The sequence below is a fragment of the Paenibacillus phocaeensis genome (genome assembly GCF_900021165.1).
GTDB classification, from domain to species: domain Bacteria; phylum Bacillota; class Bacilli; order Paenibacillales; family Paenibacillaceae; genus Fontibacillus; species Fontibacillus phocaensis.
This window is the reverse complement of the sequence record NZ_FCOQ01000026.1, coordinates 1-85,405: the sequence shown is the minus strand read 5'-3', so window position 1 is coordinate 85,405 and position 85,405 is coordinate 1. Positions and strand designations below refer to the sequence as shown.

78 protein-coding genes are annotated in these 85,405 nt (G+C 53.4%); 75 read left to right on the top strand and 3 right to left on the bottom strand.

Translation table 11 applies throughout. From position 1 onward, the window contains the following. The 63 genes from BN3795_RS17730 to pduL all read left to right on the top strand — a co-directional run. Window positions 1-606: CheB methylesterase domain-containing protein (locus BN3795_RS17730; RefSeq protein ID WP_198524755.1), on the top strand; the 606-nt coding region annotated here is incomplete at its 5' end. Between the two features lie 28 nt (window positions 607-634). Next, window positions 635-2,713, top strand: a complete 2,079-nt coding sequence (locus tag BN3795_RS17725; protein ID WP_068786031.1) for a chemotaxis protein CheA — start codon at window positions 635-637, stop codon at window positions 2,711-2,713. Window positions 2,714-2,745: 32 nt separating this feature from the next. Further along, a complete protein-coding gene (locus BN3795_RS17720; RefSeq protein WP_059045320.1) occupies window positions 2,746-3,207 on the top strand; it encodes a chemotaxis protein CheW in 462 nt (153 codons plus the stop codon). A 37-nt stretch (window positions 3,208-3,244) separates the two neighbouring features. Next, a complete protein-coding gene (locus BN3795_RS17715; RefSeq protein WP_408635045.1) occupies window positions 3,245-3,841 on the top strand; it encodes a chemotaxis protein CheC in 597 nt (198 codons plus the stop codon). Continuing rightward, window positions 3,831-4,328 (top strand): chemotaxis protein CheD, encoded by a 498-nt coding sequence (locus tag BN3795_RS17710; protein WP_068786029.1) that lies wholly within the window; start codon window positions 3,831-3,833, stop codon window positions 4,326-4,328. Before BN3795_RS17715 ends, BN3795_RS17710 begins: the two co-directional genes overlap by 11 nt. A gap of 2 nt (window positions 4,329-4,330) precedes the next feature. Next, window positions 4,331-4,753: a hypothetical protein gene (locus tag BN3795_RS17705; protein ID WP_068786028.1), complete on the top strand. Its 423-nt coding sequence runs from the start codon at window positions 4,331-4,333 to the stop codon at window positions 4,751-4,753. Window positions 4,754-4,768: 15 nt separating this feature from the next. Continuing rightward, entirely contained in the window at window positions 4,769-5,557 is a 789-nt protein-coding gene (locus tag BN3795_RS17700) for a FliA/WhiG family RNA polymerase sigma factor (protein ID WP_068786027.1), read from the top strand. A 44-nt stretch (window positions 5,558-5,601) separates the two neighbouring features. Next, window positions 5,602-7,011: a DUF342 domain-containing protein gene (locus tag BN3795_RS17695; RefSeq protein WP_068786026.1), complete on the top strand. Its 1,410-nt coding sequence runs from the start codon at window positions 5,602-5,604 to the stop codon at window positions 7,009-7,011. Between the two features lie 64 nt (window positions 7,012-7,075). Next, a complete protein-coding gene (locus BN3795_RS17690) occupies window positions 7,076-7,396 on the top strand; it encodes a hypothetical protein (protein ID WP_068786025.1) in 321 nt (106 codons plus the stop codon). A 36-nt stretch (window positions 7,397-7,432) separates the two neighbouring features. Beyond that, window positions 7,433-8,062, top strand: coding sequence for a hypothetical protein (locus BN3795_RS17685; protein ID WP_068786024.1), 630 nt, complete (start codon window positions 7,433-7,435; stop codon window positions 8,060-8,062). Next, window positions 8,059-8,631, top strand: a complete 573-nt coding sequence (locus BN3795_RS17680) for a hypothetical protein (protein ID WP_068786023.1) — start codon at window positions 8,059-8,061, stop codon at window positions 8,629-8,631. The genes BN3795_RS17685 and BN3795_RS17680 overlap by 4 nt, the downstream gene beginning before the upstream one ends. Window positions 8,632-8,860: 229 nt before the next feature. Continuing rightward, window positions 8,861-9,559 (top strand): 30S ribosomal protein S2, encoded by a 699-nt coding sequence (rpsB, locus tag BN3795_RS17675; protein ID WP_068786022.1) that lies wholly within the window; start codon window positions 8,861-8,863, stop codon window positions 9,557-9,559. Window positions 9,560-9,761: 202 nt separating this feature from the next. After that, a complete protein-coding gene (gene tsf, locus BN3795_RS17670) occupies window positions 9,762-10,412 on the top strand; it encodes a translation elongation factor Ts (protein ID WP_068786021.1) in 651 nt (216 codons plus the stop codon). Window positions 10,413-10,505: 93 nt separating this feature from the next. After that, the gene (gene pyrH / locus BN3795_RS17665; RefSeq protein WP_068786020.1) at window positions 10,506-11,234 is read left to right on the top strand and encodes a UMP kinase; all 729 of its coding nucleotides are present in this window, start codon (window positions 10,506-10,508) and stop codon (window positions 11,232-11,234) included. Further along, the gene (gene frr / locus BN3795_RS17660) at window positions 11,234-11,788 is read left to right on the top strand and encodes a ribosome recycling factor (RefSeq protein WP_068786019.1); all 555 of its coding nucleotides are present in this window, start codon (window positions 11,234-11,236) and stop codon (window positions 11,786-11,788) included. The genes pyrH and frr overlap by 1 nt, the downstream gene beginning before the upstream one ends. A 71-nt stretch (window positions 11,789-11,859) precedes the next feature. After that, window positions 11,860-12,627, top strand: coding sequence for an isoprenyl transferase (locus BN3795_RS17655; protein WP_068786018.1), 768 nt, complete (start codon window positions 11,860-11,862; stop codon window positions 12,625-12,627). Between the two features lie 19 nt (window positions 12,628-12,646). Continuing rightward, on the top strand, window positions 12,647-13,444 hold the full coding sequence (locus BN3795_RS17650) for a phosphatidate cytidylyltransferase (protein WP_068786017.1): 798 nt from the start codon (window positions 12,647-12,649) through the stop codon (window positions 13,442-13,444). A gap of 655 nt (window positions 13,445-14,099) precedes the next feature. After that, window positions 14,100-15,239, top strand: a complete 1,140-nt coding sequence (locus tag BN3795_RS17645; RefSeq protein ID WP_068786016.1) for a 1-deoxy-D-xylulose-5-phosphate reductoisomerase — start codon at window positions 14,100-14,102, stop codon at window positions 15,237-15,239. Window positions 15,240-15,735: 496 nt separating this feature from the next. Beyond that, window positions 15,736-17,010: an RIP metalloprotease RseP gene (gene rseP, locus BN3795_RS17640; RefSeq protein ID WP_068786015.1), complete on the top strand. Its 1,275-nt coding sequence runs from the start codon at window positions 15,736-15,738 to the stop codon at window positions 17,008-17,010. A gap of 79 nt (window positions 17,011-17,089) precedes the next feature. Next, window positions 17,090-18,541 carry a proline--tRNA ligase gene (proS, locus tag BN3795_RS17635; protein ID WP_068786014.1) on the top strand — a complete coding sequence of 484 codons (1,452 nt, stop codon included), beginning with the start codon at window positions 17,090-17,092 and terminating at the stop codon, window positions 18,539-18,541. A 184-nt stretch (window positions 18,542-18,725) separates the two neighbouring features. Then, complete coding sequence (locus BN3795_RS17630) at window positions 18,726-23,042, top strand: PolC-type DNA polymerase III (RefSeq protein WP_068786013.1); 4,317 nt, start codon at window positions 18,726-18,728, stop codon at window positions 23,040-23,042. Window positions 23,043-23,702: 660 nt separating this feature from the next. Next, complete coding sequence (rimP, locus tag BN3795_RS17625) at window positions 23,703-24,164, top strand: ribosome maturation factor RimP (RefSeq protein WP_068786012.1); 462 nt, start codon at window positions 23,703-23,705, stop codon at window positions 24,162-24,164. Between the two features lie 41 nt (window positions 24,165-24,205). Continuing rightward, window positions 24,206-25,303 (top strand): transcription termination factor NusA, encoded by a 1,098-nt coding sequence (gene nusA, locus BN3795_RS17620; RefSeq protein ID WP_068786011.1) that lies wholly within the window; start codon window positions 24,206-24,208, stop codon window positions 25,301-25,303. Window positions 25,304-25,318: 15 nt separating this feature from the next. Next, window positions 25,319-25,633 carry an RNase P modulator RnpM gene (gene rnpM / locus BN3795_RS17615; protein WP_068786010.1) on the top strand — a complete coding sequence of 105 codons (315 nt, stop codon included), beginning with the start codon at window positions 25,319-25,321 and terminating at the stop codon, window positions 25,631-25,633. Then, window positions 25,626-25,955 (top strand): L7Ae/L30e/S12e/Gadd45 family ribosomal protein, encoded by a 330-nt coding sequence (locus BN3795_RS17610; protein ID WP_068786009.1) that lies wholly within the window; start codon window positions 25,626-25,628, stop codon window positions 25,953-25,955. Before rnpM ends, BN3795_RS17610 begins: the two co-directional genes overlap by 8 nt. Beyond that, the gene (infB, locus tag BN3795_RS17605; protein ID WP_068786008.1) at window positions 25,948-28,566 is read left to right on the top strand and encodes a translation initiation factor IF-2; all 2,619 of its coding nucleotides are present in this window, start codon (window positions 25,948-25,950) and stop codon (window positions 28,564-28,566) included. Before BN3795_RS17610 ends, infB begins: the two co-directional genes overlap by 8 nt. A 14-nt stretch (window positions 28,567-28,580) precedes the next feature. Next, a complete protein-coding gene (rbfA, locus tag BN3795_RS17600; protein ID WP_068786007.1) occupies window positions 28,581-28,934 on the top strand; it encodes a 30S ribosome-binding factor RbfA in 354 nt (117 codons plus the stop codon). Between the two features lie 90 nt (window positions 28,935-29,024). Beyond that, entirely contained in the window at window positions 29,025-30,005 is a 981-nt protein-coding gene (locus BN3795_RS17595; protein ID WP_068786006.1) for a DHH family phosphoesterase, read from the top strand. Continuing rightward, window positions 30,002-30,919 (top strand): tRNA pseudouridine(55) synthase TruB, encoded by a 918-nt coding sequence (gene truB, locus BN3795_RS17590; RefSeq protein ID WP_068786005.1) that lies wholly within the window; start codon window positions 30,002-30,004, stop codon window positions 30,917-30,919. Before BN3795_RS17595 ends, truB begins: the two co-directional genes overlap by 4 nt. A 46-nt stretch (window positions 30,920-30,965) precedes the next feature. Beyond that, on the top strand, window positions 30,966-31,913 hold the full coding sequence (locus BN3795_RS17585) for a bifunctional riboflavin kinase/FAD synthetase (RefSeq protein WP_068786004.1): 948 nt from the start codon (window positions 30,966-30,968) through the stop codon (window positions 31,911-31,913). A gap of 169 nt (window positions 31,914-32,082) precedes the next feature. Continuing rightward, entirely contained in the window at window positions 32,083-32,352 is a 270-nt protein-coding gene (rpsO, locus tag BN3795_RS17580) for a 30S ribosomal protein S15 (RefSeq protein WP_068786003.1), read from the top strand. Between the two features lie 244 nt (window positions 32,353-32,596). Further along, the gene (gene pnp, locus BN3795_RS17575; RefSeq protein WP_068786002.1) at window positions 32,597-34,705 is read left to right on the top strand and encodes a polyribonucleotide nucleotidyltransferase; all 2,109 of its coding nucleotides are present in this window, start codon (window positions 32,597-32,599) and stop codon (window positions 34,703-34,705) included. 172 nt (window positions 34,706-34,877) lie between these two features. Then, window positions 34,878-35,924: a polysaccharide deacetylase family protein gene (locus tag BN3795_RS17570; protein ID WP_068786001.1), complete on the top strand. Its 1,047-nt coding sequence runs from the start codon at window positions 34,878-34,880 to the stop codon at window positions 35,922-35,924. Window positions 35,925-36,009: 85 nt separating this feature from the next. Further along, entirely contained in the window at window positions 36,010-37,263 is a 1,254-nt protein-coding gene (locus BN3795_RS17565) for a M16 family metallopeptidase (protein ID WP_068786000.1), read from the top strand. Beyond that, a complete protein-coding gene (gene dut, locus BN3795_RS17560; RefSeq protein ID WP_110945233.1) occupies window positions 37,253-37,702 on the top strand; it encodes a dUTP diphosphatase in 450 nt (149 codons plus the stop codon). The genes BN3795_RS17565 and dut overlap by 11 nt, the downstream gene beginning before the upstream one ends. A gap of 343 nt (window positions 37,703-38,045) precedes the next feature. After that, complete coding sequence (dpsA, locus tag BN3795_RS17555; RefSeq protein ID WP_068785998.1) at window positions 38,046-38,945, top strand: dipicolinate synthase subunit DpsA; 900 nt, start codon at window positions 38,046-38,048, stop codon at window positions 38,943-38,945. Next, entirely contained in the window at window positions 38,942-39,535 is a 594-nt protein-coding gene (locus BN3795_RS17550; protein WP_068785997.1) for a dipicolinate synthase subunit B, read from the top strand. The genes dpsA and BN3795_RS17550 overlap by 4 nt, the downstream gene beginning before the upstream one ends. A 255-nt stretch (window positions 39,536-39,790) precedes the next feature. Next, window positions 39,791-41,011: an aspartate kinase gene (gene dapG / locus BN3795_RS17545; protein WP_068785996.1), complete on the top strand. Its 1,221-nt coding sequence runs from the start codon at window positions 39,791-39,793 to the stop codon at window positions 41,009-41,011. A 95-nt stretch (window positions 41,012-41,106) separates the two neighbouring features. Further along, window positions 41,107-41,970 (top strand): 4-hydroxy-tetrahydrodipicolinate synthase, encoded by an 864-nt coding sequence (dapA, locus tag BN3795_RS17540; protein ID WP_198524754.1) that lies wholly within the window; start codon window positions 41,107-41,109, stop codon window positions 41,968-41,970. Window positions 41,971-42,437: 467 nt separating this feature from the next. After that, on the top strand, window positions 42,438-44,117 hold the full coding sequence (locus tag BN3795_RS17535) for a ribonuclease J (RefSeq protein WP_068785995.1): 1,680 nt from the start codon (window positions 42,438-42,440) through the stop codon (window positions 44,115-44,117). 412 nt (window positions 44,118-44,529) lie between these two features. Then, window positions 44,530-45,279, top strand: coding sequence for a ClpP family protease (locus tag BN3795_RS17530; protein ID WP_198524753.1), 750 nt, complete (start codon window positions 44,530-44,532; stop codon window positions 45,277-45,279). After that, window positions 45,276-45,500, top strand: a complete 225-nt coding sequence (locus BN3795_RS17525) for a YlzJ-like family protein (RefSeq protein ID WP_068785993.1) — start codon at window positions 45,276-45,278, stop codon at window positions 45,498-45,500. Before BN3795_RS17530 ends, BN3795_RS17525 begins: the two co-directional genes overlap by 4 nt. Window positions 45,501-45,620: 120 nt before the next feature. After that, window positions 45,621-48,257, top strand: coding sequence for a DNA translocase FtsK (locus tag BN3795_RS17520; protein WP_408635044.1), 2,637 nt, complete (start codon window positions 45,621-45,623; stop codon window positions 48,255-48,257). 147 nt (window positions 48,258-48,404) lie between these two features. Continuing rightward, a complete protein-coding gene (gene sleB, locus BN3795_RS17515) occupies window positions 48,405-49,253 on the top strand; it encodes a spore cortex-lytic enzyme (protein WP_068785991.1) in 849 nt (282 codons plus the stop codon). Between the two features lie 100 nt (window positions 49,254-49,353). After that, the gene (yfmF, locus tag BN3795_RS17510) at window positions 49,354-50,634 is read left to right on the top strand and encodes an EF-P 5-aminopentanol modification-associated protein YfmF (RefSeq protein ID WP_068785990.1); all 1,281 of its coding nucleotides are present in this window, start codon (window positions 49,354-49,356) and stop codon (window positions 50,632-50,634) included. Between the two features lie 4 nt (window positions 50,635-50,638). Next, complete coding sequence (yfmH, locus tag BN3795_RS17505; protein WP_068785989.1) at window positions 50,639-51,919, top strand: EF-P 5-aminopentanol modification-associated protein YfmH; 1,281 nt, start codon at window positions 50,639-50,641, stop codon at window positions 51,917-51,919. Continuing rightward, window positions 51,920-52,687 (top strand): elongation factor P 5-aminopentanone reductase, encoded by a 768-nt coding sequence (gene ymfI / locus BN3795_RS17500; RefSeq protein WP_068785988.1) that lies wholly within the window; start codon window positions 51,920-51,922, stop codon window positions 52,685-52,687. A 121-nt stretch (window positions 52,688-52,808) separates the two neighbouring features. Next, window positions 52,809-53,063 (top strand): DUF3243 domain-containing protein, encoded by a 255-nt coding sequence (locus BN3795_RS17495; protein WP_068785987.1) that lies wholly within the window; start codon window positions 52,809-52,811, stop codon window positions 53,061-53,063. Window positions 53,064-53,274: 211 nt separating this feature from the next. After that, entirely contained in the window at window positions 53,275-54,042 is a 768-nt protein-coding gene (locus tag BN3795_RS17490) for a DUF3388 domain-containing protein (RefSeq protein ID WP_068785986.1), read from the top strand. A gap of 35 nt (window positions 54,043-54,077) precedes the next feature. After that, a complete protein-coding gene (locus BN3795_RS17485; protein WP_408635042.1) occupies window positions 54,078-55,124 on the top strand; it encodes a RodZ domain-containing protein in 1,047 nt (348 codons plus the stop codon). A gap of 185 nt (window positions 55,125-55,309) precedes the next feature. After that, window positions 55,310-55,801, top strand: coding sequence for a YajQ family cyclic di-GMP-binding protein (locus BN3795_RS17480; RefSeq protein ID WP_068785984.1), 492 nt, complete (start codon window positions 55,310-55,312; stop codon window positions 55,799-55,801). 147 nt (window positions 55,802-55,948) lie between these two features. Further along, the gene (gene rimO, locus BN3795_RS17475; protein ID WP_068785983.1) at window positions 55,949-57,277 is read left to right on the top strand and encodes a 30S ribosomal protein S12 methylthiotransferase RimO; all 1,329 of its coding nucleotides are present in this window, start codon (window positions 55,949-55,951) and stop codon (window positions 57,275-57,277) included. Beyond that, window positions 57,274-57,861, top strand: coding sequence for a CDP-diacylglycerol--glycerol-3-phosphate 3-phosphatidyltransferase (gene pgsA, locus BN3795_RS17470; RefSeq protein ID WP_068785982.1), 588 nt, complete (start codon window positions 57,274-57,276; stop codon window positions 57,859-57,861). The genes rimO and pgsA overlap by 4 nt, the downstream gene beginning before the upstream one ends. A 47-nt stretch (window positions 57,862-57,908) precedes the next feature. After that, entirely contained in the window at window positions 57,909-59,159 is a 1,251-nt protein-coding gene (locus tag BN3795_RS17465; RefSeq protein WP_068785981.1) for a competence/damage-inducible protein A, read from the top strand. Between the two features lie 907 nt (window positions 59,160-60,066). After that, entirely contained in the window at window positions 60,067-61,128 is a 1,062-nt protein-coding gene (recA, locus tag BN3795_RS17460; protein ID WP_068785980.1) for a recombinase RecA, read from the top strand. Window positions 61,129-61,244: 116 nt separating this feature from the next. After that, the gene (locus tag BN3795_RS17455) at window positions 61,245-62,108 is read left to right on the top strand and encodes a regulatory protein RecX (RefSeq protein WP_110945232.1); all 864 of its coding nucleotides are present in this window, start codon (window positions 61,245-61,247) and stop codon (window positions 62,106-62,108) included. Window positions 62,109-62,428: 320 nt separating this feature from the next. Continuing rightward, window positions 62,429-63,970, top strand: coding sequence for a ribonuclease Y (gene rny, locus BN3795_RS17450; RefSeq protein ID WP_068785979.1), 1,542 nt, complete (start codon window positions 62,429-62,431; stop codon window positions 63,968-63,970). 102 nt (window positions 63,971-64,072) lie between these two features. Then, window positions 64,073-64,867, top strand: a complete 795-nt coding sequence (locus tag BN3795_RS17445) for a TIGR00282 family metallophosphoesterase (protein ID WP_068786033.1) — start codon at window positions 64,073-64,075, stop codon at window positions 64,865-64,867. Window positions 64,868-65,032: 165 nt separating this feature from the next. Continuing rightward, window positions 65,033-65,293, top strand: a complete 261-nt coding sequence (locus BN3795_RS17440; protein WP_006286829.1) for a stage V sporulation protein S — start codon at window positions 65,033-65,035, stop codon at window positions 65,291-65,293. A gap of 91 nt (window positions 65,294-65,384) precedes the next feature. Then, window positions 65,385-66,338, top strand: a complete 954-nt coding sequence (locus BN3795_RS17435) for a dipeptidase (RefSeq protein WP_068785978.1) — start codon at window positions 65,385-65,387, stop codon at window positions 66,336-66,338. A gap of 226 nt (window positions 66,339-66,564) precedes the next feature. Next, a complete protein-coding gene (locus BN3795_RS17430) occupies window positions 66,565-68,340 on the top strand; it encodes a 2-oxoacid:acceptor oxidoreductase subunit alpha (protein WP_068785977.1) in 1,776 nt (591 codons plus the stop codon). After that, entirely contained in the window at window positions 68,327-69,193 is an 867-nt protein-coding gene (locus tag BN3795_RS17425; protein ID WP_068785976.1) for a 2-oxoacid:ferredoxin oxidoreductase subunit beta, read from the top strand. Before BN3795_RS17430 ends, BN3795_RS17425 begins: the two co-directional genes overlap by 14 nt. Window positions 69,194-69,313: 120 nt before the next feature. Further along, window positions 69,314-69,886, top strand: coding sequence for a phosphate propanoyltransferase (pduL, locus tag BN3795_RS17420; RefSeq protein WP_068785975.1), 573 nt, complete (start codon window positions 69,314-69,316; stop codon window positions 69,884-69,886). A gap of 84 nt (window positions 69,887-69,970) precedes the next feature. Here the strand turns inward: pduL and spoVAD are convergent, their stop codons facing one another. Genes spoVAD through BN3795_RS17405 form a run of 3 tightly spaced genes read right to left on the bottom strand, consistent with a single transcriptional unit; the run spans window position 69,971 to window position 72,338 of the window. After that, on the bottom strand, window positions 69,971-70,975 hold the full coding sequence (spoVAD, locus tag BN3795_RS17415) for a stage V sporulation protein AD (protein ID WP_068785974.1): 1,005 nt from the start codon (window positions 70,973-70,975) through the stop codon (window positions 69,971-69,973). Between the two features lies 1 nt (window position 70,976). Then, entirely contained in the window at window positions 70,977-71,465 is a 489-nt protein-coding gene (gene spoVAC / locus BN3795_RS17410) for a stage V sporulation protein AC (RefSeq protein ID WP_068785973.1), read from the bottom strand. Window positions 71,466-71,477: 12 nt separating this feature from the next. Then, a complete protein-coding gene (locus BN3795_RS17405) occupies window positions 71,478-72,338 on the bottom strand; it encodes a DUF421 domain-containing protein (RefSeq protein ID WP_068785972.1) in 861 nt (286 codons plus the stop codon). Window positions 72,339-72,511: 173 nt separating this feature from the next. Here BN3795_RS17405 and BN3795_RS17400 point away from each other — a divergent pair, with 173 nt between their 5' ends. The 12 genes from BN3795_RS17400 to BN3795_RS17345 all read left to right on the top strand — a co-directional run bounded on the left by BN3795_RS17400 (window position 72,512) and on the right by BN3795_RS17345 (window position 85,345). Further along, the gene (locus BN3795_RS17400) at window positions 72,512-72,718 is read left to right on the top strand and encodes a DUF1657 domain-containing protein (RefSeq protein WP_059045209.1); all 207 of its coding nucleotides are present in this window, start codon (window positions 72,512-72,514) and stop codon (window positions 72,716-72,718) included. Between the two features lie 350 nt (window positions 72,719-73,068). After that, complete coding sequence (locus tag BN3795_RS17395; protein ID WP_110945231.1) at window positions 73,069-74,418, top strand: FAD-dependent oxidoreductase; 1,350 nt, start codon at window positions 73,069-73,071, stop codon at window positions 74,416-74,418. An 83-nt stretch (window positions 74,419-74,501) separates the two neighbouring features. Beyond that, entirely contained in the window at window positions 74,502-75,797 is a 1,296-nt protein-coding gene (locus BN3795_RS17390; RefSeq protein WP_068785971.1) for a citrate transporter, read from the top strand. Between the two features lie 49 nt (window positions 75,798-75,846). Continuing rightward, window positions 75,847-77,991 carry a hydantoinase/oxoprolinase family protein gene (locus BN3795_RS17385; protein ID WP_068785970.1) on the top strand — a complete coding sequence of 715 codons (2,145 nt, stop codon included), beginning with the start codon at window positions 75,847-75,849 and terminating at the stop codon, window positions 77,989-77,991. A 45-nt stretch (window positions 77,992-78,036) separates the two neighbouring features. After that, window positions 78,037-78,741: a hypothetical protein gene (locus BN3795_RS17380; RefSeq protein WP_068785969.1), complete on the top strand. Its 705-nt coding sequence runs from the start codon at window positions 78,037-78,039 to the stop codon at window positions 78,739-78,741. Window positions 78,742-78,809: 68 nt separating this feature from the next. Next, the gene (locus tag BN3795_RS17375) at window positions 78,810-79,667 is read left to right on the top strand and encodes a MurR/RpiR family transcriptional regulator (RefSeq protein ID WP_068785968.1); all 858 of its coding nucleotides are present in this window, start codon (window positions 78,810-78,812) and stop codon (window positions 79,665-79,667) included. A 198-nt stretch (window positions 79,668-79,865) separates the two neighbouring features. Further along, window positions 79,866-81,416: a tRNA (N6-isopentenyl adenosine(37)-C2)-methylthiotransferase MiaB gene (gene miaB, locus BN3795_RS17370; protein WP_068785967.1), complete on the top strand. Its 1,551-nt coding sequence runs from the start codon at window positions 79,866-79,868 to the stop codon at window positions 81,414-81,416. Between the two features lie 20 nt (window positions 81,417-81,436). Beyond that, a complete protein-coding gene (locus BN3795_RS17365; protein WP_232729964.1) occupies window positions 81,437-81,889 on the top strand; it encodes a RicAFT regulatory complex protein RicA family protein in 453 nt (150 codons plus the stop codon). 120 nt (window positions 81,890-82,009) lie between these two features. Further along, window positions 82,010-82,402: a PaaI family thioesterase gene (locus tag BN3795_RS17360; protein ID WP_068785965.1), complete on the top strand. Its 393-nt coding sequence runs from the start codon at window positions 82,010-82,012 to the stop codon at window positions 82,400-82,402. 95 nt (window positions 82,403-82,497) lie between these two features. Beyond that, on the top strand, window positions 82,498-83,271 hold the full coding sequence (locus BN3795_RS17355; protein WP_068785964.1) for an NUDIX domain-containing protein: 774 nt from the start codon (window positions 82,498-82,500) through the stop codon (window positions 83,269-83,271). Window positions 83,272-83,334: 63 nt separating this feature from the next. Continuing rightward, on the top strand, window positions 83,335-83,883 hold the full coding sequence (locus BN3795_RS17350; RefSeq protein WP_068785963.1) for a cysteine hydrolase family protein: 549 nt from the start codon (window positions 83,335-83,337) through the stop codon (window positions 83,881-83,883). Between the two features lie 7 nt (window positions 83,884-83,890). Further along, window positions 83,891-85,345 (top strand): nicotinate phosphoribosyltransferase, encoded by a 1,455-nt coding sequence (locus tag BN3795_RS17345; protein ID WP_068785962.1) that lies wholly within the window; start codon window positions 83,891-83,893, stop codon window positions 85,343-85,345. Window positions 85,346-85,405: the final 60 nt, after the last annotated feature.

The window sequence follows — 85,405 nt, the reverse complement described above, 5'->3', positions numbered from 1 at the left end:
CGTCCGCGTTCCGGACGCCCTCTGGCCGGGTTCACCGATCTCGTTGCGATCGGTACCTCAACAGGGGGCCCCAAGGCGCTGAAAGCGGTCTTGGAGAAGATCCCGGGCGACTTCCCGGCCCCCATCGTTATTGTCCAGCATATGCCGCCGAATTTTACCAAGTCGCTGGCTCAACGGCTGAACAGCTTATGCGAGCTCAACGTCGTTGAGGCGGAGGAAGGCCAGGAGCTGCAAAGGGGTACGGCATACATTGCTCCGGGAGGTTTCCATATGAACGTTGTGTCTGGTCCGGCAGGCGGTTATCGCGTTCAATTGACGAAAACAGAGCTATGCAACGGACATCGACCTTCGGTGGACGTCTTGTACGAATCGCTTCTCCCGCTGCAAACGCTGAAACGCCACATCGTACTGCTGACGGGGATGGGCAGCGACGGGGCAAGGGTCATGAAGCGGCTGTATGACGCTGGCGTGACTTCCACCATTGCCGAGAGCGAAGAGACGTGCGTTGTATATGGAATGCCGCGCTCGGCAATCGAACTGAAATGCGTCAGTCATGTATTGCCGCTGTACGAAATTGGCCCCAAGCTAGTACAAGTTGTGAAATAACGGAATCTCTTGGAGGAGGTGCCTCACCATGGACATGAATCAGTATTTATCCATGTTTATCGATGAGTCGAACGATCATTTGCAATCATTAAACGAAAAAATGCTGGAGCTGGAGAACAACCCTGACGATATCAGCATCGTTCAGGTGATCTTCCGGTCGGCCCATACCCTGAAGGGGATGGCGGCGACGATGGGGTTCGAGGATTTGTCTTCGCTTACGCACCAGATGGAAAACGTATTGGACCTGGTGCGGAACGAGAAGCTGAAAATGCAGGAGTTCATATTCGACACTCTGTTTAAGAGCCTGGATGCCCTGCAAATGATGGTGCAGGACATTACTCAAGGCGGCCAAGGCAAAGCGGATGTCAGCGAGATCGTCGCTTCGCTGCAGTCGATCGTACGCGGGGATTTCGCAGGAGGCGGAAGCTCGGCGGCAAGCAAGCCGGCAGCATCCGGAGCCGAGGCTACCGGCACTTCCGCCATCCAGCTGGATCAATATCAATTCTCCGTTCTGGAGCAATCCATTACGGAAGGCCACAAAGTGATGTACATCGAGGTAGCTATTCGGGAAGATTGCCAGCTGAAAGCCGCTCGCGCCTACCTCGTCTTTGACCTTCTGGAAAGATACGGGGAAATCGTGAAATCCTCGCCGTCCGTTCAAGAAATCGAACAGGAGAAATTTGACCGCAGATTCTCCCTTTATTACATAACCCAAAAAGAGACTGCCGAGATTCAAAGCATGATTTTGAATCTGTCGGAAATCGAATCGGCTCAGGTTGCACCGCTGGACCATGAGACGCTGGCACAGGTGACCTCTGGAGCGAAGGAGACAGCCGCCGCTGCCGAAGCCCCAGCGCCTGCAGCCGGATCTGCTCCAAGCGAATCGGCTCCGGCCAAACCGGCAGCGGCAGCCGATGCTAAATCTAACGCACGCTCAAGTGCGGGAGCTTCCGCCCCGTCCCGGACGATTCGGGTGGATATCGACCGCCTCGACGTATTGATGAACTTGCTCAGCGAGCTGTTGATCGATCGCGCCCGGTTGGAGCAACTCGCGGAGGAAGTGAAACGCAGCGATTTGACCGAAACGGTGGAACACATGAGCCGCGTGGGCAGCGATCTGCAGAACATCGTGCTGAAATTGCGGATGGTGCCGATCGATACGGTGTTCAACCGCTTCCCGCGGATGGTTCGCGACTTGGCGAAATCGCTCGACAAGAAAATCGATTTGAACATCGTGGGTGCGGAGACCGAACTGGACCGCACCGTCATCGACGAAATCGGCGATCCGCTCGTGCATCTGCTGCGCAATGCCGTTGACCACGGAGTGGAATCGACGGCCGAACGGATTGCCGCAGGCAAGCCGGAAACCGGGACCGTTCAGCTTCGAGCTTTTCATAGCGGTAACCATGTGTTTATCGAAATCGAGGACGACGGACATGGCATCGACCGCAATAAGGTGTTGCAGAAGGCGCTCAAAAACGGCGTCGTGAAGGAAAGTGAAGCGGCTTCCATGACGGACGAGCAGGTATTCATGCTGCTGTTCGCTCCGGGCTTTAGTACGGCAGAGGTGATCTCCGACATTTCCGGACGCGGCGTTGGACTTGATGTCGTTAAATCCAAAATCGAATCCCTCAGCGGCGTGGTGTCGGTGGAATCGAAACTGGGCTCCGGAACGAAATTCTCGGTTCAGCTTCCGTTGACCTTATCGATTATCTCGGCCATGCTCATTAAGGTCGGGACGGAGAAATATGCGATCCCGTTGTCCTCGATCGTCGAAACCGGCTTGATCCGGCGCGATCAGGTCCGCGAAGTGCACGGTTATACGATGGTGGCTTATCGGGATACTCATATTCCATTAATGTCGCTCGCCAAGCTGTTTGAGATTCCCGGCTTCTCGGAGAACGATGAAGAGGAGACGGAGATCGTCGTCATCCGCAAGGGAGACCGGTTGGCTGCCTTAACGGTGGAGGATTTCATCGGCCAAAGCGAAATCGTCATTAAGAATCTGGGCAAGTACCTGCCGTCGGTGCAAGGCGTCGCCGGAGCAACGATCCTGGGCGACGGTCAAGTGGCACTCATCATCGATCCGAATGCTTTCATTAAATAAGGCCAGTTTTACACTCTAAGGAGGGTTTCCACATGGGAGAGGAATTGAAAGTCATCGTTTTTAAATTGGGTCATGAGGAATACGGCATCGACGTGGACAAGGTCCAAACGATCGAGCGCATGATGCCGATCACCCGCGTTCCCAAAACGTATGCGTTTGTCAAAGGGGTGATTAACCTGCGCGGCGTCGTGATTCCGGTCATCGATCTGCGCGGCCGCTTCGGACTGCCGGAGGCCGAATACACCGATCAAACCCGGATCATCATCGTATCGGCGAACGAGATGGAAGTGGGATTCATTGTTGATTCCGCCAATGACGTCATCGATTTGAATTCCGATCTGATTGACTCGCCGCCGGATGTAGTTGGGGGCATCAAAGCCAAATACCTTCACGGCGTAGCCCGCATTTCCGAGGAACGTTTGCTCGTCATGCTGAACCTGTCTGAAGTGCTGAGCCGGAAGGAAATCATTCAATTGGAAAGCTTAGAGGGCTAAAACCGTGGATTTGTTTAAAGGGTTCGAAGACTTCAAAATGGACATTTTGAAGGAAGTTGGCAATATCGGCGCGGGAAATGCCGCCACTGCGCTGTCCAAGCTGCTGGACAAGCCGATCGATATGGCCGTTCCGAAGGTCCAGATGCTCCCGTTCGAAGCGATTGCGGATCGCGTCGGAGGTGCGGAGAACCTGGTGCTGGCGGTGTTCTTCCGCGTGGAAGGCGATGCGCCGGGCAACCTGTTCTTCATCCTGAGCCCGGAAGCCGCGAAGAAGCTGCTGCATCGGTTGGCCGGCATCACCGTGGATAATGAAGAAACCTTCTCGGAGATGGAATGGTCGGCGCTATCGGAAATTGGAAACATCTTGGCCGGCTCGTATTTGTCTTCGTTGGTCGATTTCACTTCTCTGTCCATGTCGCCAACCGTTCCAGCCTTGGCCCTTGATATGGCAGGGGCGATATTAAGTTACGGACTCCTGCAGTTTGGTGAAATGGGGGATTCCGCCCTGCTGATTGATACGACCTTCATTGAGGGTCATCACGAGGTGGAAGGACAATTCTTCCTCATTCCTGATCCGGATTCATTCGCCAAAATCTTTGCAGCGCTTGGAGTACCGATCGATCATGATCGATGAGCAGTATATCGTCAAGGTAGGCATGGCCGAGTTGAATGTCATTACTCAGCAGGGATTGATACGAACAACCGGCCTGGGCTCCTGTGTAGGACTGACCTTATATGACCCGCAGCTCCAAATTGCCGGTCTTGCACATGTGATGCTGCCTTCCTCAGAGATCGCCCGGGAAGGGGCGTTGAATATCGCCAAGTATGCGGACACCGCCATTCCAGCCCTCTACCGGAAATTGCTGGAGCTTGGCGCGGCGCCTGGTCGTCTGGTCGCTAAGATGGCTGGCGGTTCACAAATGTTTACCTTTGCCAGCGGCGGCGACTCGATGCGGATTGGTCCGCGAAATGCAGAATCTTGCAAGCAGCAGCTGTCCGAGCTCGGCATTCCTTTGCTCGCGGAGGATACGGGCGGCAACTATGGCCGTACGATCGAATTGGACAGCATGACGGGAATCTTATATGTGCGTAGTGTACAAATGGGGATAAAGGAATTGTAGCCATGCCAGGAAAATTGAGATATTACTTGTTGTCCGGCTTTATCGGTTTTCTTATTACGTTTGCTGTTTCGGCGGGGAACAATTTGTTCATGACCAGCTTCATTCGCGGTCTCATCTCTTTTGCCGTCTGGTTTCTGCTTGCGTTTGCAGCCAGCTGGATGCTGGGGTTCCTGAAGGAAATGCCGGGAGAGTTTGCTTCCTCTCCTGAGACGGGTGTCGCGCCCGAAGCAGGTAAAGGCGGCAATCTCGACTTGATGACACCGGATGAAAGTGAGCAGTTGAACGATCTGTTGAAGCCTGCTCCAGCCGCCTCGGATGCAGAGATGCAATTTGCACCGCTGAATCCGCCAAAATTAGTGAAGACACCTGACGACCAAGATCCTGAAGAGCTGGTTAAGATCGTTCGTCACCTGACAGAACAATAAGGAGGGTGAAGGCAATTGAACGAGCGGAAGACATCCACTCTGAATCATGCTGACCTTTGGGAACGCTGGAAAGAGTTCGGCGATTTAGAGGCCAAGAAACAACTTATCGAGAAGCATCTTCCTATTGTCGACTACGTTTCAGGACGTCTCGCCGTCGGGTTGCCCAAGAACGTGTCCAAAGACGATCTCGCCAGCAACGGGGTGATGGGATTAATTGATGCCGTCGAAAAGTTTGATTACAAACGGGGACTTCAATTTGAAACCTATGCCTCGTGGCGGGTTCGGGGCGCCATTTTGGACGGCCTGCGGCAAGGGGATTGGGTTCCCCGATCCGTGAGAGAGAAAGCCAAGAAAATCGAAGAGGGGTACCAGCATTTGGAGCAGCAATATCTTCGCTCCGTCACCGATTCTGAGATGAGCTCCTATTTAAATATCAGCGAGAAGGAATTTCAAAGCATGCTCCAAGAAGTCGCTGTCATGACGCTTTGTTCCCTGGAAGATCCGATCCGAGAAGAAGAATCGGAGACTCGTCTTACATTACTCGTTGACGAAAAAGCAAAAAACCCGGATTATAAAGTCAGGGAGTTTTATTTGCGCGATTCCCTCGCCAAAGGAATTGAGAAGTTGACCGAGAAAGAACGCACGGTCGTCTCCCTGTTGTATTACGAGGATTTATCCTTGAGCGAAATCGCCGAGGTCATGTCTTTATCGCCTTCGCGGATTTCACAGCTTCATTCCAAGGCGATCTTGCGCCTTCGCGGCAGCTTGGAGAAACAGCGTGATCTGTTGATGCGTGAAGACTAACGGGTTATTTTAAGCGAGTGTATGATGGAGGGAGGAACGGCAACGTGGAGCTTCTGGATGATCTAAAGCAAATCCTGAGTGTGACGCTGAACGATGATAAGACGGTGGCCTATCTGCAGTTTCTGAAGAAGGACGATGATTTTACCTGTACGGCGGATGCGCTGCTTCAATTCCTGAGAAGTGAGGGCCTGAAATATGGGGTTCAGGAGGATATCGTCAAGCGTTTCGCAGCGAATCCTAAAGAGTATTTTTTCAGCAAAACACCGATTGCCATGGGTCAAGAACCGATTCATGGGGAGAACGGATTCATCCGCTATGCGATTTCTCTTGACGATGACAATCAGCATCGGCCCGTTGAATCGGAAGACGGCAAAGTGGATTTAAAGGATGTTACGCGGCTAAACAATATCCGCAAAGGTCAACTGATCGCGGAGCTCGTGCCTCCGGTTCCGGGTCGTCCCGGCACGGCGGTGACGGGGGAGTCGATCCCCTGCAGGGAGGGGAAAGAGGCTCGTTTTAAAGTGGGGAAGAACGTGGTATTGAACCCTGAGCAGACGGCGATGTATGCCGCCATTGACGGCCTGGTCACGCGAACGGATAAAGGCAAGCTGAATGTGTTCCCGGTTTATGAAATTAACGGAGACGTGGATTACAGTATCGGGAATATCGATTTCGTTGGAACGGTCGTTGTCCGCGGAAATGTGCTCACGGGGTTTCGAATCAGCGCTGCCGGGGACATTCGCGTCGTTGGCGGGGTTGAAGGGGCTGAATTGTTTGCGGAAGGGTCTATCGAAATCACCGGAGGTATTATCGGATACAACAAAGGATTGATTAAATCGCAATATAACGTCAAAAGCTCGTTCATTCAGGACGGCAACGTTCAGGCGGGCGAAGACGTGATCGTGTCGCAGAGCATTATGCACTCCAATATTCGCGCCGGACGAGATGTGATTTGCAGCGGTGCCAAAGGGCTGATCGTGGGGGGCAACATTCAGGCCGGCGAGAAGGTAATCGCACGAGTGATTGGAAACCCCATGTCGACAGCGACCTCAATTGAAGTCGGGGCCTTACCTGAGCTAAGGAACGAGCTGCAGAACCTGCGGCAGCAGGTCAAGGATCAGCTGGCGAACGTAGACAAAACTGAGAAGGCGCTTACTTTACTGGATCAGCTTGCTTCCATGGGGAAGTTGACCCCCGATAAGGTTGAGATGCGCTCGAAGCTCAATATGACCAAGAAATCTCACATGCAGGAACTGAACTTGATGAAGGAACGCATGCTAACCATAGAAAAGGCGCTTGAGGATACCGGTAAGGCACGGGTTGATGTGCTAAAGATGATTTACGGCGGATCCAAAATCGTTATTGGGAGATACACCAAGTATATTAAAGAGCCCATTTCGCGAATGTCCTTTTACCATAGCGAAGGGGATATTTCCATGTCGGCATACGTTTAGATCAGGCACCCATAGGAACGATATAATCGAATTATCCATCCTTCGTTTTGAATGAGGTGATCCTATGAATATGAAATCCGTGGAAATGCAAATCGCAGTCCCCCGGACCAACGAAGCGGGACGTGTTCAGCATGATCAGCAGCATCGACCTCTTCTCGACCAAAGTCTATTATCGGTTCAAGCCCTAAAGGACGGCGAGATAGAGCGCCGGCGCAGTGCCGGCGTGGATGAAAGCGCCCATAATACGACGGTAAGGCGGGAAGGAAATGGTTCTTCCGCGCGGGAACAGGAGCACGGCAGCTCCGGGGACAAGCCGGATGAGCAGGGGCAGGAGCAGAAGGCGGAACATCCCTATAAGGGCAAGCATATCGATCTGTCTTTATAGTAAAGACCACATCAACGCACAAAGGTGAGGATTACATTGTCATTTGGAGAGCCTTGGTTTTACATCGTATTGCTTGGGGCAGCGGCGCTTGTTTATGCCCTGTTGCTTCCGGGACGGCAATCCGCGGCACCTAAAGCGGACATGACCAAAGAGCTGGAAGCCACTTTGGAGCAGTACATGGCGGAAATCGAAAATGAAAACCAAGAATTGATCGATATGGTTGCACAGATGAAGCAGGATTTCGTCTCCAAGCAGCTGGCACAGCAGGAGCAAATTGCCGAGCTGCGTCGGCGTCTGGGGGATGCCGAGGCTACTGCGAAGCAGGGGGAGGCTCGGCTGGCTCTTCTGGAAAACGCCATGTTGGAGAAGTCGGCTAGCGCTGCGGCTTTGGAGCAGGGGACAACGCCTCAAACGACGCCTCCTCAGGTTGAAGCTGCGGTCGCCGCGGCTGCTGCGGAGTCCGAAAGCCTGCCTGCTGCTGTGGACTCGACGCCGATCCCGGCGGAACCGGAGCCGGCCAAAGAACAGGTTCGGGATCGATATCCCGAGCTGTTCGAGTTGTATGGCAAAGGGAAATCGATCGATATGATCGCCAAAACGATGGGGCTTCAGCGCGGCGAGGTCCAGTTGATTCTGCAATTGGCCAAGAAGGAGGAGTCCCGATGATGAAGAACCGCCAGTTTATGCTGGGTTTGGGGTGCGGACTCATCGCCGGAGCCTTGCTTCTTCAGTTGATGCTGATTGGACAAGGCGGCAACAAAGAGTTGCATACGAAGGAGCAGATTGAACGTGCCGCCATACTGGCTGGCCTGAAGGTTGTGGAGGTGGACCAAGAGCTGTTGACGGAGGAAGAATGGCGGGAACGTTCCGGCCAAGCTTCGGGTACGTCTGCGGACGGGGCGGGCGACACTCCGGCAACCCCGGACGACCCGGTGCAGCCTGAAGTGCCGAAGACTCCCGAAACCCCTGTCACCCCCCAAGCGGAGGGAGGCAACCAGCCGACTTCACCTCAGCCGACGACGGTGGAATACAAGATCGTCGGAGGGACGACGTTAGAGGGCGTAGCTCAAGGCTTGGAGCAGGCGGGAGTGATCGCGGACAAAAGTTCGTTTCTGAAGACGGCCGTATCCAAGAAGATTAACTACAAAGTGCGTGCCGGAACGTACACTTTCGAAGTGGGCGAGGACTTTGACTCCATCATCTCGAAAATCTCGCCGAGGGCTTCCGGGAAATAAGGGTTAACGCATAAAAGGGCACCTCGAGTGCCTTTTTATATTGCCGCCAATTTACGTCAAACTTCGGTTGCATCCCCTTTTTACTTATGGTATAGTAATTGACGGTGTTATAACGCACGCAGGATGATTTCGCTGAGGGTGCTCGCTTTTTCGAATAAAGGGAGTCTTGGCGGGAAATGAAACCTGCGGAGGAAGCATCAAAAAAACCAAACTTAGGAGGTGCGTGAAGATGGCAGTAATCTCCATGAAACAACTGCTTGAAGCAGGCGTTCACTTCGGTCACCAGACTCGTCGCTGGAACCCGAAAATGGATCGTTATATCTTCACCGAAAGAAACGGCATTTATATCATTGACCTGCAGAAGACGGTCAAGAAAGTAGAAGAGGCTTATAACTTCGTTAAGAGCGTTGCGGAAGAGAATGGTACCATTCTGTTCGTAGGCACGAAGAAACAAGCTCAAGACTCCGTGAAGGAAGAAGCGGAACGTGCGGGTCAATTCTACATTAACCAACGTTGGCTCGGCGGTACGCTGACTAACTTCCAAACGATTCAAAAACGAATCGACCGTTTGAAACAACTGGAAACTTGGGAAGAAGACGGCACGTTCTCCGTATTGCCGAAGAAGGAAGTTATCATTCTTCGCAAAGAGAAAGAACGTCTTGAGAAATTCCTGGGCGGGATCAAGAACATGAAGGGCTTGCCAAGCGCATTGTTCGTCATCGATCCTCGCAAAGAACGCATCGCGGTTGCCGAAGCCCGCAAATTGGGTATCCCGATTGTAGGGATCGTCGACACGAACTGCGATCCGGACGAAATCGACTACGTCATTCCGGGTAACGACGACGCGATTCGCGCCGTGAAGCTGTTGACGGGTAAAATGGCGGATGCCGTGATCGAAGCTCATCAAGGCGAGCAAACGACGGCTTAATGGCTTAGGCCTTACGCTAAATCGATAAATTAAATGAAAAGGGTGGTTGGTAGGTGTCAAACCTCTCACTACCCTTTTTTTAAAGTGAAGATGACGGTATAAAATCGCCCGGTCCTTACGATGTTATTACATACGCGGATGGTTTTATGCCTTAAGAATTGAAGGGGAGTACCCCTATATATCGATATGGAGGGAATTTAACATGGCTGTTGATGCAAAATCGGTCAAGGAACTACGTGAAAAAACCGGCGCGGGGATGCTGGATTGCAAAAAGGCGTTGGAAGAAGCCAACGGCGATATGACGAAAGCGATTGAGCTTTTGCGTGAAAAAGGTTTGGCTGCCGCTGCAAATAAAGCGGGCCGGATCGCTACAGAAGGGGTTGTTGAATCTTATATCCACGCAGGGGGCCGCATCGGCGTTCTGGTTGAGATCAACAGTGAAACGGACTTCGTTGCGAAGAACGAACAATTCAAGGAATTTGCTCGCGACATTGCCATGCACATCGCTGCGATGAGCCCGCGTTATGTGCGTCGGGAAGAAGTTCCGCAAGAGGAACTTGAGAAAGAGAAGGAAATCCTGAAAGCTCAAGCCTTGAATGAAGGCAAACCGGAGAAAATCGTGGAGAAAATGGTCGAAGGCCGTATCGGCAAGTACTACGAAGAGTTCTGCTTGTTGGAGCAACCTTTCGTGAAAGATCCGGACAAAACCATTGAGCAACTGCTGAAAGAAAAAATCAGCACGATCGGCGAAAACATCACGATTCGTCGGTTCGCCCGCTACGAGCTCGGCGAAGGCTTGGAGAAGAAAGTGGACAACTTTGTAGAAGAAGTTATGTCCCAAGTCAACAAATAAACAAACCATCTCACAACCTTGTGAAGGAAAGTTGGAACACGCCGTGTTCCTTCTTTTTTAACCCGCGAATGAGTTCGATGTGGAGGTATACATTTGGAACAGCCAGTGTTTAAACGTGTTGTCTTAAAGGTCAGCGGGGAATCATTAGCCGGCCAGAACGGTTACGGCATCGACGCCGAGACGATTGCATCCATCGCTGAGCAGGTGAAGGAGGTCGTCGAGCTGGGCGTGCAGGTAGCCATTGTATGCGGCGGCGGCAACATTTGGCGCGGGATTGCCGGCAGCGCCAAAGGGATTGACCGTGCCACCGCAGACTATATGGGGATGCTTGCCACGGTGATGAATTCCCTGGCTCTGCAGGATGCGCTTGAGCAGATCGAGGTGCCTACCCGGGTGCAAACCTCGATTGCGATGCAGCAAATCGCCGAACCGTACATCCGGCGTCGGGCGATCCGCCATCTAGAGAAGGGCCGGGTCGTGATTTTTGCCGCGGGCACGGGTAATCCATTCTTTTCCACGGACACGACGGCAGCCTTGCGTGCTGCTGAAATTGAGGCGGAAGTCATCCTGATGGCGAAGAATAAAGTGGATGGCGTATACTCTGCGGATCCGTTCGTAGATCCAAACGCGGTGAAGTATGAAACGCTCACGTATTTGGATGTGTTGAACAAAAACCTGGGAGTCATGGACTCCACAGCGTCCTCGCTGTGCATGGACAATGATATCCCGTTGATCGTGTTTGCTATTACAGAACAAGGGAACATTAAGCGCGTCGTTCTCGGTGAGAAAATCGGGACGATCGTCAAAGGGAGTGTAGATTAATGCCGCAAACGATTAAGAAACATGCCGAAGAACGTATGGACAAAGCGATCCAGGCCTTGAAGAGAGACCTGGCGACGCTGCGTGCCGGAAGAGCTACGCCTTCGCTGCTTGATCGCATTCAGGTTGATTACTACGGCTCGCCGACCCCGATCAACCAGTTGGCCAACATCAACACGCCGGATTCCCGGACGTTGATGATCCAGCCTTGGGACAAATCTTCCTTGTCGGAAATCGAGCGAGCGATTCAGAAGTCCGATCTCGGGTTAACCCCGGCGAATGATGGGACTTCGATCCGCTTGTCCATCCCGGCTCTAACTGAAGAACGCCGGGTTGAGCTCGTGAAGATGACGAAGAAGTTCGGCGAAGAAGCGAAGGTTGCGATCCGCAACATCCGCCGCGATGCCAACGATGACATCAAGAAGCTGGAGAAAACCGATATTTCTGAAGACGAATCGCGCCGGCATCAGGAGGACATTCAGAAAACTACGGATAAGTTTATCGCGGAAGTGGATAAGGTCCTCGCTGCGAAAGAAAAAGAGATCATGGAAGTTTAAGAGACATAAAGCGGCCCCTCCTATTACGGTGGGGTTTTGTCTCTTTTTCATCATCGGCTGGAGGAAAAGGAATGATCAAGTTATTTCAACCCTGGCGGAAAAAGAGGAATCCTGGGACATCCGTCAGCCTGTCCCCGGACAATATCCCGACACATGTCGCTATTATCATGGACGGAAACGGAAGATGGGCGCGCAGGCTCGGTTTACCGCGAATCGTCGGCCATCGCTCAGGGATGAAGGCCGTCAAGCGGGCAACGATAGCGGCGGACGAACTTGGTATTTCCATTTTGACGCTGTATGCTTTCTCTACGGAAAACTGGAAACGGCCGAAGGATGAAGTGGATTACCTGATGTCGCTTCCGCAAGAGTTTCTGGCCATTGAACTGGATGAATTGATAGAAAAAAACGTCCAGGTCCGGATGATGGGACACACGGATGAACTGCCCAAGCATACGATTGCCGCCATGGAGGAAGCGATTGAGCGGACGAAGCACAATACCGGCTTGATCTTGAATTTTGCCCTGAATTACGGCAGCCGCCGCGAAATTACGGAAAGCGTCAAAGATATCGTCAAGGCCGTTCAGTCCGGGGAGCTCTCGGTGGAAGACATTACCTCGGAGACCCTCGAATCCAGGCTGCTTTCCGCCGGGTTGCCTGAACCCGACTTGCTGATTCGTACGAGCGGAGAGTTGAGGTTGAGTAATTTTATGCTCTGGCAGACGGCGTATAGCGAACTTTGGTTTACGGATATCTTGTGGCCGGATTTCAGTAAGGAGCATTTGGTTCAGGCGGTGGCGGAGTATCAGCGCCGCACACGGAGGTACGGTGGATTAACCTAGCGATGGAAGGTGTGGACTGGTGAAACAGCGGTTGATTACGGGCATCATCGCCGGCGGCTTTTTCCTCGGAATGTGCTGGTTGGGCGGAACCCTCTATCATGTACTTATTATGCTAATGGCTCTAATCGGATATTACGAATTTGTGCGAATGACCCGCATTCCGGCTTTCCAGGCCCCGGCCATCCTGGGTTACCTTGGCGTAGTCTACCTGACGTTTCCGTGGAGGCTGCTCGATCTCGCCCAACCGCTAGGCGACTCTGCGGTGCTGTGGTTAGGGATGTTGCTCTTCTTGGCCGTTACGGTAATCAGCAAAAATGAAATGCCGATCGGTCAGGTCGCCATGCTGTATTTAGGTATGGTTTATGTCGGCATCGGATTTGCGGCGATTGCGGAAACGCGCAATACGGCGGATGGGCATGGCCTGTTCTGGACATTCCTGATGCTGGCGGCGATCTGGAGCAGCGATGCCGGGGCTTATTTCACCGGCCGGCGCTTCGGCAAGCATAAGCTGTGGCCTGCGATCAGCCCGAACAAAACCGTGGAAGGAGCGCTGGGCGGAGTATTGCTGGCCGTCATCGTCGCCGTCCTCTTTGCGTTCGCCTCCGGTGGATTGCTTATGGTTGGACGAGCGGTGCTGCTGGGGATCTCGGCTGCGGTGGTTGGCCAATTTGGCGATCTCATCCAATCGGCATACAAGCGGGCCTACGGCATCAAGGATTCGGGCAAGCTGTTGCCCGGCCATGGGGGGATTTTGGACCGTTGCGATAGTTGGATCGCGGTATTCCCGTTCATACATATCCTAACCCTCCTTCCTTAACAAGGAGGATTTCAAATCGGCTTCCCAGCACGAAGGAGGGACAACGAAGCGGACTCGGCATCGAATCTTGAATTCAGCCGGGCCAAGCGGATGCTTCCGAAGCATGTTTCCTGCGGAAACATTTTAGCTGCTCACGTAGCCTCCAGCTACGCTGCGCTGCTCAGTCCCTAGCTTCATTCAACCTTCTCGGTGCTGAAAACCCGATTTGAAATCTTGATTGAATTGGAGGATTTCAAATCGGCTTCCCAGCACGATGGGGGACAAGGGAGCGGACACGACGTCGAATCTTGGATTCAGCCGGGCCAAGCGGATGCTTCCGAAGCATGTTTCCTGCGGAAACATTTTAGCTGCTCACGTAGCCGAATCGCACGCTGAGTTACTCAGCCGCGAGATGCGGGTTCTGCTGGAGCCCGTTGCCTAACGGAACCCAGAGACGCTATTTGTCTTGTTTGTACGGAAGATTGATGCTAACGGAATACAGTGCCGCTATTTGCCCCAAATTGTCTGAGTAGGCTGCTGTTTGAGCTAAATAAGGTCCCTAGGTTCCGTTACGGCGGGAAATAGTCGGGAAATAGGGGGATAAGGTCGCTGAGTTCCGTTGTGAGCGAGGTGGATCGAGTGTGGGATTCGTATTACTTATTACACGAGGTGCAGCATGAAGAAAATCGCTTTGATCGGCTCGACCGGTTCCATTGGCACGCAAACGCTGGATGTCCTTCGGTCATTTCCCGAGGAGTTCCGGCTGGAAGGATTGGCGGCGGGCAGCAATATCGAGTTGTTTGCCCGGCAGGTACAGGAGTTTCGGCCCAAGAAGGCATCTGTGGCGACAAAAGAACTGGCTGATCGGATCCGTCCGCAGCTTCCTGCGGGTGTCGAACTTTACTATGGCGATCAGGGGCTGGTTGAGGTGGCGGCGGGAACCGATGCCGATACCGTTGTAACGGCTATCGTCGGAAGCGCAGGGCTGCCCGCTACATTGGCGGCGATCGAGGAAGGCAAGCATATCGCCTTGGCGAACAAGGAAACGCTGGTGACGGCGGGACATCTCGTAACCGAGCTGGCCCGGCGTAAAGGCGTGTCGCTGCTCCCCGTTGACAGCGAGCATTCGGCCATTTTTCAATGCCTGAACGGTGAGCATCCTCAGGAGGTAAGTCAAATCACATTGACGGCTTCCGGCGGTTCATTTCGCGATTTAACGCGGGAGCAGTTGCGGGACGTTACGGTGGAAGATGCGCTCAAGCACCCTAATTGGGCGATGGGAGCCAAAATCACGATCGATTCCGCCACGATGGTCAACAAAGGATTGGAAGTGATCGAAGCTCATTGGCTGTTTGGGCTTCCTTTTGAACAAATCGGGGTTCTCCTGCACCCGGAGAGCATTATCCACTCCTTCGTTGAATATCGTGACGGCAGCGTAATTGCCCAACTGGGTACGCCGGATATGCGCGTACCGATCCAATACGCGCTTACCTATCCGCACCGCTGGACATCGGCCGCGAAACGTTTGTCGCTGGCGGAGGTCGGGAAGCTGCATTTTCGCGAGATGGACTTCGATCGGTTCCCTTGTTTAAGACTGGCCTATGAGTGTGGTAAAATAGGAGGTACGGCAACCAGCGTTTACAATGCTGCGAATGAAGTGGCCGTCGCCCGCTTCTTGCAAGGCGAGATTCCGTTCTTGCAGATCGAGACGATTATTGAAACGGCTTTAGCCAAGCATGAAGTGCAGTCGGAGCCGGATTTGGACACGATTCGCGAGGCGGACCGTTGGGCCAGAGCCTTGGCTGAGAAGCTGTAAGCCGGAAGGCCCGGCTGAATGTAAGATTCGACGCCGAGACTGCTTCATTGCTGAGCTTCGTGATCAAAAGGTTCAGCTTTTCAGCACCGAGAAGGTTGGATGAAGCTAGGGACTGAGCAGCGCAGCGTAGGTAAATCCTACGTGAGCAGCTAAAATGTTTCCGCAGGAAACATGCTTCGGAAGCATCCGCTTGGCCCGGCTGAGTTCAAGATTCGACGCCGAAATCGCTTCATTGCTGAGCTTCGTGATCAAAAGGTTCAGCTTTTCAGCACCGAGAAGGTTGGGTGAAGCTAGGGACTGAGCAGCGCAGCGTAGGTAAATCCTACGTGAGCAGCGGAAGGCCCGGCTGAATGCAAGATTCGACGCCGAAATCGCTTCATTGCCAAGCTTCGTGATCAAAAGCTGAGGGTGGCGGTATTCTCTTGTGCCTGATCGGAGAATATATTAATCTAAAGTAACATTGGACGATCCGTGGCCAGAAGGGGGATGCTTACGCTTGGAATTGCTGAAAATCATATTTTTGACGGTGCTCATGTTTTTCGTCATCGTTACGGTGCATGAATGGGGGCACTACTTCTTTGCGAAGCGTGCCGGCATATTGGTACGGGAGTTTGCCATCGGGTTTGGACCCAAGCTGCTGTCTTTCAAGCGGGACGAGACCCAGTTTACCTTGCGATTGCTTCCTTTCGGCGGTTACGCGCGAATGGCGGGCGAGGATCCGGAGCTGGTTCAAATTTCGGACGGACAAACCATCGCCATACGTCAGGAAAACGATCAGGTTCGGAAGATTTATCTGGATCGACTGGACAGCCGCAAGAACGTGATCCGCGGCGAAGTGCAGCATATCGATCTCGAAGATGATCTTGTGATACGGCTGGACGTGGACGGCGAGACGGTGACTTATCAAGTACACCCGCAAGCTATGATGGTGGCGAAAGGCAAAGAGACGCAAATTGCGCCCAGAGACCGGCAGTACGGCAGCAAAACCGTGGGTCAACGTGCGCTCTCGATTTTTGCGGGCCCGCTGATGAACTTTATCTTGGCTTTCGTACTGTTTGCTCTGCACACGCAAATGGCGGGGATTCCGCTGGATCAACCGAGCCACCTGCAAATCGGCGAGGTGATGAAGGGAATGCCGGCTGAGGAAGTAGGTTTGAAAACAGGCGATATCATCGAAACGATCAACGGAACTCCGGTGGGGACCGATGCGAATAAAATGATCGAAATGATCCAGGCTTCGAAGAACAAGCCGATGACGTGGACGATCAAACGCGGCGAAGAATCGTTGAATCTGACGATCACCCCGAAAGGGGCCGAGAACGAAGACGGCAAAATCGGAAGTACGATCGTCACGGTGTTTCCGACGCGCAGCGCGTCCTTTGGAGAGACGTTCCAGGTCGCTGGAGAAGGTATGGTCAACACGACCAAGGCGATTTTCCTCGGATTCCAGCAGTTGATCAACCGCTTTAACATGGATGATTTGGGAGGTCCGGTTCGTACCTTCGAGGTCACCGGCCAAATCGCGAAGCAAGGGATCGTGCAGTTGACGTATTGGGCGGCGATTCTGAGCCTCTATTTGGGGATCTTCAACTTGCTGCCGATTCCGGCGCTGGACGGAAGCCGCCTTATTTTCCTGGGGGTCGAGGCCCTGCGCGGCAAACCAATCGATCCGAACCGGGAAGGCATGGTCCATTTCATCGGATTTGCGATGTTATTCCTGCTGATGATTGCGGTCACTTATAACGACATTTTGCGCTTGATTCACGGCTAATCATCCTTGCGGTAGACTTGACCGTTGCCGGCGCAGATGAACATTAAACTTGTGGTTTTACGGGAGGACAAAGGTTCTTATGGCAAATGAGGAGAAACAATTCGTTACGGAGATTACCCCGCAGGGAGTGGACTTTTCCCGCTGGTACATCGACGTTATCAAAAAAGCGGATCTCATGGATTACTCGCCAGTCCGCGGCTGTATCGTATTTAAGCCGGACGGCTACGAGATCTGGGAGCATATCCAGGCCGAGCTGGACCGCCGTTTCAAGGAAACGGGGCATCGCAACGCTTATTTCCCGCTGTTTATTCCGGAGAGCTTCTTCCAGAAGGAGAAGGAACACGTTGAAGGCTTCAATCCGGAATTGCCTTGGGTAACGGAAGCTGCCGGCGAGAAGCTGGAAGAGCGGCTGGCGATTCGCCCGACGTCCGAGACGATGATTGGGCATATGTATGAGAAGTGGATCCAGTCTTACCGCGATTTGCCGGTGCTGATCAACCAATGGGCGAACGTGGTTCGCTGGGAGAAGCGCACGCTGCCATTCCTCCGCACGAGTGAGTTCCTGTGGCAGGAAGGCCATACCGCGCATGAGAACGAGCAGGAAGCTCGCGAAGAAACGATGCGGATGCTGGAAATTTACCGTGATTTTGTGGAAAATTACTTGGCGATTCCGGTCATCGTCGGTCAAAAAACGCCGTCCGAGAAATTCGCCGGCGCCGTGGATACTTACTCGATCGAAGCGATGATGAAGGACGGGCGCGCCGTACAGGCGGGAACCTCCCATTATCTGGGCACCAATTTTGCCACGGCGTTCGATATTCAATATCTGAATCGTGAGAATGTTCGCGAATATGTGCATACAACCTCATGGGGAGTGAGCACGCGCCTCATCGGCTCGCTGATCATGGTGCATGGGGATGACCGCGGGTTGGCATTGCCGCCGAAGGTCGCGCCGAAACAAGTGATGATCATTCCGATCGGGCCGCCGAAGACTTGGGAAGCGGTTGTGGGCAGAGCAGACGAGTTGTTCGCCGAGTTGAAGAAAGCCGGGATTCGCGTTGGCATCGACGATCGCTCCGAGTTCCGCCCAGGCTGGAAGTTTAACGAATACGAAATGCGCGGCGTACCGGTTCGTTTGGAAATCGGGCCTCGCGATATGGAGAACGGCGTCTGCGTCCTCGTATCCCGCATCAGCGGCGAGAAGAAAGTCATTCAGCAGGACCGATTGGTCGAAGAAGTGCAAGCGATGCTGGAGCAGGTTCACCAAGAGATGTACGAGCGGGCGCAAGCGTTCCGCGAAGAGCATTTCTACAGTGTCGACACGTTGGATGAGATGAAGGCAAGCATCGAAGAGAAACGCGGCTTTACTTTGGCGGGCTGGTGCGGTTCGGAAGCTTGTGAGCGTCAGGTTAAAGAAGAAACGGGTGCGACCAGCCGCAATATCCCGTTCCATCCGCAGACGATCAAAGACACTTGTCTCGTATGCGGCGATAAAGCGAAGCATACCGTCGTTTTTGCCAGAGCCTATTAAGAGTACTTTCGCGTTAGGGTCCCGATCGAGTTTGGGGAAGCTTGGGACGCGGGCGAATGGCACAACCGCAACAGGGCTTTCGGCAGTCAGCGCCTGCAGGCTTTAATACGCCGCTGGCAAACCGCCGAAGGCCCTTTTTTTCGAAGCAGGGAAGTAGTCAGCTAGCAAGGTGAGGGGAGAGGACATGACCGAGACGCAAGACAAGAGACATCGGCTGGAACTGTTGATGAAGCAGGCTGAGGTGCCCGCTTCGCTGATCGATCCGTTTTTCCTGGACGGGCATATCGAAAAGGTAGAGGTCAGTCGCAGCAATCGGGAATGGAGAATCACCATTCAGAAGGACACGTTGGTGCCCGCTCAGGCCTACCGCACGTTCTGCTTGCGGGTGAGAGAGCGGATGGAGCATATCGCCATCATCACGTTTGAATTTCATTATGGCACCGGCTTGTCCGCCAAAGACATCGTTGGAGAATATTGGACGTTGTTCCTCGAATGGGTGAAACGCCAGATCCCGTCGGTTAACGGCTGGATGGCTCGAGCCGCGTTTGATGTGGACGGTGATGTAGTCACCGTGACGCTGGGGGATGCGATGGCGCTCGAATTGGCGCGCAAGAAGCAAATCGACAAAGCGATTACGGCATATTTCGAAACGTATTTTGCATTGCCGTTAAAGGTAAAGCTGCAAACCGGAGAGCTTGACGTTGAAGCTTTTGAAGAATTCCAGCAGCGGATCGTGGAGGAAGAGCGCGAAGTCATTCAACAGATGATGGAGAGTGTCGCAGTTGAAGCTCCTCCGGAAGAAGTCGAAGGGGAAGTCATCAAGCTGCAGCTTGGGAATGACATCAAGGAACAGCCGGTACCGATCCAACAGATCCAGGATGAGGAGAAAAAAATTACGATCCAGGGTACGATTTTCGGTCTGGACCGTAAGGAACTGCGGAACGGGAACACGTTATTTGTGTTTTTCCTGACCGATTTCTCCGACTCTCTGCAGTTGAAATTGTTCGCCAAGAACAAGGAAGATCTGAAGGTCATGGGGCAGCTTGCCAACGGCAAATGGGTCAAAGCGCGGGGCAAGGTGGAAATGGACCGATTCATGCCGATGCCTGAACTGGTCATGATTCCTTCTGATCTTTGCGAAGTATCAGCACCTCCGGGACGCAAGGATCAGGCGCCGGAGAAACGTGTCGAATTCCATCTGCATACGACCATGAGTACAATGGATGCCGTCACCCCGATTGGGGATTACGTGAAGATGGCCGCCAAGTGGGGACATAAAGCAATTGCCGTCACGGATCACGGCGGAGTGCAGAGTTACCCGGACGCTGCGAAAGCGGCGAAGAAGAACGGAATCAAAATGATCTATGGCGTTGAAGCCAACGTCGTGAACGACAATGTGGCGGTCGTGTTGAATCCGCGAGGGGACGACTTGAAGACGGCGACTTACATCGTATTTGACATCGAGACCACCGGCTTGTCGGTTACGCAGAACAAAATCATTGAAATCGCGGCCGTTAAAATGCAGGAGGGCAAGGAGATCGACCGCTATGCGACCTTTGTCAATCCGCATGAACGAATTCCTTACCATATTCAACAGCTGACTAATATCAACGACGACATGGTGAAAGACGCGCCCGATGCTGAGCCGGTGCTGAAAAGGTTCGTTGAGTTCGCGGAGGATGCCATCCTGGTTGCCCACAACGCCCGGTTTGACTATGACTTCGTCAACGCTAAACTTAAGGAATTAGGTCTTCCAATGATGAAAAATCCGGTGCTCGATACGTTGGAGCTGGCGCGGATGTTGTTCCCTTCTATGAAAAATCACCGGCTGAACACCTTGGCCGCCAAATACAAGGTTTCGCTGGAGAATCACCACCGGGCGATCGATGATACGCTGGCGCTCGGCGAGATTTTGAACGGTCTCTTGGATGACGCCGCCAAGATCGAAGGTTACAAAACACTGGATCGTCTGAACGACAAGGTCGGGAAGGACTTGTCCAACGCCCGTCCGTTCCATTGCGGGATTTATGCGCTAAACCAGGTCGGGAAGAAAAACCTGTTTAAGCTCATATCGCTGTCGCATACCGAATATTTCAAACGGGTGCCTTGTATTCCTAAATCCAAGCTGGTGGAGATGCGCGAAGGACTGCTGATTCTATCCGGCTGCGAGAAGGGCGAATTCTTCGAAACCGTGTTGAACAAGTCGGTTGAGGAAGCTGAAGCGGTCGCTGAATTCTACGATGTGCTCGAAATTCAGCCGCTCACGATGTACATGCATCTGGTTGAAAAAGGGCTGGTCGGCAGCACGGAAGAGCTGCAAACGGCCCTCCGCAAAGTTGTCGAGATCGGACTGAAGCTGGATAAACCGGTAATCGCGACAGGAAATGTGCATTATCTGGATCCGAAGGACAAGCTGTTCCGCGACATTACGATTCACGGCATTACCGGATTTAGTCCGCTGAAGGACATTCGCAAGCCGGAGGCACATTTCCGGACAACGGAAGAGATGCTGGAGGAGTTTGCTTTTCTTGGCAAAGAGAAGGCCCATGAAGTTGTAGTGACCAACACGGCGGCGCTTGCCGATCGTTTTGAAGAGCTGGAATTGTTCCCGGACAAGCTGTTTACGCCGATTATCGAAGGGGCGGATGAAGAGATCCGCCGGACGTGCTACGATACAGCCAAGTCGATTTACGGCGAAGAGTTGCCTGAAGTCATCGTTAAGCGCCTGGAGAAAGAGCTGGAACCGATCATCAAATACGGGTTCTCGGCCAACTATCTGATCTCGGAGCGGCTCGTGAAGAAGTCGAACCAGGACGGCTATCTCGTTGGCTCCCGGGGTTCGGTCGGTTCATCGGTGGTCGCGCTCTTCCTCGGCATCTCTGAGGTAAACCCGCTGCCGGCTCATTATATCTGTCAAAATCAGGAGTGCCGATATAGCGAATGGTTCCTTGATGGCAGTGTTCCCAGCGGCTTCGACCTTCCTGACAAAAACTGCCCGAAATGCGGCGGCAAGCTGAAAGGCGAAGGCCAGGACATCCCATTTGAAACGTTCCTGGGCTTTAAAGGCGACAAGGTCCCCGATATCGACTTGAACTTCTCCGGCGAATATCAGCCCGTCGCCCACAACTACACCAAGGTGTTGTTCGGGGAGAAAAACGTATTCCGCGCCGGGACGATCGGTACGGTTGCCGAGAAAACGGCGTTTGGCTTCGCCAAGAAATATGAGGAAGAGCATAACAAGAGCTGGCGCGGAGCGGAATTGAACCGCTTGGCGGCGGGATGTACCGGCGTGAAGCGCAGCACCGGGCAGCATCCCGGCGGGATCGTCGTCGTACCGGATTACATCGAAGTTGAGGACATCACGCCGGTGCAATTTCCGGCCGATGATACAAGTTCGGAGTGGAAAACAACCCATTTCGATTACCATGCTTTTGACGCGAACTTGCTGAAGCTCGATATTCTGGGACACGATGATCCGACGATGATGCGGATGCTGCAGGATTTGACCGGAATTGACCCGCAGACGATCCCGATGAACGATCCGAAAGTTATGAGCATGTTTAACTCGACGGAATCCCTAGGCGTCACGCCGGAACAGATTCGCACGCCGGTGGCCACCTACGGCATTCCCGAGATGGGAACGAAATTCGTTCGTCAGATGCTGGTGGAATCCCAGCCTTCCTCGTTTGCAGACTTGCTGCAAATTTCCGGGCTGTCGCACGGAACGGGGGTATGGCTCGGCAACGCACAGGATCTGATCAAGAACGGGACCTGCAACATTAAGACGGTGATCGGCTGCCGCGATGACATCATGTTATTTCTGATTTATAAAGCAGGCATGGATGCGGGTCTGGCCTTTAAAATTACGGAGAGCGTCCGGAAGGGGAAGGGCCTGACACCGGAGTGGATCGAGGAAATGAAAAAGTGCAAGGTCCCGCAATGGTACATTGACTCCTGCCTCAAGATTCAGTACATGTTTCCGAAGGCGCATGCCGCGGCTTACGTGATTTCCGCGGTGCGAACCGCCTATTTCAAACTGTATTATCCGATTGAATATTATGCGACGTATTTCTCGGTCCGCGGCGAGGACTTCGATATCGAGCTGTGCTGTCAGGGGTACGAGGCCATTTACCGCAAAATCGAAGAGATCGAGCAGAAGGGCTTCCAGGCGCTTCCCAAGGAAAAGAACATGCTGCCGATCCTGGAGATGGCGCTGGAAATGACGGCTCGCGGCTTCCACTTTAAGCCGATTGACCTGTACCGCTCGGATGCGATCAAATTTACCGTTGACGGCGATTCGTTGATCCCGCCGTTCTCCGCGCTTGCCGGCATTGGGGAGAACGCGGCCAAGAACATCGCCGCCGCGAAGGAACAAGGGGAGTTCCTCTCGATCGAGGATTTCCAGCAGAAATCCAAGGCGAGTAAAACGATCATCGAGCTTCTGGGTACCATGGGTTGCTTCCGCGGCCTGCCGGAAAGCAACCAGCTGTCTTTATTTTAATTTATGAAACCAGGGGCTGAGTAGCGGAGCGTAGGCAAACCTACGTGAGCAACGGAGGGACCGGTTGAGTCCAAGATTCGACGCCGAATCATCCTTCCAGGTACCGCTTCGTGATCCGAAGATGGCTTTTTAGACTACCTATACAGTAAAGGTTTAAAAAGACAGGTTTGGAGCACCGAGAAGGTTGAATGAAACCAGGGACTGAGTAGCGGAGCGTAGGCAAACCTACGTGAGCAACGGAAGGCCCGGTTGAGTTCAAGATTCGACGCCGAATCATCTTCCAGGTACCGCTTCGTGATCCGAAGATGGCTTTTTAAACAACCTTACTCAGTAAAGGTTTAAAAAGACAGGTTTGGAGCACCGAGAAGGTTGAATGAAACCAGGGACTGAGTAGCGGAGCGTAGGCAAACCTACGTGAGCAACGGAAGGCCCGGTTGAGTTCAAGATTCGACGCCGAATCATCCTCCAGGTACCGCTTCGTGATCTGAAGATGGCTTTTTAAACAACCTTACTCAGTAAAGGTGTTTTACTTGTCACTTGGTATGTACTATGTTATAATTTTTTTGGCAATCATGAAGATAGAACCGTTGTTTAAAGAGTGGGGAAACCCACTCTTTAATCTTTGGTATACAGGAATGAATTATTGGAGGTAATGTACGCTTGAGCACACCAAAGATCAAAGCGACCGTCGAGCAAATGGTCACGCCTTATTTGGAGGAGAACGGCTTTGAACTGGTTGACGTGGAATACGTCAAGGAGGGGAGCAACTGGTTCCTCCGCGTGTTCGTCGACAAGGACGGCGGCATCGATATCGATGACTGCGGCCGGATCAGCGAATACCTTAGCGAGAAGCTCGACGAGAACGATCCGATTCCGTCGGCTTATTTTCTAGAAGTGTCTTCGCCGGGAGCAGAACGCCCCTTGAAGAAAGCCGAGGATGTATCCAAGGCGGTTGGCAAAGACGTATTTGTTACTACATACGAACCGGTAGACGGCCTGAAAGAATTTGAAGGCCGGCTTCTCTCCTTCGATGGCGGCGAAATGGTCGTCGAGATCGGGAAGAAGCGTCACGCCATTCCATATAGCAAAGTCGCCAGCGCGAGATTAGCCATTATTTTCTAGTGTGACCTATGGGGAATCATGAAAGGGGGAACTCGAGGCAAATGAGCATGGATTTTATCGAAGCCTTGAATGAATTGGAAAGGGAAAAAGGGATCAGCAAGGACATTTTGTTTGAAGCGATCGAAGCGGCATTGATCTCCAGCTACAAGCGCAACTTTAATACGGCGCAGAACGTGCGCGTAGATATGAACCGCCATACCGGTGCAATCAAAGTATTTGCCCGCAAGCTGGTTGTGGAGGAGGTTCTCGATCCTCGCACGGAAATTTCGCTGCCCGCAGCACGCGAGATTAATCCCAATTATCATCTCGACGACATCACCGAAATCGAGGTAACACCGCGTGACTTCGGCCGGATTGCGGCACAAACCGCGAAGCAGGTTGTTACGCAGCGCATTCGTGAAGCGGAACGCGGACTGATCTATAATGCGTTCGTGGAGAAGGAAGAAGACATCGTGACCGGGATCGTGCAGCGCCAGGATTTGCGCAACATTTACGTCGATCTCGGCAAGATTGAAGCCCATTTGCCGCTGAACGAATTGATGCCGAACGAGAAGTTCAAGCACGGCGACCGAATTAAAGCGTACATTACCAAAGTGGAAAACACGACGAAAGGACCGCAAATTTTGCTGTCCCGTACGCATCCGGGCTTACTGAAACGTCTGTTCGAGCTGGAGGTTCCGGAAATTTTCGACGGCGTGGTGGAGATTCGTTCCGTAGCTCGCGAAGCCGGCTTCCGTTCCAAAATCGCCGTATATTCCCGCAACAGCGAAGTCGATCCTGTCGGCTCCTGCGTTGGCCCGAAAGGCACGCGCGTGCAAACGATCGTGAATGAGCTGCGCGGAGAGAAGATTGACATCGTTCGTTATTCGGAAAGCGTCGAGGAGTATGTGGCCAATGCGCTGAGCCCGTCCAAAGTGCTTGAAGTACAGGTATTTGAGGCGGAAAAGATGGCTCGCGTGATTGTGCCGGATTACCAGCTGTCGCTGGCGATTGGCATTAAAGGCCAAAACGCCCGTCTCGCCGCCAAATTGACCGGTTGGAAAATCGACATCAAGAGCGAAACCCAAGCGGAAGAGGAATTCGGCAGAGAAAAAACCGATCAAGGCGAAATGCCGCAGGATTCCATCTCCGTAGACTAACGGGGGGTGGTCAAGATGAAGACAAGAAAAGTACCGCTGCGCAAATGCGTAGCCTGCCAGGAAATGATGCCCAAGAAAACGCTGATCCGCATCGTGCGTTCCCCGGAGGGCGAGGTGTCCATCGACCTGACGGGCAAAAAGTCGGGCCGCGGCGCCTATCTCTGCGGCAAGACAGCCTGCTTCAAGCTCGCTCATAAATCACGCGCCCTCGATCGGGCCTTGAAAGCGCCCGTTGGGTCGGAGGTTTATGAGCAGCTGGCGCGGGATTTCCTGGCTGTCGAAGATGAGTTTCTCGCCGCTCAAGCTAGGGATGAGGATGAAGATGAATAAGGCCCAGCCGTTGTCCGGACTTGGCCTCGCGATGCGGGCTGGTAAGCTGGTAACCGGGGACGAAATCGTCCTGAAGTCAATTCGGTCGGGGGAGGCCAAGCTCGTGATCGTAGCGGGCGATGCTTCCGCCAATACGCAGAAGAAGTTCCGCGATAAGTGCGGGTCTTACAAAGTTCCTCTTATGATCGGATTCGACCGGGAGACGCTCGGCGGGAGCGTAGGCAAGCCGGAACGGGTTGTTCTGGCTCTCACGGATCAAGGGTTTACCGAGCTGATCCGCAAAGCGATCTTGAAAACATCGGAGGTGGAGTATATTGAGTAAACAAGAAAAACAAGATAAGCTCAGGGTGTATGAATACGCCAAATCGCTCAACATGAGCAGCAAAGAAATTATTACGATTCTTAAGCGCCTTAATATCCCGGTTAACAATCACATGAGCGTCATGGAGAATGATACCGTTGCTCGTGTGGAACAGTTTTTCAAGGATATTAAGAGCAACGCGGCGGCGAAACGAGAAAACTCGGGACGTAACGATTCTCCTGCCAAATCGCCGGCATCGGCTTCCGCAGGAGGAAGCCAAACACCGAAAGCAACATCCGGAGAACCTTCCGGTCATCGCGGAGATCATGGACGCCAAGCACAAGGCAGCACAAACGCACCCGTAAAAAACCAAAATCAACAGGAAAAGCAGGTAAGCATGAATAATAAACCAAAAACAAACCCAACCAACGCTAGTGGAAGCACGGCAGTTCAGGAAAGATCAAGTCGTCCGAACGGCGGCAATCATCAAAATTCCCGTCCTCAAGGACAAGGCGGGGGGAACACATCCGGCGCCAACCGGGGCCCGCAAGGGAACCGGGGGCCAAGCCAAGGCGGTCAGCGCCAAGGCGGTCAAGGTCAAGGCCAAGGCCAAGGTCAAAGCGGTGCAAACCGCGGTCCTCAGCAGCCGAATCGCAGCTTTACGCCAAGCAATAATAATGGCGGCGGGAACAGCGGCGGCAGAGGTCAAGGCCAAAACCAAGGCCAAGGTCAAAGAAGAGGGAATAACAACAACGGCGGCAGAAACCAAAGAGGTTTTGATGATAATCGAAACGGCGCCAATTTCAGAAATAACCGCGGCGGCAAGGGAGGACGCGGCAAAGGTCCGCAGCAGCCTCCACGCGAGAAGATTGATAACACGCCGAAGAAGATTATCGTCCGCGGCAATATGACCGTAGGCGAAACCGCCAAATTGCTTCACAAGGATGCTTCCGAGGTCATCAAGAAACTGATCTTGCTTGGCGTTATGGCGACGATTAACCAAGAGCTCGACATTGACACGATTCTGCTGCTTGCAGGAGAATTCGGCGTTGAGGTTGAAGTGAAAATTCCGGTTGAAGAAGATCGCTTCGAGACGATCGAAGAAGTGGATGATGAAGCGGATCTGAAAGAACGTCCACCGGTCGTTACAATCATGGGCCACGTTGACCATGGTAAAACCACGCTGCTGGATGCCATCCGTTCGACGAACGTAACCGGCGGAGAAGCCGGCGGGATCACCCAGCATATCGGGGCTTACCAGGTTGAGATCAACAACAAGAAGATCACGTTCCTGGATACCCCGGGCCACGAAGCGTTTACGGCGATGCGTGCCCGCGGTGCGCAGTTGACGGATATTACGATCATTGTGGTTGCGGCCGACGACGGTGTAATGCCGCAGACGGTTGAAGCGGTGAACCATGCGAAGGCGGCGGGATTGCCGATTATCGTGGCTGTCAATAAGATCGATAAACCGGATGCCAATCCGGATAAAGTGAAGCAGGAATTGACAGAATATGAGCTTGTACCGGAAGAATGGGGCGGCGACACGATTTTCGTGAATGTTTCAGCGAAGCAGAAGCTTGGCTTGGAAGGCTTGCTCGAAATGATTCTGCTGGTTGCTGAAGTCAACGAATACAAAGCCAACCCGGATAAACGCGCCCGCGGTGCGGTCATCGAAGCCGAGCTCGACAAATCCCGCGGTCCGGTAGCCCGCGTGTTGGTTCAGCACGGTACGCTGAAGGTTGGCGACGCCTTTGTTGCCGGCAATTGCTTCGGCCGTGTCCGCGCGATGGTGAACGATCGCGGACGCCGTTTGAAAGAAGCGGGCCCGTCGACGCCGGTGGAAATTACCGGCCTGAACGAAGTGCCGCAAGCGGGTGATCCGTTTATGGTCTTTGAAGACGAGCGCAAGGCTCGTTCCATCGCTGACAAACGGGCTATCACGCAGCGCCAGTCCGATCTGGGCTCGAACACGCGCGTCACGCTGGATGATCTGTTCCGCCACATCAAGGAAGGCGAAATTAAAGATCTCAACGTCATTATCAAAGCGGACGTTCAAGGTTCGGTTGAAGCACTGAAAGGCGCGCTCGAGAAAATCGAAGTCGAAGGTGTTCGCGTCAAGATCATTCACAGCGGAGCCGGCGCGATTACGGAATCCGATATTATCTTGGCTGCGGCTTCGAACGCGATCGTAATCGGGTTCAACGTTCGTCCGGACAACCAAACGAAAGCGACGGCGGAGCAGGAGAAGGTCGACATCCGCTTGCACCGCGTCATCTATAACGCGATCGAGGAAATCGAGCAGGCTATGAAAGGGATGCTTGATCCGGTTTATAAAGAAACCGTCATCGGTCATGCGGAAGTCCGCAATACGTTCAAGATCAGCAAAGTCGGAACGATCGCAGGTTGTATGGTCACTTCCGGCAAAATTACCCGTTCGGCGGAAATGCGCTTGATTCGCGACGGGATCGTCGTATACGAAGGCAAAATCGATTCTCTTAAACGTTTCAAAGACGACGCCAAGGAAGTCGCTCAAGGTTACGAGTGCGGGATTACCCTGGACAATTACAATGACCTTAAAGAAGGCGACGTCATCGAGGCGTTCATCATGGAAACCGTTGAACCGAAGTAAGGTGGGTGTCTGAAATGGCCAAAAATCGTACCGGCCGCGTAGGCGAACAGATAAAAAAAGAATTAAGCGTGCTCATCCAGAGTGAACTGAAAGATCCGCGCATCGGTTTTGTCACCGTGACCGGGGTCGATGTGACCAGCGATTTGTCGCAGGCCAAAGTTTATCTCAGCGTGTTTGGTGACGAAGAGAAGAAAGCCGAGTCCTTAAAGGGGTTGGAGAAGGCAACCGGCTTCTTGCGGACCGAGATCGGAAAGCGAGTAAGGCTGCGCCATACGCCGGAATTGATCTTCAAAATCGACGAATCCATCGCTTATGGCAGCCGGATTGAGAAGCTGCTCGGCGAAATCACACATGAGCACGAAGAATGATATTACAATGGAATCAAAAACTCGGTTTTACTTCATGAAATTCAGGCTTGATCCAATGAAGAGTTTTTGAGTCCTCTAAAGGAGACGGCTATGCAGACGACCTATGAACGGGAGCTGAGTCAAACCAAGGATTTTTTGACTCAGAACGACCATTTCCTAATCGTGTCGCATGTTCAGCCGGACGGTGACGCAGTCAGTTCCACCCTTGCGGTGGGCTGGCTTCTGTCATGTCTGGGTAAAAAATTCGTTATGGTTAACGAAGGGCCGATCCCGAAGCGGATGCACTACCTTTGGCAGGCGGAGGAAATTCGCGATTTGTCGGTCATGCCGCTGGACCGTCGGTTTGATCATGTGATTTGTGTGGATTGCGCCGACTTCAAGCGGGTAGGAACCGCGCATGTACATTTCGCTGAAGGAGCTCGGTTGCTGAACATCGATCATCACCCAACGAATGACCGCTACGGCACGGTGAATCTCGTGGTGCCAAGCGCGGCGGCTACCGCCGAGATCTTATTCGATCTTATTACTTATATGGGCATAGAACTGGACGAGCTGGTTGCTACAGCTTTGTATACAGGACTGCTGACGGATACCGGAGGGTTCCGGTATTCCAACACATCCCCCAAGGTGATGGCGGCGGCTTCTAAACTGCTGGAATATGGCGTCGACGGTCCCGGCTTATCCGAACTGCTGCTGGAGCAAATGACATTGCCGCAGCTGCGGTTGCTGACCCGGGCCTTAAACGGCCTTCAATTAACGGAGGACGGGAAAATTGGCTGGGTGTCCGTTACCGACGAAGATTTAATGGCCACCGGCGCGGTCAACGAGGATATGGAAGGTATTGTGAACTATCCGCGAAATATTCAAGGGGTCGAAGTGGGGCTGCTGTTTAAAGTCATCCATGAACATGCGGTTAAGGTGAGCATGCGGTCAGCAGGGAAGGTTGACGTTGCGCAAGTGGCCCAAAGCTTCGGCGGCGGCGGGCATGTCCGGGCCGCAGGCGCACGGGTGGAAGGCACCTTGGAGACGATCGTTCCAAGAGTGCTGGAACAAGTGAGGCAGCAGTTATGAACGCATACGAGGGGATTTTGCCGATTCACAAGCCGGCAGGGTTTACTTCCCATGATGTGGTTGCCAAATGCCGCGGCATGTTGAAGATGAAGCGAATCGGCCATACGGGAACCCTGGATCCGGCGGTCACGGGGGTATTGCCTCTCTGCTTGGGCCGCGCCACGCGAATGGTTGAATATTTGCAGGATTTGCCGAAAGAATACGAGGCGACCCTGGTTCTTGGAGTTGCTACGGATACGGAGGATATGACGGGGGAGATCATCGAACGCGTGGAAGAGGTGCAGGTGACCGAAGAGGAAGTCCGGCAGATCTTATCCCGGTTCGTAGGGACCATCTCGCAAATCCCGCCTATGTACTCCGCGTTGAAGCAAGACGGCAAACGCTTGTATGAGCTGGCCCGGGAAGGGAAAACCGTGGAGCGCAAGCCGCGTGAAGTGACGATTTATGAATTGGAGTTGCTGGCCTTCCATTCGGAGGGCCCCCATCCCCGTATCTCCTTTCGGGCGATGTGCTCCAAAGGGACGTATATTCGTACGCTATGCGTCGATATCGGACGAGCCCTGGGCGTGCCTGCGGCGATGACGGAACTGAAGCGGACGATGTCGGCCGGGATCACAGAGTCGCATTGCTTGACGCTGGATGAGGTTGCCCGCCACGTTGCGGACGGGTCGCTGCAGCAGTATTTATTGCCGGTCGCTCGAGCCGTGGAGCATTTACCGGCTCATACGGTTTCGGCCGAAAAGGTTAAAGCAGCATTGCAAGGTCAGCGACTGTCTTCATCCGTCGTTTCTCCGGCGGTCAAACGCGGGGAGACGCTGCGGCTTTACAGTCCTGAACGGCAATTTCTAGGCATCTTTCGGGTGGAAGAGGAGACGTTGGCTGTGAAGGCGGTCAAAGTCTTTTTACCCGAATAAGCCTCATGAAATGCGCATTCCGAGGGAAATTGCAGGTGACACGATCATGGAAACGATAAAGTTATCATATCCACTAACCGAACGATTTATTGAACAAAATGCCCGCCCGCAAGTGCTGGCGATCGGTCAATTTGACGGGCTTCACCTGGGACATGCCAGCGTGATCGACTCCGCCATACGGCAGGCCCGCGAACTCGGGCTTCCCGCTTCGGTCATGACCTTCCATCCCCATCCGAAGGAAGTCATGAAGAAAGGCGATTATGACGGATATTTGACGCCTCCGGAGGAAAAGGAACGGATCTTGCGCGAGATGGGCGTAGATTATGTGTATATCGTTGAATTCAACGATGCCTTCTCGCGGGTGAGTCCGCAAAATTTCGTCTCCGGGATTTTGGTGCCGCTGAAGGTGCACACAGCGGTTGTAGGGTTTGACTTCCGCTATGGCTACCGGGGCGAAGGCGATGCGGGGATGCTTCGCGAACTGAGCGGCAACGTCCTGGACGTGAGCACGGTGCCGCCATTCCTGATCGACGGGGAGAAGGTCAGCAGCTCGGAGATCCGCAAGGCGCTGCAGGAAGGCAAAATCGAGCTGGCCAACCGGTGGCTGGGGCGGACGTATGCGCTGAAAGGGACGGTTATGCATGGTGAAAAACGCGGGCGGCAGCTCGGCTTCCCAACCGCGAACCTGAAGCTGGCGGAGCATTATGTTGTACCGGCCAGCGGGGTCTACGCCGTGCGGGTTACCCACGAAGGCGCGATTTACTCCGGCGTGATGAACGTCGGGGTCAAGCCGACCTTCCACGAGGACGGCAAGATTTTTTGGCTGGAGGCGCATCTATTTGAGTTCTCCGGCGAGATTTATGGCGAGAGCTTGTCCGTTGAATTGGTGCATTACATTCGCGAGGAGCGCAAGTTCGGCTCGCTGGATGAGTTGATCGCCCAAATCGGGCAAGATGCCGAGACAGCTAAACGACTGCTGAATGCATCCCGGTAGCCCGGTGGATCCGGCATTTACTTTGCTGGGCGGCTGTGGTATACTATGTAACGTTGTCATGTGGTAAAACATGTTTTTTCCAAACGGCAGCAAGAACCTTGGCTTGGTTGCGCGGTTTCACCGCCGGCGACGAGGCTAACGGCGATTTGAGATAAAGGAGGTGAACAGGATGGCATTGACTCAAGAACGTAAACAACAATTGATCCAAGAGCACAAAACTCATGAGTCCGATACCGGATCCCCTGAGGTGCAAATTGCTATCCTTACGGAGAACATCGTGAATTTGACGGACCACTTGCGTACGCACAAGAAGGACCATCATTCCCGTCGCGGTCTTCTGAAGATGGTTGGTCAACGTCGTAAGCTGTTGGCTTACCTGAAGAACAAAGACGTAAAACGTTACTCCGCTTTGATCGAGAAACTTGGATTGCGTCGTTAATTGGACATGTTTGATAAAAGCAGCCTAGTTGCATGGCGGACGCTGGCGAAGCGTGCGGTATGCGGCCGGGTTGCTTTTTACAAATTAGGGCTTGTTGCGATAAGCTTCCACGAAAAGCTCCGTCAGGAGCTTTTGTTATGAGGACATTCTTCTGCGGCTGAAGCTCTTCATCATTATGAATTGCCGAAAAGCAGGAAATAATGAACTCAGTACCGAACTTGTATTGGTGATAAGGAGGGATTTCATGCAGAATCAAGTGAAAATGGAGTTGGGGGGAAGACCTCTCATCCTGGAAACCGGCCGATTGGCCAAACAAGCGAATGCGGCCGTCATGGTCCGTTACGGCGATACGGCAGTGTTATGTACGGTTACGGCTTCCTCGGAGCCGAAGGATCTGGACTTTTTTCCATTGACCGTCAATTATGAAGAGAAATTGTATGCAGTCGGTAAAATCCCCGGCGGCTTCATTAAACGGGAAGGACGTCCAAGCGAGAAAGCGATTCTGGCCAGCCGTTTGACCGACCGCCCCATTCGCCCGCTGTTCCCGGAAGGCTTCCGGAACGACGTGCAAATTGTGAACCTGGTGATGAGTGTGGATCAGGATTGCGAGCCGGAAATTGCAGCGATGATTGGCACTTCGGCAGCGCTGAGCATTTCCGATGTTCCGTTTAACGGACCGATTGGCGGTGTGGCCGTCGGACGGGTGAACGGTCAATTCGTCATTAATCCGAACGTGGCTGAGCAAGAAGCCAGCGACATTTACGTTGTCGTAGCTGGTACCAAAGACGCCATCATGATGGTGGAGGCCGAGGCGAACGAAGTGCCTGAAGAGGTCATGCTCGAAGCGATCATGTTCGGTCACGAGGAGATCAGAAACATCGTTGCCGTCATCGAAGAGCTCGTGAAGGTCGCCGGCAAAGAGAAGATGCAAGTGAAGCTGCATGCGGTGAATGAAGAGGTGAACCGCGAGGTTCGCGCCTTTGCCCAGGATCGCCTGGTTGAGGCCGTGAAGATTGCCGAGAAGCATGCGCGTCAGGATGCGATTGATGCCATTAATGACGAGACGGTGGCTCATTTCGAAGAGAAATACATAGAAATGCCCGAGCTGCTTGCCGATGTGAAGGAAGTCTTGCATGACATCGTCAAGGAAGAAGTCCGCCGCTTGATTACTCACGACAAAGTGCGCCCTGACGGACGCAAGCTGGACGAGATTCGTCCGATCGAATGCGATATCAGCCTGCTGCCGCGTACGCATGGTTCCGGCCTATTTACGCGCGGACAAACGCAAGCGCTGAGCATTTGTACCCTGGGTGCGCTCGGTGACGTTCAAATTCTTGACGGCATCGACCTGGAAGAGTCGAAACGCTTCATGCACCATTATAACTTCCCTCCGTTCAGCGTAGGTGAAGCTCGTCCGCTGCGGGCTCCGGGCCGCCGCGAAATCGGGCACGGCGCATTGGGCGAACGCGCGTTGTCGAAGGTCATCCCGCCGGAATCCGAATTCCCGTATACGATTCGTCTCGTATCGGAAGTGTTGGAATCGAACGGTTCCACCTCTCAGGCGAGCATCTGTGCCAGCACGCTGGCGATGATGGACGCAGGGGTGCCGATCAAAGCACCGGTTGCCGGGGTAGCAATGGGTCTGATCAAGGACGGCGAGCATGTGTCTATCCTGACCGATATTCAAGGGATGGAAGACCATCTCGGCGACATGGACTTCAAAGTAGCCGGTACTGCAGAAGGCGTAACAGCGATTCAAATGGATATCAAGATCGATGGGATCGACCGTCAGATTTTGACCGATGCCTTGAAGCAGGCGAGAGAAGGCCGGATGTTTATCCTGTCCAAAATGATGGAGCGCATCCAAAAGCCGAAGGAGCATCTGTCTCCTTACGCGCCGAAGATCGTCATCATGCAGATCAATCCGGACAAGATTCGCGATGTGATCGGGGCGGGCGGCAAAATCATCAACAAGATCATCGAGGAAACCGGCGTGAAGATCGATATCGAACAGGACGGCCGCGTATTTATCGCTTCAACGAACGAAGAGATGAACAACAAAGCCCGTTCGATCATCGAGGGAATCGTCAAGGAAGTCGTGGTCGGCGAGATTTACGTCGGGACGGTCAAACGGATCGAGAAGTTTGGGGCTTTCGTCGAGATTCTGCCGGGTAAAGACGGCTTGGTGCATATTTCCCAACTGTCAACGGAACGCGTAGCCAAAGTGGAAGACGTCGTGGCGATCGGCGATACGGTTACTGTTAAAGTTACCGAAATCGATAACCAAGGACGGATCAATCTTTCCCGCAAAGCGGTGTTAACCGCAGAAACGGAAAAATCCCCTTCCAAATAAATAACGCAGCCTTGACGACGCAGGCGACCCTTGCGGGAAAAGAGACAGAATGAATCAATTCTGGCTCTTTTTTAATTGTACGTTTCTTCCTACTGCTCTCGAAAAGAAGCATACTCTCAGGCTTGTCAACATATGATGGGGACAAAAACCGTTTGAGGGGATGGGCTTCAGCATGGGGCGGAATAAATTTGCGGTCATTGCGATATGCATTGCCTTTGTCATGATAGTGGGGCAGTTTGCCGGCATTCGGGCTTTTATCGCCGAAAGCTCGGGAGGGGAAGGCGGCAGCTTCGCTTTTCGCTTGATCAACGACCTGACCGGGGATCCGAAAGCCAATGGACAAATCAATCCAGAAGGCCGGGGGACTGCGAAGGACGCGGATCCGCTCCTGGCCCGAATCCGCGAGGAAGCAGTAAAGCGGCGGGTTGAGCCGGTGGATGCCGTCGTCGACCGGGTCTGGAAAGCCATCCCCGGCTATAACGGCCGCGAGGTGGATATTGAACGTACCTATGTGAAGGCCAAACAGCTGTCCCCCGGTGCGGAAATCGAATACGTCTATCGCGAGCTGAAACCGAAGGTGAACCTGGATGATTTAGGCGCAGAGCCGATTTATCGCGGAAACCCCAACAAGCCGATGGCTGCATTTATGATTAATGTTGCCTGGGGCAATGAATATCTTGAACCGATGCTTGATACGCTGGATCAGGCAAAGGTAAAGGCTACCTTCTTCCTCGACGGCAGCTGGCTGAAGAAGAATGTGGAGCTGGCCGCCGAAATCAAGCGGCGCGGGCATCAGATCGAGAATCATGCCTACTCGCACCCGAATATGAGTCAACTGGAGGCTACCCGCGCCCGGCTTGAGATTTCCAAGACGAAGGAGCTGTTAAAGGAGAAGCTGGGTGTGGAGAATCGCTGGTTTGCCCCGCCTTCGGGTGACTTTAACAAGCAAACCGTCAAGCTGGCGGCGGAGCAGGGGCTTAAGACCGTGCTGTGGACCGTGGATACGGTGGATTGGAGGAATCCGCCGTCATCCAGCATCGTGAGCAAAATCAGCAGCAATGTGGGACCGGGCTCGCTCATTTTGATGCATCCGACGGCGTCCAGCCGGGACGCGCTTCAAGGGATGATTCAGGCCATTCAAAGCAAGGGTCTGCTGCTGGGAACGGTGGAACAGACGTTGTCGCCGGATCGGGTAGAAGCGCAGGTTCCGCAGAGTTGAGCTTGCCGCCTTTTTTTGGTAGGATAGGGGTGCATTTATTAACGATGCACTGAAATGCTTTGCAAAACATTTAGGAGGGCCCTTCGTGAAGAAAACGCAATTAAAAAACGGCCTTCGGGTGGTTATGGAGAAAATCCCCACTTGCCGCTCGGTCTCGTTTGGCATTTGGGTGAAAACCGGCTCCCGCAATGAAAGTCCCGAATGGGGCGGAATTTCGCATTTTATCGAGCACATGTTATTTAAAGGTACGGAGCGATACAGCGCCAAGGATATCGCGGAGCAATTCGATGCGATCGGCGGAAACGTTAATGCGTTTACGTCCAAGGAATATACTTGTTTTTATGCCAAAGTGTTGGATGAACATTTGCCGATTGCGGTTGATGTGTTGTCGGACATGTTTTTCCGATCCTTGTTCGATGCTGAAGAGCTGCGGAAAGAGAAGAACGTGATTGTGGAGGAAATCTCCATGTATGAAGACACGCCGGATGATATGGTCCATGATCTGGTGTCGCAGGCCGCCTACGGGGAACATCCGCTGGCCTTGCCGATTTTGGGTACGGAGGAGAAGCTGCGCGCTATGGAATCCGAGCATCTTCGGGAATATATGCGCGAGCACTACACGATCGAGAATACGGTGATCAGCGTCGCTGGCAACATCGATGATCAGGTGATCGATTTGCTGGAGAAGTACTTCGGCGATTTTTCGAACCGGGGAAGCTCCCGTTCTTTAGCCGCTCCGGACTTCCTGGGCGGATTGAAATTCCACCGCAAGAAAACGGAGCAAAACCATATTTGCTTGTCCTTTCCGGGATTGCCGATTGGGGACGATAAGCAATATGCGATGGTGCTCTTAAACAATGCGATCGGCGGGGGGATGAGCTCGCGGCTCTTTCAGGAAATTCGCGAGAAGCGGGGGTTGGCCTACTCGGTGTATTCTTACCACAGTTCGCACGCGGACAGCGGCCTGTTTACGGTGTACGCGGGAACCGCGCCGCGTCAAACCAAGGACGTGCTGGATTTGACCCAGGAGATCCTGCACGACGTATCGGTTCACGGCATGACCGACAGCGAGCTGAGCAAAGGGAAGGAGCAGTTGAAGGGCAGCTTGATTCTGAGTCTGGAGAGCACCGGAAGCCGCATGAACCGGCTTGGTAAAAACGAGCTGATGCTGGGCAGACATTATTCATTGGATGAAATGATCGCCCGCATCGAGGCGGTGACCATGGATGAAGTTAACCAGGTGATCAAGGCCATGTTTAGCGAGCCCTTCTCGCTTGCTATGGTGGGCTCGTCGGATCGCGTGATATCGGGAGTTAGGAGAGATGAACTTGTCGTTTGAAGTCCAAATCAACCGTTTGGCAGGAAATGAAGATATTGAACTGCCTCGCAAAATGTCGGAGCTGGCCTCCGGCTTCGACCTCTACGCTGCCGTTACGGAGGAGCTGACGCTTCAGCCGGGGCAACGCGCGCTCGTGCCGACCGGGATCGCTATCGCGATGCCCGGCGGCCTAGAGGCGCAAATCCGGCCGCGCAGCGGCCTGGCGTACAAGCACGGAATCACGTGCCTGAACACGCCGGGAACGATCGACGCCGACTATCGCGGCGAAATCAAGGTGCTGCTGATCAACCTTGGGCAGGAACCATTTGTTATCCGTCGGAATGAACGGATTGCGCAGATGGTGTTCCAGATCGTCCCTGAAATTAACCTGGTGCAGGTGGACGAACTGTCTGAGACGGTTCGCGGCGCCGGCGGGTTTGGCCATACCGGGACGAAGTAAGTTATGAGTGTGGAAGAATAAGGGTAAAAAAGGTTCTTATTTTCGGTTAGGTGCGGGTTTTGACCGGAATAGAGGACTTTTTTACCCTTATTTTCGTTTATCGAGCTTAAAAGCGGCGAATATGACGGGTTCAGCTCGGAATAACGCCTCAAATGTCCTCTATTCTTGAGAACTAGGGGGATTTGGCCGGAATAACGCCCTAAATGTCTCTTATTTTTCGGTCAAGCCCCGTACACGGTGAGGGAGCTCTCGTCTTCGGAGGCATTCTTCCCTTTTCACCACTTCGTAGACCGCGGCATAAGATGGTCTATACTGTGTTGCTTGGAAGGAGTGCCGTCTAAGAATGCTGACTGGAATAACGATTGTATTCCTCGGTGGTGACGCCCGGCAGGTGGAGGTCATCAACAAATGTCTGGAACTAGACGCCACGGTAAGAGTTGTTGGCTTCGACCGGCTGGAGACGCCGCTGAAGGGAGTATCGCAGGAGACGTTAAGTCCAGGTTTGCTGGCTGGCGCGGACGTTATCATCCTTCCGGTAATCGGTTGCGATGATCATGGGGTCGTCCCGGCGCCGTTCTCTGCCGAACCATTGGTCATCAAACGTGAATGGTTTGCAGCTGTTCGAAAAAGCACTTTGGTCTATACCGGAATCGCCAAAAGCTTGCTCAAGCAAATGGGTACCGAGCACGGCTTCCGGATTATCGAAGTGCTCGAACGAGACGACGTTGCCATCTACAACTCGATTCCGACGGCGGAAGGCGCAGTGATGATGGCCATCCAGAATACGGACATTACGATTCATGGTTCGACCTGTATCGTGCTGGGGATCGGGCGAACTGGGTTTACACTGGCAGGAACGCTGCAGGGTTTGGGAGCGAATGTAAGGGTCGGGGTACGCCGGGAAGACGATGTGGCAAGAGCGGTGCAAATGGGCTGGAAGCCTTTTGCGACAAGGGATTTGGCCGCGAATGCAGGGGATGTTGACTTGATTTTTAATACAATTCCGACTATGATAGTCACAGCGCAAATCATCTCGAAATTGCCCCGCACGGCGGTGATTATCGACCTGGCTTCGGCACCCGGAGGAACGGATTTCCGTTTCGCCGAGAAGCGCGGAGTCAAGGCGATTTTGGCCCCTGGCATCCCCGGAATCGTCGCTCCCAAAACGGCTGGAATTATTATGGCGAACACGATTTGTCAGTCGATTTTGGAGGAGTTCCAATTACGGGGGGATGAACATTGAATTGGCAGGGGAAAACGGTAGGTTACGCCATTACGGGCTCGCATTGTACGTTTGCTGAGGTTATGCCTCAGATTCAGCGTTTTGTCGACGGAGGGGCGAAGGTTGTGCCGATCATATCCCAGTCGGTTCTTATGACCGACACCCGTTTCGGTAAATCGGAAGATTGGCGCAAACAGTTGAAAGATATTACAGGGAATGATATTATTTCTTCAATTGTCGAAGCTGAACCGCTGGGCCCAAGCAAGCTGCTCGACGTCTTGGTTATCGCTCCTTGTACGGGAACGACGACAAGCAAGCTGGCCAACGCCGTAACGGACAGTCCTGTGCTGATGGCGGCAAAAGCCCAACTGCGTAACGGGCGTCCGCTCGTCATTGCGGTGTCGACTAATGACGGTTTAGGGTTTAATTTGGCGAATATCGCGAAGTTAATCGTGGCTAAAAATGTGTATTTCGTTCCGTTCGGGCAAGATAATCCGACCGGCAAACCGAATTCGCTCGTGGCGAACATGGAACTGGTACCGGAAGCTTGTTATGCCGCACTTGAAGGCAAACAGCTGCAGCCGCTGATTATCGAACGCTTTCACGGGTGAACAGCCGCAGCCGGCGAGCCGGGCATAGATGAGAATCAAGGGCGTTTCACGCCGCGGTCTTTACAGGACGGACTCAACATTGGTGGGAAGTATCGGAACAATTTGCTCAAAGGCGCAGCATGGAATGCCGGATTCAATCGCGGAGATCATTGCGGCGAAGGGGTATGTTTTCGAAGCTCTGGGTTCGTTTATCTTGCTACTCAAACGGAATGAAGTCATCGCTTTACTCCGCACTTATTAACTGGAGGAATACCCATGCGCATTTTGGTGCAAAAATTCGGTGGCACGTCTCTTTCGACGAAGGAAGCGAGAGAGCATGTCATCTCACATGTACGCCGGGAACTGGATAACGGTTTCCGGCTCGTCGTGGTGGTTTCGGCCATGGGCCGCAAAGGCGACCCCTACGCGACGGATACCTTGCTGGATTTGGTTGCCGAAGGGGAAGCTTGTTTGCCGCCCCGCGAACAAGATTTGTTGATGGCCTGCGGCGAAATTATTTCCGCAGCGAAGCTATGCAGCCTGCTTGCCGAGCGGAACATCTCCTCGGTCGTGCTGACGGGAGCTCAAGCCGGCTTCCGAACGGACAGCCAGTACGGCAACGCGAGAATTCTGGATATCGTCCCGACGCGGGTGCTGGAAGAACTGCATCAGAAGGATGTCGTTATCGTAACGGGCTTTCAAGGTCAAAATCAAGGCGGAGATTTTACAACGCTGGGACGCGGCGGCAGCGATACATCGGCGACGGCGCTGGGAGCTGCACTCCACGCCGAAATGGTCGATATTTACACGGATGTCAATGGAATCTTGACGGCGGATCCGCGGATTGTCGAGGATGCAAAACCCTTGGAGTACGTGAGTTATGCAGAAATCTGCAACATGGCGCATCAAGGGGCGAAAGTGATCCATCCCCGCGCCGTTGAAATTGCGATGCAAGCCGGGATTCCGGTACGCGTTCGCTCTACTTTTTCACAGGGAGAAGGAACGCTGGTCGCCAACCCGGAAGGTTTCAAGGACGTCCAGCTCGGCATTGTGGACCGTTACGTGACTGGGATTGCCTACGTGGCGAACGTGACTCAAATCCGGGTGGAGTCTGCCGGTAAAGGGCCGGATAATCTGCAGCTGCAGGTGTTCAAGGCCATGGCCGAGAACGACATTAGCGTTGATTTTATTAATGTGACCCCAACCGGCGTCGTTTATACCGTTTTCGACAAAGATTCGGCTAAGGCTGAGGCGGTATTGGAATCGCTGGAGCTTTCGCCGCAAATTTGCACCGGCTGTGCCAAAGTGTCGGTCATCGGCGGCGGCATCAACGGTGTTCCGGGCATTATGGCCAAGATTGTGGAAGCCTTAACCGAGCATCAGATCCAAATCCTGCAATCGGCGGACTCGAACACCACGATTTGGGTATTGGTGCATAAGGATGACATGGTGCAAGCGCTGCGGGCGCTGCATGCCAAATTCGAGCTGGGCCGCTAACTTAGGAATCAATTGGATCGGATTAGAAAAAGGCAGGGAATGCTGATAAGGCAGCAATAAAAATAGCGAAGCGGGAATCGGAAGGAGGAGATGGCGTGATTGATTTCGGGAGAATGATTACAGCCATGGTAACGCCTTTTAATGATCAAGGGAAAATCGACTGGGACCAGACCGCAAGCCTGATCGACTATTTAGTGGAGGAACAGCAATCCGACAGCCTTGTCGTGAGCGGAACGACGGGGGAGTCCCCTACTTTAACGGATGAAGAAAAGCTTGAATTATTTGCCTTCGCGGTGAAGCACGCAGCCGGTCGCTGCAAAATCATCGCCGGCACGGGCAGCAATGATACCGCGCATTCCGTCAACTTAACACGCGAGGCTGAAAAATGCGGGGTTGACGGAATCCTGCTGGTTGCTCCGTACTATAACAAGCCAAATCAAGAAGGCCTTTTCCGCCATTTTGAAGCCATCGCAGCTGTCACCAGCCTGCCGATTATTTTGTATAACGTTCCTAGCCGTACGGTGGTAAGCTTAAGCGTTGAAACAACGCTGCGGCTGGCGAAGATTCCCAACATCGTAGCGACCAAGGAATGCGCACCGCTGGATCAGATTGCGATGATCGTGGCCCAAGCGCCGGAGCATTTCAAGGTTTATTCCGGGGACGATGCGTCTGCACTGCCGGCAATGGCGGTGGGAGCTTACGGTGTGATCAGCGTGGCCAGCCATCTTGCGGGCCGCTCGATTAAAGAGATGGTGGTCCAGTTCTTTAACGGGCGCGTGGATGAAGCAAGCCGACTGCACCGCGAGCTGCTTCCGTTATTCAAGGTATTGTTTGAATGCCCAAATCCGGTAGCGGTGAAATATGCGTTAAATGAAACCGGTCACCCTGTCGGTTCGGTCCGCCTGCCGCTGGTACCGCCTAATGAACAGGAAGCCCTGCGTATTCGCAGCCTGCTTTAGTTCCTGCCTCACCTTCTTCTTAACCAGATATGTGCAGTGTTTCCAGAAACCGATGCCTAAGTTGCAGGCATCGGTTTTTTTGTCATAGCGCAAGGTAACGTTAAACGTAGGTAAAAGCGCTGACTTGTGTTTTTCCAATTTAATCATGTATAATGATCTCAAGTGACTGGGTGCGGTGAATTTTTAAATTAATGGCTCGTTCAAGAAGTTGGTTTACATCAGCAAGCGAAGGCGAAGATTGTTCTTGTCATTTCGCTTGGAGCTGGATGGGGCTCTTTGGCTTACCTTAACTTGCATTGAACAACCATTTTAGGATGATGACTTTGAGAAACGGCTAGACCGTCTTGATTTAGGCGGTTGTTTGTTCCTGCGATTTAAATGCTTTGGAATTCAAATGCAGCGGTCGGAGCTATTTCCATAGGAATTTTCGATACGACGTCCAAAATAATTAGGAGGGTTAGATTCACTTGTCTAAAAAAATGAATAATGAAAAATTGACGATTTTCGCATTGGGCGGCGTCGCAGAGATTGGGAAGAACATGTATGTCGTTCAATATGCCAATGACATCGTTGTGATCGATTCCGGACTTAAGTTTCCGGAAGAGGACATGCTTGGCATCGACATCGTCATTCCCGATATCACTTACTTGACGGAGAACCGTGATAAAGTAAGAGGTATCGTGCTGACGCACGGACACGAAGACCATATCGGCGGGTTGCCGTATGTGCTGAAGAATTTGAATGTTCCGGTATACGGAACCAAGCTGACTTTAGGGTTGGTCGAGAACAAGCTGAAGGAAGCGGGACTGCTCGGCGAAACGAAACGCGTGCTGATCAATGCCGATTCCGTGATTGAGCTCGGGACGACGATGAAAGCTTCGTTCTTCCGGACAAATCATAGTATTCCGGATTCGGTCGGCGTATGCATTGAAACTCCGGAAGGCAACGTCGTTCATACCGGCGACTTCAAATTTGATCATACCCCAGTCAATGATCAATATGCGGATTTGCATCGGATGGGCGAAATCGGGAAAAACGGTGTTTTGGCACTTTTATCGGATAGCACCAATGCGGAGAGACCGGGCTTCACGCCTTCGGAGAAAAACGTCGGGATCGTACTCAGCGATATTTTCCATAAAGCGAAGCAGCGCGTGGTTGTGGCGACCTTTGCCTCGAACGTGCACCGGATTCAGCAGGTGATCGATGCGGCATATGCAACGAACCGGAAGCTGACCATCATCGGACGCAGTATGGTGAATGTTGTAACAAGTGCAGAAGAACTTGGTTATCTGAACGTACCGGATGGCATCATCATTGAACCGGAGGAAGTTAACAAAATGGCCGCAGACCGCGTTGTCATTTTGTGCACGGGCAGCCAGGGTGAACCGATGTCCGCCTTGACGCGAATGGCCCGTTCGACACATCGCAAGGTCGATATCCTGCCTGGAGATACCGTTATTATTGCGGCGACCCCGATTCCGGGGAATGAGAAATATGTAGGTCGGACAATCGACGAGCTGTTCCGCCTCGGTGCGGAAGTGATTTACAGCGGATCGAACTCCGGCGTGCACGTATCGGGTCACGGCAGCCAGGAAGAACTGAAGCTGATGCTGAATCTGATGCGGCCGAAATATTTCATTCCGGTCCACGGGGAATACCGCATGTTGCGGAGACATGCGCTGCTCGGAGAGTCGGTTGGCATAGAGCCGGATAATATTTTCCTGATCGATATCGGAGACACCATCGAAATCCAGAACGGCGTAGCTCGCAAAGCCGGGAAAGTACCGGCCGGCAATGTGCTGATCGACGGACTTGGCGTAGGCGACGTCGGCAATATCGTATTGCGCGACCGCAAGCTGTTGTCCCAAGACGGCATTCTGGTTGTGGTCGTTACGTTGAGCAAACAGGACGGCACGATTGTATCTGGCCCGGATATTATCTCCCGCGGCTTCGTGTATGTCCGTGAATCGGAAGGGCTTCTGGACGAGGCGAACCGGATTGTATCCAGTACGCTCGAGAAGCTGATGAGCGAGAACGTCAACGAATGGGCTTCGCTGAAGACGAACGTCAAGGATGCGCTCGGCCGATTCCTGTATGAGCAGACGCGGCGCAGACCGATGATTCTGCTGATCATTATGGAAGTATAATTAAAACGAATCATTAAGTTGATAAGCACACAGTCGCCCCTTTTCCTGCCGGTCATTTGGACGGTTTCCGCAGGAGAAGGGGCTTTTTTGGCATGGGGTTGAACACACGGCCCTCTTTACGTGATTATTTCCTTTGGTTCAGAGATCGAGAAAGAAAGAGCAAGAGCCATAGCCTGAGCGACACACGCGGTATGGGAGCATGATTGTGATCCCGAGTTTGAGTGTGTGGAATTGCTCTAGAGGCTTGCCAATGGCTTCTGACCCAACGGGATAAAGGGTGCAACCGCATTCGAAACGGGAGGGCGGGCCTTCCTCGGTTGTTGTATAGATTGAAGAAGGTTGTCGGCATACTAAGGGCTGCGTAGAGCAACGAACTTCGTCGGACATGCCGACACCGAAAGGAAGGCTTACCATGAATAAGGACCTGAGCAAATCGACCGTTCGCAGCGAATCCGAGCTGCCGCCTAACGAACCGGAGAAGAAAGAGGCGACGGTACCTGAAATGATTCAACAGTTGGGGCAAACGGCGGTGCCGACCCCTGGTGAATCCAATGTCTATTGCTTGACGATTATCGGTCAGATCGAAGGCCATTTAGTGTTGCCGCCGCAAAATAAAACAACCAAATATGAGCATCTCATCCCCCAACTAGTCGCGGCGGAACAGAATCCGCGGATCGAAGGACTGTTAATTATCTTAAATACGGTGGGGGGCGATGTGGAGGCCGGGCTTGCCATCGCAGAGATGATCGCTTCGCTGTCCAAACCTACGGTGACGGTCGTTATCGGCGGCGGTCATAGCATCGGCGTTCCGATCGCCGTGGCTTCCGACTACTCCCTGATTGCCGAAAGCGCGACGATGACGATCCACCCCATTCGCATGACCGGGCTTGTTATCGGTGTGCCGCAAACATTTGAGTATATTGAGAAAATGCAAGAACGGGTTGTTCGCTTTGTCACGACGCATTCGCATATTTCAGAGGAGATGTTTAAGGAACTGATGTTCAAAACCGGAGAGCTGAATCGGGATATCGGGACGGCCGTGGGCGGCAACGATGCCGTTAAATATGGACTCATCGATGCGATCGGCGGGATCGGCGAAGGGTTATCCAAGCTGAATTCGCTGATTGAATCGCGGAGACAAGCGGGAGGGATGACCCAGTGACGCATTATACGATTTTGCCGGAGGAAGCTTATTGGGAGAATATTGAAAACCAAGAGGCCTACGGTGAAATTGAACTGAACGGCGTACTGATGCAAGTGCGGATGGAAGCGGGAAATCGTGCGACGATCGTGCGGCTGCTGCGCTGCCAGCTCGAGGATTATTTGAATCCGGATTTGGCGCCCGGGCGGCAAATTGCCTTTTTTCCAACTTTATTGAAATGAGATGATGCCGGTTGTGGTATCTTCTCTAGGTCCCCCTCGGTGATTATGGTATAATATTCATCTAGGGGGTGTTTTCGTTTGCCACGGAAACGGAAGAAGAAGAAAGCTGCCCTCGGCAGCATGCTCAAATACGAAATATACGGAATCATCCTGATTACCTTATCCATTATCGCCTTGTCCGGGGAGGCTGCCGTAGGAAGAACGTTATCGAAAATGGCCGCGTTAATCCTCGGCAAATTTTATTTTGTGATCCCTGTGATCGGCATTTACATAGGACTGGCTGTCATGATTCACCGGAAATGGCCCAATCGCTGGAACGCGCGCCGCAGCGGCGTGCTGCTGGCCGTGCTGTCGCTGACGCTGATGAGCACCATATCGGCTATGCAGCATAAGCTGGCACCTGCAGTGCCGATGTCCGCGGGGAATGTGCTCGGTCAGATTCACCGAGATTTGCAAGGAGCGCTGTTCCACCCGGCGGCAAGCGATGCCGGGATGAGCCTGCTGGGATTGGATATCAGCGGGGGATATATCGGCGCCCTGGAATTCGCTTTGCTATACTCGTTGTTTGGCATGGCGGGGGCCAAGCTGATTATGATCGTGCTGCTGGCCATCAGCTTTATGCTGGTAACGGGGCTGTCTTACGTGGAGTTGTTCCGCATGCTGCGTTCGAGATTGGCCGTATTGGGCGAGAGCATCGGGAGAAAGATGCGGATGCTGCGACCGGTACCGGTGCGCGGGAAAGCCAAACGGGTAGAGAAACCAACTCCTGCGGTGACCTCCTATGATGATCCGGAGGAGGAAGAGCCCTACAGCGAGGACGAGTCGTTGCCTGCGACTCCCCGGAAGAAGCCGGTGTTCTTCCAGCTGTTGAACTTTAAGGGAAGAGCGGAGGAGCCCGCGGCAGAAGCGACAATCCCTCCGGAGCAAGAGGAAGGCGGGGAGGCCGCTCTTCATCACGCTGAGGCGGCGGGAATCAACTGGAATGAGCTCAACTATATCGGCAAGGAAGAAGGGACGGAACGAAGCGCATACGGGGATCACCAAGGCGGTGACACCGGACCGATCATCCGCGACTTCTTCGACAATATCCAGCGGGAGAGCCTGCAGCATGACGAGGACGGAGAAGAAGCCGAGCCGGGCGCTCCCGGCTTTGCTGACGAATCATTCGCAGCGGAGGCGAGGAATGATGCGGCATTCCCGGGTTCTGAGAGCGCCGAGTTGGGCGCAGACGATTCGGAACTCATGGATCCGGGAGTCAGCTCGCTTGAGGGGATTGCGGGAGAGGCCGGCCACGGAGAAGAATCGCCGCCACCGCCGCCCAAACCGGCACCGAAGCCGTACAAGCTGCCGTCTTTCCGGCTTCTGTCGAAACCGGCGGGCGCAGGAAAATCCGGCGATCAAGCCGATTACATGCAAACCGCCCGCAAGCTGGAAGCCACGCTCGAAAGCTTTGGCGTCCGGGCACGGGTGCTGGAAGTTGTACGCGGACCGGCCGTCACCCGCTATGAAATTCAACCGGATATCGGCGTGAAAGTCAGCCGGATCGTCAATTTGACGGACGATATCGCTTTGGCCCTGGCTGCCAAGGATATCCGGATGGAAGCGCCGATCCCGGGCAAGTCCGCGATTGGGATTGAGGTGCCGAACAATGAGGTCTCCCTTGTGACGATGCGTGAGGTGATGGAGACGCCAACGTTCATGGATGCCGAGTCCAAGCTGAGCATCGCATTCGGGCGTGATATTTCCGGGCAGACGATCGTCGGCAATCTGGCGAAGATGCCCCATTTGTTGGTTGCCGGGGCGACGGGTTCGGGGAAATCGGTGTGCATTAATGGCATCATCACCAGCATCCTGTTCAAAGCGAAGCCGGATGAAGTTAAGTTTATGATGGTTGACCCTAAGATGGTCGAGCTGAATGTCTATAACGGAATCCCGCATCTCTTAACACCGGTTGTCACCGATCCGCGCCGGGCGTCGCTAGCCCTCAAGAAAATCGTTGTCGAGATGGAGAAACGGTATGAGCTGTTTTCGAAGTCGGGGGCGCGGAACATCGAAGGCTACAATCACATGATGGCGGATCATCCCGAGGCTTTCCTGCCCTACATTGTCGTCATTGTGGACGAGTTGGCCGACCTGATGATGGTCGCGGCCAGCGATGTCGAAGATGCGATTGCGCGGCTGGCCCAGATGGCTCGTGCCGCAGGCATTCATCTGATCATCGCTACGCAGCGGCCGTCGGTCGACGTTATTACCGGCGTGATCAAAGCCAATATCCCGTCGCGGATCGCGTTTGGCGTCTCGTCTCAGGTCGATTCGCGGACGATCCTCGATATGGCAGGAGCCGAGAAGCTGCTGGGCCGCGGGGACATGCTCTATATGCCGATGGGCGCATCGAAGCCGATTCGGGTGCAGGGAGCATTTATGAGCGACCAGGAAGTCGAGACGATCGTAAATTATGTGCGCGGGCAAGGTCAAGCCGAATACGACGAAAGCCTGGTTCCCGAAGTCGGCGAGGAATCGCAGGAAGCGGAAGAGGTGTTGGACGAGCTGTATGATCAAGCCGTCCAAATCGTGCTGGAGGCGAAGCAGGCTTCTGTCTCGCTGCTGCAGCGGCGGATGCGCGTCGGATATACCCGGGCTGCCCGGCTGATCGATTCCATGGAAGCCCGAGGGATCGTGGGGCCGTATGAAGGCAGTAAGCCGCGGGAAGTGTTGATGTCGATCGAGCAGTATAAAATGGGAAGGATTTCCTCCTGATCTGAAGGGATCAGGGGAGCAATCCTTCCCCTTTCTTTTTTAGAGGTCACTCGAAACTTAGGGTGCATAGGAAGGGACAACGCTTGTCATACTAAAGTTACCCATCCTTGTTGAACAACTTCTAAAAAGAAAGGTAGAGCTAAACGTATGAAGAAAGCAAAAATCTGGTTTGCCTCCGGTTTAGTGCTGCTACTGTTCGGAATTGGATACGGAGCAACGGTCCTCCGGAATACGCTTGACGAAGGCAAAGTCAATACCTATAAAGTGCAGCCTGCGTTCAGCGAGCAGGTGATCGACTATGGGGCATTTGGCAAGGACGTATATGAGCTGCAGGGCCGACTCGCTTACCTTGGCTTCTACCATGGCAAGCTGGACAGTTCTTTTGGTCCTAAAACACGCGATGCCCTCAAATGGTTCCAATCGGAATTTGGCATGGAGGCTGACGGCTTGGCTGGCCCCAAAACGAAGCTAAAGTTGTACAATGCGACGAAGAACTGGAAGCCAGGCATGGAATACGCCAACGCTGGCGAGACTGCGAAGCAGACCGAGACTGGGAATAAGACTGCTGGCAACAACGGTGGCGGCGAAGAAAAGGCAAATGCGGAAAATTCGGATCTGTCGTCCTCCAACGCGATGGGCTTGTCAGAGAACGATTTGCGGATTATGGCGAATGCCGTATACGGAGAGTCGCGCGGCGAGCCGTTCGAAGGACAGGTTGCGGTCGCAGCGGTCATTCTAAACCGAGTCAAGTCGCCGAGCTTCCCAAATACCGTGTCTGGCGTAATCTTTCAGCCGGGAGCCTTTACGGCGGTTGCCGACGGCCAAATCTGGCTGGAGCCTAACGAACAGGCGCGTAAAGCGGTTCAGCAAGCCTTGAACGGCTGGGACCCTACGGGGGGCTGCATCTACTACTTCAACCCGAAAACGGCAACCTCTAAATGGATCTGGTCGCGGCCTCAGGTGAAGACGATCGGAGAGCATATTTTCTGCATGTAATATACGGATTATCGAAGGAGCAGCCGCTTTTCGTCAGGTTGCTTCTTTCCTTTGAATTGGTATAGAATGGAACTGACTTTCTTGTAAAGGAGTTTTGGGTTTGAATAAAACGCGATTTGAGCGCGGCACGGCAGGCCATATTCGGCTGCACGTTCTGCCGACCAACCGATTCAAAACATTTGCCATTTCCCTTTATGCGGGATTGCCTCTGCAAGAGCAGACGGTCACCGCGACTGCCCTCACTCCGTTCGTGCTGCGCCGGGGGACGGAATCGTATCCGGAGACCACGCAGTTCCGCGAGCAGCTCGAGCATATGTACGGAGCGGGCTTCGGCTTTGATGTATATAAACGAGGCAATTACCAAATGGTGCAGTTCCGTATGGATACGATTAATGATTCCTTCGTGAAGAGCCGTGAATCGCTTCTCGGCCAGAGCTTTGCCTTTCTCGGGGAGGTCGTGACCAAACCGGCGAAGGAAAACGGCGGATTCCGGACGGCTTACGTGAATTCGGAAAGGGAATCCGTCCGCAAGAAGCTCGAGGGGATCATCAATGACAAAATTCGTTACGCCGCTGAGCGCTGTACGGAAGAGATGTTCAAGGACGACCCTTACCGACTGCACCCGCTTGGAGAGCGGAGTGAACTGGACGGGATCACGCCCGAATCCTTGTATGCCTCCTACCAGAACTGGCTGCAGCAGGCTCACCTTGACTTGTACGTAGTTGGGGATACGACTTTGGCCGAGGTGGAGGAGCTGGTTGCCAAGCACTTTAGCCTGAGCCGGTCAACTAGCCCGGAATATAAGCCGGAGCAGGTGAAAATCCGCGGGGGCGAGGTTCGGACGGTCAAAGAAGCGCTCGACGTGAATCAGGGCAAGTTAAATTTGGGCCTACGCACCCCCATCACCTACGGGGACGAGCGCTACGCCTCCTTGCTGCTGTATAACGGCATTCTTGGCAGCTACCCGCATTCCAAGCTGTTCATCAATGTTCGGGAGAAAGAAAGCCTGGCTTATTATGCCGCTTCCCGATACGACGGACACAAAGGCATCGTAGGCATCCAGTCAGGCATTGAAATCGCCAATTATGAGAAGGCACTGCGCATTATTGAAGCACAGCTGGCGAGTATGCGCGCCGGTGAAATCAGCGAGCTGGAGATGTCCCAGACGAAAGCGATGATTCGCAACAGCTTGCTGGAGATGCAGGATTCCGCTTTTGAAATGATCGCTTATGACTTCAACCGCGTCTTGTCCGGTAAGGACCGTCCGGCCGAGGAGCTGCTCCGTCAGGTCGAACAGGTTCAGCCGCAGGACGTCGTGGCGGCCGCGGAAACCGTTCAGCTTGATACGATATACTTTTTGACAGGCCAGAAGGAGGGGTAAGCGGATGGAAACGATACGTTACGACGCTTTGCAGGAGACGCTGTATCGCGAAACGATGGAGAACGGTCTGCAGGTCTATGTGCTGCCCAAACCGGGCTTTCAGAAGACGTACGCCACCTTCTCGACCAAATACGGCTCGATTGATAACCATTTTCGGGTGGAAGGGCAAGACGATATTTCCGTTCCGGACGGCATTGCCCATTTTCTGGAGCATAAAATGTTTGAGGAGCCGGAAGGGGATATTTTCGCCACCTTTGCTTCGCAAGGCGCTTCCGCCAATGCCTTTACCAGCTTCGACCAAACGGTTTACCTGTTCTCCGCTACGGAGAACATTCCGGCTAACCTGGAGACGTTGGTGAACTTCGTTCAGCACCCTTACTTTACCGACCAGAACGTCGAGAAGGAGAAGGGCATTATCGGCCAAGAAATCGGCATGTATCGGGATAACCCGGATTGGCGGGTGTACTTCGGCTTGATTGAGGCGATGTACAAAGTTCATCCCGTGCATATCGACATCGCGGGTACGGTGGAATCGATTGGGACGATTACGAAGGAAACGCTGTATACGTGCTACAACGCTTTTTACCATCCCAGCAACATGCTTCTGTTCGTCGTTGGCGGTGTCGACCCTGAGGAAGTGTTCAAACTCGTCCGGGAGAATCAGGCGAAGAAGGAATACAAACCGCAAGGAGCCATCGATCGCTTGTTTGAGCCGGAACCGCGCGAGGTATCGGAGAAGCGGCGGGAATCCCGCTTGCCGGTGTCCCAGCCGAAATGCTTGTTCGGCTTTAAGGAGACCCGCCTCGGTTTGACCGGCGAGGAGCTGCTCAGACGCGATCTCGCTACGAAGCTAGCGCTGGATCTGCTGTTTGGAGCCAGTACGAAGCTGTACCAGAAGCTGTATGACATGGACTTGATCTCCGACAGCTTCGGTCATGAATACAACAGCAATCCGAACTACGCGTTCTCCGCGATCGGCGGGGACACGAAGGATCCGGACCGAATGCTCGCCGTGATCAAAGAAGAAACCGAAGCCCTGCTGTCCTCGGGATTCCGGCAGGAAGATTTCGAGCGGGCCCGCAAGAAGAAAATCGGCGGGTATCTGCGGATGCTGAATTCGCCGGAGAACATCGCCCACGAGTTCACCCGTTACAACTTCCGCGGCGGTGACCTCTTCGCGGTTCTGCCGATCTACGAATCGCTGACGCTGGAAGACATCAATACGCGGCTGCGCGAGCATATCGATTGGGAGCAGTTGGCCGTCTCCATTGTGGTGAGTCCGTAAATGACAGTAGATCATGGGTTAGGAAAAAGCATCGCAGACATGACCGTACTCATTACCGGAGCAAGCCGGGGGATCGGCGCCGAGGTGGCGCTGCGTTTTGCTTCGGTCGGCATGAACGTGGTTATTCACTATATGAACTCGCACGAGGCGGCGAATGAGGTTGCTCGCAAATGCCTGGAGCTCGGAGCCAAGGCATACACGGTCGCAGCCGATTTGCGCAGCAAGGAACAAATATTGCGGATGCAGGAACGGATCGAGCATTACGGGCTATATCCTGACATTCTGGTCAACAACGCGGGCATTTCGCATTACGGTCTGCTGTCCGATGTAAGTGAAGCCGAATGGGACGACGTCATGAACGTTAATTTAAAAAGCGTGTTTCTTTGCAGCCAGCTGTTTATGCCGCATATGATCGGCCAGCGCTTCGGGCGGATTATCAATGTGTCCTCGGTTTGGGGAATCTCCGGCGGCTCCTGCGAGGTGGTCTATTCGGCTGCCAAAGGCGGGGTTAACGCCTTTACGAAAGCGTTGGCGAAGGAACTGGCTCCCTCGGGCGTCACGGTGAATGCGGTGGCCCCGGGAGCGGTCAAGACCGAAATGCTGGAGCGGTTTGACGAGGAGGAGCTCCGTCAGCTCGAGGAGGACATTCCTGCGGGGCGTCTTGCTTCGCCGCAGGAGATCTCGTCGCTCGTGTATTTTCTGGCGCTGCCGGAATCGGGTTATATCACTGGGCAAATCATCAGCCCCAACGGAGGTTGGATTACCTGATCGTCCCTTATTGCACAGGTTTTGCTGTAAGCCGCCGGCTGCAGCTTGCGCATAAAACCCCCGGGATTTTCGCATATTACGACTGTTGATTTTAAATCGCCAAGCGAAGGAGGATTTAATCATGTCAACGGTACTCAAAAATTTTGATACATGGAAGAAATTCCTGGGTGAACGCGTCGAGCATGCGGAAAAAGCCGGCTTCAGCGAAGAGGCAATTGCCAACCTTGCTTATGAAATCGGCGGCTTTCTGGACGACAAGGTCGATCCGCAAAACGAATCCAACCGCGCCCTCAAAGAAATTTGGGATGTCGGTAGCGAGGAAGAGCGGAAAACCATCGCACGTTTGATGGTGAAGTTGGCCCGGAAAAACGCATAGTTTGGCACTTGAAAAGCTCCCGTTCCGGGAGCTTTTCCCCCATTTTTTCCACCCGCTTGCCTTTCATTTTCATTTTATATATCATAAAACACATATGAACATGTAATTTCAATATTGGTAAGAAATGTTTTGGAAATTGTTTTTGAAAATTAGCAGGAATTAAGGCCTATTTTGTCGAATGGTGCATGAGGATATGGAGAAGGTGTCTGGGATGGAAGAGAAACAATGGTATCTGGAGTACAAAATACATAAAAATCGTCCAGGACTTTTGGGGGATATCGCTTCAATGCTGGGGATGCTGGAGATCAATATTTTGACGATCAACGGTGTTGAAGGCAAGACTCGAGGACTACTTCTGGAAACGGATGATGATGGAAAAATCGACCAAGTCAGCCAATTGCTGAACAAGGTGGACAGCATCACGGTGACGGCTTTACGCAATCCACGGCTTGTCGACCTGTTGGCGATACGCCATGGCCGCTACATCGACCGGGATTCGGACGACCGCAAGACGTTTCGGTTTACGCGGGATGAGCTGGGGATTCTGGTTGATTTTCTCGGTGAGGTGTTTAAGCGGGAAGGACATCAAGTGATCGGCCTCAGAGGAATGCCGCGCGTTGGCAAGACGGAATCGATCATCGCCGGCAGCGTCTGCGCGATGAAGCGGTGGACGTTCGTATCTTCCACGCTCTTGCGCCAAACCGTTCGCAGCCAGTTGTCGGAGAACGAAATGGATCCGCACAATGTGTTTATTATTGATGGTATCATCAGTACGTTACGTTCCAATGAAAAGCATCATCAGCTCTTACAGGAGCTGATGTCCATGCCTTCGACCAAGGTCATAGAACATCCGGATGTGTTCGTTAAGGAGTCCGAATACAGTTATGACAATTTTGACATTATTATTGAATTGCGTAACAATCCGGAGGAGCAAATCGTTTACGATACGTTCACGACAATTTATACGGACGATCTATAATGATTTGCCGCATAATTCAATCATAGCAGGAGGTGATGGTCGTGTCGGATTTGGGCCAGCAGTTAAGGGAAGCCCGCCTTGCCAGAGGTTTGTCGCTGGATGATGTACAGGAAATGACGAAGATTCGCAAACGATATTTGGAAGCCATCGAAATGGGGGATTATAAGGTTCTGCCTGGAAGCTTCTATGTTCGGGCTTTTATCAAGACGTATGCGGAAACCGTTGGCTTGGACGCGGACGAACTGCTTGCCGAACATCGGCAAAACGTGCCTTCTACAGCTCCGGAACCTACGATGGAGCCGGTGATCCAGAAACGCCGCAGCCGGCAGCACAATGAGCGCAACTCGAAATGGCTGTCCACGACGCTGATGTGGTCGTTTGCGGTGCTGATTTTAATCGTTATTTATATGTATTTCTCGGTTTGGGGCAACAACAAAGATCAAGCCGAAGGAAACAAAGAGCCTGATCCTACGCCGGTCACCCAGGGCAAAACGCCAACCGATGCGAATCCCAATGGCACGAATGCGGGGAACGGGGCTGGCACTGGCGGCGATGCCGTTGGCGGAAACAATGGCGCTGCGAACGGAACGAATAACGCAACGGATCCAGGGAGCAATAACGGCACCAATGCGGGGAACACAGGCAATGAAACTCCGGACGAGACCGGCGAGCAGAAGATAACGGTTGTCCCAGACGGTAAGGAAGGCAGTACAACGAAGTTCAAGATTCAAAACCCCGGAGCCCAGCCGGTACAGGTGGTTATCACGGCCAGCGGCGAAAGCTGGGTAGAAGTGCGCAAAGGCAGCAAGAGCGGGGAGAAGCTGTATTTCGGGAAAACCCAAGACGGTGACGTACTGACGTATGATATTGCTCCGGAGGGCTTGTACATCTTGTCGGGGAATTCACCGAAAACCGCAATTTCCGTGGCGGAGCAGCCGATCGAGGACGGCAAGACGACGTCCCGATTCTTCCTGAGTCTGGACGATGGTACAGGCGGTACGCCAGGAAATACCGATACGGAAGGCGGCAATGCCGGCAACACCGGTGTTGACAATCATGAAACACCGACAACGACAGAGTGACGGATAGGCGGAGGTGTTAGGCTCGCAGCTTATTCGCTTAATAAAAGCGCGGTTGACCGTTCAGGTCTAACGGCGCTTTTTTGGCTGTGCGGGGAGGGCGGCGGCCACCCAGGCTCGACTTTGCGAATTTTTTTACATATAATTGAAAGAAGAAAAGATTGGAAACCGAGAAAGGAATGTGACTTATGGCTTCGGAAAATTCTTTCGACATCGTTTCAAAAATGGACATGCAGGAATTGACCAACGCAATCGATCAGACGGAACGGGAAATTGCGAATCGTTTCGATTTCAAAGGAAGCAAAAGTGAGCTTAAGCTGGAAAAGGACGTGCTCGTGATCCTTTCTGATGATGAGTACAAGCTCGGTGCCGTTATCGACATCCTGCAATCGAAGATGATCAAGCGCGGTTTGCCGATCAAGAACCTCGATTACGGCAAGGTGGAACCGGCCTCGCTGGGCACGGTGCGGCAACGGATTAACCTGAAGCAGGGAATTGACCAAGAGAATGCCAAGAAAATCAACGTGCTGATCCGCGACTCCAAGCTGAAGGTCAAGAGCCAGATTCAAGGCGATCAAATTCGCGTCACCGGCAAGAGCAGAGACGACTTGCAAGAAATTATGCAGATGCTGCGCAAAGCGGATTTGACGGTGGATTTGCAGTTCACCAATTTCAAATAAAGCGAACGGTCTCCAGCGGTATTCTCCAACTGCGGAGGCCATTTTCATATTTTTGACAGCATCGGTTCTGGAATATTATACTTGTATAGGTTGTTCAATCCTTAGTATGACGGGAATTCTGGCTTTCAACGATGGGGGAAATGGTTCATGACTGAAAAGGTAAAAATCGTGACGCTCGGCTGCGAGAAAAATCTGGTGGACTCGGAAATTATGTCGGGCCTGATTGATCAGCGCGGCTATTCTTTGGTGGATAATCGCGAGGATGCAACCGTCATTATCGTCAACACCTGCGGGTTTATCGATGCGGCCAAGGAAGAGTCGGTCAACACGATTCTGGAGCTCGCCGATCTGAAGGAAAGCGGGCGGCTGAAGGCGCTGATCGTTTCCGGATGTTTGACGCAGCGATATAAGCAAACTTTAATGGAGGAAATGCCGGAGATCGACGGGATCGTTGGTACGGGGGATTTTCACCATATTAACCGGATCGTCGACGAAGCGCTCAAAGGCAAGAAGCCGGCGCTGGTTGGCAATCCTGTCTTTAATTATGAGCAGGCCCTGCCACGCAAGCTGTCCACGGCCAGGTACACGACTTATGTGAAAATCGCTGAGGGATGCGATAACAACTGTACCTTTTGCAGCATTCCGATCATGCGCGGAAAGTTCCGCAGCCGCTCGATGGAATCGGTTCTGGAGGAAGTGCGGAGCATGGCGGCCCAAGGCGTGAAAGAGATCAGTCTGATCGCGCAGGACTCCACAAATTATGGAACCGACCTTTATGGGGAGTTTAAACTGGCCGAGCTGATGGACCGGGTCAGCCAGGTGGAAGGAATTGAATGGGTGCGATTGCATTATGCTTATCCGGGCTTTTTTACCGACGAGCTGATCGAGATGATGGCGACCAACCCGAAAATTTGCAAATATGTGGATATGCCGCTGCAGCACAGTGAGGACGCCATTCTGAAGCGCATGCGCCGTCCGGGCAGAAACCGCGACATTCGCGAGCTCGTTGCCAAGATTCGGGCACGAGTTCCTAACGTTTCGCTGCGCACTTCCCTGATCGTCGGGTTTCCAGGAGAGACGGAGGAGGATTTCGAGCGGTTATGCGAGTTTGTGCGGGAATTGAAGTTTGACCGGCTGGGGGTATTTACCTATTCCAAGGAAGAGGATACGCCGGCATCGCGTTTGTCGGACCAGGTTGACGAGGATGTGAAAGAATGGCGGGCCAACACGCTGATGGAGATTCAGCGGGAGGTTGCCAATGCGAACAGCGGCAAGTACATCGGCCAGGTCTTGGACGTGCTGATTGAACGATATGACGGGCGCAGCGATGTCTATGTGGGGCGCTCGCAATTCGATGCCCCGGAAATCGACGGCGAGGTCTATGTCACGAATTGCCCCGTCGGGCTTGGAGAAATAACTAAAGTGCGGATTACGCATGCTTTTGACTATGATTTATCCGGGGAGGCTGTCCTGTGAATTTGCCCAACCGTATCACGTTAACCCGTATTTTTATGATTCCGGTGATGCTGGTCTTCTTATTAGTGGATGCCGGATGGCTGTCCCATGAGCTTACGCTTGGCGCATACTCGCTGCCTGTCAATCAATTGATTGCGGCGGTGTTGTTTATCGTCGCTGCCAGCACCGATGGAATTGATGGTTATATCGCCCGTAAATATAACCTGGTTACCAATTTAGGCAAACTGCTGGATCCGCTTGCCGATAAGCTGCTTGTCGGTACGGTATTGATCGGTCTTGTGGCTTTGGGCAAATGTGATGCCTGGATCGCGGTGATCATTATCGCCCGCGAGTTTGCCGTGACCGGCTTGCGAGAAGTCGCCCTTCTGGAAGGCTCCGTGATCGCGGCCAGCAAGTGGGGCAAAGCGAAGACGATCACGCAGATCATCGCTATTTCGGCGCTGCTGCTGAACAATTTTCCGTTCGAATGGCTGTCGTTCCCGTTTGATGATGTCGCAATGTGGCTGGCGGCGGTGATCACGTTGTATTCGGGTATCGATTATTTCGTTAAGAATAAGAGCGTGCTTTCTTTTTCCAAAGCATAAACTGAGGTTGGATGGTTGGACGGAAATCTTGAAGGAGGCTGCAAAAAGTGAAAGCGGAAATTATCGCGGTCGGCACAGAGTTGCTGCTCGGCCAGATCGTGAATACCAATGCGCAGTACTTAGCGCAGGAGCTTGCCGCGTTGGGAATCGACGTGTATTTCCAAACGGTGGTCGGCGATAATAGGAACCGGCTGGCGGAAGCGGTGAGAACGGCTTCGGGGCGGGCGGATGTATTGATCTTTACCGGCGGGATCGGGCCGACGCAGGACGATCTGACCAAGGACGCGCTGGCAGCGGTGCTGGGCCGCTCGCTCTACATCGATCCGGATGCGATGGCGAACGTCGACCGTTTCTTTCAGGGACGCGGGGTCCCGATGACGGAGAACAACCGCCGTCAGGCGCTGGCAATTGAGGGAGGCACGCCGCTTCCGAATGAAACGGGACTGGCGGTGGGCAATGCGCTGTCTGTAGACGGCAAGTTTTATATTGTGTTACCTGGACCGCCGAAGGAAATGAAGCCGATGTTCGAGCGCCAGGCCAAGCCTTGGATACTGGAGCATGTGCTGACCGGCGAGATGCCCATCTATTCGCGGATGCTGAAGTTTGCAGGGATTGGCGAATCGGCGCTGGAGACGAAACTGCTGGATCTGATTCAAGCTCAAAACGATCCTACCGTTGCTCCTTACGCGAAGGAAGGCGAAGTGACCATTCGGATATCCACTAAGGCGGCGAGCGAGCAGGAGGCGGCGGTGAAGTTGGATGCGATGGAGCGCGAGATCGCCTCGCGGCTGCCGGAGCACTTATACGCCAATGTAGATGAGCCGATCGAGAAGACGATTCTCGACGGGATGGCTTCCCGCGGCCTAACGCTGAGCGTGGCCGAAAGCTGCACCGGCGGCCTGCTCATGGAGATGTTCACAGCGCTGCCCGGCAGTTCGGCCGTGTTCGCCGGAGGGATCGTGTGCTACTCGAATGAGATGAAGGAGAAGCTGCTCAACGTGCCGCATGACCTGCTGGAAGGCGATGGCGCGCCGGGCGCGGTCAGCGCGGAAACGGCCAAGGTGCTGGCGGAGCAAGTGCGTCTGACCGTAGGGACGGATTTCGGTCTGTCGATCACCGGCGTGGCGGGTCCGGCCCATTCCGAACGCAAGCCGGTCGGCCTGGTGTACATCGCGATCTCGCGCCGGGGGGCGGACACCCGCGTCTTTGAGCTGAACCTTAAGGGCAATCGCGAGATGATCCGGCTGCGCGCGGCGAAGTCGCTCTTGTATCGATTGTGGCGGGAGTTGCAGGGATAACGGCGCCATCGGTGTGAGCTTTTTCTTTTTTCTTTTTTCCTTGTTCGCGGGGCTCCTTTTGATCTTTATCCCTTTCGATCAGAGATGAGGGGGACGGAGTATGAGATCGAATTAAGGGAAGGCTCCTCGGCAACATGCTTCCGCATGAATCATCCTTTCGCAGGCTCTTGCACCATGGAAGAATATGACATATAATGAAGGCACGGAAGAACCGTAGCAAACTGATTCAGTTGTGCTGCGGTTCTTTTTTTGTTGTTGGAGTAATTATGGAGGGGAGTGAGTGGGGAGGTGAGTAAGAAGGTGAGTAAGAAGGTGAGTAAGTAGGTAAGTAAGGAGTAAATTACGCTTACATGGACGCAGGTTGGGACGGTGATTATCGGTGGACTAGTTGGGGGCGTGTAAGTAGTGGGGACGGACTAGCGTGCGGATAGGTCGGGACCAGGATCTGTTCGAAAAATCATATATAATGGTGCTTCGAAAGAACAAATTCACTCGATATGTATGAAAAATCGAATATAATCATGCGCTAAGGGAACGAAATCAGCAAATGTACATGAAAAACCGAACATAATCGGCTCTTACAGCTAATCTCGACGAGATATATATGAAATTTCATACATAACATAAATGCAACGTGTCTCTTCCACTACAGTTAGCGCATTTCCGAACAAAACAGCATCTTTGGAGCTGTGAAAATGAGTTGCGCAAGGCAGGAGTTGGGAGGGGAGTGTCTCGGTTTGGAGGTCTGAAAAAAATTGCGAATGTATGTTCGAAAAAATGCTTGGCAAACATACCAAAACAAGGTACAATGATATACAAGAAGAGTTACGAATGGCCCTTGAAGCATAATGAAATCAAGTAACTTCAGTATCCAATGTTTGATATCTAATTTAAGGATGTGAGCTGATTGTCAGATCGTAAAGCAGCGCTGGAGATGGCGCTTCGCCAAATAGAAAAGCAATTCGGTAAAGGTTCAATCATGAAGCTGGGAGAATCGACGCATATGCAGGTAGAGATCGTTCCAAGCGGATCGATCGCTCTGGATATCGCCTTGGGTACCGGTGGACTTCCGCGCGGACGGATTATCGAAGTCTACGGGCCGGAATCTTCCGGTAAAACGACGGTAGCGCTGCACGCGATCGCTGAAGTTCAGAAGATCGGCGGACAAGCTGCCTTTATCGACGCCGAGCATGCGCTCGACCCGTCTTACGCCAGCAAGCTGGGCGTGAACATTGATGAACTCCTGTTGTCCCAGCCGGATACAGGGGAACAAGCATTGGAGATTGCCGAGGCGCTCGTGCGCAGCGGCGCGGTCGACATCATCGTCATTGACTCCGTTGCGGCACTGGTGCCCAAAGCGGAGATTGAAGGCGAGATGGGGGATTCGCATGTCGGCTTGCAGGCCCGCCTGATGTCCCAAGCCCTGCGGAAGCTGTCTGGGGCGATCAGCAAGTCGAAGACGATCGCCATCTTCATCAACCAGTTGCGTGAGAAGGTTGGCGTGATGTTTGGCAACCCGGAAACGACGCCGGGCGGACGCGCGCTGAAGTTCTATTCGACGGTTCGTTTGGACGTGCGCCGCGTCGAGACGATTAAGATGGGCAACGATATGGTGGGCAACCGGACGCGGGTTAAGGTTGTGAAGAACAAGGTTGCGCCTCCTTTCAAACAAGCCGAAATCGACATTATGTACGGCGAAGGAATTTCCAAAGAAGGCAGCCTTATCGACATCGGGACGGAGCTGGATATCGTGGATAAGAGCGGCGCCTGGTATTCCTATGCCGGCGAACGCCTTGGACAGGGCCGCGAGAACGCGAAGCAGTTCTTGAAGGAACATCCGGAAATCGCGAATACGATCGAGGCGAAAATCCGCGAAGCCAGCAATCTGACCACATCGGTAGCTCCGGCTTCCGCCAGCGATTTGGAAGCGGAGTTGGAGGAAGAACAAGCGCTGTTCGGAGATGAATAAGCTCGTTAAGCCGTAACTATCAAGCGCTCTGACCGCCGGCAATTCGCCGGGTCAGGGCGCTTTTGCGGTATAAGGGAAGGCGTTGAAATCTTAGGCGGAAGCGGAGGGACAGGAAAATGAGTGGTTGGGGAACATCGCGGGGGAAGGCTGCGGGAAGAGGAGCCGGATCTACCTCCGGCAAGCGCAGCGAAGACGAGATTGTAGATATTTCCGACGAGTCGTTCTGGGAGCCGCTGGCGCGTCAGACTGACCGGGATCAGCGCGGGACAGAACCGTCTCAAACGGAAGAAACCTCCGGTTTGGACGCCTTTCCGGAGGACACTGAACTGGAGATCACGTCCGTCCTGATGCTAAAGCGGCCGAAGCATCGTTATCGGATCTCTTTTGGCGCCTATTCGCTGGAGGTCCATGAGGACGTGATGATCAAATACCGCATGATCAAAGGTGCGGTATTCACCAAAGTGGAGTTGGAAGAGATTGTGTCGGCCGACGAGCGGCAGCAAAGCTACGCCGACGCTTTGAAGTATTTGAGCCTGAAGCCGCGGACGCAGTTTGAAATCGCGCATCGTCTGGGGGAGAAGGGCTGGAGTGAGGAGACCATTCAAGACGTCCTTGCCCGATTGCAGTCCGAAGGGTATGTGGATGATGCCGCATACGCCCAGGAATGGGCCTCTCAACGCGTTAAGCTGCGCGGGAAGGGGAAGCTGTGGGTCAAGCATGAACTGCGCCAGAAAGGCGTCTCCAAGTCGCATATCGAGGATGCGCTTGGTGAAGTCAGCGAGGATGACGAGTTTCAGAGCGCCCTTCAGCTTGGGTTGAAGAAATGGCAAGGAACCACGGGGGAGCCGCTCGATCGCAAACGCAAAACCGGCGCCTTCTTGCAGCGCCGCGGGTTCAGCGGAGGAGTCGTGTCCCGGGTCATGCGCGAACTTGGCAGCCGGGAACAAATGCATGGAATGGACGATTGGGACGAAGAATAAGGGGGCGGGAGGGAACTCCTGTCATTAGCTTGACAATATCTTTTGTCAAATAATAAAATGAACATGAATCCATATTGTCAGAGGCCCTTTTTTTCCTTCCAAAATTATGGGTCAGAAGATAGGATTTGTGTTCTCCAATCATGAGGGCAAAGTGCCCCCGCTTGGGTTAGCGGTAGGGTCATGCATTGCAGCATGAACTGCTGAACTGAATGGGCAAGTCATGAATTTTTTGTATGAATGATGAACCTAGAAACGAAAAGTAACTACAACTGCAAACATCCCAAGGAATGCCTTGGAGGAAACAACGGGGAGGTGAACAGATGAGTGATTTAGTCTGGATCGTTCTCGTTGCAGCCGCTTTATTCTTTGGGTTCGTGATCGGGTATTTTATTCGCAAGTCTCTTGCCGAAGCTAAAATTTCCAGTGCAGAGCACGCAGCCAGCCAAATCTTGGAGAATGCCAAGAAGGACGCGGAAGCACTGAAAAAGGAAACGGTTCTGGAAGCCAAGGACGAAGTCCACAAGCTCCGGACCGAAGCTGATAAAGACATTCGTGAACGTCGGAATGAAATACAACGACAAGAAAGACGATTGTTGCAAAAAGAAGAGTCGCTGGATAAAAAATTAGAATCGCTTGAACGTAAAGAAGAGCAAGTGGTTAGCAAAGAGAAACGAATCGAAGAAACGCAGCAGCAAATCGATTTGATTTACAAGAGTCAGGTTCAGGAGCTCGAACGGATTTCCAACCTTACGATGGAAGATGCCCGTTCGATCATTTTGAACAACGTGGAGCAGGAAGTTCGCCATGAAACCGCGCAAATGATCAAAGACATTGAACAGCAAGCGAAGGAAGAAGCGGACAAGAAATCCCGCGAGATCATTACGCTGGCCATTCAACGTTGCGCGGCCGATCATGTGGCGGAGACGACGGTTTCCGTCGTAACGCTGCCGAACGAAGAGATGAAAGGGCGGATTATCGGCCGGGAAGGCCGGAATATCCGAGCGCTCGAAACCTTGACCGGGATCGATCTCATTATCGACGATACGCCGGAAGCGGTGATCCTGTCGGGCTTCGACCCGATTCGCCGCGAAATTGCCCGGACGGCCCTGGAGAAATTGGTCGCGGACGGGCGGATTCATCCGGCTCGTATCGAAGAGATGGTCGAGAAATCCCGCCGGGAAGTGGACGAACGCATTCGCGAATATGGCGAACAAGCTACGTTCGAAGTGGGCGTACATGCCCTGCACCCGGATTTGATCAAGATTTTGGGACGACTCAAGTTCCGGACAAGCTACGGTCAAAACGTTCTGAAACACTCGATGGAAGTCGCTTATCTGGCTGGGTTGATGGCTGGAGAGCTAGGCGAAGACATCGCTCTTGCCAAACGGGCAGGCTTGCTGCACGATATCGGTAAAGCGCTTGATCATGAAGTGGAAGGGTCTCATGTCGAAATCGGTGTGGAACTGGCGAAGAAGTATAAAGAACATCCGGTGGTGATTAACAGCATTGCCTCTCACCACGGCGATTGCGAAGCCACCTCTGTCATTGCCATGCTGGTTGGCGCGGCCGATGCTTTGTCGGCGGCAAGACCGGGCGCGCGTCGGGAAACGCTCGAAACCTACATCCGTCGGTTGGAGAAGCTCGAGGAAATTTCCGAGTCGTTCGAAGGCGTCGAGAAATCGTTTGCCATTCAGGCGGGCCGTGAGGTGCGCGTGATGGTGCAGCCGGATAAGATCGACGATGCGGAGGCATTCCGCTTGGCGCGTGACATTACCAAGACGATTGAAAGTGAACTGGATTATCCGGGTCATATCAAAGTAACCGTGATCCGCGAGACGCGGGCGGTTGAATACGCCAAGTAAAGGTTATGCTGAAAAGTGGCCCCTCGCGGGCCGCTTTTTCATTGCCTGGACGACCCCAAGCTCTTAAGGGCTGCGGGTCAGTGGTCAGAGGAGGGAAACAGCATTAAAATTCTGTTTATCGGAGATATCGTCGGAAATACGGGGCGCAAAGCGCTAAAGGCGACGCTGCCCCATTTAAAATCGAAATACAACCCGCATATCATCATCGCCAACGGGGAAAACGCTGCGGCCGGGCGGGGTATTAACGCCAATATCGCCAAGGAGTTCTTCGATCAAGGCATTCATGGCTTAACGATGGGTAACCATACCTGGGATAATAAAGAGATTTTCGACTTCATTGATGACGAGCCGCGGATGGTCCGGCCGGCCAATTACCCGCCGGGCACGCCGGGTCAGGGATTTACGGTGATCAAGGCAGGCGGCAAGGAACTGGCCGTGGTGAATTTGATGGGCCGCACCTTCCTGCCGGCCATCGACGATCCTTTCCGGGCTGCCGATGAAATCGTCGGACAATTGTCCAAGAAGCATAAATGCATCCTGGTGGATTTCCATGCCGAGGCGACCTCCGAAAAAATCGCCATGGGCTGGCACCTGGACGGCCGTGCTTCGCTAGTCGTGGGGACGCATACGCATGTGCAGAGCAACGATGATACGATCCTGCCGCAAGGAACGGCTTACCTGACCGATGCCGGCATGGTCGGCTCGCGCGAAGGCATCCTGGGCATGGAACGCACGGCGGTGCTGCGCAAGTTCACGACCCAGCTTCCCGTTCGCTTCCAAGTCTGCGAAGGGAAATGGCATTTCCACGGGGTTCTCGTCGATGTGGACGAATCCACGGGGAAAGCGCAGAAAATCCAAAAGATCCGCTTGCTTGAGGATGAATGGATTATGGATTAACGAAGCCGCTTCCGATTTAGGCGGCGATGCCACAAAACGCCGGGAAGTCCGTCAAATCAAGGCCTCTCGATACTTCTCCTCCCGGAAAAAGAAGGAATATCCCAAATTCTCACGAATATCTTCTAAGTAGTGGAATTAACGATTATTCCCAGGGAGGTACTAACCATGGAAGTATTAAAGGTTTCAGCAAAATCCAACCCCAATTCCGTTGCTGGTGCGTTGGCTGGCGTACTCAGAGAACGTGGCGCTGCTGAACTTCAGGCCATTGGGGCGGGGGCTCTTAACCAAGCCATCAAAGCCGTAGCGATCGCCCGGGGATTTGTCGCGCCAAGCGGCGTGGACTTGATTTGCATTCCAGCCTTTACCGACATTGTGATCGATGGAGAAGATCGTACCGCGATCAAACTGATCGTAGAACCGAGATAACGTTTTAATAGAGATGATGCCTGTTTACGTCCGTAGACAGGCTTTTTTGTTTTTTTCGGCAAAAACTAAACCTAACTGAGGAGGAGAGAATATGAAATGGCCTATCATCGATTTTCATTGCGACGTTTTAAGTAAAATGCAGCTGGATCCCAAGCTGGACTTTGCCCGGGACCGCCGGTTAGACGTCAACTTGCGTCGTCTGGAGGAGGGCGGGGTGAAGCTGCAAACCTTCGCGATATATCTGTCCGACCGATTGGGCCCCCCGAAGATGGAGCATATTCTGGGCCAGATCGACTTGTACCGGGAAAGGGTTCAACCGCTGGGGGTGCTTCCTGTGCAATCTGTGGAAGATCTCGAATCTCTGGAACAAGGGGATGCCGTTGGAGGGCTGCTGTCGCTGGAAGGGGCGGACGGGCTGGAAGGCAACTTGCATTATGTGCGCATATGTTATGAGAAGGGAGTCCGCTTCCTCGGACTGACCTGGAACTACGCCAACTGGGCCGCCGACGGGATTATGGAGCCGCGGAACGGCGGATTTACGCCGGCAGGGCTGGAGTTGGTTAAATTATGCCATGAGCTCGGAATCGTTCTCGATGTTTCGCATTTGTCGGTCAAAGGGTTTTGGGAGCTCCAGGAGCTCGCGGAATCCGCCGGCAAGCCGTTTATCGCATCGCACTCCAACGCGTATCACGTATGTCCGCATGCGCGGAACCTTCGCGACGATCAGATCCAAGCGATCATCAAGCTGGGCGGGCGAATCGGCGTAACCTTCGTGCCGTGGTTCGTCAAAGAGGGGCGAGGCGGAACCAGCAAAGATTTGCTGCCGCATATCGAGCGGATTTGCTCCTTGGGAGGGGCAGCCAACCTTATGTTCGGCTCTGACTTCGACGGGATTGCAACCCATTTATCTGATTTTCGACATTCGGGACAGTACGCAAACTGGCAGGAAACGCTGCTGAAATATTACCCGGAGGAGCTTGTCCGCGGATGGTTGTACGACAACGCAGCCGCGTTCCTGCGCGCTTGGTTGCCTTCTCACAAGTAAGCGCTTTAATTGATCCAATTGTGAGAACGAATTGATCGAAAACTACTATATGAAAAAAGGCTAGAAAACGCTTGCTTTTTACCAGGTTGAGACATAAAATTGACATGACTCTGAAACAGAATGTTCACAAACAACGGGTCGGAATGTGACCTCTTGCACGTTAACATTCAATTTGCATCATTATTCTATTTTTTCCATTGCGATACGATTAAAGGGGTGGGCGATCTTGATTAGTCAATTGTCTTGGAAGATCGGTGGACAGCAGGGCGAGGGCGTTGAAAGTACAGACCGGATTTTTTCGACGGCTTTGAACCGGCTGGGATATTATTTGTACGGGTATCGGCACTTCTCTTCCCGTATTAAAGGCGGTCATACGAATAACAAAATCCGGATCAGTACCAAGCCGATTCGCGCGATTTCCGACGACTTGGACATTTTAGTCGCTTTTGACCAAGAAAGTATCGATTTGAATGCACAGGAGCTACGCAGCGGCGGGGTGATTGTGGCGGATGCCAAATTTAACCCGACGGTTCCGGAGGGCGTGGATGCCCGTTTGTTCCCGGTACCGATTACCAGTATCGCCGAAGAGCTTGGAACTTCGCTGATGAAGAACATGGTCGCTTCGGGTGCATCCTGGGCGCTGCTCGGCCTTCCGCTTGAAGTATTCAATAAAGCGGTGGAAGAGGAATTCGGACGCAAAGGACCTGCGATTGTCGAGAAGAATATCGAAGCGGTAAAACGGGGCGCGGATTTCGTGCTGGAGCTTGCCGGAGGGCCTCTGGAGGAATTCAAGCTCGAACCGGCGGACGGGAAACAGAAGTTGTTCATGATCGGCAACGATGCCATTGGCCTGGGGGCTGTTGCGGCAGGCTGTCGGATTATGAGTGCTTACCCGATTACCCCCGCTTCTGAAATTATGGAATATTTGATTAAGAAATTGCCGAAATTTGGCGGCACGGTTGTGCAAACCGAGGACGAAATCGCTGCAATTACGATGGCGATCGGCTCGAGTTATGCGGGCGTTCGTACGATGACAGCGTCGGCGGGACCTGGCTTGTCCTTGATGATGGAAGCGATCGGCTTGGCCGGCATGACCGAAACACCGGTAGTCATCATCGATACGCAGCGTGGCGGTCCAAGTACGGGCTTGCCAACGAAGCAGGAGCAGAGCGATATCAACGCGCTGATCTACGGCACGCATGGGGAAATTCCGAAAATCGTGATTTCGCCTAGCTCCATCGAGGAATGTTTCTACGATACAGTAGAAGCGTTCAACCTGGCGGAGAAATACCAAGTGCCGGTGATCGTGGCGACGGATCTGCAGCTATCTCTTGGCAAGCAGTCTTGCGAAATGCTGGATTACAGCAAAGTCGCGATCGATCGCGGTTATCTCGTGAAGGATATCCCGGACCGGGAGGATTCAAGCATGTTCAACCGTTATGCCTTTACGGAAAATGGGATCTCCCCGCGGGTGCTGCCAGGTGAGAAGAACGGCATCCACCATGTGACCGGGGTTGAGCACGACGAATCCGGCCGTCCTTCGGAAAGCCCGGTGAACCGGAAGAAGATGATGGATAAGCGTCTGCGGAAGCTTGCCCAACTCGAAGTGACGAATCCGATTCATCTGCAAGCACCGCATGCCGAACCGGATTTGCTCATCATCGGTATGGGATCAACGGGCGGTACGATTGATCAAGCTCGGGAGCGCTTGTCCGAGGATGGCATGAAGACGAACCACATGACCGTCCGGCTGCTGCATCCATTCCCGACCGAGCAAGTGCTGCCGCAAATCGCGAAGGCGAAGAAAGTCGTTGTTCTGGAGAACAACGCGACCGGCCAATTGGCCAACCTGATCAAACAAAACGTCGGCTATCACGACAAAATCGTGAACGTGCTGAAATATAACGGCAATCCGTTCCTTCCTTCGGAAGTCTACGAAGAGTGCAAGAAGGCAGCCGGGAATAAAGCGCAGGAGGAGTTGGTGAAAAATGGCAACGATTAAAGAGTTCCGTAATAACGTTAAACCTAACTGGTGTCCGGGCTGCGGCGATTTCTCCATTCAAGCCGCGATCCAACGCGCCGCAGCGAATGTCGGTCTTGAACCGGAACAGCTCGCCGTCATTTCCGGGATTGGTTGCTCCGGCCGGATCTCCGGCTATATCAACGCTTACGGCTTGCACGGGATTCACGGACGCGCGCTGCCGATCGCCCAAGGCGTAAAGCTGGCGAACCGCGATCTGACCGTTATCGCATCCGGCGGGGACGGCGACGGCTTTGCCATCGGGATGGGCCACACGGTGCATGCCATTCGCCGCAACATCAACATCACCTACATCGTCATGGACAACCAAATCTACGGGTTGACCAAAGGGCAAACCTCCCCGCGCAGCGGCGAAGGCTTCAAAACGAAAAGTACGCCGGAAGGTTCGGTGGAATCGACCTTGTCGCCGCTCGAAATCGCCTTGGCGTCCGGCGCCACCTTCGTGGCCCAGTCGTTCTCCAGCGATTTGAAGCAGCTGACGTCCTTGATTGAGCAAGGCATCCAGCATGAAGGCTTCTCCTTGATCAACGTGTTCAGCCCTTGCGTCACCTTTAACAAGGTGAACACGTACGACTGGTTCAAAGAGAATATCATCAATCTCGAGACCGTCCCGGATTATGATCCAAGCAATCGGGCGATGGCCATGGCTAAGCTGATGGAGACGAACAGCATGATTACCGGGCTGATCTACCAGAACAAAGAGAAGAAGAGCTATGAAGATCTCGTCCACGGCTTCAAGAAGGAGCCGCTGGCTTACCAGCCGCTCGCGTTGTCCGAGAACGAGTTTGACAATCTTGTAGCAGAATTTAAATAATGAGGTTAAAGGCGTCCATTTCTGATGGACGCCTTTTCCTTTTTGTCGTCATTAGGTGTATAATGAGTAACGATGTGAATCGTCATCGATATAGAGAATATACGAGGAGTGTTTGTAGACATGAGCAAAACTGTATCAGTCGGCGTATCCGCGCGTCATATTCACTTAACGCAGGAGCATATTGAAATTTTGTTTGGACAAGGTTACCAATTGACGGAATTCAAGCCATTGTCACAACCGGGGCAATTTGCTGCGAACGAACAAGTGGCTGTCATCGGTTCGAAAGGCCAATTCGACAAAGTCCGCATCTTGGGTCCAGCTCGTTCAGCGTCCCAATTGGAAATTTCCCGCACGGATTCCTTTGCGATCGGCGTGAAGGCACCGGTGCGTGAGTCGGGCCATATTGAAGGCACGCCAGGCATCAAAGTCGTAGGTCCTGCCGGTGAAATCGAGCTGGAACAAGGGGTCATCGTCGCCGCGCGCCATATTCACTTCCATACCTCCGATGCCGAGAAATGGGGCATTCAGGACAAGCAGTTGCTGAAGGTCCGTTTAGGCGGGGAACGCGGTTTGGTGCTTGAGAACGTGATCGCCCGCGTGTCCGATAACTTTGCACTAGATATGCACATCGACACGGACGAGGCGAATGCGGCTGGCGCCAAAACAGGCGATACGGCTGAAATTCTCGACTGATGGATTGATTCTGCGATCATAAACAAAGGGCTTGACCTACCGGCATTGCAGCCGAGAGGGTCAAGTCCTTTTTGGGTTGAAGCCTTATGCTTCGATGGATACCGCGTGGGCGATGCAGGGAATGCTTTCGCCTTGTTGGAAGGAGAGCGGGGAGAGCAGCGCCCCGGTGGCTACGACGAGAATTCGCTTCAACTCTCCGCGCTTCATCCGGTTCAACAGATGGCCGTAGGTGACGACCGCGGAACAGGCGCAGCCGCTGGCTCCGGCCTGGACCTGCTGCTTCTCGTAATCATAGATCATCATCCCGCAATCCTGATAGGTCGTCTGTTTGATCGGGATATTGTGTCGGACGAACAAATCGTTGGCGATGGCATAGCCAACCTTGGATAAGTCTCCGGTCACGATCAAATCATAGTAGGACGGTTCGATTTGCAAATCGCGGAAATGAGCCTGGATGGTATCGACGGCTGCAGGCGCCATCGCCGCCCCCATGTTAAACGGGTCGGTAATGCCCATGTCTATCACCTTGCCGATGGTGGCCGAAGTCACCGACGGACCGTCCCCTTCGGGGGACACCACTGCCGAACCCGAACCGGTGACCGTAAACTGGGCCGTAGGCGGCTTCTGAGATCCGTATTCCGTCGGGTAGCGGAACTGCTTCTCCACGCTGGCGTTATGGCTGCATGTTCCGGCTACGGCGTATTTGGCACCGCCGGAATTGACCACGTATGCGGCCATCGCCAGCGTCTCCATTGAGGTTGAGCAGGCGCCAAACATGCCGATATAGGGAATGCTGAGCGTCCTTGCGGCAAAGCTGTTGCTGATGATCTGATTCATCAGATCACCGCCGAAATAGAACTGGATCTGCTCCTTGGTCAACCCGGCGTGCCGGATCGCCAACATGGCCGATTCCTCGAGCAGTGTTTTTTCGGCTTTTTCCCAGCTGTCCTGCCCAAGGTACAAGTCGGCGTGAATAATGTCGAAATCCTCAGCCAGCGGTCCCTGGCCCTCGAACGGTCCGACGACAGTGGCGGTGCTGATGATTTTCGGCTTGTTTTCGAATACCCAGCTTTGATGGCCTTTAAGCATATCAGTGACCTCCTCCAACGTATCCCGGAACGAACACGGCGTAGATGATGCCGATGAGAAAAGCCGCAACGGTTCCGAAGACGATAACGGAACCAGCTAGTTGGAACATCCCCGCAGCGACGCCAAGCACCAGACCTTCGGGCCGATGCTCGATCGCCGTCGAAGCCATCGAGTTGGCAAACCCCGTGACGGGAACAGCCGTGCCGGCCCCGGCCCATTGCGCGATCTTGTCATAGACGCCAAAGCTCGTGAGCAGCACCGATAGGATCACGAGGATGGCGACCGTTGGATTGGCGGCTTCTTTTTCGCTCATGTCCGCAAAATGGATAAAGGCCTGTCGGATGCATTCTCCAAACAGGCAAATCAGTCCTCCGACCAGAAAGGCTCGCAGGCAATTGACGGCTACCGGACGCTTCGGCTCATGGGCATTTGCCAGCCGTTGATATTGCTGCTGCGTCGGGGTCAACTGCTTATTTTTTTTCTTGGCCATGCTCCCATCCTCCTATTGGATTAATAACGGTTTGACTTGATTGATGACCTGCTGCAAGTTGACCGAGCAATCTCCGTACAGCTTCTTCGCCGCTTCTTCGTCCGTCGAGAGGGCAAACATCTCCAGATCCGCCTCGCACTTCTTCAACTGGGCCAGCAGCACGGCCTTCTCCTGAGGTTGCGGTACCGTGAGTTGATCATCGTACAAATCGGCATAAAACTGGCCATAACTGTCGACCTGCCCCAAATTAACGTTATCCAGCGACACCCCCAGCTTCTCCAGCTCCGTATTCAGCCATTTCCGGTTGAGTCCCAGTGTCGCCAGCGGCTCGTCCATGATTTTTCCGTCGAGGATCACCGTTTGCGGCTCCGGTTCGGGAGCAACCTTGATTCCTAATTGGGACGGCGTAAGGGGCTGATATTCGTTCTTCAGCATCGCGTTGATCTCGCCATCGGGTTCGATGACCGCAAACTCCACTTCCGCCACTTTGAAAATACTCTTTTTTCGCAGTTGCTCCATCAGTTCCTCGTTGGTCAACTTCTCCTTCTTCAGATTATCCTCCAGGATTTTGCCGTCCTTGATCAGCACGGTGCTGCTGCTGTCGATCCAATCGCGGGCTTTCTTGCTCTTAATCTGCAAGTATTCGATCCCGAGCGAGACGAGAAACCAGACGGTGACGGCGATTAGCCCGAGATACCAGTCCGTATTGATGTCCAGGGAGATGTAAGCGGTAATGCTCCCAATCGTGATCCCTGTTATATATTCGAAGAAGGAAAGCTGCGAGATTTGCCTTTTTCCGAGCAACCGGGTGAGGACGAATAACACGACAACCGCCACCAGCGTTCGGACGATAACCTCCAACCACATCGGCATGGGGAATACTCCTTTCGTAGACCATACAAGGCGAGATAACCCAATTATGCGCGGGGAAGCGTAAATTTACTAAGACAAAATGTGGAAGCGAGAAGGGGAGTATGAATCCGTCTGGGAGAGGTAAAATTATGGGTTGTTCCAAGGATCATGCAAAAATTAAAGGTGGTGAAATCATGACAGTAGCAGCTCAAGTCAAAACGACCTTAGCTTCCTTAAAAAGCGCGCAGGCAAACCTGGAGCAATTTGCGCTAAGCACGCAAAACCAACAAGCGAAAGACCTGTTCACACAATGCGCAGAGCAAACGCAGCAGATTGTCACGCAAGTGGAAAGCCGCGTATCGCAGTTGGAAAGCGAAGAACCCCAATATAAAGGATTCTGATTTGAAATCAAAATGACAATCCTGGCGTGGCGGTGCAGAGAACTCTGCATCGCTATTTCCCGTTTCCGATCAATCGTCCCCTCAATTCCTCCCGTAGTTTCTATAAATAAAACGCATACATGAATCTATCTCTTAGTATAAAATATATAGCTAACTTGTAAAGAAAATAATTTTCTAAATTAACGTAAATAAAGAAAAAAATAAACAAAATCATTTACAAATTGATTTGCTTCTGTTACTTTAGAACACATGAAACAGCCAAACCGAGTTGTTGCTTCCGAAGCAAGTTTTGTTCGAAGCCGATTCAAGAAGCAACGCTCACAAAACTTTTACAAGGAGGAGTTGTACAATTGGAATCGTTTGATGTCATCGTCATGGGCGGCGGTATTTCGGGCACGATGGCCGCGGTAGCGGCAGCGAAGTCGGGAGCGAAAACGCTGATCGTGGAATCGCAGGGATACTTGGGCGGCACCTTGACCGCCAATGGCGTAGGTCCGATGATGACTTTTCATGCCGGTGAGAAGCAGGCCATTCAGGGGTTGACCGACGAACTGATCGAAAGATTGAAAGGGATCGGCAAGTCGCCGGGTCATATTTTTGATACGACCGGATTTACTTATACGGTTACCCCGTTTGATGCCGAGGCGATGAAAGTCGAGCTGGAATCCATGGTTTTGGAAAACGGAGGGCAAATCCTGTACCATACGATGCTGGCGGAAGTGCATACGGAAGATCAACGGGTTGTCGGGATCACCCTCTGCAACAAGTCCGGCTTAAGCAGGCTGTCGGCCAAAGTCTTCATTGATGCGACGGGGGATGGGGATCTGGCCGTTCGTGCGGGCGCCGCTTTCACCAAAGGCCGCGAAAAGGATGGGGCCATGCAGCCGATGACGTTGAAAATGAAGATGACCCATGTCGATATCGCTAAGGTGAAGGCTTATATTCATGCCCATCCGGAGGATTTCCCGTTATATAAAGGCGATACGTCAATTATTGAGAAGGCGCCGAGATTGTCGACCTCCGGTTTTGTCGGCTTGTTCAAGCAGGCTAAGGCCAGAGGCGAAATTTCCATCCCGCGGGAGGATGTCCTCTTCTTCGAAACGAATACACCGGGCGAGGTGATCTTGAATACGACGCGGATTCTTGGTCATGACGGTACGGATGCATGGAGCATCAGCCGGGCCGAGACGGAGGGGCGGAAGCAATGCAGGGAATTGGAACGCTTCGTGAAAAAATATATCCCCGGTTTTGAAAACGCTGTCGTCGAATCGACCGGTCCTTCGATCGGTGTCCGCGGATCTCGGCAAATCATCGGCCTTTACACGCTGACGTCGGAAGATATCCTGGCTCAGACCCGGTTTGCAGATACCATCGCGCATTCGGGTTATCCGATCGATATTCATAACCCTGACGGCGAAGGCACGAAACACGAAAAACTGGAATGGGGAGGCATGTACAGCATTCCGTACCGTTGTCTCGTTACACCGGCGCTGAACAACGTCATCGTCATCGGGCGCTGTTTGTCCGCCACCTTTGAGGCGCAGGCCGCCGTCAGAACGACGCCGACCACCGGCGCTATCGGACACGCGGGCGGGGTTGCCGCTGCGCAGGCCGCGCTGCAAGATCTGGATGTCCGACAGGTGGATGTCGGCAAGGTTCAGAAGGTGCTCAAGGAGCAAGGAGCCTACCTGGAGGTTTAATAATAAAGGTTGTTCAAAAAGTCAACTTTTGATCACGCTTACTTATAGATTTATTTATTTGAATGGTAAAGGAGACTTGAACGATGAGTTCAATGATTTGGGTGCAAGCGATTGGCATATTACTCATTTTTCTCTTATTTGCGGCACTGATGATGACCCGGAAGCTGCCTACGATTTTGGCGCTGCCGAGCATGGCGATTCTATTCGCGCTGATTGCGGGGGTGCCCTGGTCCTCGGGAAATCCCGAGACGGCCACGATTAGCGGAACGATTCTTGCCCAAGGTTCCATGCGGCTGTCTACGGCGATCGCCGGCTTGATCTTCGGCGCCTGGTTCGGTCAGATTCTGAATAAAGTAGGCGTAACCAAGGCAATCATCCGCAAGGCGGCGGAGATGGCCGGCGACAAGCCGTTATTGATCTCACTGCTGTTCTTCGCTACGGCTTCGATCATCTTCTCCGCGGCAAGCGGTCTCGGAATGGTTATCCTGGTCGGCACGATCATTATTCCGATCATGCTGACCGCCGGCATCAGCCAGTTCTTGGCTTCGGTGGTATTGCTGTCTTCCGTTGGCGTCGGGGTATTGTTTAACGTATCGAACTGGGCGGTATATGTGGATGTGATGGGGCTGCCGGTGTCCACCGTGGCCGATTACACGCTAATCGCCGCTTTACCGCTGATTGTGATCAGCATAATTATGATCGTCTTTTATGCTCGCCGCGACGGGCGCGGGCGCAAAGCATGGGCAATGCCGTCCAACTCCTCCTCTTCGGATGGCCGTAAGGTACCGACGATTGCCCTGGTTAGCCCGTTGGTCCCCGTTCTTATGGTTTTTGTATTCAAGATGGATATCGTGCCTGCCGTAATTATCGGCGCGGTCGCCACGCTGCTGTTGTCCTGGCCGAAGCGTCCGATTCACGTGCTTTCCAGCTCTCTGGTCGAAGGCATTCAAGATGTGGCCGGGGCTTTGGGACTCATGATCGGGATCGGCATGCTGGTCAACGCCGTTATGGCGCCGCAGGTGACGGCGATTATTTCGCCATTGATCGAATCGGTGCTGCCAAGCAATCCGCTGATGTACATTCTTTTCTTCACCCTCTTGTCGCCGCTGGCGATTTATCGCGGCCCGTTGAACGTATGGGGGCTCGGAAGCGGAATCGCCGCGCTGTTCGTAGGGGCCGGCATGACGCCGATTGCGGCGATGTTGGCATTGCGGGTAGTCAGCAATGTGCAGGCCGTATCCGATCCGACCAACTCGCATAACGTTTGGGTAGCCGATTTCACGAAGAGCGACATTAACGACATTTTGAAACGGACGTTGCCTTGGATGATAACGGCCGTGCTGATCTCCATGGTTTGGGGAGCGTTCGTCGTCTTTTAAGAGGATGGGGAAAGCAGGGTTATAGAGAGATAGGAGGGAGCTGTTTGAAATGGGCAGAAAAGTAAGGGTAGGGATCGACGTCGGCGGTACATTTACGGATGCGGTCGTCCTCGATAATGAAACGTATGAAATTATTGAAAAGATGAAAATTCCGACAACTCATCACGATGAAGATGGCGTAGCCAAAGGAATTGTGCAAATTTTGCAGACGATCTTGCAAAGTAAAGGCATCGCGCCGGAGGATGTTGCTTTCATCGCTCATGGGACCACGCAGGCGACCAATGCTCTGCTGGAAGGGGATGTCGCGAAAGTCGGCATTCTCGGCATGGGGACGGGCATGGATGGCTTAACCGCACGCAGCGAATCCAATCCGGGCCAGATTGAGCTTGCCCCCGGCAAAAATCTGCAAACCTACCATACCTACCTGGACTCCAAAAATCTGAAGGAGGAGACCGTGGAGCAAAGTCTGCGGGAACTGCTTGACCAGGGAGCGGAGGTCATCGTCGCTTCGGAAGCGTACAGCGTGGACGATCCGGCGAATGAGCTGCGCATCGTAGAAGCGGCCGGGCGTCACGGCGTGTTCGCGACCGGTGGGCACGAAATCTCGCAACTGTACGGGCTACGCACGCGGACGAGAACCGCGGTCATCAACGCCAGCCTTATTCCGAAAATGATGGAGACGGCGAATATGACCGAGAAATCGGTCAAGAACGCGAACATCGCCTCGCAATTGATGATCATGCGCTGCGACGGCGGGGTCATGAGCATTGACGAGGTTCGGAAGCGTCCGATCCTGACGATGTTGTCCGGGTTGGCTGCCGGCGTGGCGGGAGCGCTGATGTACGAGAAAATCTCCGACGGCATCTTCTTTGAAGTCGGCGGCACGAGCGTGGATATTTCCGTCATCAAGAACGGCAAGGTTATGATCCAGAATGCACAGGTCGGCGGGCACCGCACTTACCTGCAATCTCTGGATGTCCGGACTTTAGGCATCGCCGGCGGCAGCATGATCCGAGTGGCGGACGGCAAGGTTGTCGACGTGGGCCCGCGGAGCGCCCATATTGCCGGCAAGGCTTACGAATGCTTCGCAGACCCGGCGCAATTGACGGATGCCGAGGTTCTGTTCATCCGCCCGCGTGAAGGTGACGCTCCGGAATACGCCGTTGTTCGCGGCGGTCTTGGAGAGGAGTTCTCGCTTACACTGGCAGGTGCGGCGAATTTGCTCGGCTACGTGCCGGAAGGGGACTATGCTTATGCCGGGAAAGAGAGCGCCCGATTGGCATGGGATGCCCTAGGCGCGCATCTCGGCATGTCCGGGGAGGCGGCCGCCCGCCAGGTCATGGATATCGCCATCGAAAAAACGATGAATACGGTAAATGAAATGATCGCGGATTATGAGTTGGACCGCTCCTTCGTTACTCTTGTCGGCGGAGGCGGCAGCGGGGCCGTGCTGATCCCGGCCATGGCCGAGAAAGAAGGGATGAAATGGCAAATTGCCAAGAATGCGCCCTATATCTCGACGATTGGAGTAGCCTTGGCCATGGTCAAGGAACAGATCGAGCGGACGGTCATTAACCCTACCGATGCGGATATCAAGCGGATTCGCAGCGACATTATGGATAAAATCGTCCAGTCCGGGGCGAGCGAGGAAACCGTGGAAATCACGATCGAGATCGACAATCAGAAAAATATTTTGCGTGCGATCGCAACCGGTTCAACCGAGCTCCGTTCCAAAGATTTGGGGCAGGCCGCGATGACGGAGGCGGAAATGCGGGCTATTGCCGCAAGCTCCGTGGACGCGCCGGCCGACTCCATGGTTCTGGCCGCCCAAACAGGACGTTGGCATTTATTTGCCAGCGAAGAAATACGCAAATCGTTTTTCGGCCTCTTCAAGAAGAAACGCACCTCCGTCAGCGTAGTGGATCGGGAAGGCGTGGTCCGGTTCAAGCAGGCCGGAGTGCATTACGGACAGTTTGCCAAGAAGCAGCGCCACGATGCTTTCGTTGCCTTCCTGGACGATCACACGATTTATTCGGACGCGAACGCAACGATCCCGAAAGTGTTCCTGTTTTTCCGGGAGAAGATGCTTGATCTGACCGGGATGCAGACGAAGGAGCAACTGTTGTCCATTGTGGATGTGGAGACGGAAATGCTGGGCGAGGAGGAAGTTTGGCTCGCGATCGCTTATCAGTAAGAGGTTGCTTATTCAGCTTTGGAAGGCGGAAGGAGGTTGATTCACATGACGAGCGTACCGGAAAAAGAGCAGGCTTTCGATCTGCTAGGCTTGGATCTGGATGACGGGGTGTTGGCTTTGGCTGAACTGGAAAGGGACCCGGTTTTTCATAAAATCGATCCGGGCAATTACGCCTATTATTTGTCCCGCTCTTTGGCCATGGGACGGGAAGCGGCTGAACGGCTGCATGGGCAGGATATCCGTGTTCTTCTGGAGCAAGCGGGCATTCAATTCCATCTGGCGGCGTCCGCGGGAACGGGCACCTTCAAGGTTGCGCTGCGGGCGCAGCTGGACTGGGGCGGGAAGGTGCCGCAGATCACTGTTTACCGGGAATCTTTGCGGCAACTGCAGGCTGCTGCTGAGACGGTGGATGGACTCGGCCCCGTCAGCTTCGACAGAATCGTCGACATTCATTTGGCGCATGAGTATTATCATTTTCTGGAATACCGCAGCGGCCGGTTTACGAATGAACTGCTGGATCCGGTGGAGGCCCTGCGAATCGGCCCCTTCCGCAGACAAGCGACGATTCTGCAGACAAGCGAGATTGCAGCGCATGCTTTTTGCAAAGAACTGTTGGGACTCCCCCTATTACCCAGCTTGCTGGATCATGTTTACCTGATGCAGACGGGGGCGATAAAGAAGGAGCAATTTGCGGAAAATGTGAAAAAGTGGAAAGCGATTTTAGGCGAGAATGGACTCCGTATGCTATAATAAGTAAATCGTTCGTGCGCAGAACCGTTTCAGAAGAACGGTTTTTCGCATATGCAGGAGGACATGTCATGGCTTCGCAAGTACCCGCGGTGATTGCAAAAATCATTTCGCTCAAGCAAAAGTTTACTTACGGTGAGAACCAAATCGCTCAATTTGTGATCGATCATTCCGAATTTATTACTCAACATACGATTACGGCGCTGGCCAATGAGATTGGCGTCTCGGAGACAAGCATCAACCGTTTCTGCAAGAAGATCGGCTTCAAAGGCTTCAACGATTTCAAGATCGCCATTGCCCAGGATACGTTCTACCGGGAGATGCAGACGAGGAAGAAAGAACGCCGCGAAATCACGCCGATTGACGGATTGGCGCTCGATTACAACGAACTGGTGATCAATACGTCCGCGATGATCTCGGAGGAGACGCTTTTTGATGTGGCGGAAACGCTGAAACGAGCCAGACGCATTCATATTTTTGGCATCTTTGATTCCTTCCTCTCGGCCATGGCCTTGAAGAACCGTCTGTCGTTGATCGGGATCAGCGCGGAAGCCAGCAGCGACAGCCGCGCGATGAAAATTGCGGCGTCTCAGACCACGCCGGAGGATATGGTCATCGCGTTCACCCGTTCCGGGGCGACGCCGGAAATTATCGACGCGGTGTCGACCGCCCAGATGAACCAGGCCAAAACGGTTGCGATCACCTGCTACGACTCTTCTCCGGTCACCGAGGTTGCGGAAACGAATATCATCGTGCCCGACAAAATGTCGGTCAATAACAGCGCGATGATGTCGAATCACATTACTTTCCTGTTCGTAGTGGATGCCGTGATGAGTTTGCTGATCTCCTCGGACAAGTCGTACCTTAAGAGGAAGCTGGACAGCGAAGGTATCATCTCCAGCCGGCCTTCGGTAACGGAGTATTATTGAGCTAGGAAGCGGACTGCCTTTACGGCAAGCCGCTTCTTTTTTTTGAAATGATGGAATTTGAAGCCGGGTTTATGGCAGGACGTTGTCTGGATATAACGGCTGGCCCATGCTATAATTTAGTGTAATGCACTTTTAGGCATTATTGATTTTTGCCCATCAGGAATGAAGATAGATTGGTAAAAGGAGTGAACGGGCAGCATGGCTAAGGAAACGAAGGATTACGCCAAATATTTCGACTTCTCGGACGCCCGGGTCATTTCGGAGGACGAGCGAGGGAAGAAGATCCGAATCCGTGGCCGGGACATTCAAATTTTGTCCGAACCGAACCATCGCATGGAGAAGCAACGGGGGAAAGAGGACGTCCAGGTCCTGTACGAGAACGCTGTTCCCGACGAGCTGAAGCGGATCGGAGCCGGGAAGCATTATATCGTATACACGTTTGGTTGCCAGATGAACGAACACGACACGGAAACGATCAAAGGTTTGCTGGAGCAAATGGGCTACCGTGCAACGGAAGACCGCAAAACGGCGGATCTCATTTTGCTGAATACCTGTGCCATCCGTGAGAACGCGGAGGATAAAGTATTCGGCGAGTTGGGGCATCTCAAAGGATTGAAGACGGAGAAGCCGGATCTGCTGTTGGGCGTATGCGGCTGCATGTCGCAAGAAGAAGGCGTCGTGAAGCGTATTTTGCAGAAGCACGGTTTCGTGGATATGATCTTCGGGACGCACAACATTCACCGTTTGCCGTATCTGATTCAGGAGGCTTTGTTCAGTAAAGAGATGGTCGTCGAGGTATGGTCCAAGGAAGGCGACATCATCGAGAACCTGCCGAAGAAGCGCGAAGGCATGCGGGCGTGGGTGAATATTATGTACGGATGCGACAAGTTCTGTACCTATTGCATCGTGCCGTTTACCCGCGGCAAGGAGCGCAGCCGCCGTCCGGAGGATGTGATTACCGAAGTGCGGGAGCTGGCGCGACAAGGTTATAAAGAGGTTACGCTGCTCGGACAAAATGTCAATGCGTACGGCAAGGATTTTACCGACCTCAATTATACGTTTGCGAATTTAATGGACGATATTCGTCAGATTGATATTCCTCGGGTTCGGTTTACGACCTCGCATCCGCGCGATTTTGACGATGCCCTGATCGATGTGTTGGCCAAGGGCGGCAATCTGGTAGAGCATATTCATCTGCCGGTTCAATCGGGCAGCAGCGATGTGCTGAAGAAGATGAGCCGGAAATACACGCGGGAGCATTATCTCGAACTGGTGCGCAAAATCAAAGCGAAAATTCCGAATGTCGTCCTGACCACGGACATTATCGTTGGATTCCCGGGCGAAACGGAAGCGCAATTTGAAGAAACCTTGTCCCTCGTGCGCGAGGTGGGTTATGATTCGGCTTACACCTTCGTCTATTCTCCGCGTGAAGGCACACCGGCTGCGGTAATGGAAGATAACGTGCCGCCGGAAGAGAAGAAAGCCCGGCTCGCGCGGCTCAATGATACGGTGAACGAATTCAGCCGCAGCAGCAACGAGGCGCTGCGCGGACAAATCGTCGAGGTGCTGGTCGAAGGCGAAAGCAAAAACAACGCCAACGTGTTGTCCGGACGCACCCGAAGCAACAAGCTGGTCCATTTCGAAGGCGGAGCGGAGCTGATTGGAACGTTTGTCCAGGTCGAGATCACCGATCCGATGACTTGGTATATCAAAGGCAATCTTATAGAGCAAACCGCCAAATTGGCGTAATGCAGGGGAGGTTATTGACAGTGGAACAACATAAAGATCAGACCGATTGCGGGATTCCCAAGTTCGATTCCCGGGACCTGGTCATTCGTGACGATATTATGAGCAAAGCCAAGGAGCTGGCGGAGCTGATCGGAACCAGCGAAGAAGTTCAGCAATTTCAGAAGGCGGAGAAGCTGATCCAGCAGCATGAGCGCGTTCAGACGTTAATCAGCGCGATTAAGAAGAAGCAGAAGGAAATCGTCGCCTTCGAAACGTTCCAGAACCAGGCGATGGTTCAGAAGATTGAACGCGAAATTGAGGAACTGCAGGACGAATTGGACGGCATTCCGCTCGTGACCGAATTCCAGCAGAGCCAAAGCGATATCAACTATCTGCTCCAGCTGGTCGTCTCCGTGATCCGCGATACGGTCGCCAGCAAAGTGAACGTGGAGTCAGGCAGCGAGCCGGCTGTTTCATCCGGTTACGGAGAGTAAAGCGAAGCAGTCGGTGCGGAGGCAAACCCTCCGCTTTTTTTCATCCTGGATAGCAGGATGGAAGCACCGTCAGTTCGGAATATTATAATATAGAGAGAAGCAAGGATAGGGGGACAACAAGTGGATTGGAGCGATGAAGTACAGCAGCGAGAAGAGCAGTCGTTCTGGGGGTTACTAGGACTGCGCCTCATTTCAGCCGACCATCGTCTTGTGCAACTGGGATTGAAGGCGGGAGCCTCCCATCTCAACTCCATGGGGATCGTGCACGGCGGCGTCCTATCGTCGATGATGGATCAAGCGATGGGAACGCTGGTGGCAACCATTAAGGGCAAGTTCGGGGTGACGACCCATTTGAACGTGAATTTCCTTAGCCCGATGCGTACGGGGGAACTGATCGTGTCGGCTTACCCGCTGCATGAGACCCATCGGACGATGACGCTCCGCTCCGAAGTTCGCAACGAAGAAGGCACCCTTGGCTGCCTTTCAACGGCAACGTTCCGGCTGCCGAAGTGAGCGGAGGACCGACGGCGGGCTAGAATCGCATGAATTCGTAAATGCCGGATTGCTCCATAGGGCCGGCGTTATCCTAGACGATGTGGTGATACGTGATGAACGAGGAACAAAAGCAGGTAGTTAATGAGGTTAAGAAATATCGCACGCCGGACGGAATTCCGGCCGATATCGTCATGTTTACCCTGACGAGGCAGGAACGAAAGGCATCGACCAAGTCGCTGCCGCGCTTTGATCTGAAGGTCATGCTGATCCGCCGGCGGAGTTGGCCGTTTGCCGGAGCTTGGGCGCTGCCGGGCGGTTTTTCGCAGGAGGACGAATCGCTGTATGAAACCGCCCGCCGCGAACTCAAGGAAGAAACCGGCGTTGACGGCTCGCATCTGGAATATTTGGGCGTGTACAGCAAGCCGGGGCGGGACCCGCGCGGCTGGATTATCTCCCATGCATTCTTCGCGCTGGTGGAGGAGTGGGTGCTGGAGAAGCGGCAATCCGCAGATGATGCCCAGGAGGTTGGTCTGTTCACCGTTCGCGAGGCATTAGAGGATTTGCAGTTAGCTTTTGACCACCGCGAAATCTTGCAGGACGCCTATAAACGAATCCAGCAGCAAATGCTGCATACGACGATTGCGAAGCAGTTCTTGCCGCCGCATTTCACGCTGGGCGAATTGTATCAGGTGATTCAAACGGTCGTTCCGGACTTCGCCGAGTTGAATTTTATCCGCAAAATTACATCTACGCGCAGCCGTCAGGGGATACTGGAGGAAGTACGCGACGAAAACGGCAAACCTATGTTGTCCAACCAGTATTCGCAGCGTCCGGCCCAGTTGTACCGATTTACCGACTTCACGCCGCAGCTGTCCATCTATACGTAATTGTATCCTTTACATATCCAGCGGCCGAAGGCGTAAGGAATTGTCCAAAGGGAGAGTGGGAACATGAAAGCTCTGATCGTCATCGATTATACGAATGATTTTGTGGACGGCAATCTTCCGGTAGGCCAGCCGGCGATCGATATCGAACCGGCGGTTTGCCGGTTGACGGAGTCTTTTGCGGCGCAAGGCGATTATGTCGTCATGACCGTGGACCTGCACGAGCGGGAAGACAAATGGCATCCGGAGACGAAGCTGTTTCCGCCGCATAATCTCCGAGACACGGAAGGCCGTGCGTTATATGGCCGACTGGCTGAGGTTTATGCGCAGAACCGGGACCGGATCTATTGGATGGATAAAACCCGGTACAGTGCGTTTTGCGGTACGGATCTCGAGCTGAAGCTAAGGGAGCGGGGGATTACCGAAGTGCATCTGATTGGCGTATGCACGGACATTTGTGTGCTGCATACAGCGGTGGATGCCTACAATAAAGGATTTGCGATTACGGTTTATGAGGATGCGGTGGCCAGCTTCAACCCGGAGGGGCATACTTGGGCGCTGGGCCATTTCCGCAGCAGCTTGGGAGCGATCGTAACGAACAGCCAGAGAGGATGAACAGGTGATGCCAACCACGGGGTTAGCCCTGCATACCGATAAATATCAGATCAATATGATCTACGCGCACTGGGTGAATGGGACGCATTTGCGGAGGACGGTGTTTGAGGCTTACTTCCGCAAGCTGCCGTTCGGGAACGGGTATGCGGTATTTGCCGGCTTGGAGCGGATCGTGGACTACATCCGGCAGCTCCGGTTTACGGAAGAGGATTTGGCGTATTTGGCCAAGCAGGAAGAGAACTACAAGCCGGAATTTCTGGACCTGCTGCGCGGGTTTGCATTTAAAGGGACGCTGATGTCCATGGCGGAAGGCTCCCTTTGCTTTCCTAACGAGCCGCTGATCCGGGTTGAAGGGACGATCATGGAGACGCAGTTGGTGGAAACCGCGCTGCTTAACTTCATGAATTTTCAGACTCTGATCGCTACCAAGGCGTCGCGGGTCAAACGGGTTGCCGAGAAGGATGTGCTGCTGGAGTTCGGTACCCGCCGGGCGCAGGAAGCCGATGCGGCGATTTGGGGCGCACGCGCCGCTTACGTCGCCGGTTTTGACGCAACGTCCAACCTGCTGGCCGGCGAAAATTTCGGGATTCCAACCAAAGGCACCCATGCCCACTCGTGGGTGCAGATCTTTGATTCCGAGCAGGAAGCCTTCGAATTGTATGTAAAGGCGCTGCCGGATCAGGTCTCGCTGCTGGTCGATACGTTTGATACGCTCAAAAGCGGCGTCCCGAACGCCATTCGAACCGGCAAGATGCTGGAAGCCGCCGGCAAGCGGCTCGGAAGCATCCGTCTGGACAGCGGCGACTTGGCGTACCTGTCGATTCAGGCCCGCAAAATGCTGGATGACGCCGGCTTATCTTACGTCAAGATCGTCGCATCGAACGACCTGGATGAGAATACGATTTTTAACCTGAAGGCGCAAGGTGCGAAAATCGATATCTGGGGGGTCGGGACTCAGTTGATTACGGCGGCGGACCAACCGGCGCTGGGAGGCGTGTACAAGCTGGTTGAACGGGAGAAGGACGGGCGGATGGAGCCGACGATTAAGATCTCCGGCAATCCGGAGAAAGTCACGACCCCGGGCAAGAAAGATGTGCTGCGCATCGTCAGCAAGGACAGCGGCAAGGCGATTGCGGATTACATTTGTTTTCCGCATGAGCAGCAAGCCCGGACAGGCGGCAACCTCCGCTTGTTCGATCCGATCCATCCCTACATCAAGAAATCAGTGAAAAATTACGAAGCCGTGTCGATGCTCCAGCCGATCTTCGTGGATGGGGAGCTCGTGTACGAGCTGCCGACGCTGGACCAAATTCGCGAGTATCACCGCGCGCAACTGGATCTGTTCTGGCCGGAGTACCTGCGGAAGCTGAACCCGGAAATTTACCGGATCAGCTTGAGTCAGGAAGCCTGGGAACTGAAGCAGAAAATGATCGAGGAATATCTGGGGCAGCAGGAGGAGTAAACCTCATGGCTCGTCCCGCCAGACCCCAAAAGATCGCTCACGCCGATATCGGCGGAGCGA

Excerpts from the sequence above, each read along its gene's own strand:
- BN3795_RS17385 (WP_068785970.1), top strand. The coding sequence starts at position 75,847 with ATGGGCAGAAAAGTAAGGGTAGGGATCGACGTCGGCGGTACATTTACG.
- BN3795_RS17435 (WP_068785978.1), top strand. The coding sequence starts at position 65,385 with ATGAAATGGCCTATCATCGATTTTCATTGCGACGTTTTAAGTAAAATG.
- nusA (WP_068786011.1), top strand. The coding sequence starts at position 24,206 with ATGAGCATGGATTTTATCGAAGCCTTGAATGAATTGGAAAGGGAAAAA.
- BN3795_RS17390 (WP_068785971.1), top strand. The coding sequence starts at position 74,502 with ATGAGTTCAATGATTTGGGTGCAAGCGATTGGCATATTACTCATTTTT.
- yfmH (WP_068785989.1), top strand. The coding sequence starts at position 50,639 with ATGGAAACGATACGTTACGACGCTTTGCAGGAGACGCTGTATCGCGAA.
- BN3795_RS17530 (WP_198524753.1), top strand. The coding sequence starts at position 44,530 with ATGAATAAGGACCTGAGCAAATCGACCGTTCGCAGCGAATCCGAGCTG.
- truB (WP_068786005.1), top strand. The coding sequence starts at position 30,002 with ATGAACGCATACGAGGGGATTTTGCCGATTCACAAGCCGGCAGGGTTT.
- BN3795_RS17495 (WP_068785987.1), top strand. The coding sequence starts at position 52,809 with ATGTCAACGGTACTCAAAAATTTTGATACATGGAAGAAATTCCTGGGT.
- BN3795_RS17455 (WP_110945232.1), top strand. The coding sequence starts at position 61,245 with ATGAGTGGTTGGGGAACATCGCGGGGGAAGGCTGCGGGAAGAGGAGCC.
- BN3795_RS17715 (WP_408635045.1), top strand. The coding sequence starts at position 3,245 with ATGGACATTTTGAAGGAAGTTGGCAATATCGGCGCGGGAAATGCCGCC.
- BN3795_RS17480 (WP_068785984.1), top strand. The coding sequence starts at position 55,310 with ATGGCTTCGGAAAATTCTTTCGACATCGTTTCAAAAATGGACATGCAG.
- BN3795_RS17595 (WP_068786006.1), top strand. The coding sequence starts at position 29,025 with ATGCAGACGACCTATGAACGGGAGCTGAGTCAAACCAAGGATTTTTTG.
- rimO (WP_068785983.1), top strand. The coding sequence starts at position 55,949 with ATGACTGAAAAGGTAAAAATCGTGACGCTCGGCTGCGAGAAAAATCTG.
- rbfA (WP_068786007.1), top strand. The coding sequence starts at position 28,581 with ATGGCCAAAAATCGTACCGGCCGCGTAGGCGAACAGATAAAAAAAGAA.
- BN3795_RS17375 (WP_068785968.1), top strand. The coding sequence starts at position 78,810 with ATGGCTTCGCAAGTACCCGCGGTGATTGCAAAAATCATTTCGCTCAAG.
- BN3795_RS17400 (WP_059045209.1), top strand. The coding sequence starts at position 72,512 with ATGACAGTAGCAGCTCAAGTCAAAACGACCTTAGCTTCCTTAAAAAGC.
- BN3795_RS17645 (WP_068786016.1), top strand. The coding sequence starts at position 14,100 with ATGAAGAAAATCGCTTTGATCGGCTCGACCGGTTCCATTGGCACGCAA.
- BN3795_RS17520 (WP_408635044.1), top strand. The coding sequence starts at position 45,621 with ATGCTCAAATACGAAATATACGGAATCATCCTGATTACCTTATCCATT.
- tsf (WP_068786021.1), top strand. The coding sequence starts at position 9,762 with ATGGCTGTTGATGCAAAATCGGTCAAGGAACTACGTGAAAAAACCGGC.
- BN3795_RS17405 (WP_068785972.1), bottom strand. The coding sequence starts at position 72,338 with ATGCCGATGTGGTTGGAGGTTATCGTCCGAACGCTGGTGGCGGTTGTC.
- rpsO (WP_068786003.1), top strand. The coding sequence starts at position 32,083 with ATGGCATTGACTCAAGAACGTAAACAACAATTGATCCAAGAGCACAAA.
- spoVAD (WP_068785974.1), bottom strand. The coding sequence starts at position 70,975 with ATGCTTAAAGGCCATCAAAGCTGGGTATTCGAAAACAAGCCGAAAATC.
- BN3795_RS17680 (WP_068786023.1), top strand. The coding sequence starts at position 8,059 with ATGATGAAGAACCGCCAGTTTATGCTGGGTTTGGGGTGCGGACTCATC.
- pnp (WP_068786002.1), top strand. The coding sequence starts at position 32,597 with ATGCAGAATCAAGTGAAAATGGAGTTGGGGGGAAGACCTCTCATCCTG.
- sleB (WP_068785991.1), top strand. The coding sequence starts at position 48,405 with ATGAAGAAAGCAAAAATCTGGTTTGCCTCCGGTTTAGTGCTGCTACTG.
- BN3795_RS17490 (WP_068785986.1), top strand. The coding sequence starts at position 53,275 with ATGGAAGAGAAACAATGGTATCTGGAGTACAAAATACATAAAAATCGT.
- BN3795_RS17655 (WP_068786018.1), top strand. The coding sequence starts at position 11,860 with ATGATCAAGTTATTTCAACCCTGGCGGAAAAAGAGGAATCCTGGGACA.
- miaB (WP_068785967.1), top strand. The coding sequence starts at position 79,866 with ATGGCTAAGGAAACGAAGGATTACGCCAAATATTTCGACTTCTCGGAC.
- BN3795_RS17690 (WP_068786025.1), top strand. The coding sequence starts at position 7,076 with ATGAATATGAAATCCGTGGAAATGCAAATCGCAGTCCCCCGGACCAAC.
- BN3795_RS17350 (WP_068785963.1), top strand. The coding sequence starts at position 83,335 with ATGAAAGCTCTGATCGTCATCGATTATACGAATGATTTTGTGGACGGC.
- spoVAC (WP_068785973.1), bottom strand. The coding sequence starts at position 71,465 with ATGGCCAAGAAAAAAAATAAGCAGTTGACCCCGACGCAGCAGCAATAT.
- BN3795_RS17610 (WP_068786009.1), top strand. The coding sequence starts at position 25,626 with ATGAATAAGGCCCAGCCGTTGTCCGGACTTGGCCTCGCGATGCGGGCT.
- rnpM (WP_068786010.1), top strand. The coding sequence starts at position 25,319 with ATGAAGACAAGAAAAGTACCGCTGCGCAAATGCGTAGCCTGCCAGGAA.
- BN3795_RS17440 (WP_006286829.1), top strand. The coding sequence starts at position 65,033 with ATGGAAGTATTAAAGGTTTCAGCAAAATCCAACCCCAATTCCGTTGCT.
- BN3795_RS17425 (WP_068785976.1), top strand. The coding sequence starts at position 68,327 with ATGGCAACGATTAAAGAGTTCCGTAATAACGTTAAACCTAACTGGTGT.
- rpsB (WP_068786022.1), top strand. The coding sequence starts at position 8,861 with ATGGCAGTAATCTCCATGAAACAACTGCTTGAAGCAGGCGTTCACTTC.
- dpsA (WP_068785998.1), top strand. The coding sequence starts at position 38,046 with ATGCTGACTGGAATAACGATTGTATTCCTCGGTGGTGACGCCCGGCAG.
- ymfI (WP_068785988.1), top strand. The coding sequence starts at position 51,920 with ATGACAGTAGATCATGGGTTAGGAAAAAGCATCGCAGACATGACCGTA.
- BN3795_RS17710 (WP_068786029.1), top strand. The coding sequence starts at position 3,831 with ATGATCGATGAGCAGTATATCGTCAAGGTAGGCATGGCCGAGTTGAAT.
- rny (WP_068785979.1), top strand. The coding sequence starts at position 62,429 with ATGAGTGATTTAGTCTGGATCGTTCTCGTTGCAGCCGCTTTATTCTTT.
- proS (WP_068786014.1), top strand. The coding sequence starts at position 17,090 with ATGGCAAATGAGGAGAAACAATTCGTTACGGAGATTACCCCGCAGGGA.
- BN3795_RS17720 (WP_059045320.1), top strand. The coding sequence starts at position 2,746 with ATGGGAGAGGAATTGAAAGTCATCGTTTTTAAATTGGGTCATGAGGAA.
- BN3795_RS17380 (WP_068785969.1), top strand. The coding sequence starts at position 78,037 with ATGACGAGCGTACCGGAAAAAGAGCAGGCTTTCGATCTGCTAGGCTTG.
- BN3795_RS17705 (WP_068786028.1), top strand. The coding sequence starts at position 4,331 with ATGCCAGGAAAATTGAGATATTACTTGTTGTCCGGCTTTATCGGTTTT.
- BN3795_RS17355 (WP_068785964.1), top strand. The coding sequence starts at position 82,498 with ATGAACGAGGAACAAAAGCAGGTAGTTAATGAGGTTAAGAAATATCGC.
- frr (WP_068786019.1), top strand. The coding sequence starts at position 11,234 with ATGCCGCAAACGATTAAGAAACATGCCGAAGAACGTATGGACAAAGCG.
- BN3795_RS17630 (WP_068786013.1), top strand. The coding sequence starts at position 18,726 with ATGACCGAGACGCAAGACAAGAGACATCGGCTGGAACTGTTGATGAAG.
- BN3795_RS17485 (WP_408635042.1), top strand. The coding sequence starts at position 54,078 with ATGGTCGTGTCGGATTTGGGCCAGCAGTTAAGGGAAGCCCGCCTTGCC.
- BN3795_RS17585 (WP_068786004.1), top strand. The coding sequence starts at position 30,966 with ATGGAAACGATAAAGTTATCATATCCACTAACCGAACGATTTATTGAA.
- dapG (WP_068785996.1), top strand. The coding sequence starts at position 39,791 with ATGCGCATTTTGGTGCAAAAATTCGGTGGCACGTCTCTTTCGACGAAG.
- pduL (WP_068785975.1), top strand. The coding sequence starts at position 69,314 with ATGAGCAAAACTGTATCAGTCGGCGTATCCGCGCGTCATATTCACTTA.
- BN3795_RS17725 (WP_068786031.1), top strand. The coding sequence starts at position 635 with ATGGACATGAATCAGTATTTATCCATGTTTATCGATGAGTCGAACGAT.
- BN3795_RS17345 (WP_068785962.1), top strand. The coding sequence starts at position 83,891 with ATGCCAACCACGGGGTTAGCCCTGCATACCGATAAATATCAGATCAAT.
- BN3795_RS17570 (WP_068786001.1), top strand. The coding sequence starts at position 34,878 with ATGGGGCGGAATAAATTTGCGGTCATTGCGATATGCATTGCCTTTGTC.